Genomic DNA, 111,617 nt, shown 5'->3' with positions numbered 1-111,617 from the left:
TACAAGCGCATGGTGCTCGAAGAGCCCGAGACGCTCGCCGTCGCCGACGCCGTCGTGTCGCACTTCGACGGCCTCGAGGGCACGCGCACGCGCATGCTCGAGGCGCGTCAGCAGGTGCGGGCGCTGCAGCCCATTCGCGCGATGAAGACCCGCATCGACGAGGCCGCCGAACGGCTGCGCCTCATCGACGCCCTCGGGCGTTTCGGCGACCCCGGGTCCCGCGCCTCGCTCTGGCGCGCCCAGCGCCGCGTCGACCTGCTGAGCGCCGTCGAGACCGAGCTGCGCGAGCGCACCCACGCCACCGACGCCCTCGTGCGCGAGCGGCAGGCTCTCGCCGACGCGGCCGAGGCGGAGCGCGAGGGCCTGGGCGACGTGCTGCGCGCGGCGGGCGGCGACCGCCTCGACGCGGCGCAGCGCGAGCTGCGCGGACTCGAGCGGCGACGGGCCGGGATGCAGCGCGACCGCGAGAGGTTCGAGGCCGCGCTCGCCGTGCTCTCCGTCGAGGTCGCGACCGAGAAGCAGTTCGCCGCGGTCGTCGAGGAGGCGCGGCGCACCCTCGGCGCCGACGCGGATGCCAAGACCGCCGTGCGCGACGCGTTCGTCGCCGCGAGCAGCCGGCACACCGACCTGCGCCAGCAGCTCGCGACGCTCGAGACCGAGCACCGTCGCACGCAGACGCGCGACGACAACATCCCCGCGCGCCTGCACGAGGCCCGAGAGGCCCTGGCGGAGGCGGCGGGACTCACCGCCGCCGACCTCCCCTTCGTCGCCGAGCTCGTCGACGTGCGCACCGAGTTCGAGCCGTGGCGCGGGGCGTTCACCCTCGCCCTCGGAGGCTTCGCGACGACCCTCCTCGTGGATGCCGCGCACCTGGCATCCTTCCGTGCAGCCATCGACGGCGTGCGCCTGTCGGAGCGCCTGCGCTTCGAGGGCGTGTCGACCGATCTGCCCCCGCGCACCGGCCTCGACCCCGCGACCCTGCCCGGGCGCCTCGAGTACCGCCGCTCCCCCTTCACCGGCTGGCTGCAGGACCGCCTCGAGCAGCAGTTCGCGTTCGTCTGCGTGGATGCCGCCGCCGAACTGTCGCAGCACCGCCTGGCGCTCACGATCTCGGGGCAGACCAGCCAGGGCTCCCGCGGCGCGCACGGCGGCTCGATCCGGCACAGCGTACTCGGGTTCTCATCCCGCGTGCGGCTGACCGAGCTCGGCGAGCAGATCGTCACCGTGCGCCGCGACCTCACCACCGCGAAGGCCGCGGTGGAGGAAGCCGCCGCCGCCCTCGACGCGTTCGACGAACGCCGCAGCGCCTTCGAGAAGATCGCCGACCTGTCGTGGGACCAGGTCGACACGGCATCCGTCGAGGGCGACGTCGAACGCTGGAACGAGACGATCGCCGAGATCACCGCCGGCAACCCGCGCATCGCCGAGCTGCAGGAGCAGATCTCGGGCACGCGCGCTCGCGCCGCGCGGCTTCGCGAGGAGATCGGCGGGGCGAAGACGGAGCAGCAGGGGCTCGCCGCCCGCTGGGCCGAGATCACCGACGACGTGGATGCCGCGCAGATGCTCCTCGAGCGCGCTGACGACGCCGGCGTCTCCCTCTCGAGCGACGAGGTCGCGTACCTCGACAGTCTGTTCGTCACGCCCTCCGGCGATGAGGCGACGCCGTCGCAGCGGCTCGCCCGATTCGACGCGGCCCTGGAGTCGGCCTCGAAGCGGCTGCTCGAGGAGCAGCGGTCGGCGCAGGAGACGTGGAGCGATCAGCGCGAGAGCCTGCGGCGCACGCTCACGGCGTTCACCGACCGCTGGCCGAGCCCGAACCTGCTGGCCGACCCCGACGAGTCGCTCGGGGACTTCGAGCGGATCCTCGCCGACCTTGAGGCGAGCGGCCTGCACGAGCTCGAGGCGGAGTGGCGGGACTCGCTGCTGCAGCTGTCGGGCAACGACCTCACGAACCTCGACTCGGCGCTCACCCGGGCGCTGCGCGAGATCCGCGAGCGCATCGCGCCGATCAACGACATCATGCAGGACCTGCCGTTCTACGACGACGAGCACCGGCTGCAGATCGTGCCACGCGAGAACCAGTCCGAGGTGCGACGCCGTTTCCGTCGCGAGCTGCGCGACGTGCGCTCGGCCATCGACGCGGCATCCTCCGACGAGGAACGCGAAGCCGTCTACGGGCGCATGGCGCGACTGATCGGGCGGATCCGTCCCACCGCGCCCGATTTCGCCGACCTCGTCGACGTGCGCAATCACGTGCGGGTGAGCGCCGAGCGCTTCCGGGCCGCGACGGGCGAGCACGTCGCCCTGTACGACCACATCGGCGAGAAGTCCGGCGGCGAATCGCAGGAGCTCATCGCCTTCATCGTGGGCGCGGCCCTGCGGTACCAGCTCGGGGATGCCGGGTCAGAGCGGCCCCGCTACGCCCCGGTGTTCCTCGACGAGGCGCTGATCAAGGCCGACGCGCACTTCACCAAGAGGGCGATCGGCGCCTGGCGCGGTCTGGGATTCCAGCTCGTCATCGGCGCACCCAACGACAAGTACAGCGCCATCGAGCCGCACGTCGACGTCGAGTACGACATCCTCAAGGACACGCGCGGGCGGTCGTGGGCCAAGGCGAAGGTGGGCGTCGCGGACTGACTCGGGCGGCGCGCGGCCGCGACGCGTGCACAACGTCAGCGATTCGCATGACCTCCGTTCGATGCGGGTCCTCGTGACGGAGGTTGTGCGAATCGCGGAGGTCAGGAGAGCGCCGCCGGAGAAGAACACACCCGTCCCGCTCACCGGTTGCGCCGAGCCTCCCTCGCCGCCTTCAATGATCCCCTCGGGAATGTCCGAGCCCCTGTCTACGCTGAGTGCTGAGGGCACGGCGAAAGGCGGCACGCATGCAGGGACTCGAGATCACGGTTCTGCTGGGACTCGCGATGCTCGTGGGCACGATCCTGGCTCCGCGACTGCGCGTCGCGACGCCCCTCGTCCTCCTCGTCATCGGCCTCGCGCTGGGCTTCATCCCCGAACTCCGCCAGATCGAACTGCCACCCGAGACCGTCCTGCTGCTGTTCCTCCCGATCATGCTCTTCCGCGAGGCGTGGACCACGTCGCTGCGTTCGGTGCGCCGGTCGCTGCGGTACATCATCCCGATGAGCACGCTGCTCGTCGTGGCATCCGCCTTCGCCGTCGCCGGAGTCGCCACGCTCCTGGGCGTGCCGTGGGAGGCCGCGCTCGTGCTGGGCGCGGCGGTCGCTCCGCCCGACGCCACCGCCGTCGCCGCGCTCGGTCGCCTGCTCCCGGCGAAGACGTTCATGAAGCTCAAGGCCGAGAGCCTCACCAACGACGGCACGGCCCTCGTGCTCTACGCGATCGCCGTCGCGCTGCTGCTGGGCGACCAGATCACGCCGCTGCAGATTACCGGCATGGTGCTGTTGTCGTACCTGGGCGGAGCGGCCGCGGGGATCGCGGTGGCCGCCGCGGCGTTCTTCGCCCTCCGACGCATGCAGTCGACCCTGACGATCAACCTCACGATGGTGCTGGTGCCGTTCGTGTCGTTCCTCATCGCCGAACTCATCGAGGCGTCCGGCGTGCTGGCGGTCGTCTTCGCCGGCCTCATCATGGCGTGGGTGTCGCCGCGGATCACGACCGCGATGTCGCGGAGAGCAGCGGACGCCACGTGGCCCTTCGGCGTCTACCTCCTCAACGGCGCGCTCTTCGTCTTGATCGGCCTCGAGGTGCAGCTCGTGCTGCACGAGATCTCGGGGTCGGAGATCGGCATCCTGCTGCTCGTGACCGTGGCCGCGTGGATCGCCCTGTTCGTGGTGCGGTACCTCTTCCAGTGGATGTTCTCGCCCTTCTCGCGGCCCGCCGCGGGTTCGTCGCGGTCGCTCCGGCATCGGTCGCGGATCGTGAGCACCGTGGCCGGGTTCCGCGGGGCCGTGTCGCTCGCCATCGCCCTGTCGGTGCCCGTCACCACGTCCGCGGGCGACCCGGTGGCGGGGCGCGACGCGATCGTGTTCGTCACGGCGGGTGTCATCGTGCTGACCCTGCTCGTGCAGGGGCCCCTGCTGCCGGCGGTCATCAAATGGGCGAAACTCCCCAACGACGACGCCGCGATCGAGGAGTACGAACTCGCCGAACGAGCGATCTCGGGAGCCGCCCTGGCGGCCCTCGACGACCTCGCGATCGAACACGGCATCAGCGATCGGGTGCGCGACCGCGCGCGACGGGAGGGCTACGAGCGGCTCGAACTCGCCAACGCGCGTGCGATCGCCCGCCAGCGCGCGATCGAGGAGCGGGACCTCGCCGAGCTCGACGCCTCGCTGGACGACGACAGCTCGGCAACCGGCCCCGTTCCACCGGACGGTTCCGAGGTCGATCGGCGCAGCGGCGGCCGCGCCGTCGACGGTGCAGATGCCGAGGGCGCGGCCTTCACCGGCCCCCTGCAGATGATCGCCGTGAGCGAAGACATCGACGTCACGCAGCGCTCCCCGCTCCTGCGTCACAAAGAGGCGCAGAGGCTGCGGCTCGCCGTCCTCGATCGCAAGCGCGAGGTGCTGCTCCGGCTGCGCCGCGAGGGCACGATCGACGACCTCGTCGCCCGGAAAATCCTCGCCGGCCTCGATCTCGAGGAGATCCGGGCGCGCGGCATCGAGAAGGCGAGCGACTAGCCGCCGCGACGCCGAAGGTGCCTCCGGCCGCCGTCATCCCCGCAATCGATCGGTCGCGACACCGCCCGCCCTCGTCACTGCCCCGGAACGAGCAGTCCGCTCTCGTACGCCGCGATCACCAGCTGCGCGCGATCGTGCGCGCCGAGCTTGAGCATCGTGTTCTTCACGTGCGTCTTCGCCGTGTGCGGGGAGATGAACAGGGATGCCGCGATCTCGTCGTTCGACCGGCCGCGGGCGATGTGCCGCAGCACCTCCCGTTCCCGCTCGGTCAGCATCTCGAGCGAGGGCGCCTCCCCCGCCGCGGGCGCGCCGCGCCGCACGTACTTCTCGATGAGACCGCGGGTCGCCGTGGGTGACAGCAGGGCTCCCCCGTCGTCGACGACGAGCACCGCGTGCACGATCTCCTCGGGCTCGGCGCCCTTGCCGATGAAGCCGCTCGCTCCCGCGCGAAGGGCGGCGACGACGTAGTCGTCCTCCTCGAACGTGGTGAGGATCAGCACGCGGGTGTCGGCCAGGGCGGGGTCGGCGCAGATGCGTCGGGTGGCCTCGATGCCGTCCATCCGCGGCATCCGGATGTCGCACACGACGACGTCGGGGCGCAGGTCCGCGGCGAGGGCGACCGCCTGCTCGCCGTCGGCGGCGTCGCCGATCACCTCGATGCCGTCGGCCGCGTCGAGGAGGTCGCGCACCGCGGCGCGGATGAGGGCCTGATCGTCGACGACGAGCACGCGGGTCGGGCTCATGCGGATCCTCCGGATCGGGGGGTCGGGCGGGGAGCGGACACGGGCAGGCGCGCCGCGAGGCGGTAGCCCCCGGGAGCGGGTCCTGCCTCGAGGTGCCCGCCCGCGGACTCGACGCGCTCCCGCAGGCCGATCAAGCCGAAGCCCGAGGGCGAGAGATCGGCCGCGGCCTCCGCCGGGTGGAACGGGTTGGTGACGACGATCTCCAGGTCGTCGCCGTCACGCCGCAGCAGCACATGCACGCGGCGGGCCGTGCCGTGCTTGAGGGCATTGGTGAGCCCCTCCTGCACGACGCGGTAGGCGACGATGTCGACGCCGAGAGGCAGAATCTCCTCGGGGTCGCGCTCATCGCGCACGGCCACGTCCCACCCGGCCACGCGCACCGACTCCACGACGGTCCCCAGGCGCGCGAGCCCCGGTTGATCGCGGGCGTCGACGTCGTCGGGGGTGCGCAGCACCGCGAGCATCGAACCGATCTCGGCGAGCACGTCGCGCGAGGCGGTGCGGATCGTGGCCAGCGCCTCGCGGGCCTTCTCCGGACGGGCCTCGAGCGCCGAGCTCGCCACGCCCGCGTTCAGGCTGATGACCGAGATCTGATGGGCGACGGCGTCGTGCAGGTCGCGGGCGATGCGCAAGCGCTCCTCGCTCACGCGGCGCCGGGCCTCGGCCTCCCGCGTCTGCTCCGCGCGGCGGGCTCGTTCGAGCACGGCAGCGACGTAGGCACGGCGGGAGCGGGCGGCATCCCCCAGCGCTCCGGCGAGCGCGACCGCCAGACCGACCTGGAGGAAGCGCGTGTCGAGTCCGGTGGTGAGGGTCACCACGATGCTGCCGCCCACCAGGCCCACGACCCCGGCGATCGCGACCGGCGCCGCTTCCCGCCGCCCGACGCGGTCGGCCATGCCGTAGGCCGCGATCGCGGTCGCGAGGGCCGCCCCGGGTGCCAGGGTTCCGAGGGTCAAGGCGCCGAGGAAGAGCGCGATGCAGGCGACGAACACGATGCGCGGCCACCGGCGACGCATCGGCAGCAGCAGCGCCGGCAGCACGATGAGCACGTGCACCAGCGGACTCGACGGACGCAGCTCGGGGAACGGGACCGGAGCGAACGACGGCACGACGACGAGGATGGCGATGACCACGTCGACGAGCCAGGCGCGTCCCGGCGGCACCAGCCGCGGCGGGGTGTCCGTGGCCGGGTCGGGTCGCATCCTCCCAGTCTGGACCGCGCGCCCGCCCGCGGGCATCGCCCGCACGGGGCATTCGCGGAATACCCCGGCGGGGGGAGGCGGTCACCCCGCCCGAGCGACGCGCGACCCCGGCATCGCGGGCGACAGTGGGGCCATGGCATCCGAACCTCCTCCCCCACTCCTCTCCGTCACGGATCTGCACAAGTCGTACGGCCGCGGATCCGCGCGTTTCGACGCGCTGCGCGGTGTGAGCCTCGACATCCACCGCGGCGAGAGCATCGCGATCGTCGGCAAGAGCGGCTCCGGCAAATCCACCCTCATGCACCTGCTGGCCCTCATGGACGCCCCCTCGAGCGGCAGCGTGCACCTGGAGGGGAAGGATGCCGGGACCCTGCGCGGGCGTCACCTCAACCGCACCCGCAACAAGACGTTCGGCTTCGTGTTCCAGCAGTTCTTCCTCACCCCCAGCGCCTCGGTGCTGGAGAACGTGGTGCTGCCGTTGAAGATCGCCGGGGTCGGGCGGGCCGAGCGCCGCCGCCGGGGCCTCGCGGCGTTGACCGAACTCGACATGCAGGACAAGGCGAAGAACAAGGCCACAGCCCTCTCCGGCGGGCAGAAGCAGCGCGCCGTGATCGCGCGCGCCCTCGTGAACGACCCGCGAGTGATCTTCGCCGACGAGCCCACGGGCAACCTCGACTCCGCGACCGGCGCGGTGGTCGAGGACATCCTGTTCCGCCTCAACCGCGAGCACGGGATCACCCTCATCATCGTCACCCACGACGAAGATCTCGCGGCCCGGTGCGACCGCCGGGTGCAGATCCGCGACGGCGTGATCGTCGCCGAGGAACGGAGCGCGGCATGAAGACGACCGACCTGGTCGCCACGGCGGCCGCCAACACGTTCCGCTCCAAGACCCGCACCATCCTCACGGTGCTCGCGATCTTCGTGGGCGCGTTCACCCTGACGCTCACCAACGGTCTCGGCACCGGCATCAACCGCTTCATCGACGACACCGTGTCCTCCATCGGCGCCGCCGACGTGCTCACCGTGACGAAGACGGGTACCGGGGCCGCGGCATCCGGTGAACCGCAGAAGTACGACCCCGACGCCCTGGCCACGACCAACACGAATCCGGGTCGCCCCGGCGCCACCGCGACCGTGTCCGCGCTGACGGATGCCGACATCCAGACGCTCGAAGCCCTGCCCGGGGTCGCCGCGGTGACCCCCGCCAAGGCCGTGCAGATCGACTACGTGCAGGTCGACGGCGGCGAGCGCTACGTCGCGAGCGCGGGGTCGCTCATCGGCGGACAGACGCCCCAGCTGGCGGCCGGGTGGGCTCCCGACGACTCCTCCGACGCGTTGCAGACGGCGATCCCCGAGTCGCTCGTCACTCCCCTCGGCTTCGCCGACGCCGCGGATGCCGTCGGCGCCACGCTCACGATCGCCGTCTCCGACCCGGTCCGCACGCAGCACGTGGTCGAAGCGACCATCACGGGCGTGACCGAGGGCGCCTTCGCCTCCACGACCGCGCTGACGACCAACCCGGCCCTGGAAGACGCGCTGTTCACCGCGCAGAACACCGGCGTCCCGGCCGAGGAGCTCGACCGCTACGCGAGCGCGAGCGTGACCCTGTCGTCCGCCACGACGCAGGAGGTCGACGACGTCAAGACCGCGCTGACGGATGCCGGCTACTCGGGCCAGACGGTCTCGGATCAGCTGGGCACGTTCAAGGCGGTGATCGACGGGATCGTCCTCGTGCTGAACGCGTTCGCGGTCATCGCCCTGCTGGCGGCGAGTTTCGGCATCGTCAACACCCTGCTCATGTCGGTGCAGGAGCGCACGCGCGAGATCGGCCTGATGAAGGCGATGGGCATGGGCAGCGGTCGGGTGTTCTCCCTCTTCAGTCTCGAGGCGGTGATGCTGGGCTTGCTGGGCAGCCTGATCGGAGCGGTCGTCGCGATCGGTGTGGGCACGGCCGTCAGCGCGCAGCTCGGTCAGACGCTCTTCAGCGACCTCCCGGGGCTGCAGCTCATCGCCTTCGATCCCGTGTCGATCCTGGTGACAACGGTCGCGATCATGGCGATCGCGTTCCTCGCGGGTAGCCTCCCCGCCGCGCGAGCCGCGCGAGCCGATCCGGTGGAGTCGCTGCGATACGAGTAGCGGACGGCGGCGGGCTCGGGGTCACGGCCCCGGCCCGCCGCGCGCTGCGGGTGTCACCCGCCCGGGCTCGGCACGCTCGGGGCGGACGAGGACGAGGATCGCGCCCGTCAGGCCAGCACGAGTTCGACGTTCGCGTGACCGCGGAACACCCGCACGACGAGGTCGAAGTAGGTTTCGCCGCGTCCGGCCTCCAGCTCGGCCAGCGCACGTCGAGCCGGCGCGGCCGCGTAGATGTCCGGACGCGCAAGTTTGTCCCGAAGGTAGGTGCGCGTCGTCTCGACGCCGAGCGCGGCCCGCGCTGCATCGGACTGACGCCACACCACCCGCGCCGACTCCGCGCCGTGCAGCGCTCCGAAGCCGCCGTACAGCAGATCGTCCAGCGCGTCGAGACTCTCGCCGAGAGACCAGTGCTCGTCGGACATGAAGGCGCGGTTCAGTTCCGCATAGAGCGACGGGATGCCGTGCACCCGCGATCCGTCGATCTCGATGACGCGTGCGGTCATGGCATCCGCCCTCCTGCGATGGGTGCGTGCACGAAGGACCGGAGCCTGTCGGCATCCGGTCCTGTCGTGCAAGGCCCTGAGGGCCGCGGGACGATCAGTCTCCGCCGTTGATGACCGAGAGGTACGAGCCGAAGGGGCGCGCGGCCTCGGGGGCGGAGAAGTCGTCGGCGATGCCCTCGTGGGGCGCGTTGTCGAGCTGCATGAATCGAGTGTGCCCGCGGGTGGCCGCCTCCGGAGGGCGGTTGACAATCGATCGATATCTCGTCTAGCTAACTACTTGGCGCTCTAACTGATCGGGGCGACGCGGAGCCGCCGACGACCCCGGGTTGATCTGAATGCGGCCAGCGCAGGGGCATCCGGATGCCGTCACTCCGGCGCCGTGGCAGAGGCCGGCGCGAGGACGATGATCCCGGCCCCCACGAGCGCGACCGCCGATCCGACGTAGTCCCAGACCGTCGGACGGAAGCCGTCGACGACGATGCCCCAGGCCAGGGAGCCGGCGACGAACACCCCGCCGTAGGCCGCGAGCACGCGCCCGAAGTGCGCGTCCGGTTGCAGCGCCGCGACGAAGCCGTACGCGCCGAGCGCGATGATCCCGAGCAGCGCCAGCCACCAGCCCCGGTTCTCCCGCACCGCCTGCCAGATGAGCCAGGCGCCGCCGATCTCGGCGACGGCAGCGAGGGCGAAGAGCACGACGATCCGGGCGGTGGTCATCGAGCCATTATCGCGTCGGGTGGAGATCGCCCCGCGCGACGACGACAGACGCAGAGAAGAGCCCCCGATTACGGTCATTCACGCGCGCATTACGGAAAGGGAAATTCTCAGTCCGCACCTCATTCCGAGGACTACATTCCCGGGCAGGAGGTGATGATGACTCGACCTCGGACGTTGACCCACGTCTATACGCTCGCGGGTGGCTGGCAGAAGGCCCCCCACGAGCCCCTCACGCCGGAGACAGCAGCCGCGCTGCGCGACCAGGGGATCACGCTGGTGCGCGCGCGCCGCGGCTTCTTCGACTCCCGTGAGATCTCGCTGCGGCAGTATCCGCCGACACGCTGACCCTCCGAAGAGGGGACAGACACCCCCACCGATGACGCGTAGCGTCGTCCTCCCCCGCTCCAACGGCGCAGCGCCCTTGAAGAACCGTGTTCTGGAGTGCAAAATGACTCGCCCTCGCACCGTGACCCACGCCTACCGCATGCCCGGCGGATGGGAGCACCTCCCCCACCGGCGCCTCACCGCCGACACCGCTCGCGCGCTCCGCGACGAGGGTTACACCCTCGTCAGAGCGCGCCGAGGATGGACGAACACGAAAGAGATCTCGCTCACGCTGTTCGTGGAGCAGAGCAGGAACGCGGCGCAGTGGCGGGATGCCGACATCCGCCCGTCCGGCGCGACCACACCCTGACGCCGTCCGTCGGAAATCGTCGCATTCCGTATAGCCTTGGCGGATGACGTGCACCCGCCCCTCCTTCGATGAGATCACGCAGTGGGTTTCCGACTACGAGGAGCACGACCGCGTCGCTCACGCGACCGTCCACGTCCTCCCCCAGGACGACCCGGAGCACACCGACTCGGGCATCGTCGCGGTGCACCTCAACCACGGTCCGGCATCCATCTACCTCAACGTCGACTGCGAGCGCACGTGGACGGCGACCCTCACCGAACGCTCCGGGGAGTTCCCGCTCGCCGGCGGGCATCTGATCGCACTCGGCGAGGAACTGCTCACCACGGGCCAGCTCTGCGAGTACCTGCAACAGCGGACGGATGCGGCAGCGACCGCCGAGGTGGCTTCTTCTTAGGGCGTCTCGGGTGAGCCCGGCATTCAGATGATGTCGAACGGCAGCTCATCGTCGCCGTGCTCGAGGATCGGGCAGGCGTCGCGAGACCGGCGCTCCCCGTCCGCCGTGTCCTGGCCGATCGACACGGTCGACACCGCGACGACGATCGACGACGACGCCGTCACGAAAAAGCAGAGGCGCTGACCTCCGTCCGCCGTGACGTTGAGGAACCCGCCGCCGGCTCGCACCGCGTTCATGATCTGAGCGCGGATGTCGTCGAGTCCCTCGAGGGGACTCAGCGCATAGGTCGTCGCGTCCACCGTGATCTGCACCCGCTCGATACTGCTCGTCATGACGCGCACGGTATGCGCACTCGGGCCGATGGGGGCCGGGGTTGCCGTGCGGGGGAAGCACGTTGCACACTGCGCCTCAAAACGGATGCCATACTGCCGACATGCACTCGCTCGAGGATTCGCCGCCCCGCCGCACTCGCGAACAGCTCGAAGCGTGGGTCGCGGAGTTCGAACGCGAGGAGCACTGCATCGCCGGATCGATCTCCGTCGCACCCCAGGAGGATGACGGCGAGGACGACACGGGCCTGGTCATCCTGCGACTGCGCAACGCGTCGGCATCCATCCACATGCAGCCGCGGAGCTACGACGACCCCATGTGGGAACTGACGCTGAGCGAGCAACCCGAGAGCCTGTCACTCTCGATCCACGACATCGCGAGCCTCGCCGCCGAGTACGTGATCGCCAGCAACCTCTGCACCTTCCTGCAGTGGAAGTCGCTGGAGTGGGACCGCGAGAGCGGTCAGCGGGGCGACTGAGGGCGGATGCTTCGCGCGTCGCGGCTGCGGCGATGCCGTGCGTGGCGCGCGGATCATCCGGAAACGACAAGAGGCCCGAACTCCCGCAATCCTGCGGACGTTCGGGCCTCATCTGTCGGGATGACAGGATTTGAACCTGCGACCCCTTGACCCCCAGTCAAGTGCGCTACCAAGCTGCGCCACATCCCGTTCCCCGCGAGCGGGCAACTCCCCTATATTAGCCCCTCCCCGACACCACCGCGAACCAGCACCCACCCCGGGCGTGTGCGCTTCGCAGGCCACGTCCGCGACTGCTCTTGTCGATGTCGGAGCCCCTCGCTACCGTCGCGACATGACGATCGAGATCCTGCCCGCCACCGGTGACCGCTTCGACGACGCCGAGACGGCGCTCGACAGCGGCGACGGCCCCGGCTGCCAGTGCCAGTGGTGGCTCCTCACCAACGCGCAGTTCCAGCAGAGCTCGCGCGACGAGCTGACCGAACGTTTCCACGCCGAGATGCACGACGAGCGCCCACCCGGGCTCATCGCCTACGTCGACGGAGAGCCCGCCGGATGGGTGCGCGTCGGACCCCGCACCGCGCAGGCGCGCCTGCTCCGCACGCGCGACGTGGTCACGGCCACGGCCGAACCGCTCGATGCCGACGACGTCTGGGCCGTCTCCTGCTTCGTCGTCCGCAAGGCCCACCGCGGCCAGGGCCTCACCCGAAAGCTCCTGGATGCCGCCGTGGCGACCGCGCGCGACGCCGGCGCCCGCGTCGTCGAGGCGTATCCCCTCGACCCGAGGGTCACCACACGCTCGGCGAATCAGCTCTACCGCGGCACCGTCTCGGTCTTCGAAGACGCCGGGTTCGCCATCGTCGACCGCCCCAAACCCGACCGCGCGCTCGTCGCCCTCACCCTCCGCGGCTGACCGTCCGTCCTACGATGGAGGTTCGCGGAGGAGAGACCTGACATGACGGATGCCACGACCACCGCGCGCGTCGACGCGTGGCTGTGGGCGGTGCGCGTCTACAAGACGCGGTCGGCCGCGACCACGGCGTGCCGAGCCGGGCACGTGCGCGTGAACGGCGAGCGGGCGAAGGCGGCGCAGCCCGTGCGGCCCGGCGATGAGCTGAGGGTGCGCATCCAGGGGTTCGATCGCATTCTCGTCGTGAAGAAGACCATCGCGAAGCGCGTGGGAGCGGCCCTGGTGGCCGAGTCGGTGGACGATCGCACTCCCCCGCCGCCGTCGAAGGAGAGCATGCCCTTCGTGCCGGTCCGCGATCGCGGAGCGGGCCGCCCCACGAAGCGCGACCGGCGCGAGATCGAGAAGCTCCGCGGCCGCGAGCTCGACTGAACCCACGCCCCCACCGACGCCCGCCACGGCCGCATCGAGAACACGTGACGTCAGGTCCGTGAGCCTGTCGAAGGGACCGGTGGCTTCGACCGGCTCAGCCACCTCCCGTCCCGCGGACGCTCCCGGTGATCACATCGGGGGACGCGTGACGTCAGGTCCCTGAGCCCGTCGAAGGGACCGGGCGCTCCCCCACGCTCAGCCGCCTTCGCGGCCGCGTCAGTCCAGCTGCTCCAGCAGCCAGCGCGCGCCGCGCACCGACGCGCCCAGCGCCTCGACGCGGGTCGCGAGCTCGCGGTCACCGGTCACGACGATGACCGGAGCGAACGCTCCCGTCAGCTCACGTGCCGCCGAGACGATCTCATCGTCGCCCTGGCCGTCGGCCCGACGCACCTCGAGGGCCGGAGCCACGGGCTCGGCCGCTCGCGACTGACCTTCGAGCACGGCGACCACCCGCGGGAACCAGCGGGTGGCGGGGAGGCCGAGGAGGTCGGCATCCACTCCCCGTTCGGCCAGACGCGAGATCTTCGTCACGAGGCGCGTGGCGGCGCCCGCGCGGTCTTTCCACCAGCCGTCGGGAACCGACCCCATGACGTTCGCGACGTCGACCACGACCGCTGGGCGCGCGTCCAGCGCCGCGCGCAGGGCGGGCCACGCCGCCGCGAACCCCGGGTGGAGCGGAAGCTGCGTGACCCGATCCACCGCGACCCACTCGAGGGCGACGCTCTCGGGATCGCTGATGACCGGCTCGAACGGTGTCGTCACATCGGCGACGATCGTGGAGTACGACCAGATGCCGAGGTCCAGAACGCTCTCGAAACGCGCGTGGACGGCATCCACCGGCACGCCGGCTTCTTCGCCGGACTCCCGAAGGGCCCCGTCGCGCGCGGACTCCCCCTCGTGGCGCGCGCCGCCGGGCAGCGCCCACGTGTCGCCGAAGTGACTCCACGAGACCCGGTGCTGCAGCAGCACGCCGCGCTCCGGGTCGAGGGCGAGCAAGCCCGCGGCACCGAAACGTCCCCAATACTTCTCGCCGGTGGGCGCGACGACCCACGCGTCGCCGGGGTCGCGCGGCCCGTGCGGACGCCGCGGTTCGCCCGCGGCGGGAGGCTGGATCGTCATCCCGTCCAGCCTGGCACACCCCTCGCGTGAGGGCGCCGCGGCACGTCATATCCCGCCGCGGAACCCGCCAGACTTGTCGGGTGGAGTACGAATTCGACGACGACCCGCAGCGCATCGATCGCGACGCGGTGTGGCAGTGGCTGAGCACCGAGGCGTACTGGGCTCGCTGGCGCACGCGCGCCGACGTGGAAGCGCAACTCGACAGCGCGTGGCGCCTGGTGGCCGCCTACCGCCGCGACTCCGGAGAGCTGGTCGGCTTCGCGCGGGCGATCTCCGACGGCGTGGCGTTCGGCTACCTCGCCGACGTGTTCGTCATGGACGCGCATCGCGGTCACGGCCTGGGGAAGGGTCTCGTCTCGCTGATGATCGACGAGGGGCCGGGGCCGCACTTCCGCTGGACGCTCTTCACCAGCGACGCGCACGGGCTGTACCGTCGGTTCGGTTTCGACGAGCCCGACCGCACCGCCCTCGTCCGCCCGGCCTCCCCCGTCTGACGAACCCCTCTCGAGGAGCCGCCGGTCCCTGCGCGGCTCCGGGTTCCGATGGCGCGACGCGTCAGGTCACCCGGGCCGTCCGCCCGGCCTCACTGCGGCGCCCGGACGGACGCCCCTTCACGCGCTGAAGCCCCGGCATCCGTGATCCCTGTGGATGGACGAACGCCCCGGCCTCGCGAGAGGGCCGGGGCGTTCGAGCGTCGACGTCAGGCGTCGAAACGGGCCCCCCGAGGATCGCTCGGCAGCACCTCGAAGACGAAGAGGATGATGCCGCCGACGACCGGCACGAAGGCGATGAAGATCCAGAACCCGCTGCGATTGGTGTCGTGCAGACGGCGCGCGATCAGCGCGAGGTGCGGCACGAAGGTCGCCAGACCCCACACGGACGCCAAGACGAGGAACACGACGCCGAGGCCGCTCGGCGCGAGCGGGTTGCCGGCGGCGTCGACACCCCCACCGCCGCCCGTGATCAGCGCGAGGATGCTGAGCACGGCGGAGACGATCGCGTTGGCGAGGATCCACCACCAGAACTCGCTACGGCTGGCGCGACCGCTGAAGGTCGCGTATTTCTTGAAGAACCGCTGTACGGCGGCGCCGAACGAGGCCCCGTAGAGCGGCTGAGAAAGCGGAGCGGTGCTCTGCGAATACGACATGTGTGTCCCCCTGACACGATGACGGATGCTGCCGGAAGCGGCGGCTCATCGCCCCCGCTTGAGCACTGTATCGACACCGCACCCCCCGGCATGCGACATCGACGGTTCGTGTCGGTGCACGGGTCGGTACGGGTACCCGCGACCGGGCCTCCAGACGCAGCCGACGGACATCATGGGTGCAGGAGGACCCGAGAAGCTGTGCAGCGGCAGCTTCGCGAACCGCCGCCCGGGGGGGCGGAAACGCCAAGGCCGGGAACGCGAACGCCCCGGCCCCACGCAGGGACCGGGGCGTTCGCCACGCGGATCAGCGCTGGCGCTTCTCGCGGATGCGCATGTTGAGCACGATCGGCGTGCCCTCGAAGCCGTAGATCTCGCGCAGGCGCCGCTGGATGAACCGGCGGTAACCCGGGTCGAGGAACCCGGTTGTGAACAGCACGAATGTCGGCGGACGCGTCGCGGCCTGCGTGCCGAACAGGATGCGGGGCTGCTTGCCGCCGCGCAGCGGGTGCGGGTGCTCCGCGACGAGCTCCGACAGGAACGCGTTGAACTTGCCGGTCGGGATGCGGGTATCCCACGACTCGAGCGCCTGTTCGAGCGCCGGCACGAGCTTGTCGAGGTGACGGCCGGTGCGGGCCGAGATGTTCACGCGCGGCGCCCACGCGACGTGCGCGAGATCCTGCTCGATCTCGCGCTCGAGGTAGCGGCGTCGGTCCTGGTTCTCCATGTCGTCGTCGTTCAGGCGGTCCCACTTGTTGAACGCCAGCACGAGAGCGCGACCCGACTCGAGCACCAGGTCGATGATGTTCAGGTCCTGCACGCTGATGGGCTGCGAGACGTCGAGCACGACCACCGCGACCTCGCTCTTCTCCAGGGCGGTGGAGGTGCGCAGCGACGCGTAGAAGTCGGCACCCTGCGACAGGTGCACACGACGACGGATGCCGGCGGTGTCCACCAGCGTCCAGAGCTTGCCGCCGAGCTCGACGACCTCGTCGACGGGGTCGCGGGTCGTTCCGGCGAGTTCGTTGACGACGACGCGCTCCTCGCCCGCGGCCTTGTTCAGCAGCGAGGACTTGCCGACGTTCGGGCGACCGAGGATCGCGACGCGGCGCGGCCCGCCGATCTCGTACTTGGCGACGGCCGAGACCGAGGGCAGCACCTTCATGATCTCGTCGAGCAGGTCGGCGACACCGCGACCGTGGATCGCCGACACGGGGTGCGGCTCGCCCAGGCCCAGGTTCCACAGGGCCGTGGCCTCGGGCTCCTGGCGCGCGTCGTCGACCTTATTGGCCACGAGGAACACCGGCTTCTTGCTCTTGCGCAGCAGCTTCACGACGTGCTCGTCGGTCGAGGTCGCCCCCACCGTGGCATCCACCACGAACAGCACGATGTCGGCGAGGTCGATCGCGACCTCGGCCTGGGCTGCGACCGAGCGGTCGATGCCCTTCGCGTCGGGCTCCCACCCGCCGGTGTCGACCAGCGAGAAGCGGCGGTCGAGCCACTCGGCCTTGTACGTGACGCGGTCGCGCGTGACACCGGGGGTGTCTTCGACGACGGCCTCACGACGGCCCAGGATGCGGTTCACCAGAGCCGACTTGCCGACGTTCGGTCGGCCGACGATCGCGACGACCGGCAGCGCCGGCAGGAACTCGATCTCGCCGTCGCCCGAGGCGAGGCCCGCGAGTAGTTCGGCGTCGTCCTCGTCGAGGTCGAAGTCGGCCAGGCCTGCGCGCAGCGCCTCGGCCCGCTGCTCGGCGAGCGCCTCGTCGAGGTTCTGCATCTTCTCGGCGAGCTGGTCGGGCCCGCCTTCGTACTCTTCTTCTTCAACGCCCATCGCGGGCTCCCATCGTGTTCTCGACGACGCTCAACACGGCGTCGACGGTCTGTTCGAAATCGAGGTGGGTCGAGTCGACGACCTCCACGCCTTCGGCGGCGGTGAGGAAGTCGACGACCGTGGAGTCGGCGGCGTCGCGCTTGTGCAGAGCGGCGGCCACCTTGGCAGCATCCTGGTCGGTCAGCTCGGCGCTGCGGCGCGCGGCGCGCACCTCGGGAGCGGCGGTCAGCAGGATGCGCACGGCCGCGCCGGGGAACACGACCGTGGTGATGTCGCGGCCTTCGACGACCACACCCGGCAGGGCAGCCGATGCCACGAGCCGGCGGAACAGCTCGTTCACCGCGTGCCGCACGGAGGCGACACGGGCGACACCGCTCACGGCGTCCGTGACACGGGGCTCGCGGATCGCCGAGGTCACGTCGACGGTGCCGACGCGCACCCATCGGTCGGTGGTGTCGAGCGAGATGGCGTAGTCGAAGTCGCCGAAGACCTCGAGCACGGCAGTGGCGTCGGAGGTGTCGACCCCGTGCTCGAGCGCGTGCCACGCGAGGGCGCGGTAGGCGGCCCCGGTGTCGAGGAAGCCGTAGCCGAGGCGCGCGGCCGTGGCCTTCGACACGCTCGACTTGCCGCTGCCGGCGGGGCCGTCGATCGCGACGACGACGGGAGCGGCGTGCGCCGACCCCTCGACGGGGGCGCCGAAGCCCGGCTTGAGGAGGGACTCAGTCATGGGTGGTGCTCGCAATCCGCCATCCGCGCTGCTGGAGCCCGTCGATGGCCCGGCGGACCGCGTCGGGGACGACGCTGATCTCGGCGAGGCCGAACGGGGCACCGGGCGAGTGCTCGAGGCGCAGGTCTTCGACGTTGACGTCGAGGTCTCCGAGCTCGCCGAAGAGGCGGCCCAGCTGTCCGGAGGTGTCGTCGACCATGACGACGAAGGTATCGAAGCGGCGGTTCTGCCCGTGCTTGCCCGGCAGGCGCTCCACGCCCTCGTTGCCGCGGCGGATGGTGTCGGCCACCGCGCGGCGGGCACCGGGCACGTCGGGGTCGCGGAGCGCCTCGGCCACGTCGGCGAGGTCGGCCGCGAGGCGGTCGAGCACGTCGACCACGGGGGCGGCGTTGGCGCCGAGGATCTGCACCCAGAGCTCCGGAGCGGATGCCGCGATGCGCGTCGTGTCGCGCACGCCCTGGCCGGCAAGCCGGAGGGAGCCGTCGGGCGCCTCGACGAAGCGCCCGGCCAGCAGGCTCGCGACCAGCTGCGGCACGTGCGACATGAGCGCGACGGACTCGTCGTGCTCCTCGGGCGTCATCTCGATGAGCGTCGCGCCCAGGTCGAGCGCGAGACCCTCGACGAGCGAGAGGTCGTGCGCCGAGGTCTCCCCGTCGCGGCAGACGACCCACGGACGACCCACGAAGATGTCGGCGCGCGCCGAGATGGCTCCCCCGCGCTCGCGCCCGGCCATCGGGTGCGAGCCGATGTAATGGCGCAGATCGACTCCGCGCTCGCGCAGGGTGTGCAGCGGATCGAGCTTGACGCTCGCGACGTCGGTGACGACGGCATCCGGGAACGCGGCGAGCTCGCGCTGCACCACGTCGGCGGTGACGTCGGGCGGCACGGCCACGACGATCAGGGAGGGGGCGTCGTCGTCACGCGCGGCGCGGCCGGCGCCGTAGTCGATGGCGAGACGCAGTTGGGAGGGCGACGCGTCGACGAGGACGACGTCGACACCGCGCGCGGTGAGCGCGTGGCCGATGCTCGCGCCGAGGAGGCCCGAGCCCACGACGCGCACCGTGCCGCTCGTGCGGGTCGCCAACGGACCCGCCGCGCGCGCGGACGCCTCGTTCGATTCGCTCATCGGGTCTCCTGCTGCCCTGGGCGGTGCCGCACGCACCGCGAGGCGCCCGGGAGGCTCACTCGACCGGGGCGTCGCCGTCTCGACGAGACAGCGTGAGCAGGGCACCGCGTTCTACTGTAGTCAACTCGCGCGCCTTGCCCACCGGGAGTGTTCCCAGGTGCAGCGGGCCGAACTGCCGTCGGACGAGCTCGACCACCGGGTGACCCACCTCGGCCATCATGCGCCGGACGATCCGGTTCTTGCCCGAGTGCAGGGTCAGCTCCACCAGGCTCTCGCCGCGCGACGCGTCCAGAAGGCGCGCCTTGTCGGCGGCGATGCGTCCGTCCTCGAGCTCGATGCCCTTCAGCAGGCGCTGGATCGTCTGCGGCAGCACCTGCCCCTCGACCTTGGCGATGTACACCTTCGTCACCCCGAACGAGGGGTGGGCGAGCACGTGGGCGAGATCGCCGTCGTTGGTCAGCACGAGGAGGCCGCTCGTATCGGCGTCCAGGCGTCCGACGTTGTACAGGCGCTCGTCCCAGTCCTTCGTGAAGCGGCGCAGGTCGGGGCGACCGCGGTCGTCGTTCATCGAGCTGACCACCCCGGTGGGCTTGTTCAGGATGACGTACCGCTTCGACGTGTCGAGCTGGATCGCCGTCCCGTCCACGTCGACGAGGTCGGTCTCGGGGTGGATGCGCGAGCCGAGCTCTGCGACGACCACGCCGTTCACGCGCACGCGCCCCTCGACGATCATCTGCTCCGAGACGCGTCGCGAGGCCACCCCCGCGTTCGCGAGCACCTTCTGCAGGCGCACCCCCTCTTCGTCCCCGGTCGCTGAGCCTGTCGAAGCGTCGCTCATTTCAGTACCTCTCCGTCGAATCCGTCCGAGCCGTCGTCGAGCAACGGCGAGATGTGCGGCAGCTCGTCGAGCGAGTTGATGCCGAGGTTAACCAGCAGCTGGTCGGTCGTCCCGTAGTGGATCGCCCCGGTGTCGGGGTCGGTGAACACCTCGGTGATCAGCCCCCGGGCGAGCAGCGTGCGCACGACCGAGTCGACGTTGACGGCGCGGATGGATGCCACCTGCCCGCGCGTCACGGGCTGCTTGTACGCGATGACGGCCAGGGTCTCCAGCGCCGCCTGCGACAGCCGCGAGGGCGCCTGGGTGTTGACGTACTCCCCCACGACGTCGTCGTGCTCCTCGCGCACGTACAGGCGCCAGCCGCCGCCGACCTCTCGAAGCTCGAAGCCGCGGCGCGGGCCGCCCGTCTCGCCGTCGTAGTCGGCGACGAGCGCCTCGACCGCCTGACGGACGGCCGGCACGGGGGCGCCGACCGCGGCGGCGAGGCTCACGAGGCTCTGCGGCTCCTCGAGCACGAGCAGGATCGCCTCGAGGCGACGGGCGACGGATGCCGGGTCGGCCGGGCGGGGCGCGGGGGTGGGCGTGTGCGCGGCTGTCGCGGTCTGCACGGGGGTCGCGCTCTGCACGGGGGTCGCGCTCTGCACGGGGGTCGCTTCCGCGGGGGTCCGGGTGGCGGGGTCAGCGGTCATAATCGGCTCCGAGGGCGGCGAGGTTCTCTTCGGACCACCGTTCGGCGGTCCAACGTAGCGTCAGCTCCCCGAGCGGCTCGAGCTGCTCGAACGAGAGCGCGGCGTGGCGGTACAGCTCGAGGATCGACAGGAAGCGCGCGACGACGACGCCGGTCTCGGTGACGCCCGCCACGAGGTCGCGGAAGTTCAGGGTCCCCGCCGAGCGCAGCAGCGTCACGACGATCGCCGCCTGCTCGCGAATGCTCACGAGCGGGGCGTGCAGATGGTCGAGCCCGACCGTCGGGATCTGCTTCGGGGCGAAGGCCACGACGGCCAGGGCCGCGAAGTCCTCGGCGCTGAGCGTCCATTTCAGCTCCGGCACGGCACTGCGGTACTTCTCGTCGAGGCGTACGTTCCGGGTGTGCCGCTTGTCCTCGCGCTGCAGGCAGCGGGCGAACCAGGCCGACACCTCCTTGAAGGCGCGGTACTGCAGCAGACGTGCGAAGAGCAGGTCTCGCGCCTCCAGCAGCGCCACCGACTCGGCATCCACGAGCTCGCCCTGCGGCAGGAGCCCGGCGATCTTCATGTCGAGCAGCGTGGCGGCGACGACGAGGAACTCCGACGCCTCGTCGAGATCGGCGTCGGGTCCGAGGGCACGCAGGTAGGCGATGAACTCGTCGGTCACCCGGCTGAGCGCCACCTCGGTGACGTCGAGCTCGGCGCGCGAGATGAGGGTGAGGAGCAGGTCGAACGGCCCGTCGAAGTCGGGGAGCGAGACGCGGAAGCGGGGCCCGTCGAAACCGGTCCCTCCGACAGGCTCAGGGCCCTCGGAGCCCAGGTGACTGAGCTCGTCGCAGCCACCGGACGCGGCGGCGTCGGGGAGGGTGTCGTCAGGCGACGGCGCCACGGGCGACCAGTTCCCGCGCCAACCGCAGGTAGGCCTGTGCGGCGGCGTGTTCGGGGGCGAACTCCGTGATGGGCATGCCCGACACCGAGGCATCGGGGAACTTGACCGTGCGGCCGATCACCGTTTCGAGCACGTCGTCGCCGAAGGCCTCGACCACGCGCTCGAGCACCTCGCGCGAGTGCAGGGTGCGCGGGTCGTACATCGTGGCCAGGACGCCGTCGAGCTCGATCGCCGGGTTGAGCCGGTCGCGCACCTTGTCGATCGTCTCGACCAGCAGGGCGACGCCGCGCAGCGCGAAGAACTCGCACTCGAGCGGGATGAGCACGCCGTGCGCCGCGGTGAGGGCGTTGACGGTGAGCAGACCGAGCGAGGGCTGGCAGTCGACGAGGATCACGTCGTAATCCGCGGCGACCTTGCGCAGCACGCGCGCCAGGATCGTCTCGCGGGCGACCTCGTTGACCAGGTGCACCTCGGCCGCCGACAGGTCGATGTTGGCCGGGATGACGTCGAGCCCCTCGACGCGCGTATGCACGATGACCTCGTGCGGGTCGCGCTTCGTGTCGAGCAGCAGGTCGTAGATGGTGGGCACGTCGTGCGTCTGGATGCCGAGACCCGCCGACAGCGCGCCCTGCGGGTCGAAGTCGATCGCGAGGACGCGACGGCCGTAGCCCGCCAGGGAGGCGGCCAGGTTGATGGTCGTCGTCGTCTTGCCGACGCCGCCCTTCTGGTTGCACAGCGCGATGATGCGGGCAGGACCGTGTCCGTCGAGCGGCTTCGGGGTGGGGAACCCCTGGTAGGGGCGTCCGGTGGGTCCGAGGATGACCTCGTCCGCGCCCGTCTTCGTGCCCTTCGTGCTCGCCGACACCGAATCTCCCGCCTTCGTCATAACGTCCCCGAGTCTAGCCGCCGCCCGCCCGCGCGCCCGCGTGACCCGCGGGGGCCCCTGAGCCGCAACCCAGGTCCCTGAGCCTGTCGAAGGGACCGGGCCACGCTGCACACAGCTGCCCCGGCACCCGGGTCCGCCCCGACCATCGCGCACATCCTCCGCGATTCGCACAATCTCAGCCCGAAACCGCGGGGCTCAACGGGGTTTGCGCGAATCACCGACCGTGCGCACGCGCCGCACCTGCACGAGAATCGCGAGGGCGAGCGTCGCGAGCCCCCACGCCGCGGCGACCTTCACCAGGACGCCGTAGATCAGGTGGGTGGGGGTGTAGTCCTCGCCGAAGCCTCCCGCGACCGTCACCGCGACGAGGGATGCCACGACCAGCGCGATCGGCAGAGACAGCCACCACGTCACGCGGACGGCATCCGGCAGCGCCCGGATCAGCGGCTGCGGGGAGCGACGCGACAGCCACCCCGGGCCGAACGCCGCGAGCCCGGCGAGCCCGAGGGCACCCGAGCCGTACTGCAGCCACTTCACCCCGAGCAGCGGTCCCCACTGCTGCTCGAGAGCGGGGAACAGGGCATCGCCCGCCCTGCCCTCGTGCGTGAAGAAATCCCACACCACGTGCGTGACCACCCCGAGCGCGAGCGAGGCGAGGAGCCACAGGATGCCGACGGCTCCCCCGCTCAGGCTCTCGCGCGCCGCCGCGCCGGCCCCCGCATCCCAGTCAGCCGGCGACCGCTCCGCGACTGCGCGCGGCAGCAGCTCACGGGTCGCCGGCCGCAGCACGCAGCGCCACACGAGCAGCAGCACGAGCGCGACCACGACCGTCACCGGCAGCCACGCGAGATCGTGCGTCAGCGTGTAGTCGGGCCACATACCCCGCAGGAAGAGGGGCAGGTCGGGGGTCATCGCCCCGATCGCAATCGCCGCCGGCACCAGCGGCGTCCGCACGAACGGGAGCGCGACGACCGCGTGGCTGACGGTGAACGGCATGTCAGTCGACGAAGAGCCCCGCGAGCGTCTTCTTACCGCGCCGCAGCACCGACACCCCGCCGGGGAGCGTCCCCTCGACGACCGCGTCGTCGCCCACGACCTTCGCGCCGTCGAGCGAGACGCCGCCCTGGGCGATCGCGCGACGCGCGTCGCTGAGGCTCGACGACAGGCCCGTGGCCGTGAGCGCCTCGACGACGCTCGATCCGGCGGCGACGGTCGCGTGGGGCAGCTCCTGCAGCGCCGTGCGGAGCACCGCGGCATCCAGACCCGTCAGGTCGCCCTGGCCGAACAGGGCCTCGGTCGCGGCGATGACGCTCTCGGTCGTCTCCGCGCCGTGCACGGTCGTGACGACCTCGCGGGCGAGACGCTTCTGCGCGGCGCGACGGAAGGGCTCCTCCTCGACCAGGCGGGCGTACTCGTCGATCTCGGCGCGCGAGAGAAACGTGAACACCTTGAGGCGCTCGATCACGTCGCGGTCGTCGGTGTTCAACCAGAACTGGTACATCACCCACGGGCTGCACATCTCGGCATCCAGCCAGATCGCGTTGCCCTCGCTCTTGCCGAACTTCGTGCCGTCGCTGTTGGTGATCAGCGGCGTGCCGATGGCGTGCACCGAGACGCCCTCGACCTTGCGCACGAGGTCGGTGCCGCTGGTGAGGTTGCCCCACTGGTCGCTGCCGCCGGTCTGCAGCACGCAGCCGTACTGGCGGTGCAGCTCGAGGTAATCCATGCCCTGGAGGATCTGGTAGCTGAACTCGGTGTAGCTGATGCCCGCCTCGGAGTTCAGGCGCGCGCTCACGGCATCCTTCTTCAGCATCGTGCCGACGCGGAAGTGCTTGCCGATCTCGCGGAGGAAATCGATCGCGCTGAGCGGCGCGGTCCAGTCGAGGTTGTTCACGATGCGCGCCGCATTGTCGCCCTCGAAGCTCAGGAAGCGCTCGACCTGGGCGCGCAGGCTCGCGACCCACTCGGCCACCGTCTCGCGCGTGTTGAGCGTGCGCTCGGCCGTCGGTCGCGGGTCGCCCACGAGCCCGGTCGATCCGCCGACGAGCCCGAGCGGGCGGTGTCCGGCGAGCTGCAGGCGACGCATGGTGAGCAGCTGCACGAGGTTGCCCAGGTGCAGGCTCGGCGCGGTCGGGTCGAACCCGCAATAGAAGACGATCGGCTCCCCCGACAGCAGTTCGCGCAGTTCGTCCTGGTCGGTGGAGACGTGGACCAGGCCGCGCCACAGCAGCTCGTCCCAGACGCCTGCGAACGTCGGGTCGTTGGCGGGTGCGAGGGCGCTCACGGGCGCCGCGTCGGTGGAGGCAGACACCGGTTCAGGCTACCAGCGGGCTCGGGTGCCCCCGGATGCCACGGCCTGGCGCCCCGACGGATGCGATGCCCCGCTCGCCTGACAGGGACGACGCGCTCGGATCGGGGGTCAGCCGGCGTGCACGCCCCACCACACGAGGAACGCCGCCGCGAGCGAGGTCACCCAGCTGACCAGGCTGCCGATGAGGAAGTATTCGGCGCGATCGCCGTCGTCGCGATCGCGCGAGATCTCGGGGAAGCGCACGATGCCCTTCGCCGCGAGCACGGCCGCCAGCAGCGTGTAGGCGCCGGCGAGGGTGAGGACGAACACGAGGATCCGCTCGAGCGGACCGATGAGCCGTCCGCCCTTGAGCGTGGGTGCGGCCTGCTCGTCACCCGGCGCCCCGCCCATCTCCGACCGCAGCGCGATGCGCACCACCGCATTGCCCGACTCGAGGAGGAAGACGAGACACCCCACCACGAGCAGCACCACGTCGACCGAGACGGCGTCGCCCGGGCGGTAGGCGGCCCATGCCTCGCCGATGAGCCCCGGACGCGCACGCGCGGGAGCGATGACCACGCACGCCGCCGCGGCCAGTGCCAGCAGCGCGACCGGCCACAGCCCCGCGCGCGCGGGCCCTCGCTCGGGAAGCACCCACGTCCAGATCGCCGCGATGGCGACGGCCAGGACCCCGGCGACGACGGCGTCGAGACCGGCCGACAGGATGATCAGCGCGACGCCCGCGATGGCGAGAGCGATCCACCGGCGGGAGCGGATCATCTGGCGCACCAGATCGACCCCGCCCACCGCGAGCAGCAGAAGACCCGCGGCGATCACGCGTGCACCCCCGCCACCAGTAGCTCGTAGCCCTCGACCACGACGGCGGACCCCGCGGAGGAAAGGGCCTGCGACACCGCGGACTGGCTGATTCCCTCCTGCGCGGCGAGATCTCGCTGCGACCGGCCGAGACACCGGCCGTAGGTGAGGCGGCGCGCGCGGTCGCTCATGGCCGAGACAGCCTGGTCACGGCTCAGGGCGTACGCGGTGGCCAGCGCGATGGTCTCGGTCATGCCGGCATCCTCCCCCTCAGCCCGTTCGATCCACGTGCGCGCGAGCGGCGCGGCGCGCTGCTGCAGCCGCTCGACCTTCTCGATCGCGGCCCGGGCGGCCCACCACGCCGGTCCCTCGGGCAGCTCCCGGCCCTCGATCGCGATGGGGCGCACCTCGCCCACTCCCACGCCGAACCGGCAGTCGACGCCCTCGGGCAGCGCGAGACGCAGCAGCAGCAGCGAGGCGAGCGCGGCGGATAGCGACGGGTACTCCCCCTGCAGCTCGTCGCCGACGACCGCGGTGAGCGGTGCCGTCGCGACCGGCAGCGCACGCTCGACGTCGGCGACGGCGTCGGAGATCGCACGCTGCGCTCCGGCCCGATCGTCCAGGCGTCGCGAGGCGACGATATCGGCGATGACGGCGACGGTCATGCGATAAGCATAACGCTTATGAAGTGCGCTTGATAAGTAAAATGCTGATATTCACGACACGAGCGAGCGGGCAGCAGCCTGCGCGCGGACGACGAGCTCTTCGCGCTGCTCCCCCACCCGCACGGGCGACGTTCCGCCGACGCCGCTGCGGCTCGCCACCGATCCTTCGATGGTCAGCACCTCGCGAACGGCCGGGGTGAGGGCCGGAGAGACCGAGGCGAGCAGCGCATCGTCGGCGTCTTCGAGGCCGATCTCGCGATCCTCGCACGCGCGAACGAGCGCGCCGGAGATCTCATGCGCATCGCGGAACGCCACGCCCTGCCGCACCAGCCACTCGGCCACGTCCGTCGCGAGGGAGAAGCCCTGCGGCGCGAGCTCGGCCATGCGGTCGGCGTGGAAGCGCAGCGTCGCGATCATGCCCGAGAACGCCGGGAGCACGAGCTCGAGCGTGCGCACGGAGTCGAAGACGGGCTCCTTGTCTTCCTGCAGGTCGCGGTTGTAGGCCAGCGGAAGGCCCTTGAGGGTCGCGAGCAGCCCCGAGAGGTTGCCGATGAGGCGCCCCGCCTTGCCGCGGGCGAGCTCCGCGATGTCGGGGTTCTTCTTCTGCGGCATGATGCTCGAGCCGGTCGAGTACGCGTCGTCGAGGGTGACGAAGCCGAACTCGCGCGTGTTCCAGAGGATGACGTCTTCCGACAGGCGCGAGAGGTCGACACCGATCATCGCGGTGATGAAGGCGAACTCGGCCACGACGTCGCGCGACGCGGTGCCGTCGAGGGAGTTCTCGGACGGACGCGCGAGCCCGAGGTGGTCGGCGACGAGCTGAGGGTCGAGGCCGAGGGTGGCTCCGGCGAGCGCCCCTCCGCCGTAAGGCGAGACCGAGGCGCGCGTCGCCCAGTCGCGCAGGCGCTCGATGCCCCGGACGAACGCCCACCCGTAGGCCTGCAGGTGGTGGGCGAGGAGGACGGGCTGCGCGTGCTGCAGGTGGGTGCGCCCGGGCATGATCGCCGAGCCGTTGGCCTCGGCCTGTGCAACGAGCGCGTCGATGAGACGCAGAAGCTCGCGGGTGAGCGTGCGGGAGTGATCGAGCAGGTAGAGACGCACGAGGGTCGCGATCTGATCGTTGCGGCTGCGACCGGCGCGGAGCTTCCCCCCGAGGGCGGGCCCCACCGTCTCTATCAGCACCCGCTCGAGGGCGCCGTGGACGTCTTCGTCACCCGGCGCGGCGACGAGCGACCCGTCCGTGACGCGTGCAGCGAGCTCGTCGAGGCCCTCGTGCATGGCCCGAGCCTCGTCGGCGTCGAGATACCCCGCCGCCTCGAGGGCGGCGGTGTGGGCGTGCGACCCCTGGATGTCGTAGAGCGCGAGGTCCCAATCGAAGTGCGTGGAGCGGCTCAGCGCCGCCAGTTCGGGAGAGGGTCCGCCCGAGAAACGGGCGCCCCACAGGGCACCCTCGTTCGTCGCCTGGCCGGTCTCGCTGCTCATCCCCCCAGCCTACCGACGGCTGCCGACATCCCCCGAGCCGGGAGCACCGCGACGGCGCCGCGGCCTCAACGCCGCTGCGCCGTGGGGCTCACGGCATCCCTGCCGACGACGGCCCGCACGACGCGGTCGATCAGCGTCTCGAGCGGGCCCCGCCCGATCACGAGCACCCAGACCGTGCAGAGCACGACGAGTCCCCACACGAGCGGTCCGAACAGTCCCGCCTCGCGGATGCCGTACAGATCCGACGTGTCGCCCAGCAGTGCGAGCGCCACGACCGCCCACACCACGAGCTGCAGCACGTAGGCGGTCAGCGGCATGGATCCCACGGCGCGCAGCGGCACCGTCACCCATCGCAGCGGGGTCCGGCAGAGCAGCAGACACGCGCCGATGACGGCGATGGCGAAGCCGCCCGAGCCGATGACCTCCCACAGCCCCGAGGAGTGGTCCTCGGCGGTCAGCACGGCGGAGAGGTACGGAACGTCCACCACCGCGGGGGCCGTGAGCAGCGCGGCACCGTATCCGGCGAGTGCGAGAGCGCCGCCCACCGTCACGAGCAGTCCCTGTTCGGGCAGTGCGCGCAGGTCGAGACGCCCCACCCCCATGCCCGCCAGGAGGAAGGCGATCCACGTGGTGAACGGGTAGTTCCACCCCACGAGCGCCGCGAGCTCGTCTCCCCCCGGCCCCGCCCAGATGGGCGCCGCGTCGAGCACGGGCTGCACCCACGGCATGATCACGGCCAGCACCGCGGCCGCCGTGAACAGACCGCGCGCGCGCAGGCCCAGGAACGGGAGGGCGAGGACGAAGAGCAGGGCGTACGCGGGCAGGATGACGTAGACGGGCACACCGGTCATGACCAGCAGCAGCCCGATGACCCACAGCATCGCCCCGCGCATCGCCAGACGCGCGGCCGCGCGCGGACGCCGTTCCGGCGGCAGCGGACGGGTACCGCCGGTGACCAGCGAGATCGACAGACCCGCGAGCACGGCGAAGAGGATCGACGAGCGGCCGTTGACGAGCGTGATCCACGACACCGGGTCGGGGGTGAGCAGCCGCTCGGTGTCGAGCAGGTGCGCCGCCAGCATGCCGAGCACCGCGAGCCCCCGGGCGAGGTCCACGCCGGCCAGCCGGCCCGGCCCGTCGAAACGGGTCCAGAGCCGGCCGACCCGCGGCGTCAGTCCTGGCGCAGAAGCCACACCAGCAGCGCCTTCTGGGCGTGGAGACGGTTCTCGGCCTCGTCCCACACGACGCTCTGCGGGCCGTCGATGACCTCCGCGTCGACCTCGTACCCGCGGTCGGCGGGGAGGCAGTGGATGAAGATCGCGTCGTCGGCCGCGCGCGTCATCAGCTCGCTCGTGACCTTGAAGCCGCCGAGGTCGCGGATGCGCGCGATCTTCTCCTCCTCCTTGCCCATCGACACCCACGTGTCGGTGACCACGACGTCGGCCCCGGATGCCGCGGCCTCGGGGTCGGCGAGCAGCGTCACCGATCCGCCGGTCTCGGCGGCGATGCGCTCGGCATCCGCGATCACGTCGGCACGGGGCGCGTAGTCGTCGGGGGCGGCGACGCGCACGTGCATGCCGGCCGTGACACCGGCGAGGACGTAGGAGTGGGCCATGTTGCTGCGGCCGTCGCCGAAGAACGACAGCGTCAGCCCCTTCAGCTCGCCCTTGTGCTCGCGGATGGTGAGAAGGTCGGCGAGCAGCTGGCACGGGTGGAAGTCGTCGCTCAGGGCGTTGACCACGGGCACGCGGGTTCCGCGCGCCATCTCCTCGAGGCCGGCCTGCGCGTAGGTGCGCCACACGATCGCGGCCACCTGACGCTCGAGCACGCGCGCGGTGTCGGAGGGGGTCTCCTTGCCGCCGAGCTGGCTGTTGGCGGTCGAGATGATGAGGGGCGATCCCCCCAGGTCGGCGATCCCGACGGCGAACGACACACGCGTGCGTGTCGACGACTTGTCGAAGATCACCGCCACCGTCTGGGGGCCCTCGAGCGGCTTCTGCGCCCAACGGTCCTTCTTCAGCTCGATGGCGAGGTCGAGGATCTCGGCCTGTTCGGCCGGGGTCAGGTCGTCGTCGCGCAGCAGGTGGCGGGTCACGCGGGGGCTCCTTCGAGGATGAGGGCATCGGAGACGGTGGCGAGTGCCGCGCCGAACAGGCGCAGGAACTCCTCGACCTCGGCATCCCCGATCGTCAGCGGCGGGGCGATGCGGATGGTGTCGTCGTTGGCGGCGTTGACGACCAGGCCGTGCTCCTGGGCGGCGGCCACGACGGCCTTCGCGACGGGGCTGGTGAGGCCGATGCCGAGGAGCAGTCCCTTGCCCCGCACGCCCGCGACCAGCGGGGAATCGAGTGCGGCGATGCCCGCGCGCAGCTGCGTCTCGCGCCGGGCGGCGTTGTCGACGAGTCCGGCCGACTCGATCTCGTTCAGCACGGCGCCGCCGACGGCGGTTCCGAGCGCGTTGCCGCCGAAGGTGGATCCGTGGGTGCCGGGGAAGAACAGGTGGCTCGCCGCGCCGAAGGTGATGAGCGCGCCGATCGGGAAGCCACCGCCGATCCCCTTGGCCACGGTGATCGCGTCGGGGACGATACCGGCGTGCTGGAAACCGAACCATGCGCCGGTGCGGCCGGCGCCGGTCTGGATCTCGTCGACGATGAGCAGGGCGCCGTGCCGCTGGGTGAGCTCGCGCGCCACCCGGAGGTACCCCTCGGGCAGCTCGACGACACCCGCCTCGCCCTGAATGGGCTCGACGAGGAGCGCGGCGACGCGCTCGTCCATGGCGGCTTCGAGGGCGTCGATCGTGGCGTCGATGTGCTCGACCCCGGGCACCATGGGCAGGAAGTCGGCCTGCAGGGCGGGCTTGCCGGTCAACGCCAGCGCGCCCATCGTGCGTCCGTGGAAGCCGCCCTTGAGCGTGAGGATGCGCGTGCGGTCGGTGCCGCGCCCGTGCAGGCGGGCGAGCTTGAGAGCTGCTTCGTTGGCTTCGGCGCCGGAGTTGCCGAAGTAGACCCGGCCCGACTCCCCCGTGCCGGCGAGGCGCTTGAGCCGCGCGGCCATCGCCAGCTGCGGGGGCGTGGCGAAGTAGTTGGACACGTGCGAGAGGGTCGAGGCCTGCGCGGTGATCGCCTCGACGAACACCGGGTGGGCGTGGCCCAGGGCGTTCACGGCGATGCCGGCGAGGAAGTCGAGGTACTTCTTGCCGTCGCCGTCCCACACGTAGGCGCCTTCACCGCGGACGAAGAGCGCCATGCGGTCGCCGAAGCTGCGCACGAGGTCGCGTCCGGCGTCGTCCTGCCAGGCGGCGCGGGGCGTCGCGGGTTCCTGAGTCGTGTCCGCGTTCACGCGACCACCTCCGTTCCGATTCCTTTGTTGGTGAAGAGTTCGACGAGCACCGAGTGCGGCACGCGTCCGTCGATGATGGCGGCCGTGGGCACTCCCCCGTCGACGGCGTCGAGGCACGCCTGCATCTTGGGGATCATCCCCGACTCGAGCGTGGGCACCATCGCCCGCAGCTCCGTCGAGGTCAGGTGCGACACGAGCGAGTCGCGGTTGGGCCAGTCGGCGTAGAGGCCGGGCACGTCGGTGAGCACGACGAGCTTCTTCGCGTTCAGCGCGATCGCGAGCGCCGCCGCGGCCGCATCGGCGTTGACGTTGAGCGAGGTGCCGGGGTGGTCCAGGTCGGGGGCGATGCTCGACACGATCGGCACGCGTCCCGCGGCGAGGTGGTCCAGCACCGGCTGCGGGTCGACCGTGACGACGTCGCCCACGCGGCCGAGGTCGTGCTCGACCCCGTCGACCACGACACCGCGTCGACGACCGCCGAACAACCCGGCATCCTCTCCGCTCAGGCCCGTCGCCAGCGGCCCGTGCGCGTTGACCTTGGCCACGAGCTGCGGGTTGATCTGGCCGGTGAGCACCATGCGGACGACGCCGATCGCCTCGGTCGAGGTGACGCGGTAGCCGCCGCGGAACTCGCTCGGGATGTCGAGCCGGTTCAGCATCGACGAGATCTGCGGGCCGCCGCCGTGCACCACGACCGGCTTCACCCCGACGTAACGCAGGTAGGCGATGTCGGCGGCGAAGGCGTCCTGCAGCTCATCGCTGACCATGGCGTTGCCGCCGTACTTCACCACGACGACCTGATCGCGGTACTTGCGCACCCAGGGCAATGACTCGACGAGCGTGACCGCCCGTTCGCTGGCGGCGGCGGGATCGGTGTCTTGGAGGTCGACGTGGGTCATGAGGAGTAGGCGCTGTTCTCGTGGACGTAATCGTGCGTGAGGTCGTTGGTACGGATCGTGGCCGCGGCGTCGCCGACGCGGAGGTCGACGACGAGGTCGGTGGCGCGGGGGGTCAGATCCACGTCCTCGCGGGGACGGTCGGGACCGCCGGCGGTGCATACGCGCACCCCGTTCATCCACACGTCGACGTCGTAGGGGTCGAAGGCCGCGTCGGTCGTGCCGATCGCGGCGAGGACGCGCCCCCAATTCGCGTCGCCTCCGAAGACCGCGGCCTTGAAGAGGTTGTTCCGCGCGATCGAGCGGCCCACCTCGACCGCGTCGTCCTCGCTCGCGGCGTTCACGACCCGGATGGTGATGTCGTGGCTCGCGCCCTCGGCGTCACCCTGCAGCTGCGCGGCGAGGTCGTCGCACACGGCGGCGAGCGCGGCGCCGAACTCGTCGGCATCCACCCGGATGCCACTGGCCCCGCTGGACACCAGGGTCACCTGATCGTTGGTCGACATGCAGCCGTCGGAGTCGAGGCGGTCGAAACTGACGCGCGTCGCCGATCGCAGCGCCGCGTCGGCCTCCGCCGCACCGAGCACGACGTCGGTGGTGAGGACCACGAGCATGGTGGCCAGGCCCGGGGCGAGCATGCCGGCGCCCTTGGCCATCCCGCCGATGCTCCACCCCTCGCCATGGTGAGCGGCGCGCTTCGGCCTCGAGTCGGTGGTCATGATGGCGAGAGAGGCGTCCTCTCCGCCGTCGGCCGAGAGAGCGGCGACGCCCTTCTCGACGCCGTCGAGCACCTTCGCGCGGAACACCTCGTCGCCCGTGCCGATCAGTCCCGTCGAACACACGACGACGTCGCCCGCGCCGACGCCGAGCAGGTCGGCCGCGCGCTCCGCGGTCTGGTGCGTGGTCTGGAAGCCGAAGGCACCGGTGAAGCAGTTCGCGCCGCCGGAGTTCAGCACGACGGCTTCGATCACGCCGTCTTTCACGACCTGCTCCGACCACAGGATGGGGTTGGCCTTCGCGCGGTTCGAGGTGAACACCGCCGCGCCCACCTTGAGCGGTCCGCGGTTGACGACGAGGGCGACGTCGCGGGCACCGGAGGACTTGAGGCCGACGGCGACGCCGGCCGCTTCGAAACCAGCGGGGATCGTCACACTCACGGGGCGACTCCGTTCAGGGGAAGGGCGGTGGTCTCGGCGAGGCCCAGCGCGATGTTCATGGACTGCACGGCGGCTCCCGCCGTGCCCTTGACGAGATTGTCGACGGCGGCGACGACGGTCACGCGGTTCGCCGCGCGATCGACCGCGAGACCCATCGATGCGATGTTGGCGCCGAGCACGTCCGCGGTGCGCGGGAAGACCCCCGCGGGCAGCAGCTCGACGAAGGTCTCGTCGGCATAGGCGCTCTCCCACGCGGCCCGGATCTCGGCATCCGTCGCGCCGTCGATGATCGGCGCCGAGGAGGTCGCGAGGATGCCGCGCGCCATCGGCACGAGCACGGGCGTGAACGACAGACGGATGCCGTCACGCGGCGCCCCGGCGGCGGCCAGCGCCTGGCGGATCTCGGGGATGTGCCGGTGCGTACCGCCGACGGCATACGGGTTCGCGGTGCCGAGGATCTCGCTGGCGAGCAGGTTCGTCTTCGCCGACTTCCCGGCGCCGCTCGGCCCCACGGCGAGCACCGACACGATGTCCCCCGGGTCGATCACGCCCGCCGCGACGCCCGGCGCGAGGGAGAGCGCGACGGTCGAGGCGTTGCACCCGGGCGCGGCGATGCGCGTGGCCCCGCGGAGGTGCTCGCGCTGCTTGACGCCGTCGACGGTCAGCTCGGGGACGCCGTACGTCCAGGGCTCGGGGTGCTCGCCGCCGTAGAAGGCGGCCCAGTCCTCCGCCGATGTCAGGCGATGGTCGGCGCCGGCGTCGATCACCAGCGGGGTGTCGGCGAGGGCGTCGGTGTACTGCGCCGACTGTCCGTGAGGCAGGGCGAGCACGACGATGTCGTGACCGGCGAGCACCTCGGGCGTGGTCGGCTGCAGGTCGAGGTGGGCGAGCGAGCGCAGGTGCGGTTGGTGGGTGACGAGCCGCTGGCCGGCGCTGGAGTGCGCGGTGACCGTGCGGATCTCCACGTCGGGATGGTCGGCGAGGAGGCGGAGGATCTCGCCACCCGCATAGCCGGAAGCGCCGGAGACGGCGACCGAGAGGGTCATGTATCCACCTTACGAGTCGGGGCTGATGCTGCACGCAGCGTGAAGCGGGGCGGCGACGCCCGTATGCCCGACCGGTGGCGGGTTACGAGGTCGCCGAGAATCGGCGCGCGACCCGACGTCGACGCTCGTCGCCGGTGCTCACGAAGAGCTCCTCGGCGCGTGCGGTGGTCGACGACATAGGGCGAGGGTATCGGCCGTGAGGTCGACGGGGCAAATCAACGTCGACCGCCCGCGGTCTCACGCGGCCGGAGCGCCCGGACGCACTCACTCGCACGCCTGTCCCCCATTTGGGGGACAAACGTCGTGTACGCTCGGAGGCCTGCCCTCATCGCCGAGCACCCCCGACTGCCCCCTTATCGGCGATGAGGGCAGCCGTCCTCGCGGTCGGAGCGAATGAGCGGTCGGGGCGCACCCGCGGTCGTCTCACGCCCCGCGGTCGGCTCGCGCCGCCTCCGCGCCCGGTGCGCGTCCAGACGGAACGCGCGGCAGGACGATGCGCGCTCTGCGCGAGCGCTCGCTCGTGACGCGCAACACCTCCCCGGTCGCTCGGGCGTCGGCACACACGTCGAACGCACCGGAGCGCCGCGCGGCGTGAGCCGGGCGGCGCTCCCGAGGGGACGGATCGTCAGTCGCGGATGGCGGCGCCGAGACGCTCGGACGCGACCGCGACGCCGGCGAGCTTGGCATCCGTCGCCTCGGCGGCCGTCAGCGTGCGGTCGTCGGCGCGGAAGCGCAGGGCGAACGTGAGGCTCTTCGTCCCGTCGGCGAGCCCCTGCCCGCGGTAGTCGTCGACGAGGCGGGCACCCTCGAGCAGGGGCGCGCCCCCTTCGACGAGGGCGGCGCGCACGTCGCCAGCGGCGACCTCGAGCGGAACGGTCAGCGATACATCCTGCGTCGCCGCCGGGAATCCCGACAGGGATGCCGCGACCACGCGCGACTGCGCCAGCTCGAGCATCGCGTCGAGGTCGAGCTCAGCCACGAGCACCCGCCCGGGCAGGTCCGCCGCGGCGGACACCGCGGGCAGCAGTTCGCCGACGTACCCGATGTCCTGACCCGAGGCCAGCACGCGCGCCGTGCGACCCGGGTGGAGGGCCGCGCGCTGCGCCTGGACCAGTTCGACGTCGACACCCGCGGCCGCGGCCAGGACGCGCACCGCGTCGACGGCATCCGCGAGGTCGGCGGCCAGGGGGGGCTGTCCCGGCTGCTTCGGCACGGAGTGCCCGGACAGCAGGATCGCGACGTGACGACGCTGCGGCGGGATCGACGCGTCGAGCGCCGCGAGGGTGGCGGCGTCGGGGCGCACGGCCAGCGGCGGCACGGACGCCGTGCCGTACTGCACACCGGGCTTGGGGAGGAAGACCGTCCCCGCCTCGAAGAGCGCGAGGTCGACGATGCCGCGCGAGACGTTGCGGTGCGCGACCTGCAGCAGCGCCGGGACCAGCGAGCGACGGAGGAACGGCGCGAGTCCGTCGAGCGGGTTCGCGAGCTTGACGCTCGGCAGCGGATCACCGGAGGGCGAGCCGTGCAAGGCGTTCTGCTCCTCGGTGGTGAAGGGGAACGAGGGCGTCTCGACGAAGCCCGCTGCCGCGAGGGCGTTGGCGACACGGCGACGGCCCTGCTGGGCGGAGGTGAGGCCGCGGCCGGACGGGGGCGTCGGGAGGATCGAGGGGATCCGGTCGTACCCACCGATGCGGGCGACCTCCTCGGCGAGCGTCCACCGGTCCGTGAGATCGGGGCGCCAGGACGGCGGGACGACCAGGCGCTGCGCACCCTCGTCGAGGACGCGGCATCCGATCTTCTCGAGCGAGGCGACGATCTCCTCGTCGGGGTAGTCGACGCCGATCAGGCCCGAGACGAACCCATCGGGAAGGACGATGCCGTCGATGTGCACCTCGGTCATGAGCGCGCCGCCGGTGGTCGTGTCCAGCGTTCCGCCGGCGTACTCGACCATGAGGTCGGCGACGCGGCGCGCGGCCGCGAACGGGACGTTCGGGTCGACACCCCGCTCGAAGCGGCGCGACGCCTCGGAGGGCAGCTTGTGCCGGCGGGCCGTCCGCGCGATCGTCACGGTGTCGAAGACGGCCGCCTCGATGAGCACGTTGCGCGTCGCGTCGGTCATCTCGGTCGTCCCGCCACCCATGACGCCGGCCAGGCCGATGGGACCGGACTCGTCGGTGATCAGCAGGTCCTCGGGGTCGAGGGTGCGCACCTTGCCGTCGAGGGTCTCGAGGGTCTCGCCGGCCCGCGCACGACGGACGGTGATGCCGCCCTGCAGGCGGTCGAGGTCGTAGCCGTGGATGGGCTCGCCGAGCTCGAGCATGACGTAGTTGGTGATGTCGATCAGCACGCCGAGGGAGCGGATGCCGGCCAGTGTCAGCCGCGCGATCATCCACGCCGGCGTCGGCTTGGTGGGATCGACGCCGCGCACGATGCGGGCGACGAACTCCGTCGCGCCGACGCGCCCGCGGATGGGCGCCTGATCGTCGACGGCGACCGGGAACCCGGTGCCGGGCTCGAGGTCGCCCCAGGTGCGCTCGGCGGGGTCGCGGAACGCGGCGCCGGTCGCGTGGGAGTACTCGCGGGCCACGCCGCGCAGCGAAAGGGCGTACCCGCGGTCGGGGGTCACGTTGATCTCGACGGCCACGTCGTCGAGCCCGAGGAGCGCGATCGCGTCGGTGCCGACGGGCGCGTCGAGTCCCAGCTCGACGAGACGCAGGATGCCGTTGTGCTCGTCGCCGAGCCCCAGCTCGCGCGCGGAGGCGATCATGCCGTCGGAGACGTGACCGTACGTTTTGCGGGCCGCGATCGGGAAGGGCCCGGGCAGGACGGCGCCAGGCAGGGTCACCACGACCTTGTCGCCGGGGAAGAAGTTGCCCGCGCCGCAGACGATGCCGCGCACTCCCCCGTGCTCGGCGCCGACGTCGACCTGGCACCAGCGGATGGTCTTGCCGTTGGACTGCGGCTCGGCCTCGAACGAGACGACCTGACCGACGACGATCGGCCCCTCGAGCTCGAAACGGTGCACCTCCTCCTCTTCGAAGCCGACCCGCACGAGATCGGCGAGCACCTGCTCGGGCGTGACGTCCGTCGGGAGATCGACGTACTCACGCAACCACGACAGCGGAACCCGCATCAGACCACCATTCCGAACTGCTCGCTGAAGCGCACATCACCCTCGGCCATGTCGCGCATGTCTTGGACGTCGCTGCGGAACATGAGCGTGCGCTCGATGCCCATGCCGAAGGCGAAGCCCGAGTACTCCTCGGGGTCGATGCCGGCGGCGCGCAGGACGTTGGGGTTCACCATTCCGCAGCCGCCCCACTCGATCCATCGCGCCCCGCCCTTGAAGGTGGGATGCCACAGGTCGAGCTCGGCGCTCGGCTCGGTGAAGGGGAAGAAGTTCGCGCGGAAGCGCGTCTTGGCCTCGGGCCCGAACAGCACGCGCGCGGCGTGGTCGAGGGTGCCCTTGAGGTGGGCCATGGTGATGCCCTTGTCGACGACGAGTCCCTCGAACTGCGTGAACACCGGCAGGTGCGTCGCGTCGAACTCGTCGGTGCGGTACACCCGGCCCGGGCAGAGCACGTAGATGGGCAGGTCGCGCTCGAGCATCGAACGCACCTGCACGGGGCTGGTGTGGGTCCGCAACACCAGGTGGCGCGCGACCGGGTCGACGAAGAACGTGTCCTGCATCTGCCGCGCGGGGTGGTCGACGTCGAAGTTGAGCGCGTCGAAGTTGAACCACTCGTGCTCGAGCTCGGGCCCCTCGGCGATTTCCCATCCCATGCCGACGAAGATGTCGGACACCTGCTCCTGGAGCAGCGAGATGGGATGCCGTGCGCCGACCCGGGCGCGCTGCGGCAGCGCGGTGACGTCGATGCGCTCGGCCTCGAGCTGCGCGGCCGTCTCGGCCTCGGCGAGCTCGGCCTCGCGAGCGGCGAGCGCCTGGTTGACCTGCCCGCGCGCCTGGCCGACGAGCTTGCCGACCGCAGCCTTCTGCTCGGGGGCCACGTGGCGCATCTGGGCGTTCAGGCGCGCGAGGGAGGACTGCTCCCCGGTGTGCGCGGAGCGGGCGGCTTTCAACTCGGCCGTGGTCGCGGCCGCGGCGATGGCCGCGAGTGCGGCATCGACGGCGGAGGCGACGGCCTCGGGGGTGATCTCGGGTGCGTCGGACACGAGATGAGAGTCTACCGACGGGCGGGGACACTCCCCCGCCCGCCGGGGCCGGATCAGGTCGCGGACCCGCCGCGCTGGGCGACGATGAGCGACGTGTCGGTCGCCCCCTGCTGCAGCGGCTGAACGGGAGCGGCGACGTCGCCGCGCGGCGAGCGGCGCAGTCGCTTCTCGACGAGGTTCGCCACGAACGACAGCAGCAGGCACAGGGCGATGTAGATCGCACCGACGACGATGGTCGCCGGCACGATCGGCGAGCCCACCGTCGGCTGTGCCCCGATGTACTTCGCGTAGAACAGCAGCTCGGGGTAGGTGATGATGAAGCCCAGCGCCGTGTCCTTCAGCGTCACCACGAGCTGGGCGATGATGACGGGCATCATCGCGCGGATCGCCTGCGGCAGGAGCACGAGACGCATCACCCCGGCCTTGCGCAGCCCGACGGCGTACCCGGCCTCGGCCTGGCCCCGCGGGAGCGATTCGACGCCGGCACGGATGACCTCCGCCAGCACGGAGCCGTTGTAGCAGATGAGCGCGATCACGACGGCCCAGTACGGCTCCATACGGATGCCGATCACCGGGAACCCGTAGTACAGCAGGAACATGAAGACCAGCACGGGGATCGCGCGGAACACCTCGATCACGGCGGTGAAGGGCCAGCGCACCCAGGCGTGGTCGGAGAGGCGGCCGATGGCGAGCACGAAGCCCAGCACCAGGGCGCCGACCGCGGCCGCGCCGAAGGCGGCGAGGGTCGCCAGGGTCGCGTTCAGGATGCTGGTCCACACGTTGGTGTAGGTGAACGCGGACCATTTCTTCGCGGTGAACTGGCCCGTCTCCAGCAGGCGCCACACGAAGAAGGCCAGGATGCCGAGCACCACCAGGATCGTGAGCACCCCGAGGATGCGGTTGCGCAGGATGGCCTTCGGGCCGGGGACGTCGTACAGGACGCTGCTCATCGTGCGACCCTCCATCGGTTCTCGAGCGTGCGCTGCACCCACGAGAGCAGGAGCACCAGCGCGACGAAGATGACCATCACCCACAGGATGACGAGGAACGCGTTCTCGCCGCGCTCACTGAGGTAGTTGCGCACCGAGCCGAGGTTGACGATCGAGAAGCCGGCGGCGACGGTGGTGTTCTTCAGCAGCGCGATGAACACGCTCATCATCGGGGGGATGACGGATCGGAAGGCTTGCGGGAGCACGACGAGGGTCATGACCTGACCGAACCCGAGCCCCAGCGCCCGCGCGGCTTCGGCCTGCCCGACGGGAACGGTGTTGACGCCGGAGCGGATGGCCTCGGCGACGTAGGTTGCGGTGTAGATGCCCAGGGCGCAGATGCCGAGCGTCAACGAGACGTCGCCGGTCAGCCGGAGTCCCAGCAGCGGGGGTAGCGCGAACACGAAGGCGAAGAACACCAGGGTCAGCGGGGTGTTGCGGATGGCGCTGACGTAGAACGTGCCCACCGCGCGCGCGATCGGCACGGGCGAGACACGCATCGCGCCCACGATGATGCCGAGCACGAGCGCGAGCGCGCCGCCCGCGAAGAACAGCACGAGCGTGCCGACGAGCGCTTCGCTCCAGATGTCGAGGTTGTCGGTGATGACACCCATGCGTGGTCCTTAGTCGTAGGAGGGGTTCGGGGTCGGCTCACCCGTCCGGATGAGCCGACCCCGAACGGGTCACTCGTCGGCGGTGGGCTGCTCGCCCTCGATGCCGGCCGGCGCGAGGTTCTTCTCGAACAGCGCGGTCCAGACGTCGCCACCGTCGTTGAACAGGGTGTTGATGTGGTCCTTCAGCACGGTGTCGCCCTTGGGGAGGCCGACGCCGTAGCGCTCCTCGCTGAAGGTGTCACCGGCGATCTTGAACGTCTCCGGCTCCTGCGCGACGTATCCGGCGAGGATCGCCTGGTCGGTCGTGACGGCGTCCACCGAGCCGGAGCGCAGCTGCTCGAGGCACTGCGTGTAGGTGTCGTACTCGACGGTGTCGCCCGGGTTGTACTCGTCGCGGATGCGCTGCAGCGGGGTCGAACCCGTGACCGAGCAGACGATCTTGCCGGCGAGGTCGTCGGGGCCGTTGATGTCCTCGTTGTCGGCCGCGACCAGCAGGCCCTGGCCCGTGATCAGGTACGGTCCGGCGAAGTCGATCTGCTGCTTGCGCTTGTCGGTGATGGAATAGGTGCCGACGTAGTAGTCGACGTTGCCGTTCACCAGCTCCTGCTCGCGGTTGGCCGAGGGGATCGTCTTGTACTCGATCTTGTCGGCGTCGAAGCCGAGCGACGCCGCGATCCACTGGGCGATCTCGACGTCGAAGCCGCCGCGCTCGTTCGAGACCGGGTCCTTGAAGCCGAGGCCGGGCTGGTCTTCCTTGACGCCGACGACGACCTTGTCAGCCGAGACCATGCGCTCGTAGGTGGGGCTGCCGTCGAGCGAGACGTCGGACGCCACCTCCCACAGCTGCGTGGTGTCGGTGCCGTCGCCCTCGGCGGGAGCGGCGCCGGGGGTGCCGCTGTTGCAGGCCGTCAGGGCCAGCAGGCCGGCGGCGACGATGCTCGCGCCGGCGAGAAAACGAGTCTTACGCATGTGATGTCTCCTTGGTTACGTGTGCTGTGCGGAAAGGGGTCGGGGGGGGCGACGGCGCGCGAGGACGACCGGGGACGGTCGAGTGTCGGTCGGCGGGAGAACCTCCTCGTTCCACGCCGTCGGGCGGTCAGTGCGTGATGAGCTTCGACAGGAAGTCCTTCGCACGGTCCGACTCGGGCCGGGTGAAGAACTGCTCGGGGGCGGCCTGCTCCACGATCTGGCCGTCGGCCATGAAGACCACGCGGTTCGCCGCCTTCCGGGCGAAGCCCATCTCGTGCGTCACGACGATCATCGTCATGCCGTCCTTGGCGAGGCCGACCATGACGTCGAGCACCTCGTTGATCATCTCGGGGTCGAGCGCGGATGTGGGCTCGTCGAAGAGCATGACCTTGGGCTTCATCGCCAGTGCGCGCGCGATCGCGACGCGCTGCTGCTGGCCGCCCGAGAGCTGGGCGGGGAGCTTGTCGGCCTGGTGCCCGACGCCCACGCGGTCCAGGAGCGCGCGCGCCTCCTTCTCGGCATCCGCCTTCTTCATCTTGCGGACCTTGATCGGGCCGAGCGTGACGTTCTCGAGGATCGTGAGGTGCGCGAAGAGGTTGAACGACTGGAAGACCATGCCGACGTCGGCACGCAGTTCGGCCAGGCCCTTCCCCTCCTTGGGAAGCTCCTTGCCGTCGATCGTGATCGAACCGCTCGTGATGGTCTCGAGACGGTTGATGGTGCGGCAGAGCGTCGACTTGCCCGACCCCGACGGACCGATGACGACGACGACCTCGCCGCGGTCGACGGTCAGGTCGATGTCCTTCAGCGCCTGGAACTGGCCGTAATGCTTCTGCACGTCGGAGACGACGACGAGGGGCTCGGAGCCCGCCGGGGGAACGGATGCCATGTGATCACCCTATGAGCATGTGGTGCGAGCGACCACATTCCCGCGCACGCCTTAACCGTTCTGTAACAGCCGGAGGCGTGCGCGCAGCGGCTCAGCGGGCCCGCTGGGCGAACGCGGTCTCGTACAGGCAGACGCTCGCGGCGGTCGCGAGGTTCAACGACTCGGCGCGGCCGTAGATCGGCAGGCGCAGAGCCAGATCGGCGTACGCCAGGGCGTCGTCGTCGAGACCGCGCGCCTCGTTGCCGAACAGCCACGCCGTGGGCTCGGCGAGACGGTCGCGGGATGCCAGGAAGTCGTCACCGTCGACGTCCGCCGCGACCACCCGGAGCCCCGCCTCGTGCATGCGCGCGACGACGTCGGACAGCTCGAGGTCGACGGCCACGGGCACGTGGAACAGCGACCCCGTGGTGGAGCGCACGACCTTCGGGTTGTAGGGGTCCACGGTGCGACCGGTCAGGATGACGGCGTCCGCGCCCGCGGCGTCGGCGGCACGGATGATGGTGCCGAGGTTGCCGGGATCGCGCACCTCCTCGCAGATCGCGACCAGGCGCGGCCCCGCCGCGAGCACGTCCCTCAGCGCCGTCGGCGACTGTCGGGCCACGGCGACGATGCCCTGCGGCGTGACCGTGTCGGCCATGGCATCCAGGACCGCCTCGGTCGTGTACTGCAGCTCCACGCCGGCGCGGTCGGCGGCATCGCGCACGTCGGCGTGCTTCTCCATGGCGGCCGGCGTCGCGTACAGCTCGAGCACCGTCTCGGGCGCCCAGGCCAGAGCCTCGCGGGCGGCCTGCGGCCCCTCGAGGAGGAACAGGCCGGTCTCCTGGCGGGCAGCGCGCTTGCTGAGCTTGGCCACGGCGCGCACCCGCGGCGAACGGGGGTTCTCCAGCACGTGACCAGTGTATGGCGGTGGCGGCATGGAGCCCGGGATGCCGCGCGCGAACGACGAAACGGGCGCCCTCCGAGGAGGACGCCCGTTCGGGGGAAGACGCGACTTACGCGGACTTCGGAGCGTTGACGTCGCTGGGCAGCGCCGCCTTGGCGGTCTGCACGAGCGAGGCGAACACGGCCGGCTCGTTCACGGCGAGCTCGGCGAGCATGCGACGGTCGACCTGCACACCCGCGAGGCCGAGGCCCTGGATGAAGCGGTTGTAGGTGAGGCCGTTCTGACGGGACGCGGCGTTGATGCGCTGGATCCACAGACGACGGAAGTCGCCCTTGCGCTTGCGACGGTCGCGGTACGCGTAGACGAGGGAGTGGGTGACCTGCTCCTTGGCCTTGCGGTACAGGCGCGAACGCTGTCCGCGGTAACCGGAGGCGCGCTCGAGGATGACGCGACGCTTCTTGTGGGCGTTTACTGCCCGCTTGACTCTAGCCATTTCTGTTTCTTCCTAACGTGCGTCGGCGCTCAGAGACCGAGGAGCTTCTTGGCGACCTTCGAGTCACCCTTGGCCAGGACCTGCTCCTGGTTGAGGCGGCGAGTGCGCTTCGAGGCCTTGCCTTCGAGGTTGTGGCGCATACCGGCCTGCTGCTTCATGAGCTTGCCGCTACCGGTGAGCTTGAAGCGCTTCTTGGCACCCGAGTGGGTCTTCTGCTTCGGCATCTGTCTTCCTTCGTTGGTGTTCCCGGCGGAGCGGGAGTCTGGGGAGCTTTACTCGGCGGGGGCCGAGGTCGGCGTTTCTTCCGGGGCCGATTCGCCGCGGGATGCGCTGCGCGCCGCCTCGCGGTTCGCCGCGCGCTGCGCGTTCTGCTCGGTCTTGACCTCGGACTTGTTCTTGTGAGGAGCGACCACCATCACCATGTTGCGGCCGTCGATCGTGGGGTTCGACTCGACCGTGCCGAACTCGGCGACGTCTTCCGCGAATTTGCGGAGCAGGCGCACACCCTGCTCGGGACGCGACTGCTCACGACCGCGGAACAGGATCATGGCCTTCACCTTGTCGCCCGCCTGGAGGAAGCCCTCGGCGCGCTTGAGCTTGGTGATGTAGTCGTGGGCCTCGATCTTCAGACGGAAACGAACCTCTTTGAGGACCGTGTTCGCCTGGTTACGACGCGTTTCCTTGGCCTTCTGAGCGGCCTCGTACTTGAACTTGCCGTAATCCATGATCTTGACCACGGGCGGCTTCGAGCTCGGCGCAACCTCGACCAGGTCGAGGTCCGCTTCCTGGGCCAGGCGCAGCGCAGCTTCGATTCGGACGATGCCGACCTGCTCGCCGTTGGGTCCGACGAGACGGACCTCCGGGACTCGGATGCGCTCGTTGGTGCGGGGATCGCTGATGCGGAACTCCTCTTGTGTGCGGGTGGTGGCCGCCGCGATCCGATGGATTCGCGGGCGAAGAGGAGTACACACGCCACCCGGCACGGTGCTGTCAGCACCGGCTTCTGCACCCTGGCGACCCCGTGCGACACGGAGCGGAGTGCGGGAACCCGGTAGCCTGGAGCGGCAAGCGCGGGTGGGATGTGATCCTCTTTCGTACGGAGTGAGACACTCCGAAGCCCGCCATAGTCTAGCAGAGAGATTCACGTGGACACGATCCCCTCCGACCACCCCTCCGACGACCACGCCGCGCACCGCCATGGCGGAGAAGACGAGCGGCTCGCCCGCTGGGAGGAACAGGAGCGCGCCTCGGCCTCCGCGACGCGCGACATCGCCGACGTGCCGGCGGTCGAGGTCATCACCACCGCCGCTGTTCACCTCATGAGCGCCGCCGCCGTCAAGACCGGCCTGGCCGACAACCCCGCCGAGCAGCTCGACCTGGACGAGGCGCGCAAGCTCATCAACTCCCTCGCCGGCCTCATCACCGCCGGCGCGCCGGAGATCAGCGACATGCACGCCCGCTCGTTGCGCGACGGCCTGCGTTCGCTGCAGCTCGCTTTCCGCGAGGCATCCGTCATCCCCGACCCGATCGGGAAGGGTCCCGGCGAGAAGTGGACGGGTCCCGTCACGTAGGTCGTTCGTTCTGGGGTACCGGCTACGGGGTGCCCCTCTTCGGACGCAAGAGCGGGGCCCCTTCCCCGATTGCTTCCGAAGAGGGGCACCCCTTCGCCTGTGCCGTGGGCCGACTCCGCCGTGACACCCGCGGGGTATGGATCGCGCGAGAGCAGGACGCGCGGGCGGGACGCAGCCCTGTTCTCGAACGATCGCCTGTCGCGACGCGATCGCGCCACGCCCGCCGTGCGGGTCAGACGTCCTTGCTGCGGTGCAGCTTCACCGTGAGCGAGTCGACCAGCACCGCGATGCGGTCGTCGGCCGACCACCGGCGCGCGATGCGGGCGAGCACGGCATCCAGCTCCTCCTGCTCCAACCCGGACATGAGCTGCAGGTGCACCACGAGCTCGGGGCCGCGGAGACGCCCGGTGGGGTCGCCGGACTCGACGGCGAGGTCGAGCACCGCGAGTTCGCCGGAGATGCTCTCCTGCAGACCGGTGAAGATCGCGGGTGAGGTGTGGGCGGGCTCCCAGGTCTCCCCCTGCGCGATCGCCCAGACGGCGGGACGACGGACGACGAACTCCGTCTCCGACGCGGGATCAATGACGATGAGCTCGGTGTCCTCCGACGCGGCGGCCAGCGCCGTGCGGCGACCGTCGGCGGGCACGGGGCGGGCCGCGGCATCCCAGGCCTGAAGGGCTCTCACCGAGGTGAACACGGGCAGGACCTTGCGGCCGTCGGGGGCGGCCACCGTGACGATCGACAGCTCCTGCGTCTTGTCGACTTCGAGGCCGTGCGCGCCGATGCCGTGGTCACCCTTCTCGGCGACCAGAGGGATCAGCAGTCGGGCCTCGCGATACGCGTCGATGACGGCGCGCGCGTCGCCGTCGCCCGAGCGGAAGGCCACCAGGGCGGCGAGGAGGGCCGGATCGGCGGATCCGTCGTCGCCGGAGTGGGGGTTCGATTCGAACCGGCGCCCCTCCCAGGGGACGCCCGCCGAGTCGGCGCGGTGCGCGTGGTCGTGGGGACCGCCCGCGGGGGGACCGTCAGTGTCCGGCGACATCCAGCGCCTCAGCGAGGGTGAACTGCCCCGCGTACAGGGCCTTGCCGACGATCGCGCCCTCGACGCCGAGCGGCACGAGCTCGCGCAGGGCGGCGATGTCGTCGAGGCTCGACACGCCGCCGGAGGCAACGATCGGCTTGGGGGTGCGCTGGGTCATCTCGCGGAGGAGCTCGATGTTGGGGCCGCGCAGCGTGCCGTCCTTCGTCACGTCGGTGACGACGTAGCGGCTGCAGCCGGCGTCCTCCAGGCGCTCGAGGACGGTCCAGAGGTCGCCGCCGTCGCGAGTCCAGCCGCGGGCGGCGAGGGTCGTTCCACGCACGTCGAGCCCGACCGCGATCGCCTCGCCGTAACGGTTGATGACGTCGGCGGCCCACTCGGGGTTCTCCAGGGCGGCGGTGCCGAGGTTGATGCGGCTCGCGCCGCTCTCGAGGGCTGCCTCGAGCGAACGGTCGTCGCGGATGCCGCCCGACAGCTCGACCTGCACGCCCTTGACCTGCTTGATGACCTTGCGCATCACGTGCGCGTTGCTGCCTCGCCCGAAGGCGGCATCCAGGTCGACGAGGTGGATCCACTGCGCGCCCTGACGCGCGAAGTCGGCGGCGGCGTCGACGGGGTCGCCGTAGCTGGTCTCGGTGCCGGCCTCTCCCTGGGTCAGGCGGACGGCCTTGCCGTCTGCCACGTCGACCGCGGGAAGAAGGACAAGCTCGGGCGTGGACGCGAAATCGTTCATGGCTCCTCGTGCCGGCAGGCGCCTCTCGCCAGCCCGGGCACGAGGTCACACAGTAGTCGTGCGCAGCCCGTCGATCCAATTGGCGAGCAGCCGGATGCCGGCTTCGCCCGACTTCTCGGGGTGGAACTGCGTCGCCGCCAGAGGGCCGTTCTCCACGGCCGCGATGAAGGGCGCCCCGTAGGTGCACCAGGTGACTGCGGGTTGCGGGAAGGGCGGCGTCACCTCGAGCGACCAGTCCTGCGCGGCGTAGGAGTGCACGAAGTAGAAGCGCTCGTCCTCGATGCCCTCGAACAGCCGCGACCCCTCACCCGCGGTGACGGTGTTCCAGCCCATGTGCGGCAGCACGGGAGCGGCGAGCTCGTCGACGGTCCCGGGCCACTCCCCCAGGCCGGGGGTGTCGGTGCCGCGCTCGATGCCGCGGTCGAACATGACCTGCATCCCCACGCAGATGCCGAGGACGGGGCGCCCGCCCGCCAGACGACGGTCGATGATCTCGCCGCCGCGGCTCGCGTTCAGGGCGCCCATGACGGCGCTGAACGCTCCGACACCGGGCACGAGGAGACCGTCGGCGTCCATCAGCAACGACCGGTCGGACGTCAGCCTGGCGTCGGCTCCGGCCTCGACCAGCGCCTTGACCGCGGAGTGGACGTTGCCCGAGCCGTAGTCGAGGACGGCGACGACGGGCTTGGCCGTCACAGCGCGCCCTTCGTGCTCGGAATGCCGTCGACGAGCGGGTCGAGGGCCTTCGCCTGGCGGAAGGCGCGCGCGAGCGCCTTGTATTCGGCCTCGGCGATGTGGTGCGGGTCGCGTCCCCCGACCACGCGCACGTGGACGGTGAGGCCCGCGTGGATGGAGATGGCCTCGAAGGAGTGGCGCACGAGCGAGCCGGTGAAGTGTCCACCGATGAGGTGGTGCTCGAACCCGGCGGGCTCCCCCGTGTGGACGAGGTACGGACGTCCGCTGATGTCGACGACCGCCTGGGCCAGCGCCTCGTCGAGGGGGACGAGCGCGTCACCGTACCGCGCGATGCCCGACTTGTCGCCGAGCGCCTGACGGATGGCCTGACCGAGCACGATGGAGGTGTCCTCCACCGTGTGGTGGGCGTCGATGTGGGTGTCGCCGGTCGCACGCACCCGCAGGTCGGTCAGGGAGTGCTTCGCGAACGCCGTGAGCATGTGGTCGAAGAACGGCACGCTCGTGGAGATGTCACTGACGCCGCGACCGTCGAGGTCGAGCTCGAGCTCGACGCGCGACTCGCTCGTCTCGCGGGTGATCGAGGCGGTGCGGGAGGTGGCGGGGCCGGTCATGCTCGGGATCCTATCGAGGCGAGGGCGTCGAGGAACGCGGTGGTCTCGTCGGCCGTTCCGGCCGAGACGCGGAGGTGGTGCGGGATGCCGACGTCGCGGATCAGCACGCCGCGGTCATAGAGCGCCTTCCACGTGGCGGCGGGGTCGTCGACCCCACCGAAGAGGACGAAGTTCGTCCAGGACTCGTGCGCCGTATACCCCAGCGCAGAGACGGTCGCCGAGATGCGGTCGCGCTGCGCGACGATCTCGTCGACCATCGCGAGCATGGTGTCGGCATGCCCGAGGGCCGCCGTGGCCGCGGCCTGGGTGAGCGCGCTCAGGTGGTAGGGCAGTCGCACCAGGCGCAGGGCGTCGACGAAAGCCGGGTCCGCGGCGAGGTAGCCCACGCGCGCTCCCGCGAAGGCGAAGGCCTTGCTCATCGTGCGCGAGACGACCAGACGCGGGCGACCGGGAAGGAGCGAGACCGCCGAGGGCTCGTCGCGCGGGGCGAACTCCTCGTAGGCCTCGTCGACGATGACGACGCCGTCGAAGGCGTCGTAGACGGCCTCGACGACATCGAGGCGCAGCGGTGTTCCCGTCGGGTTGTTCGGGGCGCAGAGGAAGACGATGTCGGGTCGCTGCTCGCGGACCTGGTCCGCTGCGGACTCCGCGGAGAGGGTGAAGTCGTGCTCCCGCTCTCCCGCGATCCATCGCGCCCCCGTGGCGCGGGTGAGGATGGGGTACATCGAGTAGGTGGGGGCGAAGCCCATCGCGGCCCGCCCGGGCCCTCCGAAGGCCTGGAGGATGTGCTGCAGAACCTCGTTCGAGCCGTTCGCGGCCCAGATCTGGTCGGGGTTCAGACCGTGACCCAGGTACTGCGCGAAGGCCTCGCGGAGCGTGGTGAACTCCCGGTCGGGGTACCGGTTGACGTCGCGCAGCGCCCGGGCCACGGCATCCAAGATGTCGTCGGCGACCTCGGCCGGCACGGGATGCGTGTTCTCGTTCACGTTCAGCGCCACCGGCAGGGCGGCCTGCGGAGCTCCGTAGGGCGTCATGCCCCGGAGATCGTCGCGAAGCGGGAGGTCGTCGAGGCGTACGTTCACCTCACCCATCGTAGGCGGCGGCGACATGAGCGGCTCACGCGCGCCCGCGGTCACGAACCACGGGACCTCGGCTGTCGGACTCGTCGGGCCGGTCAGTTCGTCGGGGCGTATTCACTGGGGATGGCGATGCGCTGGCCCGCCGTGACGGACCCGCCCGACAGGGCGTTGAGGCGCGTGATCTGCGCGATCACGTCACGCGGGTCGGCCGCGGGCGCGAGCTCTTCGGCGATCGACCAGAGCGTCTGTCCGCTCATCACCGTGATCTCGGTGAACGACCCGGCAGGTGCTCCCGCCTCGTTCGACGCGAGCGCGGCTCCCCCGCCGACGACGGCGAGCCCCAGCGCGACCGCGAGGGGGAGGGCGACAAGGAACGCGACGACGCGGCGGCCGCGCGCGGTGATGCGCAGGCGTGTAGTCGGGGCGGTGATGGCGATGCTGCTCATGATGTGCTCCTCGGTGGGGAGAGATTCGCACTCCACCCTCGGCCGGGAGGGCGGGAGTGCGAATCTGTATTCCGAATCTATCTTCGATACTTTCGATGTGTCAAGACCGCCGATGTCGGAGACGAATCGAACGCGACACGCGCGACGCTCCATGTCTTTCGGCTCGTTCACCGGATACGGTTTCGACACGGAGACCTCATCACCAACCTCCGACATTCGAATTTCCGCCGCCCTCCACGCGGCGCGAGGGGAGCACAGATGACCGACGCGACGACCGCCGCCGGCCGCGAACGTCCGCAGACGCGGCGCCGCAAGAACCTCAGCGACAAGCAGCTCGCGATCCTCGAGGTCATCCAGCGGTCGATCGCCCGCCACGGCTACCCGCCGAGCATGCGCGAGATCGGCGACGCGGTCGGCCTCAAGTCGCTGTCGAGCGTGACCCACCAGCTCAACCAGCTGGAGCTCAGCGGCTACCTGCGACGTGACCCCGGCAAGACGCGCGCGATGGAGGTGCTCATCGACCTTCCCGGCGCCGCCGCCGAGAACCCCGCCGACACCGCCCCCGCGCTGGGCGACGCGGCTCTCGTCCCCCTCGTGGGCCGTATCGCCGCCGGCGTGCCGATCACCGCCGATCAGCAGGTGGAGGAGATCTTCCCCCTCCCCCGCCAGCTGGTGGGCAAGGGCGAGCTCTTCATGCTCAACGTGTCGGGCGACTCGATGATCGATGCGGCGATCTGCGACGGCGACTGGGTCGTCATCCGCGCGCAGGCGACGGCGGAGAACGGCGAGATCGTCGCCGCCATGCTCGACGGTGAGGCGACCGTGAAGACGTTCCGCCGCCGCGACGGCCACACCTGGCTGCTGCCGCGCAACAGCGCGTTCGAGCCGATCCTGGGCGACGAGGCCGTCGTGCTGGGCCGCGTCGTCGCGGTTCTGCGCGCGGTCTGACCCGCTGCGACCCGAGGCCGGCTGCGCATCGCGAGGTGGCATCCGGCTTCTTTCCTGAGCCGACCTGTCACGACGACGAAGGCCGGGCGGATGTCGGAGGCCCTGCCTAGGCTGGAGTCATGGCTGACACCCTCCCCTACGGTTCCTGGCCCTCGCCGATCACGCCCGAGTCCGTTGCGCAGGCGTCGCCGCGCGTCGACGGAGCCCGTCTCGTGGGAGACGAGGTGTGGTGGGGCGAGTCCATCCCACACGAGGCCGGACGCGTCGCGGTCAAGCGGCGCCGCGTCGACGGTTCGGTCGAGACGGTCCTTCCCGCTCCCGCGAACGCCCGCTCGGCCGTGCACGAGTACGGCGGAGGCGCGTGGACCGCGTCCGACGACGGCGAGCTCTACTACGTCGAGAAGACCGACCAGCGCGTGTACGCCCTGCGCCCGGGCGGAATCGCGCGCGCGCTCACCCCGGCCGATGAGGCGGTGCGCCACGGCGGCCTCCGGTGGGAGCACGGTGTGCTGCTCGCGATCCGCGAGACCCACGGCACGTCGCGCGTGCCCCACCGCGCGATCGTGCGCATCCCCCTCGACGGTGACGTCGACGTGCTCGCCGAGGGGAGCGACTTCCTCGCGCAACCCGCCCTCTCCCCCGACGGACGCCGCCTGGCCTGGGTCGCATGGAACCACCCCGACATGCCGTGGGATGCCACGGTCCTCCGCGTCGCCGATCTCGAAACCGGGTCGGTTCGCGACATCGCCGGCGGCGACCGCCGGGCGCCCCTGCAGCCGGTGTGGATCGCCGACGACGAGCTCCTCTACGCCGACGACCCGGACGGCCGGTGGAACCTCTTCCACCGTCTGCTCGACGGCGACGCGCAGCCGCTCGCACCCGCCCACGCCGACACCGGCGGTGGCCTCTGGGTGCTCGGCACCCGGTGGTTCGGAGCCGCCGACGACGGCCGCGTCGTCGCCGTCCGCACGAACGGCGCCGACGAGATCGTCGAGATCGCCCCCAGCGGCGTGCGACCAATCGACGTCCCCGTCGTCGCCGGAGCCGCGATCGACGACGTCGGCGGATCACGCGCGCTCGTCTCGGGTTCCGACGCGGGGGGACGCTCCGGCCTCTGGCTGGTCGACCTCGATTCCGGACGGGTCGACCTCGTGACAGGCGGCGCCGGCGCGTGGGGCGACGAGTGGATGCCGGCCGCCCGCGCCCTCACGACCGATGGGCCCCACGGCCCGGTGCACGCGTTCGCCTACGCCCCCACCAACCCCGAGGTCTCACCTGCCGCCGGCGAGCGCCCGCCGTACGTCGTCCTCGTGCACGGAGGGCCGACCTCCCACGTGGGACCCGCCCCGTCGGCCAAGACGGCCTTCTTCACCAGTCGCGGCATCGGCGTGCTCGATGTCAACTACGGCGGCTCCACCGGCTACGGCCGGGCCTACCGCGACCGCCTCAAGGGCCAATGGGGCGTGGTCGACGTCGACGACGTCGCCGCTGCGGCATCCGCCCTCGCCGACGCCGGCCTCGCCGACCCGGAGCGCCTCGCCATCGCGGGCGGCTCCGCCGGGGGCTGGACGGTGCTGGCCGCGGTGACCCGCACCGAGGTCTTCGCCGCCGGGATCTCGCGGTACGGCGTCGGAGACGCGCGGGCACTGGCCGAAGACACCCACGACTTCGAGGCGCGCTACCTCGACGGACTCATCGGACCCCTGCCCGAGGCCGAGTCGGTATACGTCGAGCGCTCACCCCTGGGGCGTCCCGAACTCTTCCGCGTGCCGCTGCTGATCCTGCAGGGCGCGGAAGACCGCGTGGTGCCTCCGTCGCAGGCCGAGGCCATCCGCGACGCCCTGACGGCGCACGGCGTCCCGCACGCGTACGTCCTGTACGAGGGTGAGGGCCACGGTTTCCGCCGGTCGGAGACGGTGATTGACTCGCTCGAGCGCGAGCTCGGGTTCCTCGGTGCCGTGTTCGGTTTCGAGACCCCGGGCGTCCCGGCGCTCGAGCTCGACTGAGGTCACGGGTATCGTCTTCGGCGCGGTCGACTGCCCCGCCGAAGACGTGGGAGCGCACGCGGACGCGCCCCCGGTGCGCACGCGCCCGACTCCGCGGAGCGCATGCGCCTGCCTCCCGCGGTGCGCACGCGCCCGTCCCGCGCACTGCCCCGTCCGCCCCCGCCCTGCGCACGCGCCTGCCCCTCGGACGGAGTCGCAGCGGACGCTGCGGGCGCCGCTTCCCTTCGCGCACGGCGGCGGGTCACCCCGCACGCAGCGGAGCGCCGCTCCCCTTCGCACGCGACGCGGCGTCACCCCGCACGCGGCGGAGCGTCCAGCCCCGACCGACAGCGAAACGGGCCCCCGCGCCGAAGCGCGAGGGCCCGTGGTGCGGCTGAAGCTCAGGCCTCGAACGCCGCCAGTTCGGCGGCCAGGCGAGCCCCGACGTGGGCGTGCAGGAAGGTGCCACTCTCGCGGTGCTCCTGCGCGACGATGAGCCCGCTCTCGTGCACGGCGGACACGAGGTCGCCGCGGTCGTAGGGAACGACCGCCTGCACCTCGACCGCCGGCAGGGGCAGCGCATCCTCGATCGCGGCTCGCAACTCGTCGATGCCCTCGCCCGTGCGCGACGAGACGAATTTCGCGTTCGGGGCGAGACCCCGCAGCACGAGCCGGTCGTCCTCGCTCACGAGATCGGCCTTGTTGAAGACGACGATCTCCTGACCGAAGTTCGCGTCGACGTCGCCCATCACATCGCGCACCGTCATGAGCTGCGCGGCGGGGTCGGGATGCGACGCGTCCACGACGTGCAGGATGACGTCGGCGTCGCCGACCTCCTCGAGCGTGGAGCGGAACGCCTCCACGAGCTGGTGCGGCAGATTTCGCACGAACCCCACGGTGTCGGTCAGCGTGTACACGCGGCCGTCGGATGTCTCGGAGCGGCGCACGGTGGCATCCAGGGTCGCGAACAGGGCGTTCTCGACCAGAACGCCGGCACTGGTGAGGCGGTTGAGCAGGCTCGATTTGCCGGCGTTGGTGTACCCGGCGATCGCGACGGACGGGATCGTGTGCCGCTTGCGCTCGGCGCGCTTGGCCTCGCGCGCGGGCGCGAAGTCGCGCAACTGCTTGCGCAGCTGCGCCATGCGGGTGCGGATGCGACGGCGATCGAGCTCGATCTTCGTCTCACCGGGGCCACGCGAGCCCATGCCCGCGCCGCCCGCTCCGACCTGTCCACCGGCCTGACGCGACATCGAGTCACCCCATCCGCGCAGACGCGGCAGGAGGTACTCGAGCTGGGCGAGTTCGACCTGCGCCTTGCCCTCTCGGCTCTTGGCGTGCTGGCTGAAGATGTCGAGGATCACCGTGGTGCGGTCGATCACCTTCACCTTCACGACGTCTTCGAGCGCACGCCGCTGGCTGGGCGCGAGTTCGGTGTCGGCGATCACCGTGTCAGCGCCGACGGCGGCGACGATGTCGCGCAGCTCGGCGGCCTTGCCCCGGCCGACGTACGTCGCCGGGTCCGGGTGCGGGCGGCGTTGCAGGACGCCGTCGAGCACGACCGCACCGGCCGTCTCGGCGAGCGCCGACAGCTCGCGCAGCGAGTTCTCGGCATCCGTCTGCTCACCCTGGGGGTGGACGCCGACGAGCACGACGTTCTCGAGGCGCAACTGGCGGTACTCGACCTCGGTGACGTCCTCGAGCTCGGTCGACAAGCCGACGACACGGCGCAGCGCCGCGCGTTCCTCGCGGTCCCACTGATCGCCGTCGCTGTCGCCGCCGTACGCGGTGGTGTTGTCTTGGAGGGCCTGTGCGGCACCGAAGACCCGGACCCCGCGGTGCGCATCGGCGCGCGCGAGCACACGGTCGACCGGATCCACGGCGGACGCGTCGGTGCTCGGGGGTGTGGTCTGTTCGGTCATGTGTTCCTTTCGTCGCGGACGCCGTCCGCGGTGGTACTGATGTTCTGGCACTTTATCCGGCCCGGCGGCGCAAGCCCCGGTCGGATATCCTGTGCTGATGGGGAGCGAGCACTACTTCAGCGCGTCGCCGTCGAGTCCCGAGCAGCTCCGCCGCATCCGCGTGACGCTTGCCGGTCGCGAACTCGAGGTGGTCACGGCAGGCGGCGTCTTCAGCCCCGATCACGTGGATGCCGGGACGTCGGTGCTCTTCGCCAACACGCCTCCCCCGCCCGCCGGTGGGAACTTCCTCGACCTGGGGTGCGGGTGGGGTCCGATCTCGCTGTCGCTGGCGCTCGCGTCACCGCACGCGACCGTGTGGGCGGTCGACGTCAACGAGCGTGCTCTCGATCTCGTGAGGCGCAATGCCGGATCGCTCGGCCTCGATAACGTCAACGCGGTTCGTCCCGAGGATGTTCCCGACGACGTGACCTTCCGGACCATCCGGTCCAACCCGCCCATCCGCGTCGGGAAGAACGAGCTGCACGCAATGCTGCAGCACTGGATCCCGCGCCTGCAGGAGCGCAGCGACGGCTGGTTCGTGGTGCAGCGCAACCTCGGCTCCGACTCCCTGCAGCGCTGGCTCGCCGCGACCTTCCCCGACGGTTACGGCGTGCAGCGCGCCGCCACCGGCCGCGGATACCGCGTGCTCCGCGTGCGTCGCCACGGATCTCCGCCGAGCGAGCTCATCGACGTCATCCGCTGAAGCCAGCGCCGTCCGTCCATCGCGGACGCTGTCCCGGATGCCGCGGGCACACCCCGGCCCCGAGCGTCGACCGTGTCGCGGACTCAGGCGAGAGCGACCTCGCCGGTGAAGACGAGCGACGCGGGACCCGACAGGAAGACCCGGCCGTCGGCCACGCGGACGCCGAGCGTTCCGCCCGGGGTGTCGACGACCCAGTGGTCGGGAGCGGCGGCGCCGGCCCAGTGCCGCACGGCGAGGGCCGCTGCGGCCACGCCCGTGCCGCAGCTGAGCGTCTCGCCGACGCCGCGCTCGAACACGCGCAGACGGATCGCCCCGACGCCGTCGCGCACGAGCGGATCGGCCGGAACGACGAACTCGACGTTGGCACCGTGTCGCGGCGCGGGGTCGAGCACGGGCTGGAACGCGAGGTCGAGCCCCTCGAGCTCGGCATCCGACGACAGCGCGACCACGACGTGCGGGTTGCCGACGTCGATGCCGACGCCGGGTCGCGCGACCGGCAGGCCCTTGGCGCGGACGAGGGTCTCGTCGGCATCCACGGTGAAAGCGCCGAGGTCGACCTCGAATCCGCGTTCGCTGCGGGTGAGGGTCTTCACACCCGCCCGGGTGCCGATGCGCAGGCCCCCGTCGATCGCGGCGAGGCCCGTGTCGGTGAGGTACCGCGCGAACACGCGCGTGCCGTTGCCGCACATCTCCGCCTTCGACCCGTCGGCGTTGCGGTAGTCCATGAACCACTCGGCACCGGATGCCGCGGCCTCGGCCCCCTCGCCGATCGCGGCCGAGCGGACGACGCGCAGCAGTCCGTCGGCGCCGATGCCGAAGTGGCGGTCGCAGAGGGCCGCCACCTGGGCGTCGGAGAGGTCGAGTTCGCCGTCGGGATCGGCCACCACGACGAAATCGTTGCCGGTGCCGTGACCCTTGGTGAACGCGAGAGAGGACATGGCCTCAGTCTACGGATGGTGCCAGAGCGGTCGCGCCTCCCGCCGCGGCGTCATCCGCGCGGTGGCGGCAGCCCGGGCGGTGCAGCCGCGTCATCGTGAGGGTGAGGCGGTACAGCCGCGGGCCATCGGGAAGGTGAGGCGCTCCCGTCGGCTCAAGCCGGCCCGCCGGGGCCGTCGACGATCAGCCGCCGACCCGTCGTCCATGTGGTGAACGGCTCGTACCCGAGCGCGTCGTAGAACCCGCGGGCGCCGGTGTTGTCGGGGCGCACCATGAGCTGCACCTTCGGACACCCCATCGCCTCCAGGAGACGCTCGGCCTCGGCCACGAGCGCCCGCCCCACGCCCCGCCCGCGGTGCGACGCCGCCGCCGCAAGGTAGTAGAGCCACCCGCGGTGGCCGTCGTACCCGGCCATGACGCTGCCGACGACCGACCCGTCCTCGACGGCGACGAGGAAGAGCTCCGGCTGCACCGTGATCTTGCGGCGGATGTCGGCGCGCGGATCGTTCCACGGCCGCGTCAGCCCCGCCTCCTCCCACAGCGCGACGACGGAGTCCTCGTCGGATGGCGCGAATGCGCGGATGGCAAAGGTCACGGAGCTGCTCCTTCCTCCGCCGCGCGCACGATCTGCGCGGCATCCGTCGTCCGGGCGTCCACCCGGTGCGCGTCGGTGTAACGGCGGAACCACGACACCTGACGGCGGGCGTACCGGCGCGTCAACGCCTGCGTCTGGGCCACCGCCTCCTCGCGCGTGATGTCGCCGCGCAGCTGAGCGAGCGCCTGGGCGTAGCCGATCGCGCGTGACGCGGTCACGCCGCGCTCGAGACCCTCGCGCCGCAACGTGTCGACCTCGTCCACGAGACCCGCTGCCCACATCACCTCGACGCGCGCGTCGAGCATCGTGACGAGCTGCTCGCGCTCGATGCCCGTCGCGACGATGCGCGTGGAGGGATGCCACCGCACCGGCGCCTCGGGAAGCGCGCCGCCGTGCGTCTCGCTGCCCTGTTCCAGCACCTCGAGCGCGCGGACGACACGCCGGCCGTTGCGGGCGTCGATGTTCGCGGCCGCGGCGGGGTCGGCCGCGCGGAGCCGGGCGAACAGCGCCCCGGCACCCTCGCGTTCCAGCTCCACCTCGAGCCGCGCACGCAGCGCTTCGTCGCGCGGGGGGAAGCGGAAGTCCCACAGCACGCTCGACACGTACAGCCCCGACCCGCCCACCAGGATCGCATCCGCGCCCCGGGCGTGGATCGCGGAGATCGCCGCGCGGGCGGCATCCTGATACCAGGCGACTGCGGCCTCATCGGTGACCGCGAGCGCGTCGAAGAGGTGGTGCGGGATGCCGCGCCGCTCGGCGACCGGGATCTTGGCGGTGCCGATGTCCATCCCGCGGTACAGCTGCATGGCGTCGGCGTTGACGATCTCCGCCGGCCGCCCCTCGGCGGCGAGGGCCTCCGCGAGGTCGAGCGAGAGAACCGTCTTCCCCGTCCCCGTGGCCCCGACGACGGCCCAGAGGGTTGGGCCCGTCACACGCCGACGCGCAGGGTGGGGAGGCCGAGCGACACCGCGCGGGGTGCGCCGGCCTCGCCGGCGGGCGTCGGAACGCCGCACGACTCGGCCTGCGAACGGTCCCACGCGTCGCCGGCGCGCGTGCGGCGGATGCGCAGCGGTGCGCCGTCGACGGCGTCGGCGAGCAGGTGGAACGGCGCCGCGTGGGTCACCGTGACCGACACGACATCGCCCGGGCGCGGCACGGGCGAGCCCGCGGGCAGCTCGAAGTGCACGAGGCGGTTGTCTTCGGCGCGCCCGGTGAGACGGTGAGTCTCGGCATCCTTCTTGCCCTCGCCCGCCGACACGAGCACCTCGAGCGTGCGGCCCAGCTGCTTGCGGTTCTCCTCCGCCGAGATCCGGTCCTGCAGCGCGACGAGACGCTCGAACCGCTCCTGCACGACGGCCTTGGGGACCTGGTCGGCCATGGTGGCCGCGGGCGTGCCTTCGCGGATCGAGTACTGGAACGTGAAGGCGCTGGAGAACCGCGACGCCTCGACCACGCGGAGGGTCTCCTGGAAGTCCTCCTCGGTCTCGCCCGGGAAGCCCACGATGATGTCGGTCGTGATCGCCGCGTGCGGGATCCGATCCCGCACCCGGTCCAGGATGCCGAGGAACTTCTCGCTGCGGTACGAGCGACGCATCGCCTTGAGGATGCGATCGGAGCCCGACTGCAACGGCATGTGCAGCTGCGGCATGACAGCGGGGGTCTCCGCCATCGCGGCGATGACGTCGTCGGTGAAGGCGGCCGGGTGGGGGCTGGTGAAGCGGATGCGCTCGAGGCCGTCGATCTCGCCCGCGGCGCGCAGGAGCTTGCCGAAAGCCAGGCGGTCACCGAACTCGACGCCGTAGGAGTTGACGTTCTGCCCGAGCAGGGTGACCTCGATCGCGCCGTCGTCGACGAGCAGGCGGATCTCGTTCAGGATGTCGCCGGGTCGGCGGTCCTTCTCCTTGCCGCGCAGGCTCGGAACGATGCAGAAGGTGCACGTGTTGTTGCAGCCGACCGAGATCGAGACCCACCCGCTGTGCACCGAGTCGCGCTTGGTGGGCAGGGTCGAGGGGAAGATCTCGAGCGACTCGAGGATCTCCAGCTCCGCCTCGCCGTTATGGCGGGCTCGCTCGAGCATGCCGGGGAGAGAGCCCATGTTGTGGGTGCCGAACACGACGTCGACCCACGGCGCCTTCTGCTGGACGGCATCCTTGTCCATCTGGGCCAGGCAGCCGCCGACCGCGATCTGCATGCCGGCGTGCGCGTCCTTGCGGGACTTCAGGTGGCCCAGCGTTCCGTAGAGCTTGCCCGCGGCGTTGTCGCGCACGGCGCAGGTGTTGATGACGACGACGTCGGCTTCCGTGCCCGCCTCGGCGCGCACGTAGCCGGCGCTCTCGAGCGACCCGCTGAGGCGCTCCGAGTCGTGCACGTTCATCTGGCATCCGAACGTGCGGACTTCGTAGGTGCGCGCTCCGGCTTCGCCGTGAGCGGCGACGGAGGGCGCGATGAGCGTCGGAGTGGAGACGGGGGTGGTCATGATGCGAGCAATTCTAAAGCCCGTCCTCTTCGAGGACGTCGTCGGCCGCCGACCGACGTCCTTCGTTTCACGGGCGGGTCGTTTCGCTCGTCGACCTAGCGGCGGTCATAGTGAATCGATAGTGTGTCGCCACGCTGACCCGTCCGCCTGCGGGTATCCGGGGGGGGAGAAGTATGCGGACAGAAGTGGCGACGTCGTGGTCGCGCGATCTGATCGGTTCGGACAGGGATGCCGCCGACCTGGCACTCCGCGTGCGCGCGGGCACGTCGCTCCTCGTGGCCGGGCCGCGCGGTAGCGGTCGCAGCTACATGTTGAGAACGATCGCCGAGAGGCTGCAGGAACTCGGCTCGGAGGTCTTCGTCGTTCGGCCCGCATCGGCCCTGGCGTCCGTTCCGTTCGGCGCGCTGACGGCCGGGAACAGCCCGGCGCTCCGCACCTTGACCGAAGGATCGTCGGCCGCGTTCGATGGCGTCGTCGTGCTCGATGACGTCGATGAACTCGACCCCGACTCGGCCCGCGTAATCGCCCGAGCGGTGGCGACGCGTCGCCTCACGGCCGTGGTCGGGCTGCGTACCGCCCGCCCGCGCTCGCAGCACCACCCCGACGGTGCCGACGAGGTGCGTCGCACCTTCCTCGACCTCTGGATGGACGGCCTCATCCGACGGATCGACCTGCCGGAGCTGAGCGACGACGATGCGCGCCGGATGATCGAGCTGTTCTCCGACGCCGATCTACTCGACGTCCCGACCCGCGCGGGTCTCGTGTGGCGCGCGGACGGTTCACGGACCCTGCTGCGCCAACTGGTGCTCGAAGCGCTCCGGGCCGTCCGGGCCGGTCGCGATCCGCTGCGGGCGGTCCGTTCGGTCGCACGCGACAGCCGACTGGCCATCGCCCTCGACCGCCACGTCGCGGGCTTCCTCCGACAGGACCTCGAATGCCTCGCCGGCATCCGCCGCCTCGCCCACCTCGAACTCGCCGTCGCGACCCGACTCTTCGACCCCGACTCGGTCGAGGCCCTGCTCGGGAGCGGCCTGCTGCACGCCGATGGGTCGCCCGAACGACGGCTCACAGCCAACGATCTTTTCGCCTCGGGAGCGCATCGAGAACTCGGCGACGATGCCGTCGACGGGGTGATCGAGCGCGCCGGTACGCGTATGCTCGCCGCAGCCGGACAGTGGTGGAGTTCGACGATCGCCGTCGCCGTGGCGGAACGATGGCACCGCCTCGGGCATGACGCGTCGGGCGAGTCGGCGTACGCGCCGGACCTCCGCGCCCGCATCGCCCTGGACGCCGCTCGTGACGCGAACGACCGCGGCGACACCGCTCATGCGGCCGCCCATGCCGCCCGGGGCCTCGCCGCCGTCGAGGATCCCGCCTTGCGCGTCGAGGTCGCCCTGGCACACCACGGCGACCTCGAGGCGGTCGATGACGATGTCACCGATGAGTCCGCCCGTCGCCGACTCGCGCGCTTGCAGGCCTTGAGAGCCGCCGCGGGGATGCCTACGTCCGCCCACTCTGCGCAGATTTCCCTCGAGCAGGCCGAGGCCGATGCGCAGGTGGAGCGTCTGCTGAGCGAGGCGACCAGAGCGGGTAACCGCCTCGATACCGCGAAGGCGTGCGAACTGCTTGACCTGGCTCTGTCTCTTCCCGACGTCTCACCGCTCGGACGGTTGCGAGCCCTGGTGGCTGCGGGCACCGCGCAGGGTGTGCGGGGTCAGTGGGAGGTCGCTCGTGCCCACTACCGCGACGCGCGGCGACTCCTGGATGCACAGCCGCACCCCCGAGGCATCTCGACACGCGAGCGACTGCGGGCCCTGATGTTCATCCTCATCGGTCACCAGATCTCCGGAGCCGACGGCACCGCCGCCCATCTCCGGCTCGAACGGGAGCTCGACACAGCGGCGCGCGAGGGCAACGCGTCGGAACTGACCGTCGCAGGCAGCGCGGCGGCAATCGCTTTCGCCGGATCCGGACGCCCCGAGCAGTCCCACCGTGAATTGGTCTCCGCCCTGCGTCGCGGTCGCCCCGCACTGAGCGATCCCGAAACCGCGATGATGGAGCTGAGCGTCGCTGAAGAACTGGCCCTCGCGGGAAGGCCCGATCACGCGCGTTCCCTGATCGCGCACGTCGACGATGACGGCCCGCTCCTCGTACGACGCAGTCGCTTATATGTCCAGACCACCGTCCTGGTCGCGGAAGGACGGATCGCCCAGGCGTGCGCGACAGCACGCGCGGCGGCGGACTTGAGCGCCGGCAGCACGGCTGCTGCTCTGCGCATCCGCGACCTCTTCCGACTGGTGAGCCTCGATATCGCCGAGGCGGACGAGATCGACGAACTCGTCCAGTTGGCGGCGACCACCGACCTCCCCCTCGCCGCGGACGCGGTTCGACGTGCCTCTGCGCGGTGTGCCGCAGAGGACGGCCTTCCCGTCGACGAATTGCGCCTCCATGCCCTGTGGTCGACGACACCCGCGGAAATCGCCGCACAATCGGACACCCCGACCGCAGCGCCCCCGCCCGCGCCGCGGGAGGAGCTCACCTCACGGGAACGCGAGGTGGCTCTGCTCGCGAACGACGGCCTGACGAACCGCCAGATCGCTGCACGGCTCTTCTTGTCGATCCGCACCGTGGAATCTCACGTCTACCAGGCCCGCTTGAAGCTCGGCGCGGCATCTCGGCGTGACCTCGCACGGATGGTGGCCGAAATGGTGAGCCCACGTGAGCCCTCCCCGCCGCCGCGGTCCTCGTGACGAGCTCGGCTGCGGCGACCGGGTGGCCGGGCCTTCGCAGTCGCCCGGGGGCCATGGGAACCGACCGCATGGCCGGTGAGAGGCGGCAAACCGCTCGCGAGCTCCCGCCGGGTGTGACGTGGGGGTGGTGTGACGTGCGCCGAGAGCTCATCGTCGAGCGGCACAACGTCGCAGCGCACGGCGCCGAGGGCACGCTCTGGGGCGATTAAGCGATACTCAATCGTCCGGCGTGAAACGGACCCCCGACTCCGGTCGGCCGAAGGATCGCGCCCGTCCCAAACCCGCCTCGCTGAGCGCGGTTTTCGCCGCCGTGAGAGCGACCGACGACGGATACCCGCGTCGCGCCAACTGGCCCGACAACCGTCGCAGAGACGCCTCGTAGTCTTTCCCCTCCACACCGCGCACCTTGGACCGCGCGAAGTCCAGGGCTCGCTCCGCGTCGTCGTCGGGAAGCTCCGCCAGTGCGGCTTCCGCGATGTCGCGTGGGATCCCGCGCTTCCGCAACGTCTCGGCGACGGCGCGCCGTCCTTCACCGCGACGTTCGACCGCCGACATCGCGAGTTGCTCTGCGAACGCCGCGTCGTCGAGGTAACCCAGATCGACGAATCGCGCGACGAGGTCTTCGACAAGGGTCTCATCGGTACCGTCGACACCCCGGATCGCGATGCGCGCTTCAGACAGAGACAGCGAGCGCGAACGGAGCTTCCGCAAGAGCAGCGCCTCGGCGCGTTCGCGAACATCGTCCGCCCCGGCGGGCGCGTCGGCCTGGAAGGGATTCGCCGAGCCGCCGGCCGCACCGCCGGGCACGTTCCACTCGGACGCGCTGACGTCGGAGCTCCCTTGCACGTCGTCGTTCCTCAGTGCCCTCAGACGCGGCCGCGCAGGCGGCGGAGCCGCCGCCTCGTGCGACGACGGCGCCCCGAGCGCGGAACGACCGCGCGACGGATGGAGAGCGTCGGCACCGTCCCCGGGGCGCCCGACCTGAGGTGCGCCGAAAAGCGGGATCACTGGGGCGAGGTCGGCGTCGACAGCATGCAGCGGGGCACCCTGCCCGTCACCGATGCCCGCGTCGCCTTCGGCACTCGAGCGACGGCGTGCCAGGTGGCCGGCACGCGCGGACTCGGTGAACTCCGACGTCGAGGGACCCCGTTCGTCTCCCTCACCGGTCGAGGGCGGACGGCCGGAGTCCCGCGTGTCGTCGCTCATCAGGCCGGGCGGCGCTGAGCCAGCTCGTCGTCTGCGGATGCCGCTACCGCGGGCGCTCCCCCGATGCCGAGCTTCGTCTTGATCTTCGACTCGATCTCGGCGGCGATGTCGGGGTTCTTGATGAGGAAGTTGCGGGCGTTCTCCTTGCCCTGTCCGAGCTGCTCGCCCTCGTACGTGTACCACGCGCCCGACTTCTTGACGATCGCGTGCTCGACGCCGAAGTCGATCAAGCTGCCCTCACGCGAGATACCCACGCCATACAGGATGTCGAACTCCGCCTGCTTGAAGGGCGGGGCCATCTTGTTCTTGACGACCTTGACACGGGTACGGTTGCCGACCGCTTCGGTGCCGTCTTTCAACGTCTCGATGCGACGGATGTCGAGGCGCACGGACGCGTAGAACTTCAGCGCCTTTCCACCGGCGGTCGTTTCGGGCGAACCGAAGAAGACGCCGATCTTCTCGCGCAGTTGGTTGATGAAGATGGCCGTGGTCTTGGTGGTGTTCAGACCGCCGGTCAGCTTGCGGAGCGCCTGCGACATGAGACGCGCCTGCAGGCCGACGTGAGAGTCGCCCATCTCGCCCTTGATCTCAGCCTCGGGCACCAGCGCCGCCACGGAGTCGATGACGACGAGGTCGATCGCGCCGGACCGGATCAGCATGTCGGCGATCTCGAGGGCCTGCTCACCCGTGTCGGGCTGCGACACGAGCAAGGCGTCGATGTCGACGCCGAGCTTCTTGGCGTACTCCGGGTCGAGCGCGTGCTCGGCGTCGATGAACGCGGCGATACCGCCGGCACGCTGCGCGTTGGCGATCGCGTGGAGCGTCAGGGTCGTCTTTCCTGACGACTCCGGTCCATAGATCTCGATGATGCGGCCGCGAGGCAGGCCGCCGATGCCGAGGGCCACGTCGAGGGCGACGGAGCCGGTGGGGATGGTCTCGATCGGGGCGCGGTCGTCGCTGCCCAGTCGCATGACCGAGCCCTTTCCGAACTGCCGGTCGATCTGCGCCAGGGCCGATTCGAGGGCCTTTTCGCGCTCTGCGGGTGAGGGCATGACGTCTTCTTTCTGCTCGCGTTCCGGTCGCCTATAGGCTGTCGCGCCTCCCATCGACGATGGGGGTACCCGACAAGGCGTTCAGAGTGTCGTTCGACGTTCACCACGTTAGGGAGGGCCTCCGACATTGGTGTCGGAACGCGACCTTTCTGTGGATGAACGGGGGACGAACCTCGTTGTGCAGGAGCCTACGCCGGAATCGAACGTAGCTTCGATGACACGCCGGAGAACGGTCTGCGAGTTCCGAACCGACGCTCCGCGCCGGGCCCGCGATCGTGGTCAGGAACGTCGCGGCTCGAGCCGCCCGACGCCGTAACGACGGTTTTCGGGCACGTCCGTCTCCGCGCACAGCGCAAGCCACACCTCGCGGGGGTCGACACCGGCCGCGAGAGCGTCGACGCTCGTGCGGCCGCCCACGGCCGACAACACCAGGTCGGTCAGCAGGGAACCACCGCGGGCGCCGAACTCATCGGCGACCGCGCGATCGAACTCGCTCCGTCGCATACGGCGGACGCGTCAGCGGAGGGACAGCTCGGGCTCGACCGCGGCGACGAGATCGTCGGGGACGACGTCAGGGAAGGTCTGCAGGCCTTCGAGCACGGAGAGCCGATCGCCCACCTGTCGCATGATGGTCGAGATGGGCACGTCGAGTGCTTCGGCCACCGATGCGAGGATCTCGCTCGAGGCTTCCTTCTGGCCGCGCTCGACCTCGCTGAGGTAACCCAGCGCGACACTCGCGCGACTGGCGACCTGGCGGAGGGTACGGCCCTTCTGCTGGCGGAGGTCACGCAGGACTTCGCCGATCTCTTGACGAACCAGGATCATTTGGGGCCCTCCTCACTGCTGATTCCGTCGCTGCCCGGATGAGCAACTGTAAAACACCGTCTGTGGTCACCCTAATGCCGCGCGCTGTGCACCGGATGGGAATCGCTGGACCAAACCGGAGTGTGCGATCATTTGTTCCCGCATTCGGCGCCGATCCTCCACCACCGAGAAATCACAGCGCGGCGAGCACCCGTCGGATCGCGAGATGTGCGGTCTCGCGGCGGATGCGTTCGCGATCGCCCGCGATGACGAGGGAATCGACGCGGGTGCCGAGCGGCGTCGACACCGCGATGTGCACCGTACCCACGGGCTGCCCGTCCTGCTCATCGGGACCCGCCACGCCGGTCGTCGCCACGCCGACGTCGGCCGCGACTCCGTCGGCGCCCAGCGTTTCGCGCACACCGCGTGCCATCTGACGGGCGACGCGAGGATGGACCGCGCCGTGAGCGTCGAGCAGGGCTCGGTCGACCCCGAGCACGCTGTGCTTGAGGTCGGTCGCGTACGCGACCACTCCCCCGCGCAGCACGCGCGACGCTCCGGGCACGTCGACCAGCGAAGAGACGACGAGCCCGCCGGTGAGCGATTCGGCGACGGCGATCGACCACCCCAGTTCGGCGAGACGGTCCAGCAGCACCGACGCGCTCTCTCGAGGGTCGCGCACGAGCGTCTCGTCGAAGTCGTCGGGGACGCCGTCGATCATCGACGACCTCGGCTCTTGCGTGCGGCGCGGACCTCGGTCACGACGTAGTCGATGCCCGAGGCGATCGTCAGGAGGACGGCGATCGTCATGGTGATGACCGAGACCCACCACACAGCGCTCTGCCAGGAGGCAGCGTCGGAGAGCCCCGCGAACGGGATCAGGGCGATCGAGAGCGCGACGGCTTGGAACACCGTCTTGAGCTTGCCCATCCATGCCGCGGCGAGCACATGGTCGCTCACCACGATGAAACGGTAGACCGTGATTCCGATCTCCCGCACGAGCACGACGACCGTCACCCACCACGGCAACTCGCCGAGGATCGAGAGCCCGACGAACGCGACACCGGTGAGCGCTTTGTCGGCGATCGGGTCGAGAAGCTTTCCGAGATCACTGACGATCTCGTACCGCCGCGCGATGTACCCGTCGACACCGTCGGTGGCGATGGCGACGATGAACAGGACGGCGGCCGCCCAACGGAGAGCGCCGCCGTGGCCGGCATCGGCCAGCAGCAACCAGAGGAACACCGGCGCGCAGAGGATGCGCGCGACGGTGATCGCGTTGGGGAGCTGCGGGTGCACGGCCATCAGTCTCGTCCCGTCAGCTGCCAGGCGTCTTCGGAACCCTCGTCATCCTCGACGACGGGGAGCCCCTCGTACTGCGCCTCGATCGGGTCCTCGCCGTAACGGTCGTCGTCGGCCGCCGCCGATGGCGGCTCGGGAGCGTCATCGCCACGGAGGCGTGCGAGGACAGCCGGCAGTTGCTCGTTCGTGACGAGGACGTCGCGTGCCTTCGAGCCCTCGGACGGTCCGACGATCTCGCGCGACTCCAGCAGGTCCATGAGGCGGCCCGCCTTAGCGAAGCCCACGCGGAGCTTGCGCTGCAGCATCGAGGTCGATCCGAACTGCGTCGACACCACGAGCTCGGCGGCGGCGAGGAGGAGCTCGAGATCGTCGCCGATGTCGGCGTCGATCTCCTTCTTCTCGGCGGCCGCCTGCACGTCGGCACGGTACTCGGGCCGAGCCTGCTGGGTGACGTGGGCGACGACCTTCTCGATCTCCTGCTCGCTGACCCACGCGCCCTGCACGCGGACGGCCTTGGACGCCCCCATCGGCAGGAAGAGACCATCGCCCTGACCGATGAGGCGGTCGGCGCCCGGCTGGTCCAGGATGACGCGGGAGTCGGTGACGCTGGTCACGGCGAAGGCGAGACGCGAGGGCACGTTCGCCTTGATGAGGCCGGTGACGACGTCGACCGACGGGCGCTGCGTCGCGAGGACGAGATGGATGCCGCTCGCGCGGGCGAGCTGGGTGATGCGAACGATCGAGTCCTCGACATCGCGGGGGGCGACCATCATGAGGTCGGCGAGCTCGTCGACCACCACCAGGAGGTACGGGTAGGGCTTGAGCACCCGCTCGCTGCCGGCCGGCAGCTGGATCTCCCCCGCGACGACGGCCTTGTTGAAGTCGTCGATGTGACGGAAGCCGAACGACGCGAGGTCGTCGTACCGCATGTCCATCTCCTTCACGACCCACTGCAGCGCCTCGGCGGCCTTCTTGGGGTTCGTGATGATCGGGGTGATGAGGTGGGGCACGCCGGCGTAGGACGTGAGCTCGACGCGCTTGGGGTCGATGAGCACCATCCGCACGTCCGAGGGCTTGGCGCGCATCAGGAGGCTCGTGATCATCGAGTTGACGAAGCTGGACTTGCCAGAGCCGGTCGAACCGGCGACCAGCAGGTGGGGCATCTTGGCCAGGTTGGCGACCACGAACCCGCCGCCGACGTCTTTGCCCACCCCGATGGTCATGGGGTGCGTCGAGGAGGTGGCGGCATCCGATCGGAGGATGTCGCCGAGGGTCACGATCTCACGGTCGGCGTTGGGGATCTCGACACCGATCGCGCTCTTGCCCGGAATGGGCGCGAGGATGCGCACCTCGTTGGAGGCGACGGCGTAGGCGATGTTGTTGGTGAGCGCGGTGATGCGCTCGACCTTCACCCCGGGTCCGACCTCGATCTCGTACTGCGTGACGGTCGGGCCGCGCGAGAACCCCGTCACGCGCGCATCGACCTTGAACTGCTCCATCACGCTTTCGATGGCGGCGACCACCGCGTCGTTCGCCGCGGAGCGGGCTTTGGGCGGGGTGCCCGTGGCGAGAGCCGTGACGGCGGGCAGGCGGTAGTTCGCGGCGGGCGGCGCACCGGCGCTGTCGCCGCCGAGCCCGGTCATGCCCGGGAGGTCGTCGTCGTCGCCGAGGTCGATCGTCGCGTCGTCGTGCAGCCCGCGGCCCGAGACGGCGCCGGCGAGAGCGCTCGCATCGAACACCTCCGTGAGGGCGTCGGGCGTGGGAGGAAGGGGAGGCGGCGTCGGCGCCTTCGCGCGAGGGGCCACGGGCTCGGGCTCCACCATCGCCGACTCGAAGCCGCCCTGCGTCGTTCCGGGCGAGAGCAGCGTCGTGAGGTCGTCGGAGCCGAGGGAGCCGTCGGTGTCCTCTTCACGGCCCGACTTGTTGCGCCGCCACCACGGCAGCGACTTCTCGGCGGGCTCATCATCCGAGTCGTCGACGGGGAGGATCTTGGTGGCCGGGTCGGGCCGTTCGACGCGCTCGACCCCGAACATCCAGGCGTAGAGGTCGCCGAGCCGCCGCCCGATGCGATTGGGCGGCGTCTTGGTGAGGATCAGCACACTGAGCACCGCCAGCAGAGACAGCGCGATGTAGGCGCCCACATCAGTGAGCGCGAAGGCGAGGGGCTCCCCCACGATCCATCCCGCGATGCCACCGGCCGGGCTGAGGGCGGGCAGACCGCCCGCACTCGGGACGGGACGCCCTCCGGCGACGTGACAGAACCCGGCGAGGGTCACGATGAACAGCCCGAACCCGATGCCGACGCGGCCGTTGTCGTGCACCGAAGCCGGATGGCGGAAGAGCCAGCCCGCCAGCAGCAGAAGGAAGACCGGAAGGACGAACGCCACACGGCCGAAGAGGGCCCCGAAGCTGTAGGCGCTGATCAGCGTCGCCGCCTCGGTGCCGATGAAGAACCACTCCACCACCGCGCCGATCACGGCCAGCACGACGAGGAAGAACGGGAAGCCGTCGCGACGCTGATCGCGCTCGAGGTTCTCCGGGCCGAAAGCTCGGAACATCCCGCCCACGCCGTGGGCCACCGTCATCCAGGCGCGCGCAGCGAGGGGCGGCTTCTCGGGCTCGTCGACGTAGCGCTTCGGCGCGGGCGCCGATGCTTTCGATCGCGACGACCCCTTCGCGGGGGCGCGACCGCCGGACGGGGACGAGGTGCGAGCCATGCTTCCACGGTAGGCGCGACCTCCGACATTCGAAGGTACCGACGCGGGGTTCAGCCCAGGCGCTTGACCAGGACGTCGCGGCCGATCCCCCGGCGCACCACCGCGAATCCCTCCGAGCGGTAGAGGGAGACGGCGAAGTTGTCGCGTTCGACGCTCAGGCTGATGCGCGCGTACCCCTCGCCGCGCGCGTGGTCGACGAGGCGCTGCAGAAGGGCGCGACCGGTCCCGTGGGAGCGCCACACGGGCCGTACCCCGATGATCAGCTCGGGCACCCCGGTGCCGACCCACCCGAAACCCGGCTCGTCGCGCGGCAGCATCCGGTACCAGGCGGCGCCGATGGCCTCACCCGTCGGCGACTCCGCGATGAATCCCGCGTCGCCCGGTCGCTGCCATCCGGCGATGTAGCGGCGGTGGTCGGGACTGCTCAGCACCTCGTGGCGGGGGCGCGATCCACCGGCGCGCCAATTGGCGGCCTCGACGGTCATATCGGCGAGGAAGGCGCCGTCGGAGGCGAGCGCCGCACGGATCGGGAGGCCGGGCATGCCCGCATGATATCGAGCGTGCGGGCCGTGCGGCCACGACGACCGAACGGACCTCCGGCATGCGGGCCCCGGTGGACGGCGCCGGCGCGGACAGGATCCCGCCCCGCGCCGGGTCGCGGCATCCACCGGGGGCACGTCCGTCGCGCGAACGCACCCAAGACGGCGCCGGGAGGCGTCGGAGCGCCGCGAGGCGGACCCCGCGGCGCTCCCAGATGCTCAGGCCTCGATGACCATCGGCACGATCATCGGCCGTCGACGCAGCGACTGGTTGACCCAGCGACCGATCGTGCGGCGCACGACCTGCGACAGCGCGTGGTTGTCGCGCACGCCCGACTTCGCGGCCTCGGCGAGCGCCGCCGCGATCTTCGGCTTGACGCTGTCGAAGACCTTGTCGTCTTCCGCGACGCCGCGCGCGTGGATCTCGGGTCCGGACACGATCTTGCCGGTGGCGGAATCGACGACCACGATGACGGAGATGAAGCCCTCCTCACCGAGGATGCGTCGGTCCTTCAGGTCGGCATCCGTGATCTCGCCCACCGACGAGCCGTCGACGTAGACGAAGCCGATGTCGACCTGGCCGACGACGCGGGCGACGCCGTCGCGCAGATCGACGACGGTGCCGTTCTCTCCGAGGATGGTGTTCTCCTCGGGGATGCCGGTCTCGCGCGCGAGCTTCGCGTTCGCCATGAGGTGGCGGTATTCGCCGTGCACGGGCAGCACGTTCTTGGGCTTGAGGATGTTGTAGCAGTACAGCAGCTCGCCGGCGGCGGCGTGCCCGGAGACGTGCACCTTGGCGTTGCCCTTGTGCACCACCGTCGCGCCGAGCTTGGTCAGCCCGTCGATCACGCGGTAGATCGCGTTCTCGTTCCCGGGGATCTGACTGGATGCCAGGATGATCGTGTCGCCCTCGCCCGGCTCGATCGCGTGGTCGAGGTTCGCCATGCGGCTGAGCACCGCCATCGGCTCTCCCTGCGATCCCGTCGACATGTAGACGATGCGGTCGTCGGGCAGGTCGCGCGCCTTCTTGTAGTCGATGAGCACGCCGTCGGGCACGTTGAGGTATCCGAGGTCGGCGGCGATGCCCATGTTGCGCACCATGCTGCGCCCGAGCAGGGCCACGCGGCGCCCGTTGGCGTGCGCCGCGTCGAGCACCTGCTGCACGCGGTGCACGTGGCTGGAGAAGCTGGCCACGACGACACGGCGCGGAGCTTTGGCGATCACCTGGTCGAGCACGGGACCGATGCCCCGCTCGGTGGGCGTGAAGCCGGGCACGTCGGCATTGGTCGAGTCGACGAGGAAGAGGTCGACACCCTCTTCACCGAGGCGCGCGAACGCGCGGAGGTCGGTGATGCGGCCGTCGAGCGGCAGCTGGTCCATCTTGAAGTCGCCGGTGGCCAGCACCAGGCCCGCGGGGGTGCGGATCGCGACGGCGAGGGCGTCGGGGATGGAGTGGTTGACCGCCACGAACTCGAGGTCGAAGGGGCCGACCTGCTCGCGCTGGCCCTCCTCCACCGTGAGCGTGTAGGGGCGGATGCGGTGCTCCTTGAGCTTCGCCTCGATGAGCGCGAGGGTCAGTCCGGACCCGATGAGGGGGATGTCGCCCTTGAGCTTGAGCAGGTACGGGACGGCGCCGATGTGGTCTTCGTGACCGTGCGTCAGGACGACGCCGACGATGTCGTCGAGACGGTGCCGGATCGGCTCGAAGTCGGGCAGGATCAGGTCGACGCCCGGCTGGTGCTCCTCGGGGAACAGCACGCCGCAGTCGACGACGAGCAGCTTGCCGTCGAACTCGAAGACGGTCATGTTGCGGCCGACCTCGCCGAGGCCGCCGAGCGGGATGACGCGGAGGGTGCCCGCGGCGAGCGCGGGCGGGTCGAACGGGGTAGTGGGCATGTGAGCCTCCTCGGATGCCGCCTCGCGGCATCCCTCTTCGTCTCGGATGCCGTTTCGCGGCATCCTTCTCGTGGCGCCCAGGCCGCGGTTCGGCGGACGCCGATGCTTATCTCGTCGTGCCGTGCACCTTCGGCAGCGCGCCGCCGGCGGCCGCATTGCGGTCGGGGCGGAAGTTGGAGAAGTCGGCGCCGGCCACGTTCTTCACGAGGGCCAGCTCGTCTTCGATGACGGCGGCTTCCCACTCCTCCGGCCCGACGAGGGGCAGGCGGACGCGCGGGCTGCCGATACGGCCCAGGCCGTGCAGGATGTACTTCGCCGCGACGGTGCCGGGGACGTGCGTCATGACGGCGCGCACGAGCGGCTCGAGGCCCTTGTGCGCGGCGGTGGCCGAGGCCAGGTCGCCCGCATTCACCGCATCGACGATGGTGCGATAGGGGGCTGCGGCGATGTTCGCCGTCACGCCGATGAGCCCCGAGGCGCCGATCGACAGGTGCGGCAGCACGTTGGCGTCGTCGCCGGAGAAGTACATCAGGTCGGTCTGGTTGAGCACGCGGCTGACCTCGCTGAAATCGCCCTTGGCGTCTTTGATCGCGAGGATGCTGGGATGCTTCGCCAGGCGCAGGATCGTCTCGTATTTGATGGGCACGCCGGTGCGGCCGGGGATGTCGTAGAGGATGACCGGCAGGTCGGTGGCGTCGGCGACCAGACGGAAGTGCGTGAGGATGCCGGCCTGCGTGGGCTTGTTGTAATACGGCGTGACGATCATGATGCCGTCGGCGCCGGCCTTCTCGCTGGCCTTGTAGAGCTCGATCGCGTGCGCGGTCTCGTTGGATCCGCCGCCCGTGATGATCTTGGCGCGACCGGCCGAGACGCTCTTGCCGACCTCCACCAGACGCAACTTCTCGGGGTCGGTGAGCGTCGAGGTCTCACCCGTGGTGCCGGTGACGACGATGCCGTCGGCGCCCGCGGTGATGACGTCGTCGATGTGCTTCTCGGTGGCGGGCCAATCGACCTCGCCGTCGGCGGTCATCGGAGTGATGAGCGCGACGAGCACCTGACCGAAGGGATTGCCGGAGTGCGTCATGCTCCCAGGTTATCGGTTCGGCGGCCCCCTCCCCCGGCGTCCACCGCAGTCGGTGTGAACAATGCGTGACGGCGACCGCGTCCTAGGGTGAGCGCATGGCCTGGACGACGCGCGCGACGCGCACCGTGTACGAGAACCGCTGGATCCACGTCCGCGAGGACGACGTGACCGGACCGCACGGCGACGGCATCTACGGCGTGGTGCGCATGCAGCATCCCGCGGTCTTCGTCGTGGCCCTCGACGATGAGGAGCGCATCTGCTTCGTCGAGCTCGAGCGCTATACGACGGGTCGCTCGCTCGAGATCCCCGCGGGCGGTTCCGACGGAGAGGATCCGCTCGTGGCGGCTCAGCGCGAGCTGCTCGAGGAGGCCGGGGTGACGGCATCCGAGTGGCACGACCTCGGGACGATGAACGCCCTCAACGGCATCGCCGATGCCCCCGAGCACGTCTTCCTTGCCCGCGGGTTGTCGGTGACGGATGCCACGGCCTCGCAGACCGAGGAGGGCATCGACGCGGTGCGGTGGATCCCGTTCGCCGATGCGCTCGCCCTGATCGCGGACGGTGGCATCACTGACGGGGAGACGATCGCCGCCCTCGCCTTCGCCGGGATCCGACTGGGGCGCTTCCGTTGACACGGGCGCGGGAGCGGCACCCAGGGGACCGCATCCCGCGTCGGTGTCCGCCCCGCCGTCGTGCGGACGTCGAGCCGCATCGGCGCCCGTGCGGCGCCGTCTGAACGCCGCCGCGCCGGTTCAGCGGCCTCGCGCGGCCGCCCGCACGACCACCGCATCCGGCAGAAGGCGCGAGGCCGCGACGAGCGCCTTGTACCGCCACGACGGCACCGACACCGACCGGCCCCGCGCGGCGTCGCGCAAACCCTCGCGCACGACGGTGGCGGCGTCGAGCCACATGCGGTCGGGCACGCCTTCTTCCCCGGGCGGCAGGCCCAGGCGCTCGTGGAAGCTCGTGTGCACGAAGCCGGGGCAGACGGCCGTCACCGTGACGCCCCGGGGCCGGTACGCCACGTTCGCCCATCGGCTGAACGAGATCAGCCACCCCTTCGCGGCGCCGTAGGTGCCCCGCGGAACGAAACCGGCGACGGACGCGACGTTCACGATACGACCGCTCCCCCGCGCCAGCATCGAGGGCAGCACGGCCCGAGTGAGCCGCATCGCGGCCTCGACGTGCAGGCGCAGGTGGCGCACCTCGGCGTCGACGTCGTTCTGTTCGAAGGCGAGGTCGAGCCCGAACCCCGCGTTGTTGACGAGGACGTCGACGCCACCGGCAGAGAGCCGCTCCTCGACCCGCGCCAGGGCGTCGGGCGCGAGCAGGTCGGCCGCGAGCACATCGACCGCGACGCCGTGGCGGGCACGTACGTCCGCGGCGACGCCCTCGAGCGCTGCCTCGTCGCGGGCGACCAGCACGAGGTCGGCGCCGCGCGCCGCGAGCTGTCGCGCGAACTCGGCCCCGAGACCGGAGCTCGCTCCCGTGATCAGCGCGGTGCGGGTCATGTCAGTCCCCCCGATGGTACGTCTCGAAGCGGTACCGGATGCCGCTCCGCGAGGCGTGCCATCCCTCGGCGGGGTCCGACGCCACCCGGCGCCAGCCCTCGGTCGAGGGGGCGCGCGTGTCGCCGTCGACCGCGAGGTCGAGGCGCGTGACCTCGAGGACGTCGGCGCGGCGAACGGCCTCGGCGTAGAGCATGCCGCCCCCGATGACCCACACCTCGTCGCCGTCGGCCAGCTGCAGAGCCTCGTCGAGCGACCCGGCACGCTCGGCCCCCTCGGCGGCCCACGAGTCGGAGCGGGTGACCACGATGTTCCGCCGCCCCGGCAGGGGGCGGAACCGTGGCGGGAGCGACTCCCACGTGCGCCGCCCCATGATGACGTCGTGCGACGCCGTCACCGCACGGAAGTGCGCCATGTCTTCCGGGACGTGCCACGGCATCCCGCCGTCCGCCCCGATGACGCCGTCGCGGGCCTCGGCCCAGACCAGACCGGTCGAGGTCATACGGCCACGGCCGCACGGATCGCGGGGTGATGCCGGTAGTCCTCGACGACGATGTCGTCGTAGGTGTAGTCGAAGATCGAGGCGGGCGTGCGGGCGAAGCGCAGCGTCGGGGCGGGGTACGCCTCTCGCGAAAGCTGCTCGGCGACCTGCTCCCGGTGGTTGTCGTAGATGTGGCAGTCGCCGCCCGTCCACACGAACTCGCCGGGTTCGAGTCCCGTCTGCTGGGCGACCATGAGGGTCAGCAGCGCGTAGGAGGCGATGTTGAACGGCACGCCCAGGAACATGTCGGCGCTGCGCTGGTACAGCTGGCACGACAGCTTGCCGTCGGCCACGTAGAACTGGAACAACGCGTGGCAGGGCGCGAGGGCCATGTCGGGGATGTCGGCGGGGTTCCATGCCGAGACGATCAGGCGACGCGAATCGGGATCGCGTCGGATCTGCTCGACGACCTGGGCGATCTGATCGATCGTGCCGCCGTCGGCGGTCGGCCAAGAGCGCCATTGCACGCCGTAGACGGGCCCCAACTCGCCGTCGGCGTCGGCCCACTCGTCCCAGATCGTGACGCCGTTCTCCTGCAGCCACGAGACATTGGACTCGCCGCGCAGGAACCACAGCAGTTCGTACACGATGGACTTCATGTGCACGCGCTTCGTCGTGACGAGCGGAAATCCCTCGGCCAAGTCGAACCGGATCTGCCGGCCGAACACGCTCGTCGTCCCCGTTCCGGTGCGATCGGACTTGTGGACGCCACCCTCGAGGACGTCGCGGAGCAGGTCTTCGTAGGGCGTCGGGATGTCGGCGGTCACGCGCATCACGATACCCGCGCGGACGCCCGGTCCGGGGCCCGTCCCCACCTGTCGCCCCGGCCGCCGAGCGTGGGGAGGAGGGGCGCACGAGGATGCCGCTGCGTCCGACCCGTGAGATCGCTGAGCGTCACCGTCACGCAGCGACTCATCGGCCCCGCAACCCTTCGTGCGCATTAGCGTTTCCTGTCGTGGATCTGACCTTCGCCGTGATCGCCGTCGTGGCCCTCGTCGTCGTGACGACGGCCGCGGGCCTGCTCCTGCGCCGTCGCGACGGCCGCGCCCGCGTGATCGATTCGGCCGAGGTCGTCGATCCGCGCCGCCTCGGCGCCGACGGCCTCGGCCGGGAGGCGACGCTGTTGCAGTTCAGCACCGAGATGTGCGCACGCTGCCCGGGCGTGCACCGCATGCTCTCCGAGGTCGCCGACGCCCGCGCGGGCGTGCGCCACCTCGACGTCGACCTCACCCACCGCCCCGATATCGCGCAGCACTTCCGCGTGCTGCAGACGCCGACGACGCTCGTCCTGGACCGCCGCGGTGTCGTCCGCACCCGCTTCGGCGGAACGCCCGGACGCGCGGTCGTCGAATTCGAGCTCGACAGCCTGAAGAAGGAGACCACCCGTGCCTGACGTCCCGCGCATCGATGCCCGCGGCCCGCGGTTCGCGGCATCCGTCACCGCCGTCCTGCTCCTCGTTGCGACGCTGCTGAGTCTCGTCGGGATCTCCACGCGTTCCATCGCGGCGTTCATCGCTTCTGAGCCCCTCGCGACCGACGCCTTCTTCCCCTCGCAGCCGGCGCTTCCGCAGGCCTCAATGCTCGAACGCGCGGCCGACCCGGGCTTCCTGCTCCTGCTCGTGATCGCCCTTCTCTTCGTCTGGGGAGTGACGGCACCGCGCACCGCCCCGTGGGGTGTGCTGTACCGCCGCGTCGTGCAACCGCGGCTGGCTCCCGCCACCGAGTTCGAAGACCCGCGTCCGCCGCGCTTCGCGCAGGGTGTCGGCCTGGTCGTCACGGCCGCCGGCCTTCTGCTGCACCTCGCCGGAGTCCCCTGGGCCCTGCCGATCGCGGCCGCGATGGCGTTCGTCGCGGCGTTCCTCAACGCCGTGTTCGGCCTGTGTCTCGGCTGCCAGCTCTACCTGGTGCTGCAGCGCGCAGGACTCCTCGGACGCCGCGGTCCCGCCGCCGCTTGAACGCTTCGCGAGACCGGGCTGTCAAGTCCCGCGCCGGTGTGGGCCCCGTCGTTAGGCTGGCCGCGTCGCGGTCACCCCGGACCGCGCCGGATATTCGGAGGTTCCCCATGGCCGTCACGAGCGAAGCCAACACCGCCTGGAAAGGCAGCCTGTTCGAGGGATCGGGCGAGGTCACGTTCACCTCGTCGGGCATCGGCACGTTCGACGTGAACTGGAAGGCGCGCAGCGAAGGCTCGAACTCGGTCACCACGCCCGAGGAGCTGCTCGCGGGCGCCCACTCCGCCTGCTTCAGCATGGCGCTGTCGAACGCCCTCGCCGACAACGGCACCCCGCCCACGTCGGTCGACACGACCGCTTCGATCACCTTCAAGCCCGGCACCGGCATCAGCGGCAGCCACCTCAACGTCAACGCCGTCGTGCCCGACCTCGACGACGCGACGTTCCAGAAGATCGCCGCCGACGCCAAGGCGAACTGCCCCGTGTCGCAGGCGCTCGCCGGTATCGACATCACCCTCGAGGCGACGCTTGCCTGAGACCCCGGCCCGACGCGTCGTCATCGCCGGCGCGTCGGGCCTCATCGGCTCGGCCCTCCTCGACTCCCTGCGCGCGGACGGCGTCGAGGTCACCTCCCTCGTGCGTCACGCGCCGTCGGCGCCGCACGAGCGGGAGTGGCTCCAGGATGCCGCCCCGCTCGACCCCGACGTGATCGCCGAGGCGGACGCGGTGGTGTGCCTCAACGGCGCCTCGATCGGTCACTTCCCGTGGACCCCGTCGTACAAGTCGACGCTGCTGTGGTCGCGGGTCACGCCGACGCGTACGCTCGCCGCCGCTGTCCGCGCGCTCGGCGACGACGCTCCCGCGCTGATCAATGCCAGCGCGACCGGCTTCTACGGATCGCAGCCGCGCGTCGAACTGACCGAGTCGTCGCCCCGCGGCTCGGGCCTGCTCGCCGACATCTGCGTGGACTGGGAGGCGGCTGCCCGTGACGCCGGTGACAAGGTGCGCGTGGCTCTGCTGCGCACGGCACCCGTCGTGCACGAACAGGGTGTGCTCAAGCCCCTCCTGCTCCTGACCAAGCTCGGCATCTCCGGGCCCATCGGGCGCGGCACCCAGGTCTGGCCGTGGATCTCGCTCGACGACGAAGTGCGCGCCATCCGTCACGTGATCGACTCCGACATCGCCGGTCCCGTCAACCTCACGGGGCCGACTCGGGCGACCGCGAACGACCTCGGTTTCGCGCTGGCGCGGCGCATGAACAGGCCCTACGTGGTGCGCGCTCCGATCTGGGGCGTCAAGCTCGCTCTCGGAACGGATGCCACGGAGGCACTGCTCACCTCCGACGCCGATGTGAAGCCCGCGGTGCTGAACGACACCGGGTTCTCCTTCGCGCATCGCACGGTCGAGGATGCCGTCACATCGGCCGTCCCCGCCGTCGGCTGACGACGAGGCGGCGGTGACGGTCGGGCTCTCAGCGCGCGCGCCGCTCCGCCGCCTCGAGACGGATCGCCGTGCGGACGGCCTCGCGCGCGCGTCGACGGTCGCCCGCGGCGTCGTAGGCCAGGGCGAGGCGGTAGCGGGCGCGCCAGTCGGAGGGATCGGCCTCGACCTCCGCGCGATAGCGCGGGAACAGCGCATCGCCGTCGGCGCGTTCGATGCGGCCACTCGGTCGCACGGGGAGGTCTTCGTCGGGGAGCCCGCCCTCGGCGTCGAGCTTCTCTCCGATCCGCTGAGCCCGGACGCCGAACCACAGCTCGCGCCCGATGGCCCACAGGGCGATCAGCGGGAGGACGATGAGGGCGATCCCCATCACGACCCCCACGGTCTCGCCACTGGCGAGCAGGACGAGCGCCCGTTGCCCCGCCAGGACGACGTACAGCAGCAGCAGCACCGTCATGACGGCGACGGCGATGCGGATCCTCATGCGCTCGTCGCGCTCGCGACCTGACCCGATACGTCGCCGTCGGAGACGGGGGCGCCGGTGTCGACCGGCCGGGTGCGCACGCCGATGTCGATGAAACTGTCGAGACCGATGATGACGCCCCGCGCGTCGCGGGCGGCCGCCAGGGCGATGCGGACGCCGGGTGCGTAGGCGGTCGTGGGGTCGATCGTGTCGTGCACGATCGTGAGCGACTCCCCCGCCCCCGAGAGGACCGTCTCCTGCCGGGCCACCACTCCCGGGCGGCGCAGCGAGTGGATCGGGACGGATGCCACACGCTGGCCGCGCGCGCGCTGATCGACATGCGGGGACTCGACGGGTCCGACATCGGCGCGGGCGGCCGCGATGAGCTCCGCCGTGCGCACGGCCGTGCCGCTGGGGGAATCGACCTTCGTGTCGCGGTGCGCCTCGACGATCTCGATCGACGGGAAGAACGGCGCGGCGGCAGCCGCGAGAGCGCTCCCGATCACCGACCCCAGTGAGAAGTTGGGGATGAAGACGACCCCGGTACCGGCGGCCTCGGCGAGAGGTCGGACGAGCGCGATGCGCTCGTTCGACCACCCGGACGTACCGACGAGGACGTTGATGCCCCGCTCGACCGCGGCGCGCACCACGTCTATCGAGACCGCGGGCGTCGACGCGTCGATCACGAGGTCGGCGCCGTCGAGCTCGGCGAGGTCGGACTGCGAGCCGAGGACGGCGGTGACCTCGTACCCCTCTTCGGCCTCGACGACCTCGCGGATCACTCCGCCGAGCTTGCCTGTTCCGCCCACGATGGCAACGCGTGTGGTCATTCCCCCAGCCTAGGCGTCGGCGCCCCGACGGGTGGGGCGCTGTCCACAGACGCGCCGCGCGGGCGGCATCCGTCAGACCGGGAGCGGGTCGATCAGCCCCGTGCGCAGCTCGACCGGCAAGTGCGCGAGGTCGTTGTGCGACAACAGCGTCCAGGGGCGACCCTTCTTCTGCGCGATGACCGTGAGACCGCAGTAGGCCTGATTGATCGTCATCCAGCGCCAGTCGGGCGCCTGCAGCACCTCGCGCACGAACCACGAGATGACGAAGTTGTGCGTGATCACCAGCTCGTGCACCTCCCCCGCTTTGCGGGCGAGGAACTCGGCGGTCGCGTCGGCCATCTGCGCGCGGCCGGCGTCGATCTCGGCCTCGGTCACGGAACCGAAGAAGGGCTCGTACGCCGCGGGGGTCTCGGGCGTCATGCCGGTGGGCACGCAGTCGAACAGCAGTGCCGAGGACTCCGGCGACACCGACGGCAGCCGGTCGGCGACGGCGCGCGCCGTCTGCGCCGCGCGTTCGAGGGGCGAGTGCCAGACCGCGTCGAGGGGAAGTCCCGACAGCCTGTCGGCGAGGAGCGCCGCCTGACGCTGACCGCGCGGCGAGAGGGGGCCGTCGGTGAGTCCGTGCTCGGCATCCTGGTGCTCGCCATGGCGCACCAGGTAGATGTAGTGCGTCACGTCAGCTCACCCCGTTGTCGATCTGCCGTTCCCCCGGCCGGTCCTCCCAGCCTACGTCACGGCTCGGCGAGGGCGGCTCTCACTCGGCGGCGCGGGCGATGTCGGACAGCTGCGCGCGGCTGAGACGCACGCCCACGGCGCGCATGCACTCCACCACGTGGCGCGGCGCGAAGGCGTTCACGATGGGCGCGGTGATGATCTTCTGCGCGAGCAGCCACGCCACGGCCACCGCGGCATCCGGGATGCCGAGCTCGTCTCCCACAGCGTCGAGGGCGCGCAGCACGCGCGAGCCGCGCCGGTTGAGGTGGGCGGCCACCTGCGAGCCGCGTACCGACCGCGTCGACTGCCCGCGCGAGCGGGTCTCCCCCGCGAGGAAGCCGTGGGCGAGAGGGTGCGACGGCGTCACGGCCATGTTCTGCGCCGACGCGATGAGGCGGACGTCACCGTCGAACTCGGAGCGCCGCAGGACGTTGTAGGGCACGTCGAGCACGGTGATGCGCGGGTATCCCGCCGACGACAGGATGCGCGCCTCCACGAGCTGGGCGGCGGTGTAGCCGTGGGCGCCGATCGCGCGGACCTTGCCGGAGTCGACGAGCCACTCGCTCGTGGCGAGGGTGTCCTCGAGCATCGCCGTATCGCCGCGGGCGGCGTCGAGCGAGAGGACGTCGATGCGGTCGGTACCCAGCCGGGTGAGAGAGGCCTCGACGGCCCGCACGAGGTTGACGGAGTCGAGACCCGGGTTGTCGGGGTGCCCGCCGACGCGCACGGTCAGGACCGTGTCGTCGCGCCTGCGCCGGGAGCGCAGCCACGCGCCGATGATGTGCTCGCTGCGGCCGGCGGCGTAGCTGTCGGCGGTGTGCAGGGCGTTCCCACCGAGCTCGGCGTAGGCGTCGAGGATCTCGTGGCTGGCGCCGGCGTCGACATTCCAGCCGAATTCGCCGCCGCCGAGGAACAGGGGGAAGACCTCGAACCCCGTCTCCCCGAGAGGGACACGCACGTGCGAGCCGAGACCGGGGCCCTGCAGCGTGATGGGGGCGGACGGGTGGGGCGCACGATCCCGACGCAGGCGCGGCGAGGCCGTCTCGTCGACGCCCGAGCCGCTCATGGTGGGCTCCCCTCTCGCGCCGGGAAACGGTGCGGAATCACCGCACCCCTCGCCCCCCGACGTACTTCGAGGGTATGCGTTCGCCCGGACGGGGCTGCTGTTTCACCCGGCATGGCGATAAACATTCCGTAACGACTGCGGACGCCGGGATCACACCCTTCCCGCTGGTCACTCGCGTCACACGACGGATGCCCGCCCCGCACGAAGCGGGACGGGCATCCGGTGAGGCAGGGATCAGCCTTCGGCGGGAGCCTCGGGGCCCTCGCTCGCGGCGGCCGAGCTCTGCGTGTCGGCGGGCTCCGGCGTGGTGGCCTCCTCGTCAAGCACGGGCTCGAGCGAGAGCTTGCCGCGGTCGTCGATCTTCGTGATGCGCACGAGGATCTTGCGACCGACCGAAAGCACGTCTTCGACGTTCTCGACGCGCTTGCCACCGGCGAGCTTGCGGACCTCGCTGACGTGCAGCAGGCCGTCCTTGCCGGGAAGGAGCGAGACGAACGCGCCGAAGGTCGCGATCTTGACGACGGTTCCGAGGAACTGCTCGCCCACCTCGGGGTTGGTGGGGTTGGCGATCGCGTTCACCTGGGCTCGGGCGGCCTCGGCCGAGGGGCCGTCGGTCGCGCCGATGTAGACGGTGCCGTCCTCCTCGATGGAGATCTGCGCGCCGGTCTCGTCCTGGATGGCGTTGATCGTCTTGCCCTTGGGCCCGATGAGCTCACCGATCTTGTCGACCGGGATCTGCACGCTGATGACGCGCGGCGCGGTGGGCGCCATCTCGTCGGGGGCGTCGATCGCGGCGTTCAGGACGTTGAGGATCGTCAGGCGAGCCTCCTTCGCCTGGGTGAGGGCTGCGGCCAGGACCGACGACGGGATACCGTCGAGCTTGGTGTCGAGCTGGATCGCCGTGATGAATTCCGACGTGCCCGCGACCTTGAAGTCCATGTCGCCGAGGGCGTCTTCCGCACCGAGGATGTCGGTCAGCGCGGCGTATCGCGTCTGGCCGTCGACCTCGTCGGTGACCAGACCCATCGCGATACCGGCGACGGGAGCGCGCAGCGGCACACCCGCGTTCAGCAGCGACAGGGTCGAGGCGCAGACGGACCCCATCGAGGTGGAGCCGTTGGACCCGAGGGCCTCGGACACCTGACGGATCGCATAGGGGAACTCCTCGCGGCTGGGCAGCACCGGAACGAGCGCGCGCTCGGCGAGGAAGCCGTGGCCGATCTCGCGACGCTTCGGGCTGCCGACGCGGCCGGTCTCACCGGTCGAGTAGGGCGGGAAGTTGTAGTGGTGCAGGTAGCGCTTGCTCGTGATGGGCGACAGCGAGTCGATCTGCTGCTCCATCTTGAGCATGTTCAGCGTGGTGACGCCCAGGATCTGGGTCTCGCCGCGCTGGAAGATCGCCGAGCCGTGGACGCGCGGGATGACCTGCACCTCGGCGTCGAGCGGACGGATGTCGGCCAGACCACGACCGTCCATGCGGACGCCCTCGGCGAGGATGCGACCGCGCACGATCGTCTTGGTGACCGACTTGTAGGCGGCGTTGAACTCGAGGGTCGCGACGGCGGGCAGTTCGCCCGACTCGACGGCGGCGAGCAGCTGCTCCTTGACGGAGGTTTTGACCTCGTCGTCGGCGTTCTGGCGCTCCTGCTTGTCGGCGATCTGGTACACGGGCACCAGGCGGTCGTAGGCGCGACCGGCGACGAAGTCGTAGGTCTCCTGGCTGTAGGCCGGGAAGACGGGGAACGACTGGATCTCCTTCGACGCGGTACGAGCGACCTCGTTCTGCGCGTCGACGAGCTGACGCAGGAACGGCTTGGCGGCCTCGAGGCCCTCGGCCACGACCTGCTCGTTGGGCTTGGTCGCGCCGCCCTTGATCATGTTCCAGCTGCCCTCGGTGGCCTCGGCCTCCACCATCATGATGGCGACGTCGCCGTCGTCGAGCACGCGGCCCGCGACGATCAGGTCGAAGACGGCATCCTCGAGCTGCTCGGCCTTGGGGAAGGCGACCCACTGGTCGGCGTGCTCGCCCTGGCCGGGGATGAGCGCCAGGCGCACACCAGCGATGGGGCCCGAGAAGGGCAGACCCGAGATCTGGGTCGACATCGACGCGGCATTGATCGCGAGGGCGTCGTAGAACTCGCCGGGAGCGATCGAGAGCACGGTGACGACGATCTGGACCTCGTTGCGCAGGCCCTCGACGAACGACGGGCGCAGCGGGCGGTCGATGAGACGACACACGAGGATGGCCTCGGTCGACGGGCGACCCTCGCGGCGGAAGAACGAGCCGGGGATCTTGCCGGCGGCGTACGAACGCTCTTCGACGTCGACGGTCAGCGGGAAGAAGTCGAAGCCCTCACGGGGGTGCTTGCCGGCGCTGGTGGCCGACAGGAGCATCGTCTCCTCGTCGAGGTAGGCGGCGACGGCGCCCTGGGCCTGCTGTGCGAGGCGTCCGGTCTCGAACCGGACGGTACGGGTGCCGAAGCGGCCGTTGTCGAGAACGGCCTCGGCGGCGGTGATTTCTGGACCTTCCAAGAGGTCCCTCCTTCTTTGTTTAGGCTCGCCGCCCCGTGTGGGCGACGAGCTGACATGCGAAGGAGCAGGAACAGGCAGAAAGGGCGCGCCGACGAATCGACCCGGAAATCCCGGCGACTGGCCACCAGTAGACGACCACCCGGCGATCCGACGGGGAGTCCACCACAGGGGACCAGCGTCTGCCGGCCTGCTCCGTGAGCTCATATGTAGTTGAGCGGATGCCACGACGGCATTCACGCTTCACCCTACCAGCGCCGACTCCCGCGGGGTGGTCGCGCCACGCCATCGTGCTCTAGCGTGACCTCATGGGTCTCACGCGTCTCACCCGTCACACGCTCACCGTGTGCCTGGTGATCGGCGCTGTCTTCGCACCCTTCCCGGCCTCCGCGGGCACAACGGCCGGATTGGGCCCGCGCCCCGCAGCCGTCGACGACGCGGCCGTGGCAGCGGTGAAGGCGCAGCTGGATGCCGCCGAAGCATCCGCTGCATCGGCCTCCCGGCGCGCGCTGGATGCGTCGGCCGCCGCCGAGCGCACGCGCCGACTCGCGGCGACGACCGCCGCCCGCGCCGACGCCCTCTCGCAGCAGAGCGCGACGGCCGACGCCGCGCTGTCGCAGGCGAGCACCCGCGCCGGCGCGAGCGCGGCCCGGCTGTACCGCACGGTCGGCGCGGGACCCCTCCTCGCCCAACTGCTCACCGAGGCCGATCCCGATTCCCTCCTGCAGCGCCTGGGTCTCCTCGATCACGTCACCGCCGTCAGCGCCCGCACCGCGGGCGACGCGCGCTCCGCCGCCGATGTCGCGACCTCGCTGCGCGCGCAGGCGGAGGCGGCGCGGACCGAAGCCGCGCGACTCGCCGCGGAGGCCGAGACCACCGCGGCCCTCGCCTCGACCGAGGCGGATGCCGAGGCGGCCGGCGTCGCGGCAGCGCAGACCCGGCTGGACGAGCTCTACGCGCAGCTCGCGGCGCTGCGCGAGACCACCGCGGCCCAGGAGCGCGCCGCCCGCGAGCGCGAGAAGGCGCAACGCGACGCGGCTGAGTCCGGCGGTGCGACCGGCGGCGGCTCGTCATCGGGCGGCTCCGGCGGCGCAGGGTCGGGCGGCTCGGGCGGATCGGGCTCCGGCGGGTCGGGATCGGGCGGGTCGGGATCGGGCGGCTCGGGCGGCAGCGGCTCCGGCGGTGGCTCCGGCTCCGGCTCCGGCGGCGGCTCCGGCGGCGGCTCCGGCGGCAGCGGCTCAGGTGGGAGCGGTTCCGGCGGAAACGGCTCCGGCGGCGGCGGGTCGAACAGCGGCGGCTCCGGCGACGGCGGATCGACGGCCCCCGCGGGCCCGATCATGAGCCCGAGCGCCGCCCGCGAACATGCCCGCGGCGCGATCCGCGCCTACGGCTGGGGCGACGACCAGTTCTCCTGCCTCGTGTCGCTGTGGAACCGCGAGTCGGGCTGGCGCGCCGACGCCCTCAATCCGTGGAGCGGCGCCTACGGCATCCCGCAGGCCCTGCCGGGCGAGAAGATGGCATCCGCCGGTCTCGACTGGCGCACGAACGCGGTGACGCAGATCTCGTGGGGACTGTCGTACATCAGCGCGCGCTACGGCAGCCCGTGCGGGGCGTGGGCGCACTCGGAACAGACCGGCTGGTACTGAGCGACGGCGCGGCGCGACGGTCGGCCCCGGACCCTTCGACACGCTCAGGGTCCTCGGTGGAAGGTGGCTGAGCCTGTCGAAGCCACCACACCCGCCGACAGCCCCGGATCGCTCGCGGTCGCCTCAGGACGCGGAAGTGCGCTCCCGGTCGCCGCGGGTGGGGAGCTCCACGTACCCCTCGTGCTTGGCGTGGATGCCGTCGCCGGCCGTGCGGCCGCGCACACGGCGCCACACCCACGGCAGCGCGTCGCGGGTGAGCCAGCCGCCCCGCGGCTCGTCGTCGTCGGCGTGCAACGCTTCGTCGAGGCCGAGCAGGGCGTTCGCGTCGGGCACGCCGAGCGCCTCGGCCGCCCGGTAGGCGACGAGCCGGTGCCCTGACGACCGCAGGTGCACCAGATCGTCGGCCCACAGGGGCGGCTCCCCGATGTCTGCCACGGCCTCCAGGTCGAGCAGGATCGCGCCCTGCTCGGCCGCGATACGGCGCAGGTGCACGTTGTAGGCCGCGAAGCGACGGGCGAAGATGCGGGCGGCCGGACGCCGCGGGAGGAACGTCGTCACCAGGAGGACATCGGCGCCCGTGCCGCGCACAGCCCGCACCGCCGACTCCACCTCAGCCACGAGGGCGGGCAGGATGGGGGCCGGCCCGACGAGATCGTTGGCGCCGATGAGGATCGAGACGAGATCGGGCCGGAGGGCGAGGGCTGCGGGGATCTGCTCGTCGATCAGGTGCCGTACGCGGCGGCTGCGCACGGCGAGGTTCGCATAGCGGAAGGGCCCCTCGTCGCTCGTGTGCGCGAGGAGCTCCGCGAGGCGGTCCGCCCATCCGCGGAACTGTCCCGTCGGCATCCGCGAGGCGTCGCACAGCCCCTCGGTCAGCGAGTCGCCGAGCGCGACGAACCGGGTCCACCGTCCCCGCGGGCGAGTGGCCTCGGGCGCCGCCGGGCGCGGCCCGCCGCGCAGCAGCAGGCCGTCGTCGATGCGGCGGAGGGCGATGGCATCCGCGTAGTGTCCGACGAGGTCCGTCGTGAGCGCCTGCCATGTGCGCCCCTGCACGGACTCACGGGCGGCGCGGGCGAAGGCGCGACGTTTGGCCTCGTCGCCGGCGAGGTCGGCGACGCGCGTGCGCAGGTCGTCGAGATCGCCGGGTCGGTAGAGCCAGCCGTCGACGCTCGAGCGCACGAGATCCAGGGGCCCGCCCACACCGGTCGCGACCACGGGCACCCCGCTCGCGAGGGCCTCCTGAATGGTCTGCCCGAACGTCTCGCTCTCCCCGGGGTGCACGAACACGTCGAAGCCCGCCATCACCGTCGACAGCGCCGAGCCGGACAGGTGGCCGGTGAACACGGCATCCGGGAGCGCCTTCTCGAGCGCGGGACGCGAGGGACCGTCGCCCACGATCACCAGGCGGGTGTCCGGCAGGCCCGCGAGGGCGCGGAGGTCGTCGACCTGCTTCTCGGGAGCGAGACGGCCGACGTACCCCACGATGCGCTCGCCGCGCGGGGCGATCTCGGCGCGCCGGGCGTCGTCGCGGTGTTCGGGGGCGAAGCGCACGGCATCCACTCCCCGGCCCCAGCGGCGGATGCGATCGACGCCGAGCTCCTCGAGTTGTCGGGTCGACGCCGACGAGGGCGCGAGGGTGAGCGTCGCGCGCCGGTGCAGGCGCGCCACGTGCGCGGCGACGAGGGCCGTGGCGTGCGGCAGGCCGTACTTCTGCGCGTACGCGACGACGTCCGTCTGATAGACGGCGACGGAGGGGATCTTCAGGGCGTCGGCGGCGGCGAGCCCCTGCCATCCGAGCACGAACGGGGATGCCAGATGCACGACGTCGGGGTCGAAGTCGCGCAGCAGGGCACCCAGGCGTGCCGCGCGCGCGAACACCACACGCACCTCGGGGTACGACGGCAGCGGCACGGAGCGCAACAGCTCGGTTCGGGCGCCGTGCAGGTCGGCCGTGACGTCGCCCGCTCGCGGGGCGATGACGAGCGTCTCGTGCCCCGCCTCGGCGAGGTGACGCAGCACATGGAGCACCGAACCGGTGACCCCGTTCATGTGCGGGAGGAAGGACTCGGCCAGCAGCGCGACTCTCACGAGACCAGGGTGCGACCTCGGCGGACGCCGTGGGGCACGCGGAGGGCCGACGTTCGCGATGTTCACCGGATGCTCCGCGCGGCGTCACCGCCGCGTGGGCGGGGCGTCTCGATCGGCGGCGGAGAGTGTCGGGATGGACGGTGTCGACGCGTTGCTGCAGATGGTCGCGGCGAGCCCCTGGGCGCTGGTGTCGATGGCGGTGCTCGTGTTCGCCGACGCGTTCCTCGTCGTGGTGCCGGGTGAAGCGGCCGTGACCGCGTTCGGCGCCCTGGCCGTCGCGCACGGCACGCCCTCGCTGCTCGGGGTGGTGGTCGTCGCGGGCGCGGCGGCCTTCGCGGGCGACCTGTGCTGTTATCTGGTGGGACGCGCGGTGGGCGTCGAACGGTGGGCCTGGATGCGCGGTCCCCGCGTGGCGGGCGCGCTGGGATGGGCGCGCCGGCGCCTCGAGCGCAACGCCGCGGTCGTGCTGTTCACCGCCCGCTTCGTGCCGTTCGCCCGGCTCGCGGTGAACCTCGCCGCCGGGGCGTCGCGCGTGAACCCGGCGCGATATCTCGGCGTCGCCGCCGTGGCAGCTCTGGCCTGGGCGGCGTACCAAGCGGTCATCGGCGCGGTGGTGGCCGCGGTCGTGCCGGGCGGTCCGGTCGTCGCGGTGATCGTGTCGGTCCTCGTGGCGGTGGGCATCGGCGTCGGCATCGACCTGGTCCTCGCCCGCCGGGCGAAACGGCGGGCGACGACGCAGGGCTGATCCCGGCTCGGCGGACCTCGGCGGCCTCGCATGGCGCGGCAGTTTCGGGCCGACGCGCCTGACGCGGTGTGTGGGGGCGGCGCGGTAGCTCGCGGATCACCCCCTCACGCGGGCCTTTGCGAGGAGTCCGCGGGCGACGGGCGAGGGATGCCGGGACTCGACCGCCTCAGGCCAGCGCGAGCGTCCGTTCCGCGGCATCCACCAGCGCCCGACCGTAGGAGGGACCGTGGCCTGCGGCGTGGACCGCGAGCGGATGCAGCTGATGCACGGGGATGCGATCACGCCAGCCCTCGCGGAGCGGATGGGCGCGGTCGTACGCAGCGAGCACGCCGTCGAGGAAGGGGCAGCCGAACAGCGCGAGCATCGCGAGGTCGGTCTCGCGGTGACCGCCGTGCGCCGCGGGATCGATGAGGACCACTGCGTCGGGGGCCCACAGCACGTTCCCGGCCCACAGGTCGCCGTGCAGGCGCGCGGGCGGCTCGCCGTCGTCGAACGCCCCCTCCGCGACCAGGGCGCACGCGCGCTCGACGACCTCGACCCCGGATGCCGACAGGGAGCCCGCGGCGAGCGCGATCGGCAGGAAGGGCTCGACGCGCTGGGCGGCGTAGAAGGCGCCCCACGTCGCGGTGGGCCGGGCGGGTTGGACGCGGCGTCCGATGAAGATGTCGCCCTCCCACCCGGGCGGCGGGGAGCCGAAGGCCGGGGCGCCGGCGTCGTGGGTCGCGGCGAGCGCGGCGCCGAAGGCGTCGGCGGCCTGCGCCGTGGGAACCGTCTCGTCGATCCGCTCCAGCGCGATGCGTCCCTCGGCGACGTCGTGCACCCGCGCGATCCGCGCGCCCCGCCCGTCCGCGAGCCAGCGGAGGCCGGCCGCCTCCGCCGCGAAGAAGCCCGCGGGTGCGTCGGACCGGGTCTTCACGTGCTGTTCCATCGTCCCAGTCTGTCGCGATGTCGGAGGTCCCGGGCACGATGGGGGCATGACCGACGGCTACGACCCGGACTTCCTCGGCATCCCCCTGCCCCTCCCCTCGTCCGCGCGGCCCACCACGCGGCTCGACTACCCGCGCTTCTCGGTGCTGCTCGACGAGGAGCGTCGGTTCGCGGCGGTCACCGGCGTGGTGATCGACGGCGCGACGCTGCGCGACCTCCCGCGCACCGGCGACTGGCGGCTCGACCCCCGGGTCGACGCCGAGGCGCAGGCCGGCCCCGAGGTCTACAGCCGCAACGACCTCGATCGCGGACACCTCGTGCGGCGTCGAGACCCGGGCTGGGGCACGGCTACCCAGGCGCAGGATGCCACCGAGGCGACGTTCTTCTACACGAACGCCGCGCCGCAGGCGGCGGGCTTCAACCAGTCGAAGGAGCTCTGGTTGGGGCTCGAAGACCACGTGCTGGCGTACGCCGAGACCACCGATCGACGCCTCGCGGTGTTCACCGCACCGGTGCTCGCCGGCGGCGATCCGCCCTATCGAGGCATCCGCGTGCCGCTGCGCTTCTGGAAGATCGCGGCGTGGCGCGAGGGTGACGCGCTGGCGGCCGCCGGCTTCGTGCTCGATCAGAGCGACCTGGTCGACACCCGCCAGGGGCTCGCCGTGCCGCCGCTGGGGGCGTTCCGCACGTTCCAGGTGCCGGTGGCCGACATCGCCGCCGAGGCGGGCATCGACGTCGGTCCGCTCGCCGGGGCCGACACGTTCGTCCGGCGCGGGCTCCGCCCGGTCATCGCGCGCGAACTCCGAGATGCGGACGACATCGTGCTGTGAGGTCCGGAGCCGTGCGCCGTCGTGCAGTGAGGCCGTCCGTCCGTCGGTGCGCCGGACCTGCAGCAGGGCCCCGGTCGGCACACGTGCCGACCGAGCCCGAGGGCGCGGCCCGTCTTACCGCACGCGCCGGTGGAGCACGAGGGCGGGGCCCGTCTCACCGCACTCGCCGGTCGTGCAGCCGGGCGCGGCCCGGCTCAGCGCACGCACGCGACGGGCAGGCGCGGGTCAGCGCACGCGCGCGACGGACAGGCGCGCGTCAGCGCACGCGCACCGCGTGCAGCAGCGTATCCACCGCCGCGGCGGGGTGTCCCTCTCGCAGCTCGGCATCCGCGCTGGTACGCACGACGCGTTCGCAGCGCTCGATGCGGAACCGCTCGTCGAGCGCACCGCGCAGCAGCTCAGGCGTGTAGAGGATGGCGGGATCGGCCGGCCCGTGACCTCCCGCGGCGATGTTCTCGACATCGTGGCCGACGACGACGAGCGTGCCTCCGGGCGCCACCCACTGCGCGATCCGAGCCACGGCTGCCGCACTATCGGGCAGGTGCAGGTAGCAGGAGACGACGAGGTCGACGGGCGCGTCGGGCTCCCACTCGTGCACGTCACCCTCGACCCAGCGGACCGCGTCACCCCGAGGTCGAGCCGCGGCGAGTGCGAGACCCGCGCTCGAGAAGTCGAGACCGGTGCAGGTCCATCCCCGTTCGGCGAGCCACAGCGCGGTGCGGCCGTCGCCGGTGGCGACGTCGATGGCGCTCCCCGACGGCAGCGGCGCGATGATCTCCCGCACGACGGCGGGTGGCTGCGTGGCCCACACTCCCCCGGCCGAGGCGCGGTATCGCTCGTCCCACTGCGCGGCATCCATTCCGACTCCTTCTGCTCGCCCCCACCCTAGGCGCAGCGTTCATGTGCGCTCGCGCGCCCTCCGCGATCTGCACGTCTTCAGCCAGACCCGCCCACCCCACGGCTGAGGGTGCGCGGATCACCGTGTCTGCGCCAGGCCCGCACCGACGACGAGGCCCCGCCGCCCACACGGGGCGACGGGGCGGAGAAAGGGGTCACTCCCCCGACAGGCCGCCGAGGAGGTGTCCGAACGAGCGACCCTCGCCGAGGTACGACGACGGGTCGAACGGGTCGGCGTCGCGCACGGGCTCGCGCGCAGCGATCGCATCGGCGAACTCGCGTGCGCCGCGGTCGACGCGGGAGCCGAGCGGGGCGACCTCGTCGGCGTTGGCACCCCAGTCACTGGATGCCGCGAAAACCCCGGTCGGCACCGGAGCGGCGTGCAGGTAGGTGAACAGCGGACGGATCGCGTAGTCGATCGCGAGGGAGTGCCGAGCGGTGCCGGCGTTCGCTCCGAGGAGCACGGGCGTACCGGTCAGCGCCTGCGGGTCGAGCACGTCGATGAACGACTTGAACAGACCGGAGTAGCTGGTGGAGAAGATCGGCGTGACGGCGATGATGCCGTCGGCCGAGACGACCGTGTTGATCATCTGCTCGAGCGCCGGCGGGGCGAAGCCCGTGAGCAGGTTGTCGGTGAGGTCGTGCGCGTAGTCGCGCAGCTCGAACACGTCACTGGTGGCGTCGATGCCGCGCTCGCGCAGTTCGGCGAGCGCGGCGTGCGCGAGGCGATCACCGAGCATGCGCGTCGACGAGGGCGTCGACAGTCCCGCGGTGACGACGGCGATCCGACGGGCGGCCATCTCAGGCACCCACCTTCGTCGCCGCGGCACCGAAGGCGCTACCCGCCCGGGGAGCGGCATCCTGGTACGGGCTGCCCGAGACCATGTTGTCGCCGCGGTTCGCCCCGGGCACGGCCTGGCGCGGGGCCGCACCGGCGTAGATCTTCTCGACCTGGTTCGCGTGCGTCGGCGCGTCGGGCACCTCGGCGGGGCGGTTCCTTTGCAGCTCCTTGCGCAGAACCGGCACGACCTCACCGCCGAGGATGTCGAGCTGCTCCAGCACGGTCTTGGTGGGCAGGCCCGCGTGGTCGATGAGGAACAGCTGGCGCTGGTAGTCGCCGAACGTCTCGCGCATCGCGGCGTAGCGGTCGATGATCTGCTGCGGCGAGCCGACGGTCAGCGGGGTCATCTCGCTGAAGTCCTCCAGGCTCGGGCCGTGGCCGTAGACGGGGGCGTTGTCGAAGTACGGGCGGAACTCGCGCACGGCATCCTGCGAGTTGGCGCGCATGAACACCTGCCCGCCGAGGCCGACGATCGCCTGCTGGGGCGTGCCGTGGCCGTAGTGGGCGAACCGCTCGCGGTACAGCGTGATGAGGCGCTGGTAGTGCTCCTTCGGCCAGAAGATGTTGTTCGCGAAGAAGCCGTTGCCGTAGTACGCGGCCTGCTCGGCGATCTCGGGCGTGCGGATCGAGCCGTGCCAGACGAACGGGGGCACGCCGTCCAGCGGACGCGGAGTCGAGGTGAAGCCCTGCAGCGGGGTACGGAACTTCCCCTCCCAGTCGACGACGTCCTCGCGCCACAGCTTGTGCAGCAGGTCGTAGTTCTCGATGGTCAGCGGCAGTCCCTGACGGATGTCCTTACCGAACCAGGGATAGACCGGACCGGTGTTGCCGCGACCGAGCATGAGGTCGGCGCGGCCGCCCGACACGTGCTGCAGCATCGCGAAGTCCTCGGCGATCTTCACCGGGTCGTTCGTGGTGATGAGGGTCGTGGACGTCGTGAGGATGAGGCGCTCGGTCTGGGCGGCGATGTACGCAAGCGTCGTGGTCGGCGACGACGACCAGAACGGCGGGTTGTGGTGCTCACCGAGGGCGAAGACGTCGAGACCCACCTCTTCGGTGTGCTTGGCGATCGTGAGCGTGTCCTTGATGCGCTGGGCTTCGCTCGGGGTCGTGCCGGTGGTGGGGTCCTGGGTGATGTCGCTCACCGTCATGACACCGAACTGCATGCCCGGCCAGTTGTTCGTCTCACCCATGATGCGCCTCCTGTTTTGTATGCATCTGAATATACATGGTGGAACGCAGGTCGCCGGACTTTATTCCGCCGTACCCCATCGGCATCCAGGATCCACCCCCGTGGACCGCGCGGCGCCGCGCCGATATCGTCGCCCGGGATGACGGATGCCACACCCCCCGAAGCCCCGACACGGGTGCCGTTCTGGGACAACGCGCGCTTCGCCGCCATCGTGCTGGTCGTGCTGGGCCACGCGATCCAACGCCTGACCTACGACTCGGATGCCGCGGAGGCGCTGTACCTGCTCGTCTACGCGTTCCACATGCCGTTGTTCGCGCTGGTGGCCGGCTACTTCTCCTCGTCGGCCGAGCCGACGCGGCGGCGCATGGCGCGGCTGTTCACCGACCTGATCGCCCCGTACCTGATCTTCGAGACGCTGTGGACGATCACGCAGTTCCTCGTGACCGGCAGGACCAATCTCGACCCCGCGCAACCGTCGTGGACCCTGTGGTTCCTGCTCGCCCTCGCACTCTTCCGGCTCGTCCTCCCGTACCTCGCACTGCTGCGCGGGCCCGTCGTTTGGGCCCTCGCGATCTCGATCGTCGCCGGCTACCTGCCCAGCATCGACTCGACGTTCTCGGTGTCGCGGTTCCTCGGGTTGCTGCCGTTCTTCACCCTCGGGTGGTGGCTGCGCGAGCACGACGCCGTCGCGCGCGCCGGACTGCTCGACGCCCGGCCCGCGTGGCTGCGCATCGCCGCCGCAGCGGTCCTCGCGACGGCCGGCGTGCTCGCGTTCGTCTTCGTGGACACCTGGCGCGAGGTGCGCCTCGGAACGTGGTTCTTCTTCGTCGACGCCTACGTCGACCTCGACGCCCCGCAGTGGTGGGCGGGAGGGGTGCGACTCGCGATCATCGCGCTCGCCCTCGTGCTGATGGCGGCCTTCCTCCTGCTGGTCCCCCGCCGCCAGACCCGCTGGACCCACCTCGGCCGGTACACGATGTACGTCTATCTGCTGCACACGTTCGTGCTCTACCCGTTCCGCCAGTCCGGAGTGCTGCGCGGCCTCGAGCCGATGTGGCTGTGGATCCCCGTCGTGGCGGCGAGCGTCGTCATCGCGGTGGCGCTGTCGAGTCGCCCGGTGCGTCGCCTCGCCCGCCCCCTCGTGGAGCCCCGGATGCCATGGCTGTTCCGCGAGCGCGCGCTCGGGGCCGGTCGCGCGGCCGCGGCGTCCGGGAGCGCACGGCAGGATTCTTGACCTCGGGCCGCACCCCCGCGGACCGGCCCGGCAAAGTCCCTGAGCCTGTCGAAGGGACCGGACCCCGTGACGGGCCAGGTCCCCGAGCTCGTCGAAGGAACCGGACCCCGCGGCGGGCCAGGTCCCTGAGCCCGTCGAAGGGACCGTACCCTGCGGCGGGCGCTCGCCTCACGCCCCGAGCAGCCCCGCCCCGATCGAGGTCCCGGCGGGCGCGGCGGGCGGCACCGCCCACAGGCCCGAGCCGACGTGGCGCAGGTATTCGCCCATGGCATCCGTCGCCAGAGCCTTCTGCACCGTGATGTAGCGGTCGGGGCTCTTCTGGAACGACAGGAAGAACAGCCCGGCGTTCAGCCGCCCGAGGTCGGTGGTGCCGTCGACGAAGTTGTATCCGCGGCGGAGCAGCCGGATACCGCCGTTCATATCGGGGTGCGCGAGGCGCACGTGACTGCGCGGGTCGATCGCGGGGGCGCCCCCCGCCCCGACCGCCGCGAAGTCGGGGGCAGCGAACTCGTCGCCGCCCGAGAGCGGCGCGCCGTTCGCCTTGTCTCGGCCCACGACCCGGTCCTGCTCGGCCAGGCGCGTGCGGTCCCACGTCTCGATGAGCATCGCGATGCGCCGCGCGACGAGGTACGACCCGCCCGCGAGCCACGCCGGTCCCTCGGATACCGACACCCAGACGTTCTCGTCGAGGGCGGCGGTGTCGTCGGCGAGGATGTTGGCCGTGCCGTCCTTGTAGCCGAAGAGGTTGCGAGGCGTGGCCTGCGACGCGGTGGTCTTGGACGTGCGCCCGAACCCGAGCTGCGACCATCGGATGGTCGCGCGGCCGAACGCGATGCGGCTGAGGTTGCGGATCGCGTGCACGGCGACCTGCGGGTCGTCGGCGCACGCCTGGATGCATAGGTCGCCGTCGGAGCGCAGCGGATCGAGGTCGTCGCCGAGGAATGCCGGGAGCCGCTCGAGCCCCGCGGGCTTCGGTCCCTCGAGACCGAAGCGCTGGTCGAACAGCGACGGCCCGAACCCGAACGTGATGGTCAGGTTGCTCGCGGGCAGACCGAGCGCCTCGCCCGTGTCGTCGGGCGGCGCCTCGGGCGACCCGCCGACCGCACCCGAGGCGCTGACGTCCAGGCCCCGCATCATGCGGGTCGCCGCGTACGTCCAGTCCGCGAGCAGCTCGGCGAGGTCGTCGCGGGTCGTGCGGGCCATCATGTCGTACGACGCGAAGTGCAGGTGGTCCTGCACGGGGGTCGTGATCCCGGGCTGGTGGATGCCGGCGGCCGGGGCCACGGCATCCGTCACCCGTCGAGCCTGTTCCTGGCCGTAGGCGGCGCCGCCGGTAACACCCGCGCCCGCGCCGACGACGAGGCTCGTCGCGCTCGCCCCGATGGCGAGGCCGATGAGCTCGCGCCGTGAAACGGCCGCCGCGCTCGCGTCGCCGGATGCGGCGGCATCCGTCTGCGGGCGCGAGGCCGGAGACGTGCGTTCGTCGTCGGTCACGCTCACTCCAGGATCGTCACCGTCAGCTGCGACAGCGGCTCGGCGAGGGCGTTGATGAGCTCGGTGAGCTGACGCTTGTCGGCCTCGGTGAGCTGCGAATAGGGAACGAAGCCGGCGTCGGCGGAGCCGTGCGCGGCGAGGGCCGCCTCCAGGTCGGCGTAGCCGCCGTCGATGCGGCCGACCAGAGCCGCGCCCTTGTCGCCCTTCGACTCCGCGAAGTCGCGCACGAGCGAGAAGGCCATCTTCGACCCCTCGACGTTGGCCGCGAAGTCGTACAGATCCGTCCCCGACCACCAGTCCTCTTCGCCGCTGATCTTGCCCGTGGCCACCTCGTCGAGCAGCGCGATCGCGCCGTTCGAGATGCCCGCGACGCCCTGCGCATCGAGCGCCTGGGTGAAGGCATCGGAGTGCACGTAGTCGTACAGCTCCTGGGTGTCGGCGATCAGCTTGTCGCCGTACGTGGCGCGCTCCGCCGGCGTCGACGGCACCCAGCCGCTCCACGCGGGCGTCTCGCCGTCGGCGTTCAGCGCGTCCTGCGCGGGAACCCAGAGGTCCTTCTCGATGCGGTGGAAGCCCGTCCAGTCCAGCCCCTCGGCCACGGCGTCGACCTCGCGGTAGTCGATGCGGGGGTCGAGGTCGCCGAGCGCCTCGGCGATGGGCTCGATGCGCTCGTAGTACGCGCGGACGCGCGGGAACTGCTCGCGGGCCGCGGCGTCGGCGCCGCCCGCGTAGGCCGCGGCGAACGTCTGCCCGGCGGGGATGAGCTGGCCGACCTGGTCCTTCACGAAGGCCGCATACAGGTCGACGGCTTGCTGCTTCTGCTCGGCATCCGGTCCCTCGACGGCCACGGCGTCGCCGGTCACCGTGAAGGCGGCCTTTCCGACGCCGTCGCCGACCATCCCCGGCTTGCACAGGGTGTAGTAGTCGCCCGGCTGCGCGACGACGGTGAGGTTGCGCGAAGCGCCCGGGGCGATGTTCTCGACCTCGCCGACGATACGCAGACCGTCGGATGCCAGGAGGTAGAACTCCGTGACCTGCTCGCTCCTGTTGTCGACGGTGAAGGCGACGGTGCCGCTGGGGGCGCTGCCCGCCGAAACGGCGCAGTCGTCGCCGGTCGAGGTCACCGTGAGGGCGCCGGAGGCCGCGGCGCCGGTCTTGGCGACGCAGCCCGAGAGGACGAGGACGGCCGCGCCGGCTACGGCGGTGGCCGCGAGGAGGCGTGTGGACTTCATGGTGCTGTCTCCGTTCGAGGAAGGGATGCCGCGGTGTCGGATGCGCGCGGGAGATGAGAGGTCTCAGGGCGTGGTGGGGGCGCCGGCCGCGACGGCGGGCCGCGGTCCCGTCTGCGGCGCGGTCCCCGTCGATGCGAGGGGGCGCGGACGACGGCCCGCGCGCACGCCCCGCACGAACAGCGGGACCACCACGGCGACGTAGACGACCCAGGCGATGACCTGCAGCCACGTCATCTGCGGCATGAAGCCCACGGTCGCCTGCAGCAGCACGGCGAGGGCGCTGTCAGGGGCGATGGCGGTCGACACGTCGAACGCCCACCCGAACGGGAAGCCCGCCCAGCCGGTGGCGACCAGGCCGGTGACGGGGTCGATGGGCGCGCCCGCGCCGAACGGGCCGGGCAGGGCGCCGGCTTCCTGCAGGTCGTGGAACGCGTAGGCGAGGACGCCCGCGGCGACGACGACGAGGAAACCGCCCGTCCAGGTGAAGAAACGGCCGAGGTTCAGGCGCAGCATGCCGCGGGCGATGAACCACCCCAGCACGACGGCGGTGGCGAGCCCCAGGAGGGCGCCGAGCAGAGCGACGGGTGACTCGCCGAACGACTGCACCATCGACCACAGCAGCAGCGTCGTCTCCACACCCTCGCGCGCCACCGACACGAAGCCGATCGCGACGAGCGCCCACACGCCGCCGCGGAGCGCCTTGTCGATGCCCCCTTCGAGGCCCGCCTTCAGGGTGCGTCCGGCCTTCTGCATCCAGAAGATCATCCAGGTGACCATCGCGACGGCGAGCAGCGAGAGTCCCCCGCCGAGCAGTTCCTGCGCCTCGAACGTCAGCATGTAGGCGCCGAACGTGAAGATCGCTCCGACGCCGAGTGCGAGGGCCACCGCGAGTCCCACGCCGGTCCACAGCTTCGGCAGGGCGTCGCGACGGTCGAGGCGTGTGAGGTAGGCGACGAGGATGCCGACGACGAGCGCGGCCTCGAGGCCTTCACGGAGGCCGATGAGGAAGGTGGCGAAGAAGCTGGCAAGCACGGGCGGGAGTTCCGACTTTCACGAGGTGGAAGGACCGCGACGCTGCGGATCAGGTAAGGACAGCCTCACCTGACTGTGACAGATTACGCACATTCGCCGTTTCGCGCACCCTGATGTCCTCGGGATGCGGACGACGCGGCTGTCCGCGGTAACGCTCGGCAACATTCGGGCGCCGCCGGGCGCCCCGACCTAGCCTCGATCCATGTCCGAGTTGAACCTCCCGATCCTCGACCTCTCGCTCCTCGACCAGGGGCCCGAGGCCGCGTCCCGCTTCCGCGACGAGCTGCGCGCCGCCACCCATGACGTCGGCTTCTTCTACCTCACCGGCACGGGCGTCACGCCCGAGCTCGAGGAGCGCCTGCTGCAGGCCGCCCACGACTTCTTCGCCCTCCCCGAGGCCGAGAAGCTCGCGATCGAGAACGTCACCAGCCCCCACTTCCGCGGCTACACCCGCGTCGGAGGCGAGCGCACGCAGGGTCGCGTGGACTGGCGCGAGCAGATCGACATCGGCCCCGAGCGCGACGCGATCGTCGAGACGGACGGCCCCGGCTACAACCGCCTCGTCGGACCGAACCTGTGGCCGGCGGCCCAGCCCGAGCTGCGCGATGTCGTCACGGAATGGCACGACCACCTCACCGGCATCGCCCGCAAGCTGCTGCGCGCGTGGGCCCTCGCCCTCGGCGCCGAGGAGCAGTACTTCGACAGCCACTTCGGCGACCCGCAAACCCTCATCAAGATCGTCCGCTACCCCGGCAAGGACGACCCCACGCCCCAGCAAGGCGTCGGCGCCCACAAGGACTCCGGGGTGCTCACGCTGCTCTGGGTCGAGCCCGGCAAGGGCGGGCTGCAGGTCGAGCGCGACGGCGAGTGGGTCGACGCTCCCCCGGTGCCGGGCGCATTCGTCGTGAACATCGGCGAGTTGCTCGAGTACGCCACGCAGGGCTACCTCACCGCGACCAACCACCGGGTGATCTCGCCGACGTTCCCCGACGAGCGCATCTCGGTCCCGTTCTTCTTCAACCCGGCGCTCGACGCGCGACTGCCGATCATCGAGCTTCCCGCGGAGCTCGCCGCCGAGGCGCGCGGCGTTTCGCAGGACCCGACCAACCCGATCCACGCCACGTACGGCGAGAACGCGCTGAAGTCGCGCCTGCGGGCGCACCCCGACGTCGCGGAGCGGTGGCATCCCGACCTGGTCGCCGCGCGCACGGCATCCTGAGCCCCGGGGAATCTTCCCGATAAACGCCGATCCTGCCGAGACACGCCTCGACGCCGCATGTCTCGGCAGCATCGGCGTTTATCGCGTGAAGGCACGGGGAAGCGGGTGCGGCGCGCGCCCGGGAACGCCGAAGGCCGCCCCACACCGTGGGGCGGCCTTCCAAGAATGTTTTGCGCGATAGAACGCTGGTGCGATTAGCGACGCAGACCGAGACGCTCGATGAGCGAGCGGTAACGGTTGATGTCGACGTCCTGCAGGTAACCCAGCAGGCGGCGGCGCTGACCGACGAGCAGGAAGAGTCCACGGCGCGAGTGGTGGTCGTGCTTGTGGATCTTGAGGTGCTCGGTGAGGTCCTTGATGCGCTGCGTCATCATCGCGACCTGCACCTCGGGGGATCCGGTGTCACCGGGGTGCGTCGCGTACTCTTCGATGATCGCCTTCTTGACGTCTGCTTCGAGTGCCATAGATGGGATCCCCTTCCTTCTCATTGCGCGGCGCCCGTCACACGATGTGCGAGCTCTCTTTATCCGCGGCCGATCGAACGGCAACCGCATGAGTCTACCAGCATCCGGATGCCACCGACGAACCGCTGCGCCCCGGCGCCGCCACGCGGCCCGGGGTCACCTCCGCGCGAGGGCGTCGGACGCCTGGCGTAGCCTCGATCCGTGCAGCTCACCGTCCGCGTCAAGCCCGGCAGCCGCCGCGGCCCGCTCGTCGAAGACACCGCCGACGGCCTCGTCGTCCACGTGCGCGAGCGCGCCGTCGACGGAGCCGCCAATGACGGTGTGGTCAAGGCCCTCGCCGCGCACTTCGGCGTCGCCCCGCGCGACGTCGACATCCTGCGCGGCCACACGGCTCGAGTGAAGCGCGTGGACGTAGACGCATGAGCACCCATCAGAGCGCCCTCATCGACCTGCGCCCGTTCACCGCCTCGCCCGCGTTCGCCCGCCTGTGGGTGGGATCGACGCTCGCGGGTCTCGGCGGCCAGCTCACGGTCGTCGCGGTCATGCTGCACGTGTTCGAGCTGACGCAGAGCACCTTCGCCGTGTCGATGATCGCAGTCGCAGGCCTCCTGCCGATGGTGGCCGCGGGGCTGTACGGCGGCATGCTCGCGGACGCCTTCGACCGCCGCACGGTCGCGCTCCTCGCCGCGGTGGTCACCTTCGCCTCCACCGCCCTGCTGGCGGCTCTCGCGTGGACGGGACTCGAGACGGTCGGGTGGCTCTTCGTCCTCAGCGTCGTCAATTCCGCGGCGAACTCCATCGTGATGGCGACCAAGTCCGCCATCACCCCGCGCCTCCTGCCGCGCGATCTCCTCCCGGCCGCGGCGGCCCTGCAGGGGGTCACCGTCGGCATCATGGTCATGGCCGGACCCGCCCTCGCGGGCGTTCTCGTCGCCTTCGCCGGATACGCCTGGACGTATTCGCTCGACGTGCTGCTGATGACCTCGCTGTTCCTGGGCCTGTGGTCGCTGCCGAAGCTGCGCCCCGAGGGCGAGATCGTGCGTCCGGGGCTCGCGTCGCTCCGCGACGGCGCGCGGTTCCTGCGCCGCGCCCCGAACATCCGCCTGCAGTACATCCTCGACATCGTCGCGATGACCTTCGGCCAGCCGGTGGCCCTCTTCCCCGCGATCGGCGCGGTGCTGCTGGGCGGCGGAGCGATCACGACCGGCGTGCTCACCGCCGCGGTGGCCGCGGGGGCGTTCCTGTCGAGCCTGTTCTCCGGGCCGATCGGCCGCGTGCGACGCCAGGGACTCGGCATCGAGCGCGCGATCCAGGTCTACGGCCTCGCCATCGCCCTCTTCGGTCTCGTGCTGCTGGCCGCGGCCCTCGGCTGGGGCCGCCCCGCCGACACGGGAGAAGACCGCGGCGCCGTGATCCTCATCGTTCTGGCCGCCCTGGTCCTCGCGGTCTCGGGCGCGGCCGACAACGTCAGTGCGATCTACCGCTCGACGATGATGCAGGCGGCGGTCCCGGATGCCATGCGCGGGCGCCTCCAGGGCATCTTCATCGTCGTGGTGGCCGGCGGTCCCCGCGTGGGGGCGCTCTACGCCGGCACCCTCGCGACCGTCGCCGCGCTGTGGGTTCCTCCGCTGCTGGGCGGGATCGTCATCCTCGGCCTCGTCGGCACCCTCGTGCGCTTCGCACCGCGCTTCCGCGAATACGACGCGCTGAACCCGCAGCCCTGATCCCGGGAAGACCCCGCCGACTGCCGATCGTCGGCGGATTCCGGACGTCGCATCCCGGCGACCCGGTCGATGTCGGAGCTTCGCCCTATCGTCGGGAACGTGGCATCCGGTCCCTCCCCCTCCCCCGTCTCGATCGCCGTCCAGTTCGTGCTCACGGGCATCGTGTGGGGGTCGAGCTTCCTCTTCATCGCCGTCGCGCTCACCGGCATGACGCCGGCGCAGGTCGCGGGCGGCCGCCTGCTGTTCGGGGCGCTCGCGCTGGGCGCGATCGTCGCCATCCGACGCGAGCGCCTTCCCCGCAGCCGACGCGTGTGGGGCCACCTGTGCGTGCTGGCCTTCAGCTTCTGCGTCGTGCCGTTCCTGTTGTTCGCATGGGCCGAGCAGCACGTGCCGTCGGGGCTGGCCAGCATCTTCAACGCCACCACTCCGATCATGACGGCGGTCATGGCGTGGGCGGTGTTCCGCGTCGAGCGACTCGGGCGGGGCCAGCTGGTCGGCATCGCCGTGGGGATCGTCGGCGTGGTCGTGATCATCGCTCCCGGCGCCGTGTCCGACGTCGGCGACAGCACCGTCGCCCAACTCGCCCTGCTCGGTGCGACCGCCTGCTACGGCTTCAGCCTCGCCTACATGCGCCGCTTCCTCGCCGACGCCGGCCTGTCGGGCATCGCGTTCGCCTTCGGCTACATCGGTCCCGCCGCGGCGTTCATGATCCTGGCCTCGCCGCTGATCCTCGCCGAGCCGATGCACCTCGACCTGCCCGTGGTGGCAAGCATCGTCGCGCTGGGAGTGCTCGGAACAGGCATCGCCTACGTGTGGAACCAGAACACCCTGCGCGCCTGGGGCCCGACCCGCGCCTCGACCGTCACCTACATCACCCCGGTCGTCGGGGTGGGCCTCGGCATCCTGGTCCTCGGCGAACGCATCTCCTGGAACGAGCCGGTGGGCGCCGCCGTCGTCTTCCTCGGCATCCTGCTCGTGCAGCAACGCCTGCGGCTCCCGCGTCGCGCGCGCGCGTAGACGGGACGACGAAGACCCCGGATGCCGGCATCCGGGGTCTTCATAAGGATCGCAGCCGCCGCGCGAGGGGCGGCGGGATCAGGTCCTCAGCGAGAGCTGAAGCATGATCCGGCTCGCAGCGGGAGCTGCGGCGGGATCACGCCTGGAGCGAGAGCTGCAGGTCGAGCTCGATGGTGACGTCCTTGCCGACGAGCACGCCGCCGGTCTCGAGCGCGGCGTTCCAGGTGAGGCCGAAGTCCTCGCGGTTGACGACCGTCTTGGCGGTGGCGCCGGCCTTGTAGTTGCCCCACGGGTCGGTGCCGAAGCCGCCGAAGTCGAGCGCGAAGGTGGCGGGCTTGGTGATGCCGCGGATGGTCAAGTTGCCGTCGACGAGGAAGTCACCGTCTTCGAGGCGGACGCCGGTGGAGCGGAAGTCCATCGTGGGGTAGGTCTCGACGTCGAAGAACTCGGCCGAGCGCAGGTGCTGGTCGCGGCCCTCGTCCTTGGTGTCGACCGAGGTGACGTCGACGGAAGCCTCGACGGTGGCCTCGAGCGGGTTCTCAGGGGCGACGATGGTGGCGCTCTTCATGCCGAAGGTGCCGCGCACCTTGGAGATCATCATGTGGCGAACCGAGAAGGTCACCTCGCTGTGCGAGGGGTCGAGGACCCAGGTGCCCGCCTTGTAGCCGGGGATGTCGAGAGTAGTTGCGTCGGTCATGTCACTCCTAGAGGTCTGGGGAGCCGTGTCGGCGTCCTGCGGGAGTCCAACTCCCATTCACACGAATGTATTCCACGATCGTGGAAAACGACGAACCCGAGGGTGCCGCAGCCCCCTCGGGTTCGTGAACGTTCGATGAAGAACGGCTGGTCAGCCGACCTTGAGCAGGTCGATGATGAAGATGAGCGTCTTGCCGCCCAGGAAGTGTCCGCCCGCGGGACCGTACGCCAGGTGCGGGGGGATCACGAGCTCGCGACGGCCGCCGACCTTCATGCCCGGGATGCCGTCCTGCCAGCCCTGGATGAGGCCGCGGAGGGGAAACTGGATGCTCTCGCCCCGGCCCCACGACGAGTCGAACTCCTCGCCCGACTCGTACTCGACACCGGCGTAATGCACGGTGACCGTGTCGCCGGGCTTGGCCTCGTCGCCGTCGCCGACGATGATGTCGCGGATGACGAGGTCGGAGGGGGCGGGGCCGCTGGGAGCGTCGAACTCCGGCTTGGTGCGATCAGTCATGCATCCATCCAAGCACGCCCGCGCGTCGGAGACAGCCCCTGGACACCGCCCCGGAAAAGACTCAGCGCCCGGTGCCGCGGCGATGCCTGCGAGTCTTCCGGGCGCTGAGTTGGCCTACGTCGATGGTGCTCCCACCCCACGGCGGTGTCAAGACCCCGGGCCCGGCGACCTGCGGCGCCGCGACCGCGCGCGTCACCGAGACCGCACCGCATGACGACGAGGCGCCTGCGGTCTCGGCATCAGCGTGCGGTCTCGGCGACGAGTGGATGGGGGGAGCGGCACGCGCCGTGCGTCAGCGTGACAGCAGTGCCGCGCGCGCGGCGGTCGTGCGCTCGAGCAGGTAGCGCTCGGTGGCGGGGGCCTGAGGATCGCGCCCGGACAGGGTGCGCTGGCGCGCGGCGGCGAGGGCGGTGGCATCCACGATGAACGCCTTCATGACGGGCGACCGGTCCCCCGGCAGCGTTCGCGCCCAGGCGACGGCGGAGCGGCGCCCCGGGCCCGTGGCGAGCATGTCGACCTCCTGCGGGGTGAACCACCCGGCCGCCGCGTACTCGCCGAGGCGGGCCCGCGTGAGGCGGGACTCCTCGCGGCGCAGGGCCAGGATGCCGAGGATGAACAGCACGAACAGCGGAACCTGCAGCGCCGCGTAGACCTCGAAGAAGTTCGCGAACGTGGCCGACCCGTTCCACAGGCCGTGCAGCACGATCGCCCCGATGAGTCCCGGGATGCCGTAGGCCAGCGCCGCGCCCGTGCGCAGGCCGCGGCGCGCGGCGAGACCGAAGGCGAAGCCCGTGAGGCTGGTGAACATGACGTGAGCGAAGGGCGAGAGCACGGCACGCAGGAAGAACGTGCTCGCGACCTGCGCCGGGCCGCCCTCGAGGTAGCTGATCGCGAAGTACTGCACGTTCTCGGTGAGGGCGAAGCCCGCCCCGATGAGGGCGCCGTAGACGATGCCGTCGACGGGGCCGTCGAAGGCACGACGGGCGAACGAGAAGATGAGCAGCACCCCGAGCCCCTTCGCGACCTCTTCGACGATGGGCGCCTGCACGACGGCGCTGAACGCCTCGGGGAGACGACCGAGCGCGAGGGTGAGCAGCAAGTCGACACCCAGCGCGATGACGACCGCGGCGATCGCGCCCCACGCCACGGCGAACACGAGCAGTCGACGCGGCTCGGGCTCCCACCTGTCGATGTAGCGCACCGCGAACCACACGATCACGAACGGGATCGCGGCGAGCACCAGCCCGAGGAAGGTCGCCGCCGTCCCCAGGAACCCGGTGAAGTACCGCACGAGCAGCGCCAGCAGCGGAACGAGCAGCACGGCCACCACCCACAGCGCCACCCCGCCTCGGCGCGACCGCGGCGGGGCGGCCGATGTCGTCACCTGCGGAGCCGTGACGATGCGGGTCGGTTCGACCGAACCGGGCCGGGACAGCGGCGAGGGGGAGCTCATGCGCTCAGCCTAGAGCGGCCCTCCGACACGGCATCCGGGGGTTGCGGCCTCCGGCGCGGGGCGCGGGCCGGTAGCGTGGAGGCATGCGTTTCGCCCACGTCCGGTCTCAGGAAGGGGCGGAAGCCCCCCGTCTCGTCAGCGTCCACGGTGAGGAGTTCTCCTTCGTCGACGCGCTCTTCGAGGGCGCCCCCGCAACGCTCGAGCAGCTCATCGCCGGCGGCGAGACCCTGCTCGACCGTGTCCGCGACGAGGCCGCGACCGCACCGCGGCAGCCCCTCGGCGGCATCCGCTTCGCCTCGGCGGTGCTCGCTCCCCCGTCGATCCTCGCGGTGGGACTGAACTACGCGGCGCACTCGGGCGAGCTGGGACTGAAGACCGACGCGGGGCCGACCGTGTTCGTGCTGTGGCCCAACTCCCTCGCCGCGCACGAGGCGACGACCTCGTGGCCGCGTGCGCTGAGCGAGGCCGTCGACTACGAGGCCGAGCTCGGGGTCATCATCGGCCGCCCCGGCCGTGACATCCCCGAAGACGAGGCGCTCGACCACGTGTGGGGCTACACCGTCGTCAACGACATCACGGCGCGCAACATCCAGTTCTCCGAGGCGCAGTGGTCGCGGTGCAAGTCGTTCGACGGCTTCACCCCCACCGGCCCCTTCGTCGTCACGGCCGACGAGATCCCCGACCCGCAGGACTTGCACATCTGGACCGTCGTCGACGGACACACCGTGCAGGATGCCAGCACCGGCCAGATGGTGCGGTCGGTGAAGACGCTCATCAACAAGCTGTCCGAGTCGGTGACCCTGCTGCCGGGCACTCTCATCTCCACCGGCAGCCCGGGCGGCGCCGGCTACTCCCGCGACCCGCAGATCTTCCTCCGCGACCGCTCGACCGTGACCGTCGGCATCGACGGCATCGGCGAGCTGACCACGCACTGCCGCATCCTCGACTGACGCGGCATCCATGACGAAGGGCCGGGACGACGCGTCCCGGCCCTTCGTGGTCCTCGCGGAGAAACGTCGCGTCAGTCCTCCACAACGCTGTCGGCGGCGCGGACGATCGGGATCGCCGCGGTCACGGCCTGCAGGCCCGACAGGCGCGCCGGCGAGATCTGCTTCGTGACCTCCTCGCGGGTCATCAGACCAGCCTCCACCACGAGGTCGGCGACGTTGCGGTGCGTCAGCAGCGCCGTCTTGGCGAGAGCTGCGGCCGCGGCGTAGCCGATGAAGGGCGTCAGCGCCGTCACGACACCGACCGACGACCCCACCATCGCACCCAGTCGCTCGCGGTTGGCCGTGATGCCGTCGACGCAGTTCACGCGCAGCGTCCACATCGCCTGGCGCATCCAGGTGATCGACTGGTAGATCGAGTGGGCGATCACCGGTTCGAAGGCGTTCAGCTGCAACTGCCCTCCCTCGACCGCCATGGTGACCGTCATGTCGGCGCCCACGACCGAGAACGCGACCTGGTTCACGACTTCCGGGATGACGGGGTTCACCTTGCCGGGCATGATGCTCGAGCCCGCCTGGCGGGGCGGGAGGTTGATCTCGCCGAGGCCCGCCTGCGGGCCCGACGAGAGCAGGCGCAGGTCGTTGCAGATCTTCGACAGCTTCACCGCGTTGCGCTTGAGCGACGAGGAGAACGACATGAAGGCGCCCGTGTCGCTCGTGGACTCGACGAGATCGGTCGCTGTCTCGAGGTCGAGCCCGGTGATCTCGCGGAGGTGCCGGAGCACGGCCCCGGCGTAGCCCGCGTGCGCGGTGATGCCCGTGCCGATCGCGGTCGCGCCCATGTTGATCTCGAACAGCAGGTACGCGTTCTCGGTGAGGCGGTTGTAGTCCTCGCCGAGCGTCGTGGCGAAGCCGTGGAACTCCTGCCCGAGCGTCATGGGCACGGCATCCTGGAGCTGGGTGCGGCCGACCTTGAGTACGTCGTGGAACTCCTCCGACTTGCTGAGGAACGACTGGCGCAGCAGCGCGAGCTCCTCGAGCAGGCTCTGGAGCGTGAGCGACAGACCGATCTTGATCGCCGTCGGGTACACGTCGTTCGTCGACTGGCTGCGGTTGGTGTCGTCGATGGGTGAGAGGAAGGCGTAGTCGCCCTTCTCACGGCCCGCCATCTCGAGGGCGATGTTGGTGATGACCTCGTTGGCGTTCATGTTCGTCGACGTGCCCGCGCCGCCCTGGATGACGCCGACGGTGAACTCGTCGTGGAACTCGCCGTCGATCACGCGCTGCGCTGCGCGGTCGATCAGATCGGCCTTCGCCGCGTCGAGCACGCCGATCTCACGGTTGGCCCGGGCCGAGGCCTGCTTGACCATCGCGAGGGCACGGACGAGGTCGGGGTAGACCGAGATGGGCCGCTTGGCGATCGGGAAGTTCTCGAGGGCCCGCGCCGTGTGGATCCCCCAATACGCGTCGGCGGGGATCTCCAGCGATCCGAGGGAGTCGGTCTCGATACGGGTGCGCATCATTGCGTCCAAAGCCATGTGGGGGGTCCTCGTGGGTTCACGGCGAGCAGGGATGCCACGAGCCTAACCACGGCGAGCGAGACGGTCGCTGGACACGGCGGCCGGTCGTCGGATCGGCACCGTCCGCCGCGTCTATTGCCCGACGGGGCGCTTCCGCGAGAACGCCTCGAGCCGCTCGTCCGGGCTGAGCGCGGCCATGCGCGCCGTCCACTCGGGCGTGAAGTACCCCGTCGCCCCCGCGTCGACCACCGGCACGACGGCGTGGGTGATCGTGTCGTCCCACACGTGCACGAGGTGGAACGAGCGCCCGGCATCCATTCCGTTGACCGCGTCGGCGGGACGCGCGAGGTCCATCGTGTAGCACGAGGCCGCGGCGACGCTCACGGGTACGCCCGCGAAGGTGCCGGAGGTGGAGTAATGCAGATGGCCGGCGAGGATCGCGCGCACGTCGCTGCCCGCGATCGCGTCGGCCAGGCCGGGCTGGTCGCGCAGCTCGAGGATGTCGAAGAAGGGGATATGGGTGGGCAGCGGCGGGTGGTGGAGGGCGATGATCGTGCCCAGCGGCGCGGGGGTCGCCAGCTCTGCGCGCAGCCACGCGAGCTGCGCGGGATCGAGGTCGCCGTGATGCCAGCCGGGCACGGTGGAATCCAGGGCGATCAGGCGCAGGCCGCCGAGGTCGTGGACGCTCGTCACCGGCTCCTCGGTGGCCTCGGCGTCGAGCAGCGCGGCGCGCATCGCGGGACGCTCGTCGTGATTGCCGGCCACCCACACCACCGGCGCCCCCAGCCGCTCCGCCCACGGCTCGACCGCCGCGCGCAGGGCGCGATAGGCCTCGGGCTCGCCGAGGTCGGTGAGGTCGCCGGTGAAGACGACGGCATCCGGACGCACGCCCGTGGCTTCGGCCGCGTCGAGGGTGCGGCGCAGGTGCGCAGCCGTGTCGTAGCGGTCGCCGAGCAGACGGTCGCCCCCGAGCAGATGGGTGTCGCTGAGGTGGAGGATCACGCGCGCGGCGGGCGCGTGCTGACCGAACTGCACGGATGCCATGTCCTCAGCCTACGAGGGAGCTCCGACACCGACGCGCGACAGCGGCCGTCCGCGGCCCCGAGCCCGACGGCATCCCGCCGGAGAGCCGAGAGCGGGGCGTCCCGCCGACGGCATCCGGAATCGAACCTGCGAGAGGCTCCGCGGCTCAGTGGTTGAAGAGGATCAGCAGCAGCGCGCCGAGCACCGCCGCCGCGCACACGGCGAAGCACGCGTAGGCGCCCACGAGCGAGAGGCGCTTCTGCCCGTCGCTGAGGGGGTTCTTCTTCGCGGCCTTGGCCACCGCCTTCTCGGCCCGGCGACGCTGCTTGTCGGTGAGCACGGTGATGGCGTCGGTGAACTCCGCGGGCGCGACCAGCGGCGGGCGACCGCCGCGCACGAGCAGACGCAACCCGAGGGCGTAGGAGGTCACGACGACCGTGGCGCCCACGAGGGCGGCGACGAAGACCTGCAGGAAGGCTTCCCAGTTGATCAGCATCAGGCGTCCTTCCCGGCCTTCTCGCGCTCGAGGCGGCGCTGGCGGCGGGTGGGTCCGGGCTTGCGCGGAACCTTCACCGCGGCGCCGGAGTCGGCGACCTCGCTCATCGCGTTCGCCGAGGTGACCTCGTCGCGCCGTGAGCGCAGGAACAGACCGAGCACGATGGCCACGGCGATCACCGCGTCGACGGCGACACCCCATCCGCCCAGCCACACGACGATGAGGGCGGCCGCGGCGCCCACTGCTCCGGCGGCGGGGAGCGTCAGCACCCAGCCGATCATGATGCGGCCGACGGTGTTCCAGCGCACGGTCGATCCGCGGCGTCCGAGGCCCGATCCGATGACCGAACCGGATGCCACCTGCGTCGTCGAGAGGGCGAAACCGAGGGCGCTGGAGGCCAGGATCGTCGCCGCCGTCGAGGTCTCGGCCGAGAAGCCCTGGGCGGGCTTGACGTCGGTGAGGCCCTTGCCAAGGGTGCGGATGATGCGCCACCCGCCCATGTAGGTGCCCAGGGCGATGGTGATCGCGCAGGCGAAGACGACCCACAGCTGCGGGTCGGGGTTCGCGGTCGATTGCCACCCGACGGTGATGAGGGCGAGGGTGATGACGCCCATCGTCTTCTGCGCGTCGTTGGTGCCGTGGGCGAGTGCCACGAGCGACGAGGTGAAGATCTGTCCCCAACGGAAGCCGTCGCGGCCGTCGGCCTTGAGGTCGTAGCGCCGGGTGACGCCGTAGGCGATCTTGGTCACGGCGAAGGCGATGATGCCCGCCGTGAGCGGGGCGATCAGAGCCGGGAGGATGACCTTGCTCAACACGACGCCCGTGTCGATGGCCGAGGCGCCGACGCCCACGAGGGTCGCGCCGATCAGGCCGCCGAAGAGCGCGTGCGAGGAGCTGGAGGGGAGCCCCAGCAGCCACGTGAGCATGTTCCACGTGATCGCCCCGATGAGGCCCGCGAAGATGATCGGCGGGAAGATGTCGGGACTCAACTGGTCTTCCCGGATCATGCCGCCCGAGATCGTCTTGGCGACCTCCGTCGACAGGAACGCGCCGACCAGGTTGAGGCTGGCGGCGAGGAGGACGGCCACCTTCGGCTTCAGTGCACCGGTGGCGATGGGGGTGGCCATCGCGTTCGCGGTGTCGTGGAATCCGTTGGTGAAATCGAAGAACAGTGCCAGCGCGATGACCAGCACGATGATGAGGGCTGCGCTCTCCACCGTTCGCTTTCCGTGAGAAGGAGGAAGGGATGCCGACGGGATCGGCGTGACGAACGAAGAGTTCACCTGGCGTTGATCTTTCGTTCACCGAAAGACGCGACGACATCCTTTCATCCGGACCTGTGAGGGTCAAACGCGCGGCCCGACGGGCGCGCGCCTCTCCCCCGATTCCTCCGGCCGGATGCCGCGGCGGCGCACTACCGTGGAACGGTGACCGACCTCGACCCGCAGCCCACCCCGCCCCTCGCCGACCGCCGTCCCGTCGCCCGCACCCATCATGGCGACACCTTCTACGACCCGTACGAATGGCTGCGGGCGAAGGACGACGCCGAGGTCGTCGCCCACCTCGAGGCCGAGAACGCCTACACCGCCGCCCGGACCGCGCACCTCTCGGGGCTGCGCGACACGATCTTCGGCGAGATCAAGGGCCGCACGCTCGAGACCGACCTCTCCGTTCCCGCCCGCCGCGGCGACTGGTGGTACTACGGGCGCACCGTCGCCGGCGCGCAGTACGGCATCCAGTGCCGCGCGCCGCTGGACTCCCCCGATGACTGGACGCCGCCGACCCTCTCACCCGACCGCGCGGTCCCGGGCGAGCAGGTGCTCTTCGACGGCAACGTCGAGGCCGAGGGCACCGACTTCTTCTCGCTCGGCAGCTTCGAGATCTCCAACGACGGCACGCGCATGCTCTACGCGATCGACGTCGCCGGCGACGAGCGCTACACCGTGCGCGTCCGCGACCTGACGACCGGCGAGACCCTCCCCGACGAGATCCCCGGCACCTTCTCGGGTGCGACCTTCTCCCCCGACGGCCGCTTCATCGTGTACACCACCGTCGACGACGCGTGGCGCCCCGACACCGTGTGGCTGCACGAGATCGGGACCGACGTGGATGCCGACGTGAAGCTGTTTCACGAACCCGACGACCGCTACTGGGTCGGTGCGGACTTCACCCGCAGCGACACTTACCTCGTGATCGGCGTGGGCTCCTCGATCACGTCGGAGGAACGCCTGATCGACGCCGACGACCTGCGCGGCGAGGCCCGTGTCGTGTGGCCGCGCCAGGAGGGCGTGGAGTACTCGGTCGATCACGCCGTCGTCGACGGCGAGGACGTGCTCTACATCCTCCACAACGACGGCGCCCTCGATTTCGAGCTGGTCCGGGTCTCGGCATCCGCCCCTCAGGGGCCGCGCGAGACCGTGATCCCCCATCGCACCGGGCAGCGCCTGCTGGGCGTCGACACGTTCCGCGACTGGGGTGTCGTGGCCTACCGCCGAGACGGCCTGGCGCGCCTGGGCATGCTGTCGTACGTCGACGGGGCCGTCACCGAGATCGCGTTCGACGAGCCGCTGTACAGCGTCGGCACGGGCGGCAACCCCGAGTGGGCGCCGCCGGTGCTGCGCCTCGGGTACGGCTCGTTCGTCACGCCGGGCACGGTGTTCGACTACGTCATCGCGACCGGTGAGCTCCTGCTGCGCAAGCGCCAGCCCGTGCTCGGCGGATTCGACCCGGCGGACTACGGCCAGGCGCGCGTCTGGGCTCCGGCCGACGACGGCACGCAGGTGCCGGTGTCGCTCGTGTGGAAGCGGTCGTTCGGCGAGCCCGGCGACGCGCCGCGCCCCGTGCACCTGTACGGCTACGGCTCCTACGAGCACTCGATCGAGCCCGGCTTCTCGGTGCCCCGCCTGTCGCTCCTCGACCGCGGCGTCGTCTTCGCCGTGGCGCACGTGCGCGGCGGCGGCGAGATGGGCCGCCAGTGGTACGAGGACGGCAAGCTGCAGGCCAAGCGCAACACCTTCACCGACTTCGTCGCGGCGGCGCGTCACCTCGTGGCCGAGGGGTACACGACGCCCGA

General features: G+C 71.1%; 111 protein-coding genes and 1 tRNA gene (2 of these 112 running past the window's edge). 31 read left to right on the top strand and 81 right to left on the bottom strand.

Annotation, left to right across the window (positions count from 1 at the left end):
• Positions 1-2,637 carry the 3' portion of an ATP-binding protein gene (locus B0B15_RS08095; RefSeq protein WP_076674827.1) on the top strand. 714 nt of this gene lie to the left of the window's left edge, so only the last 2,637 of its 3,351 coding nucleotides appear in the window; the start codon falls outside the window, past its left edge; it ends in the stop codon at positions 2,635-2,637.
• 245 nt (positions 2,638-2,882) lie between these two features.
• Positions 2,883-4,658: a Na+/H+ antiporter gene (locus tag B0B15_RS08090; protein WP_076674825.1), complete on the top strand. Its 1,776-nt coding sequence runs from the start codon at positions 2,883-2,885 to the stop codon at positions 4,656-4,658.
• A gap of 74 nt (positions 4,659-4,732) precedes the next feature.
• Here B0B15_RS08090 and B0B15_RS08085 read toward each other — a convergent pair whose 3' ends face one another.
• A complete protein-coding gene (locus B0B15_RS08085; protein WP_076674824.1) occupies positions 4,733-5,401 on the bottom strand; it encodes a response regulator in 669 nt (222 codons plus the stop codon).
• Positions 5,398-6,603 carry a sensor histidine kinase gene (locus tag B0B15_RS08080; RefSeq protein ID WP_076674822.1) on the bottom strand — a complete coding sequence of 402 codons (1,206 nt, stop codon included), beginning with the start codon at positions 6,601-6,603 and terminating at the stop codon, positions 5,398-5,400. Before B0B15_RS08080 ends, B0B15_RS08085 begins: the two co-directional genes overlap by 4 nt.
• 133 nt (positions 6,604-6,736) lie before the next feature.
• Between B0B15_RS08080 and B0B15_RS08075 the strand changes: the two genes are divergently transcribed.
• Both B0B15_RS08075 and B0B15_RS08070 read left to right on the top strand, forming a co-directional pair.
• Complete coding sequence (locus B0B15_RS08075; RefSeq protein ID WP_076674820.1) at positions 6,737-7,444, top strand: ABC transporter ATP-binding protein; 708 nt, start codon at positions 6,737-6,739, stop codon at positions 7,442-7,444.
• Positions 7,441-8,742: an ABC transporter permease gene (locus tag B0B15_RS08070; RefSeq protein WP_076674819.1), complete on the top strand. Its 1,302-nt coding sequence runs from the start codon at positions 7,441-7,443 to the stop codon at positions 8,740-8,742. The genes B0B15_RS08075 and B0B15_RS08070 overlap by 4 nt, the downstream gene beginning before the upstream one ends.
• 107 nt (positions 8,743-8,849) lie before the next feature.
• Here the strand turns inward: B0B15_RS08070 and B0B15_RS08065 are convergent, their stop codons facing one another.
• Both B0B15_RS08065 and B0B15_RS08060 read right to left on the bottom strand, forming a co-directional pair.
• Positions 8,850-9,245 (bottom strand): barstar family protein, encoded by a 396-nt coding sequence (locus tag B0B15_RS08065; RefSeq protein ID WP_076674817.1) that lies wholly within the window; start codon positions 9,243-9,245, stop codon positions 8,850-8,852.
• A 366-nt stretch (positions 9,246-9,611) separates the two neighbouring features.
• Positions 9,612-9,959 carry a YnfA family protein gene (locus B0B15_RS08060; RefSeq protein ID WP_076674816.1) on the bottom strand — a complete coding sequence of 116 codons (348 nt, stop codon included), beginning with the start codon at positions 9,957-9,959 and terminating at the stop codon, positions 9,612-9,614.
• A 156-nt stretch (positions 9,960-10,115) separates the two neighbouring features.
• Between B0B15_RS08060 and B0B15_RS08055 the strand changes: the two genes are divergently transcribed.
• From B0B15_RS08055 to B0B15_RS08045, 3 genes are all read left to right on the top strand, one after another.
• A complete protein-coding gene (locus B0B15_RS08055) occupies positions 10,116-10,304 on the top strand; it encodes an alternative tryptophan synthase beta-subunit (protein ID WP_076675296.1) in 189 nt (62 codons plus the stop codon).
• Positions 10,305-10,407: 103 nt separating this feature from the next.
• Positions 10,408-10,653 carry a penta-EF hand family protein gene (locus tag B0B15_RS08050; RefSeq protein WP_176776589.1) on the top strand — a complete coding sequence of 82 codons (246 nt, stop codon included), beginning with the start codon at positions 10,408-10,410 and terminating at the stop codon, positions 10,651-10,653.
• Positions 10,654-10,696: 43 nt separating this feature from the next.
• The gene (locus tag B0B15_RS08045; protein ID WP_076674814.1) at positions 10,697-11,047 is read left to right on the top strand and encodes a hypothetical protein; all 351 of its coding nucleotides are present in this window, start codon (positions 10,697-10,699) and stop codon (positions 11,045-11,047) included.
• A gap of 23 nt (positions 11,048-11,070) precedes the next feature.
• Here the strand turns inward: B0B15_RS08045 and B0B15_RS08040 are convergent, their stop codons facing one another.
• The gene (locus B0B15_RS08040; RefSeq protein ID WP_143016345.1) at positions 11,071-11,379 is read right to left on the bottom strand and encodes a hypothetical protein; all 309 of its coding nucleotides are present in this window, start codon (positions 11,377-11,379) and stop codon (positions 11,071-11,073) included.
• 101 nt (positions 11,380-11,480) lie between these two features.
• Here B0B15_RS08040 and B0B15_RS08035 point away from each other — a divergent pair, with 101 nt between their 5' ends.
• Positions 11,481-11,855 (top strand): hypothetical protein, encoded by a 375-nt coding sequence (locus tag B0B15_RS08035; protein WP_076674811.1) that lies wholly within the window; start codon positions 11,481-11,483, stop codon positions 11,853-11,855.
• A 115-nt stretch (positions 11,856-11,970) separates the two neighbouring features.
• On the opposite strand, the gene B0B15_RS08030 is transcribed toward B0B15_RS08035, so the two are convergent.
• Positions 11,971-12,044, bottom strand: a tRNA-Pro gene (locus tag B0B15_RS08030).
• Between the two features lie 142 nt (positions 12,045-12,186).
• Here B0B15_RS08030 and B0B15_RS08025 point away from each other — a divergent pair.
• Positions 12,187-12,765 (top strand): GNAT family N-acetyltransferase, encoded by a 579-nt coding sequence (locus tag B0B15_RS08025; protein WP_076674809.1) that lies wholly within the window; start codon positions 12,187-12,189, stop codon positions 12,763-12,765.
• Positions 12,766-12,807: 42 nt separating this feature from the next.
• Positions 12,808-13,191 carry an RNA-binding S4 domain-containing protein gene (locus B0B15_RS08020; RefSeq protein WP_076674808.1) on the top strand — a complete coding sequence of 128 codons (384 nt, stop codon included), beginning with the start codon at positions 12,808-12,810 and terminating at the stop codon, positions 13,189-13,191.
• Between the two features lie 216 nt (positions 13,192-13,407).
• Here the strand turns inward: B0B15_RS08020 and B0B15_RS08015 are convergent, their stop codons facing one another.
• Positions 13,408-14,310 carry an NUDIX hydrolase gene (locus tag B0B15_RS08015; RefSeq protein ID WP_076674806.1) on the bottom strand — a complete coding sequence of 301 codons (903 nt, stop codon included), beginning with the start codon at positions 14,308-14,310 and terminating at the stop codon, positions 13,408-13,410.
• A gap of 80 nt (positions 14,311-14,390) precedes the next feature.
• Here B0B15_RS08015 and B0B15_RS08010 point away from each other — a divergent pair, with 80 nt between their 5' ends.
• A complete protein-coding gene (locus B0B15_RS08010; protein ID WP_076674805.1) occupies positions 14,391-14,804 on the top strand; it encodes a GNAT family N-acetyltransferase in 414 nt (137 codons plus the stop codon).
• A 206-nt stretch (positions 14,805-15,010) separates the two neighbouring features.
• Here B0B15_RS08010 and B0B15_RS08005 read toward each other — a convergent pair whose 3' ends face one another.
• From B0B15_RS08005 to infC, 29 genes are all read right to left on the bottom strand, one after another.
• Positions 15,011-15,457, bottom strand: coding sequence for a DUF805 domain-containing protein (locus tag B0B15_RS08005; protein WP_076674803.1), 447 nt, complete (start codon positions 15,455-15,457; stop codon positions 15,011-15,013).
• Positions 15,458-15,761: 304 nt separating this feature from the next.
• Positions 15,762-17,234: a ribosome biogenesis GTPase Der gene (der, locus tag B0B15_RS08000; RefSeq protein ID WP_371113249.1), complete on the bottom strand. Its 1,473-nt coding sequence runs from the start codon at positions 17,232-17,234 to the stop codon at positions 15,762-15,764.
• 43 nt (positions 17,235-17,277) lie between these two features.
• Positions 17,278-18,015 (bottom strand): (d)CMP kinase, encoded by a 738-nt coding sequence (gene cmk / locus B0B15_RS07995; RefSeq protein WP_256334236.1) that lies wholly within the window; start codon positions 18,013-18,015, stop codon positions 17,278-17,280.
• A complete protein-coding gene (locus tag B0B15_RS07990) occupies positions 18,008-19,141 on the bottom strand; it encodes a prephenate dehydrogenase (protein WP_076674800.1) in 1,134 nt (377 codons plus the stop codon). The genes cmk and B0B15_RS07990 overlap by 8 nt, the downstream gene beginning before the upstream one ends.
• A gap of 55 nt (positions 19,142-19,196) precedes the next feature.
• The gene (locus B0B15_RS07985; RefSeq protein WP_076674799.1) at positions 19,197-19,979 is read right to left on the bottom strand and encodes a pseudouridine synthase; all 783 of its coding nucleotides are present in this window, start codon (positions 19,977-19,979) and stop codon (positions 19,197-19,199) included.
• Positions 19,976-20,668 carry an SMC-Scp complex subunit ScpB gene (gene scpB / locus B0B15_RS07980; RefSeq protein WP_256334235.1) on the bottom strand — a complete coding sequence of 231 codons (693 nt, stop codon included), beginning with the start codon at positions 20,666-20,668 and terminating at the stop codon, positions 19,976-19,978. The genes B0B15_RS07985 and scpB overlap by 4 nt, the downstream gene beginning before the upstream one ends.
• Positions 20,658-21,485, bottom strand: a complete 828-nt coding sequence (locus tag B0B15_RS07975) for a segregation and condensation protein A (protein ID WP_076675291.1) — start codon at positions 21,483-21,485, stop codon at positions 20,658-20,660. The genes scpB and B0B15_RS07975 overlap by 11 nt, the downstream gene beginning before the upstream one ends.
• Positions 21,486-21,537: 52 nt before the next feature.
• Complete coding sequence (locus tag B0B15_RS07970) at positions 21,538-22,440, bottom strand: ParA family protein (RefSeq protein ID WP_076674797.1); 903 nt, start codon at positions 22,438-22,440, stop codon at positions 21,538-21,540.
• A gap of 195 nt (positions 22,441-22,635) precedes the next feature.
• Positions 22,636-23,436, bottom strand: a complete 801-nt coding sequence (locus B0B15_RS07965; protein WP_076674796.1) for a DUF4184 family protein — start codon at positions 23,434-23,436, stop codon at positions 22,636-22,638.
• Position 23,437: 1 nt separating this feature from the next.
• Positions 23,438-24,751, bottom strand: a complete 1,314-nt coding sequence (gene tyrS, locus B0B15_RS07960; RefSeq protein WP_076674794.1) for a tyrosine--tRNA ligase — start codon at positions 24,749-24,751, stop codon at positions 23,438-23,440.
• A gap of 108 nt (positions 24,752-24,859) precedes the next feature.
• On the bottom strand, positions 24,860-25,567 hold the full coding sequence (locus tag B0B15_RS07955; protein WP_076674793.1) for a hypothetical protein: 708 nt from the start codon (positions 25,565-25,567) through the stop codon (positions 24,860-24,862).
• Positions 25,564-26,211, bottom strand: a complete 648-nt coding sequence (locus B0B15_RS07950) for a SatD family protein (RefSeq protein ID WP_076674791.1) — start codon at positions 26,209-26,211, stop codon at positions 25,564-25,566. The genes B0B15_RS07955 and B0B15_RS07950 overlap by 4 nt, the downstream gene beginning before the upstream one ends.
• A gap of 51 nt (positions 26,212-26,262) precedes the next feature.
• Positions 26,263-27,693, bottom strand: a complete 1,431-nt coding sequence (argH, locus tag B0B15_RS07945) for an argininosuccinate lyase (RefSeq protein ID WP_076674789.1) — start codon at positions 27,691-27,693, stop codon at positions 26,263-26,265.
• Between the two features lie 65 nt (positions 27,694-27,758).
• Complete coding sequence (locus B0B15_RS07940; RefSeq protein WP_083708910.1) at positions 27,759-28,886, bottom strand: heparan-alpha-glucosaminide N-acetyltransferase domain-containing protein; 1,128 nt, start codon at positions 28,884-28,886, stop codon at positions 27,759-27,761.
• Positions 28,865-29,788, bottom strand: coding sequence for an ornithine carbamoyltransferase (gene argF, locus B0B15_RS07935; RefSeq protein ID WP_076674788.1), 924 nt, complete (start codon positions 29,786-29,788; stop codon positions 28,865-28,867). The genes B0B15_RS07940 and argF overlap by 22 nt, the downstream gene beginning before the upstream one ends.
• A complete protein-coding gene (locus B0B15_RS07930) occupies positions 29,785-31,032 on the bottom strand; it encodes an acetylornithine transaminase (RefSeq protein WP_076674786.1) in 1,248 nt (415 codons plus the stop codon). Before B0B15_RS07930 ends, argF begins: the two co-directional genes overlap by 4 nt.
• A complete protein-coding gene (gene argB / locus B0B15_RS07925; RefSeq protein ID WP_076674785.1) occupies positions 31,029-31,931 on the bottom strand; it encodes an acetylglutamate kinase in 903 nt (300 codons plus the stop codon). Before argB ends, B0B15_RS07930 begins: the two co-directional genes overlap by 4 nt.
• Positions 31,928-33,085, bottom strand: a complete 1,158-nt coding sequence (gene argJ / locus B0B15_RS07920) for a bifunctional glutamate N-acetyltransferase/amino-acid acetyltransferase ArgJ (protein ID WP_076674783.1) — start codon at positions 33,083-33,085, stop codon at positions 31,928-31,930. Before argJ ends, argB begins: the two co-directional genes overlap by 4 nt.
• Positions 33,082-34,131 (bottom strand): N-acetyl-gamma-glutamyl-phosphate reductase, encoded by a 1,050-nt coding sequence (argC, locus tag B0B15_RS07915; protein ID WP_076674781.1) that lies wholly within the window; start codon positions 34,129-34,131, stop codon positions 33,082-33,084. Before argC ends, argJ begins: the two co-directional genes overlap by 4 nt.
• 625 nt (positions 34,132-34,756) lie before the next feature.
• The gene (pheT, locus tag B0B15_RS07910) at positions 34,757-37,264 is read right to left on the bottom strand and encodes a phenylalanine--tRNA ligase subunit beta (RefSeq protein ID WP_076674780.1); all 2,508 of its coding nucleotides are present in this window, start codon (positions 37,262-37,264) and stop codon (positions 34,757-34,759) included.
• On the bottom strand, positions 37,264-38,304 hold the full coding sequence (gene pheS, locus B0B15_RS07905) for a phenylalanine--tRNA ligase subunit alpha (protein ID WP_076674778.1): 1,041 nt from the start codon (positions 38,302-38,304) through the stop codon (positions 37,264-37,266). Before pheS ends, pheT begins: the two co-directional genes overlap by 1 nt.
• A 53-nt stretch (positions 38,305-38,357) precedes the next feature.
• Positions 38,358-39,254, bottom strand: a complete 897-nt coding sequence (locus B0B15_RS07900; protein WP_076675288.1) for an amino acid ABC transporter permease — start codon at positions 39,252-39,254, stop codon at positions 38,358-38,360.
• Entirely contained in the window at positions 39,251-39,907 is a 657-nt protein-coding gene (locus tag B0B15_RS07895) for an amino acid ABC transporter permease (RefSeq protein WP_076674777.1), read from the bottom strand. Before B0B15_RS07895 ends, B0B15_RS07900 begins: the two co-directional genes overlap by 4 nt.
• A 69-nt stretch (positions 39,908-39,976) precedes the next feature.
• Positions 39,977-40,876, bottom strand: coding sequence for a glutamate ABC transporter substrate-binding protein (locus B0B15_RS07890; protein ID WP_076674775.1), 900 nt, complete (start codon positions 40,874-40,876; stop codon positions 39,977-39,979).
• A 127-nt stretch (positions 40,877-41,003) separates the two neighbouring features.
• Positions 41,004-41,765 carry an amino acid ABC transporter ATP-binding protein gene (locus tag B0B15_RS07885; protein WP_076674773.1) on the bottom strand — a complete coding sequence of 254 codons (762 nt, stop codon included), beginning with the start codon at positions 41,763-41,765 and terminating at the stop codon, positions 41,004-41,006.
• 91 nt (positions 41,766-41,856) lie between these two features.
• On the bottom strand, positions 41,857-42,654 hold the full coding sequence (locus B0B15_RS07880) for a TrmH family RNA methyltransferase (RefSeq protein WP_076674772.1): 798 nt from the start codon (positions 42,652-42,654) through the stop codon (positions 41,857-41,859).
• Positions 42,655-42,757: 103 nt separating this feature from the next.
• Entirely contained in the window at positions 42,758-43,141 is a 384-nt protein-coding gene (gene rplT / locus B0B15_RS07875) for a 50S ribosomal protein L20 (RefSeq protein ID WP_058232312.1), read from the bottom strand.
• Positions 43,142-43,170: 29 nt separating this feature from the next.
• Positions 43,171-43,365, bottom strand: a complete 195-nt coding sequence (rpmI, locus tag B0B15_RS07870) for a 50S ribosomal protein L35 (RefSeq protein WP_013583375.1) — start codon at positions 43,363-43,365, stop codon at positions 43,171-43,173.
• 48 nt (positions 43,366-43,413) lie between these two features.
• The gene (gene infC, locus B0B15_RS07865) at positions 43,414-44,079 is read right to left on the bottom strand and encodes a translation initiation factor IF-3 (RefSeq protein ID WP_076675286.1); all 666 of its coding nucleotides are present in this window, start codon (positions 44,077-44,079) and stop codon (positions 43,414-43,416) included.
• Positions 44,080-44,286: 207 nt separating this feature from the next.
• Here infC and B0B15_RS07860 point away from each other — a divergent pair, with 207 nt between their 5' ends.
• A complete protein-coding gene (locus B0B15_RS07860; protein ID WP_076674769.1) occupies positions 44,287-44,712 on the top strand; it encodes a DUF1844 domain-containing protein in 426 nt (141 codons plus the stop codon).
• Positions 44,713-44,944: 232 nt separating this feature from the next.
• Here the strand turns inward: B0B15_RS07860 and B0B15_RS07855 are convergent, their stop codons facing one another.
• The 6 genes from B0B15_RS07855 to B0B15_RS07830 all read right to left on the bottom strand — a co-directional run bounded on the left by B0B15_RS07855 (position 44,945) and on the right by B0B15_RS07830 (position 49,316).
• Complete coding sequence (locus B0B15_RS07855) at positions 44,945-45,754, bottom strand: SseB family protein (RefSeq protein WP_076674768.1); 810 nt, start codon at positions 45,752-45,754, stop codon at positions 44,945-44,947.
• Entirely contained in the window at positions 45,738-46,484 is a 747-nt protein-coding gene (gene priA / locus B0B15_RS07850; RefSeq protein ID WP_076674766.1) for a bifunctional 1-(5-phosphoribosyl)-5-((5-phosphoribosylamino)methylideneamino)imidazole-4-carboxamide isomerase/phosphoribosylanthranilate isomerase PriA, read from the bottom strand. Before priA ends, B0B15_RS07855 begins: the two co-directional genes overlap by 17 nt.
• Positions 46,485-46,529: 45 nt before the next feature.
• Complete coding sequence (gene hisH, locus B0B15_RS07845) at positions 46,530-47,180, bottom strand: imidazole glycerol phosphate synthase subunit HisH (protein ID WP_076674765.1); 651 nt, start codon at positions 47,178-47,180, stop codon at positions 46,530-46,532.
• Positions 47,177-47,791, bottom strand: coding sequence for an imidazoleglycerol-phosphate dehydratase HisB (hisB, locus tag B0B15_RS07840; RefSeq protein WP_076674763.1), 615 nt, complete (start codon positions 47,789-47,791; stop codon positions 47,177-47,179). Before hisB ends, hisH begins: the two co-directional genes overlap by 4 nt.
• Positions 47,788-48,882, bottom strand: a complete 1,095-nt coding sequence (locus tag B0B15_RS07835; protein WP_176776609.1) for a histidinol-phosphate transaminase — start codon at positions 48,880-48,882, stop codon at positions 47,788-47,790. Before B0B15_RS07835 ends, hisB begins: the two co-directional genes overlap by 4 nt.
• Before the next feature lie 83 nt (positions 48,883-48,965).
• Complete coding sequence (locus B0B15_RS07830) at positions 48,966-49,316, bottom strand: LysM peptidoglycan-binding domain-containing protein (protein WP_076674760.1); 351 nt, start codon at positions 49,314-49,316, stop codon at positions 48,966-48,968.
• A 258-nt stretch (positions 49,317-49,574) separates the two neighbouring features.
• Here B0B15_RS07830 and lexA point away from each other — a divergent pair, with 258 nt between their 5' ends.
• The gene (gene lexA / locus B0B15_RS07825) at positions 49,575-50,264 is read left to right on the top strand and encodes a transcriptional repressor LexA (protein ID WP_076674758.1); all 690 of its coding nucleotides are present in this window, start codon (positions 49,575-49,577) and stop codon (positions 50,262-50,264) included.
• A gap of 119 nt (positions 50,265-50,383) precedes the next feature.
• Entirely contained in the window at positions 50,384-52,270 is a 1,887-nt protein-coding gene (locus tag B0B15_RS07820) for a S9 family peptidase (RefSeq protein ID WP_076674756.1), read from the top strand.
• Positions 52,271-52,650: 380 nt separating this feature from the next.
• Here the strand turns inward: B0B15_RS07820 and hflX are convergent, their stop codons facing one another.
• On the bottom strand, positions 52,651-54,168 hold the full coding sequence (hflX, locus tag B0B15_RS07815) for a GTPase HflX (protein ID WP_076674755.1): 1,518 nt from the start codon (positions 54,166-54,168) through the stop codon (positions 52,651-52,653).
• Positions 54,169-54,265: 97 nt separating this feature from the next.
• On the opposite strand from hflX, the gene B0B15_RS07810 reads away from it, so the two are divergent.
• Complete coding sequence (locus B0B15_RS07810) at positions 54,266-54,910, top strand: class I SAM-dependent methyltransferase (protein ID WP_076675285.1); 645 nt, start codon at positions 54,266-54,268, stop codon at positions 54,908-54,910.
• A gap of 83 nt (positions 54,911-54,993) precedes the next feature.
• On the opposite strand, the gene dapF is transcribed toward B0B15_RS07810, so the two are convergent.
• From dapF to miaB, 4 genes are all read right to left on the bottom strand, one after another.
• Complete coding sequence (dapF, locus tag B0B15_RS07805; RefSeq protein WP_076674753.1) at positions 54,994-55,848, bottom strand: diaminopimelate epimerase; 855 nt, start codon at positions 55,846-55,848, stop codon at positions 54,994-54,996.
• Between the two features lie 152 nt (positions 55,849-56,000).
• Positions 56,001-56,441 carry a GNAT family acetyltransferase gene (locus B0B15_RS07800; RefSeq protein ID WP_076674751.1) on the bottom strand — a complete coding sequence of 147 codons (441 nt, stop codon included), beginning with the start codon at positions 56,439-56,441 and terminating at the stop codon, positions 56,001-56,003.
• Positions 56,438-57,373 carry a tRNA (adenosine(37)-N6)-dimethylallyltransferase MiaA gene (gene miaA, locus B0B15_RS07795; protein WP_076674750.1) on the bottom strand — a complete coding sequence of 312 codons (936 nt, stop codon included), beginning with the start codon at positions 57,371-57,373 and terminating at the stop codon, positions 56,438-56,440. Before miaA ends, B0B15_RS07800 begins: the two co-directional genes overlap by 4 nt.
• On the bottom strand, positions 57,370-58,917 hold the full coding sequence (miaB, locus tag B0B15_RS07790) for a tRNA (N6-isopentenyl adenosine(37)-C2)-methylthiotransferase MiaB (protein ID WP_076674748.1): 1,548 nt from the start codon (positions 58,915-58,917) through the stop codon (positions 57,370-57,372). Before miaB ends, miaA begins: the two co-directional genes overlap by 4 nt.
• A gap of 173 nt (positions 58,918-59,090) precedes the next feature.
• Here miaB and B0B15_RS07785 point away from each other — a divergent pair, with 173 nt between their 5' ends.
• Positions 59,091-61,667, top strand: coding sequence for a helix-turn-helix transcriptional regulator (locus tag B0B15_RS07785; RefSeq protein WP_091366362.1), 2,577 nt, complete (start codon positions 59,091-59,093; stop codon positions 61,665-61,667).
• 216 nt (positions 61,668-61,883) lie between these two features.
• Here the strand turns inward: B0B15_RS07785 and B0B15_RS16785 are convergent, their stop codons facing one another.
• From B0B15_RS16785 to dapA, 10 genes are all read right to left on the bottom strand, one after another.
• Positions 61,884-62,513, bottom strand: a complete 630-nt coding sequence (locus B0B15_RS16785) for a regulatory protein RecX (protein ID WP_256334228.1) — start codon at positions 62,511-62,513, stop codon at positions 61,884-61,886.
• Positions 62,514-62,872: 359 nt separating this feature from the next.
• On the bottom strand, positions 62,873-63,925 hold the full coding sequence (gene recA, locus B0B15_RS07775; protein WP_076674744.1) for a recombinase RecA: 1,053 nt from the start codon (positions 63,923-63,925) through the stop codon (positions 62,873-62,875).
• Positions 63,926-64,204: 279 nt separating this feature from the next.
• Positions 64,205-64,429 carry a DUF3046 domain-containing protein gene (locus B0B15_RS07770; RefSeq protein WP_076674742.1) on the bottom strand — a complete coding sequence of 75 codons (225 nt, stop codon included), beginning with the start codon at positions 64,427-64,429 and terminating at the stop codon, positions 64,205-64,207.
• A 12-nt stretch (positions 64,430-64,441) separates the two neighbouring features.
• Positions 64,442-64,750, bottom strand: coding sequence for a helix-turn-helix domain-containing protein (locus B0B15_RS07765; protein WP_076674741.1), 309 nt, complete (start codon positions 64,748-64,750; stop codon positions 64,442-64,444).
• Positions 64,751-64,922: 172 nt separating this feature from the next.
• Entirely contained in the window at positions 64,923-65,450 is a 528-nt protein-coding gene (locus tag B0B15_RS07760; protein ID WP_076674739.1) for a CinA family protein, read from the bottom strand.
• Positions 65,447-66,034: a CDP-diacylglycerol--glycerol-3-phosphate 3-phosphatidyltransferase gene (pgsA, locus tag B0B15_RS07755; protein ID WP_076674737.1), complete on the bottom strand. Its 588-nt coding sequence runs from the start codon at positions 66,032-66,034 to the stop codon at positions 65,447-65,449. Before pgsA ends, B0B15_RS07760 begins: the two co-directional genes overlap by 4 nt.
• Positions 66,034-68,748 carry a DNA translocase FtsK gene (locus B0B15_RS07750; protein WP_076674735.1) on the bottom strand — a complete coding sequence of 905 codons (2,715 nt, stop codon included), beginning with the start codon at positions 68,746-68,748 and terminating at the stop codon, positions 66,034-66,036. Before B0B15_RS07750 ends, pgsA begins: the two co-directional genes overlap by 1 nt.
• 50 nt (positions 68,749-68,798) lie before the next feature.
• Positions 68,799-69,290 carry a GNAT family N-acetyltransferase gene (locus B0B15_RS07745; RefSeq protein ID WP_076674734.1) on the bottom strand — a complete coding sequence of 164 codons (492 nt, stop codon included), beginning with the start codon at positions 69,288-69,290 and terminating at the stop codon, positions 68,799-68,801.
• Between the two features lie 216 nt (positions 69,291-69,506).
• A complete protein-coding gene (locus B0B15_RS07740) occupies positions 69,507-71,183 on the bottom strand; it encodes a ribonuclease J (protein ID WP_076675282.1) in 1,677 nt (558 codons plus the stop codon).
• Between the two features lie 106 nt (positions 71,184-71,289).
• A complete protein-coding gene (gene dapA / locus B0B15_RS07735) occupies positions 71,290-72,267 on the bottom strand; it encodes a 4-hydroxy-tetrahydrodipicolinate synthase (protein WP_076674732.1) in 978 nt (325 codons plus the stop codon).
• A gap of 95 nt (positions 72,268-72,362) precedes the next feature.
• On the opposite strand from dapA, the gene B0B15_RS07730 reads away from it, so the two are divergent.
• Entirely contained in the window at positions 72,363-72,899 is a 537-nt protein-coding gene (locus B0B15_RS07730) for an NUDIX domain-containing protein (protein WP_076674731.1), read from the top strand.
• Between the two features lie 120 nt (positions 72,900-73,019).
• Here the strand turns inward: B0B15_RS07730 and B0B15_RS07725 are convergent, their stop codons facing one another.
• Genes B0B15_RS07725 through B0B15_RS07715 form a run of 3 tightly spaced genes read right to left on the bottom strand, consistent with a single transcriptional unit; the run spans position 73,020 to position 75,089 of the window.
• The gene (locus B0B15_RS07725) at positions 73,020-73,778 is read right to left on the bottom strand and encodes an SDR family NAD(P)-dependent oxidoreductase (protein ID WP_076674729.1); all 759 of its coding nucleotides are present in this window, start codon (positions 73,776-73,778) and stop codon (positions 73,020-73,022) included.
• Between the two features lies 1 nt (position 73,779).
• Complete coding sequence (locus B0B15_RS07720) at positions 73,780-74,277, bottom strand: dihydrofolate reductase (RefSeq protein WP_076674727.1); 498 nt, start codon at positions 74,275-74,277, stop codon at positions 73,780-73,782.
• Positions 74,274-75,089 (bottom strand): thymidylate synthase, encoded by an 816-nt coding sequence (locus B0B15_RS07715; RefSeq protein WP_076675281.1) that lies wholly within the window; start codon positions 75,087-75,089, stop codon positions 74,274-74,276. The genes B0B15_RS07720 and B0B15_RS07715 overlap by 4 nt, the downstream gene beginning before the upstream one ends.
• A gap of 182 nt (positions 75,090-75,271) precedes the next feature.
• On the opposite strand from B0B15_RS07715, the gene B0B15_RS07710 reads away from it, so the two are divergent.
• The 4 genes from B0B15_RS07710 (at position 75,272) to B0B15_RS07695 (ending at position 77,711) form a co-directional block, all read left to right on the top strand.
• Positions 75,272-75,709, top strand: coding sequence for a TlpA family protein disulfide reductase (locus B0B15_RS07710; RefSeq protein WP_076674726.1), 438 nt, complete (start codon positions 75,272-75,274; stop codon positions 75,707-75,709).
• A complete protein-coding gene (locus tag B0B15_RS07705) occupies positions 75,702-76,271 on the top strand; it encodes a DUF4395 domain-containing protein (RefSeq protein ID WP_076674724.1) in 570 nt (189 codons plus the stop codon). Before B0B15_RS07710 ends, B0B15_RS07705 begins: the two co-directional genes overlap by 8 nt.
• Before the next feature lie 107 nt (positions 76,272-76,378).
• Positions 76,379-76,804, top strand: coding sequence for an OsmC family peroxiredoxin (locus B0B15_RS07700; RefSeq protein ID WP_076674722.1), 426 nt, complete (start codon positions 76,379-76,381; stop codon positions 76,802-76,804).
• A complete protein-coding gene (locus B0B15_RS07695; protein WP_076674721.1) occupies positions 76,797-77,711 on the top strand; it encodes a TIGR01777 family oxidoreductase in 915 nt (304 codons plus the stop codon). Before B0B15_RS07700 ends, B0B15_RS07695 begins: the two co-directional genes overlap by 8 nt.
• Positions 77,712-77,739: 28 nt before the next feature.
• On the opposite strand, the gene B0B15_RS07690 is transcribed toward B0B15_RS07695, so the two are convergent.
• The 5 genes from B0B15_RS07690 to B0B15_RS07670 all read right to left on the bottom strand — a co-directional run bounded on the left by B0B15_RS07690 (position 77,740) and on the right by B0B15_RS07670 (position 83,313).
• A complete protein-coding gene (locus B0B15_RS07690) occupies positions 77,740-78,192 on the bottom strand; it encodes a hypothetical protein (protein ID WP_076674719.1) in 453 nt (150 codons plus the stop codon).
• Entirely contained in the window at positions 78,189-79,001 is an 813-nt protein-coding gene (gene dapB / locus B0B15_RS07685) for a 4-hydroxy-tetrahydrodipicolinate reductase (RefSeq protein WP_076674717.1), read from the bottom strand. Before dapB ends, B0B15_RS07690 begins: the two co-directional genes overlap by 4 nt.
• Before the next feature lie 72 nt (positions 79,002-79,073).
• A complete protein-coding gene (locus tag B0B15_RS07680; protein WP_076674716.1) occupies positions 79,074-79,676 on the bottom strand; it encodes a histidine phosphatase family protein in 603 nt (200 codons plus the stop codon).
• A 79-nt stretch (positions 79,677-79,755) separates the two neighbouring features.
• Positions 79,756-80,781, bottom strand: a complete 1,026-nt coding sequence (locus B0B15_RS07675; protein ID WP_076674714.1) for an aldo/keto reductase — start codon at positions 80,779-80,781, stop codon at positions 79,756-79,758.
• A 234-nt stretch (positions 80,782-81,015) separates the two neighbouring features.
• Entirely contained in the window at positions 81,016-83,313 is a 2,298-nt protein-coding gene (locus tag B0B15_RS07670; protein ID WP_076674712.1) for a polyribonucleotide nucleotidyltransferase, read from the bottom strand.
• Between the two features lie 305 nt (positions 83,314-83,618).
• On the opposite strand from B0B15_RS07670, the gene B0B15_RS16780 reads away from it, so the two are divergent.
• Positions 83,619-84,956 (top strand): aggregation-promoting factor C-terminal-like domain-containing protein, encoded by a 1,338-nt coding sequence (locus B0B15_RS16780; protein ID WP_076674710.1) that lies wholly within the window; start codon positions 83,619-83,621, stop codon positions 84,954-84,956.
• Positions 84,957-85,079: 123 nt separating this feature from the next.
• On the opposite strand, the gene B0B15_RS07660 is transcribed toward B0B15_RS16780, so the two are convergent.
• Positions 85,080-87,044, bottom strand: coding sequence for a glycosyltransferase (locus B0B15_RS07660; protein ID WP_076674709.1), 1,965 nt, complete (start codon positions 87,042-87,044; stop codon positions 85,080-85,082).
• Positions 87,045-87,177: 133 nt separating this feature from the next.
• On the opposite strand from B0B15_RS07660, the gene B0B15_RS07655 reads away from it, so the two are divergent.
• The gene (locus B0B15_RS07655) at positions 87,178-87,789 is read left to right on the top strand and encodes a DedA family protein (RefSeq protein ID WP_076674707.1); all 612 of its coding nucleotides are present in this window, start codon (positions 87,178-87,180) and stop codon (positions 87,787-87,789) included.
• A 166-nt stretch (positions 87,790-87,955) separates the two neighbouring features.
• On the opposite strand, the gene B0B15_RS07650 is transcribed toward B0B15_RS07655, so the two are convergent.
• A complete protein-coding gene (locus tag B0B15_RS07650) occupies positions 87,956-88,717 on the bottom strand; it encodes a fructosamine kinase family protein (protein ID WP_076674706.1) in 762 nt (253 codons plus the stop codon).
• 46 nt (positions 88,718-88,763) lie between these two features.
• On the opposite strand from B0B15_RS07650, the gene B0B15_RS07645 reads away from it, so the two are divergent.
• A complete protein-coding gene (locus B0B15_RS07645) occupies positions 88,764-89,546 on the top strand; it encodes a DNA/RNA non-specific endonuclease (RefSeq protein WP_076674704.1) in 783 nt (260 codons plus the stop codon).
• A gap of 256 nt (positions 89,547-89,802) precedes the next feature.
• Here the strand turns inward: B0B15_RS07645 and B0B15_RS07640 are convergent, their stop codons facing one another.
• From B0B15_RS07640 to B0B15_RS07630, 3 genes are all read right to left on the bottom strand, one after another.
• A complete protein-coding gene (locus B0B15_RS07640; RefSeq protein ID WP_076674703.1) occupies positions 89,803-90,405 on the bottom strand; it encodes a class I SAM-dependent methyltransferase in 603 nt (200 codons plus the stop codon).
• Between the two features lie 193 nt (positions 90,406-90,598).
• Positions 90,599-91,243 (bottom strand): CE1759 family FMN reductase, encoded by a 645-nt coding sequence (locus tag B0B15_RS07635; RefSeq protein ID WP_076674701.1) that lies wholly within the window; start codon positions 91,241-91,243, stop codon positions 90,599-90,601.
• A 1-nt stretch (position 91,244) separates the two neighbouring features.
• Positions 91,245-92,450 (bottom strand): LLM class flavin-dependent oxidoreductase, encoded by a 1,206-nt coding sequence (locus B0B15_RS07630; RefSeq protein ID WP_176776608.1) that lies wholly within the window; start codon positions 92,448-92,450, stop codon positions 91,245-91,247.
• 165 nt (positions 92,451-92,615) lie between these two features.
• Here B0B15_RS07630 and B0B15_RS07625 point away from each other — a divergent pair, with 165 nt between their 5' ends.
• Positions 92,616-93,710 (top strand): acyltransferase family protein, encoded by a 1,095-nt coding sequence (locus B0B15_RS07625; protein WP_076674698.1) that lies wholly within the window; start codon positions 92,616-92,618, stop codon positions 93,708-93,710.
• A 168-nt stretch (positions 93,711-93,878) separates the two neighbouring features.
• Here B0B15_RS07625 and efeB read toward each other — a convergent pair whose 3' ends face one another.
• The 3 genes from efeB to efeU form a co-directional block, all read right to left on the bottom strand.
• Positions 93,879-95,204, bottom strand: coding sequence for an iron uptake transporter deferrochelatase/peroxidase subunit (gene efeB / locus B0B15_RS07620; RefSeq protein WP_076675279.1), 1,326 nt, complete (start codon positions 95,202-95,204; stop codon positions 93,879-93,881).
• Positions 95,205-95,206: 2 nt separating this feature from the next.
• Positions 95,207-96,436 carry an iron uptake system protein EfeO gene (efeO, locus tag B0B15_RS07615; RefSeq protein ID WP_076674696.1) on the bottom strand — a complete coding sequence of 410 codons (1,230 nt, stop codon included), beginning with the start codon at positions 96,434-96,436 and terminating at the stop codon, positions 95,207-95,209.
• A 63-nt stretch (positions 96,437-96,499) separates the two neighbouring features.
• The gene (efeU, locus tag B0B15_RS07610) at positions 96,500-97,468 is read right to left on the bottom strand and encodes an iron uptake transporter permease EfeU (protein WP_076674695.1); all 969 of its coding nucleotides are present in this window, start codon (positions 97,466-97,468) and stop codon (positions 96,500-96,502) included.
• Positions 97,469-97,670: 202 nt separating this feature from the next.
• On the opposite strand from efeU, the gene B0B15_RS07605 reads away from it, so the two are divergent.
• Positions 97,671-98,687 (top strand): isopenicillin N synthase family dioxygenase, encoded by a 1,017-nt coding sequence (locus tag B0B15_RS07605; protein ID WP_076674693.1) that lies wholly within the window; start codon positions 97,671-97,673, stop codon positions 98,685-98,687.
• Between the two features lie 194 nt (positions 98,688-98,881).
• Here B0B15_RS07605 and rpsO read toward each other — a convergent pair whose 3' ends face one another.
• Entirely contained in the window at positions 98,882-99,151 is a 270-nt protein-coding gene (rpsO, locus tag B0B15_RS07600) for a 30S ribosomal protein S15 (protein WP_013583433.1), read from the bottom strand.
• Between the two features lie 201 nt (positions 99,152-99,352).
• Here rpsO and B0B15_RS07595 point away from each other — a divergent pair, with 201 nt between their 5' ends.
• The 3 genes from B0B15_RS07595 (at position 99,353) to B0B15_RS07585 (ending at position 101,892) form a co-directional block, all read left to right on the top strand.
• Positions 99,353-99,574 (top strand): DUF167 domain-containing protein, encoded by a 222-nt coding sequence (locus B0B15_RS07595; protein WP_076674692.1) that lies wholly within the window; start codon positions 99,353-99,355, stop codon positions 99,572-99,574.
• Entirely contained in the window at positions 99,571-100,875 is a 1,305-nt protein-coding gene (locus tag B0B15_RS07590) for an MFS transporter (protein WP_076674690.1), read from the top strand. The genes B0B15_RS07595 and B0B15_RS07590 overlap by 4 nt, the downstream gene beginning before the upstream one ends.
• 99 nt (positions 100,876-100,974) lie before the next feature.
• Positions 100,975-101,892 (top strand): DMT family transporter, encoded by a 918-nt coding sequence (locus B0B15_RS07585; protein WP_083708909.1) that lies wholly within the window; start codon positions 100,975-100,977, stop codon positions 101,890-101,892.
• A gap of 136 nt (positions 101,893-102,028) precedes the next feature.
• On the opposite strand, the gene B0B15_RS07580 is transcribed toward B0B15_RS07585, so the two are convergent.
• The 3 genes from B0B15_RS07580 to B0B15_RS07570 form a co-directional block, all read right to left on the bottom strand.
• Positions 102,029-102,589: a YceI family protein gene (locus tag B0B15_RS07580; RefSeq protein WP_076674687.1), complete on the bottom strand. Its 561-nt coding sequence runs from the start codon at positions 102,587-102,589 to the stop codon at positions 102,029-102,031.
• Positions 102,590-102,739: 150 nt separating this feature from the next.
• Positions 102,740-103,105, bottom strand: a complete 366-nt coding sequence (locus B0B15_RS07575; protein WP_013583439.1) for an FKBP-type peptidyl-prolyl cis-trans isomerase — start codon at positions 103,103-103,105, stop codon at positions 102,740-102,742.
• Between the two features lie 292 nt (positions 103,106-103,397).
• Positions 103,398-104,558, bottom strand: a complete 1,161-nt coding sequence (locus tag B0B15_RS07570) for a PrsW family intramembrane metalloprotease (RefSeq protein WP_076674685.1) — start codon at positions 104,556-104,558, stop codon at positions 103,398-103,400.
• An 83-nt stretch (positions 104,559-104,641) separates the two neighbouring features.
• Here B0B15_RS07570 and B0B15_RS07565 point away from each other — a divergent pair, with 83 nt between their 5' ends.
• The gene (locus tag B0B15_RS07565) at positions 104,642-105,508 is read left to right on the top strand and encodes a fumarylacetoacetate hydrolase family protein (RefSeq protein WP_076674683.1); all 867 of its coding nucleotides are present in this window, start codon (positions 104,642-104,644) and stop codon (positions 105,506-105,508) included.
• A 71-nt stretch (positions 105,509-105,579) separates the two neighbouring features.
• On the opposite strand, the gene B0B15_RS07560 is transcribed toward B0B15_RS07565, so the two are convergent.
• The 4 genes from B0B15_RS07560 to B0B15_RS07545 form a co-directional block, all read right to left on the bottom strand.
• Complete coding sequence (locus B0B15_RS07560) at positions 105,580-107,043, bottom strand: aspartate ammonia-lyase (RefSeq protein ID WP_076674682.1); 1,464 nt, start codon at positions 107,041-107,043, stop codon at positions 105,580-105,582.
• Between the two features lie 114 nt (positions 107,044-107,157).
• Positions 107,158-108,069: a phosphodiesterase gene (locus B0B15_RS07555; protein ID WP_076674680.1), complete on the bottom strand. Its 912-nt coding sequence runs from the start codon at positions 108,067-108,069 to the stop codon at positions 107,158-107,160.
• Between the two features lie 145 nt (positions 108,070-108,214).
• Positions 108,215-108,544 carry a peptidase gene (locus B0B15_RS07550; RefSeq protein ID WP_076674679.1) on the bottom strand — a complete coding sequence of 110 codons (330 nt, stop codon included), beginning with the start codon at positions 108,542-108,544 and terminating at the stop codon, positions 108,215-108,217.
• Positions 108,544-109,761 (bottom strand): inorganic phosphate transporter, encoded by a 1,218-nt coding sequence (locus tag B0B15_RS07545; RefSeq protein ID WP_076674677.1) that lies wholly within the window; start codon positions 109,759-109,761, stop codon positions 108,544-108,546. Before B0B15_RS07545 ends, B0B15_RS07550 begins: the two co-directional genes overlap by 1 nt.
• 210 nt (positions 109,762-109,971) lie before the next feature.
• Between B0B15_RS07545 and B0B15_RS07540 the strand changes: the two genes are divergently transcribed.
• On the top strand, positions 109,972-111,617 hold the 5' portion of the coding sequence (locus B0B15_RS07540) for a S9 family peptidase (protein WP_076674676.1). The gene runs 469 nt beyond the window's last position; only the first 1,646 of its 2,115 coding nucleotides appear in the window; its start codon is at positions 109,972-109,974; its stop codon lies off the right edge, out of view.

This window comes from Microbacterium sp. RU1D, from assembly GCF_900156435.1.
Lineage (GTDB): Bacteria > Actinomycetota > Actinomycetes > Actinomycetales > Microbacteriaceae > Microbacterium.
This window is presented reverse-complemented; position numbering and strand designations above follow the sequence as displayed.

What these genes read in the sequence shown, in the direction of transcription:
- B0B15_RS08090 (WP_076674825.1), top strand. Translation starts at nt 2,883, where the DNA reads ATGCAGGGACTCGAGATCACGGTTCTGCTGGGACTCGCGATGCTCGTG.
- B0B15_RS08085 (WP_076674824.1), bottom strand. Translation starts at nt 5,401, where the DNA reads ATGAGCCCGACCCGCGTGCTCGTCGTCGACGATCAGGCCCTCATCCGC.
- B0B15_RS08080 (WP_076674822.1), bottom strand. Translation starts at nt 6,603, where the DNA reads ATGCGACCCGACCCGGCCACGGACACCCCGCCGCGGCTGGTGCCGCCG.
- B0B15_RS08075 (WP_076674820.1), top strand. Translation starts at nt 6,737, where the DNA reads ATGGCATCCGAACCTCCTCCCCCACTCCTCTCCGTCACGGATCTGCAC.
- B0B15_RS08070 (WP_076674819.1), top strand. Translation starts at nt 7,441, where the DNA reads ATGAAGACGACCGACCTGGTCGCCACGGCGGCCGCCAACACGTTCCGC.
- B0B15_RS08065 (WP_076674817.1), bottom strand. Translation starts at nt 9,245, where the DNA reads ATGACCGCACGCGTCATCGAGATCGACGGATCGCGGGTGCACGGCATC.
- B0B15_RS08060 (WP_076674816.1), bottom strand. Translation starts at nt 9,959, where the DNA reads ATGACCACCGCCCGGATCGTCGTGCTCTTCGCCCTCGCTGCCGTCGCC.
- B0B15_RS08055 (WP_076675296.1), top strand. Translation starts at nt 10,116, where the DNA reads ATGACTCGACCTCGGACGTTGACCCACGTCTATACGCTCGCGGGTGGC.
- B0B15_RS08050 (WP_176776589.1), top strand. Translation starts at nt 10,408, where the DNA reads ATGACTCGCCCTCGCACCGTGACCCACGCCTACCGCATGCCCGGCGGA.
- B0B15_RS08045 (WP_076674814.1), top strand. Translation starts at nt 10,697, where the DNA reads ATGACGTGCACCCGCCCCTCCTTCGATGAGATCACGCAGTGGGTTTCC.
- B0B15_RS08040 (WP_143016345.1), bottom strand. Translation starts at nt 11,379, where the DNA reads ATGACGAGCAGTATCGAGCGGGTGCAGATCACGGTGGACGCGACGACC.
- B0B15_RS08035 (WP_076674811.1), top strand. Translation starts at nt 11,481, where the DNA reads ATGCACTCGCTCGAGGATTCGCCGCCCCGCCGCACTCGCGAACAGCTC.
- B0B15_RS08025 (WP_076674809.1), top strand. Translation starts at nt 12,187, where the DNA reads ATGACGATCGAGATCCTGCCCGCCACCGGTGACCGCTTCGACGACGCC.
- B0B15_RS08020 (WP_076674808.1), top strand. Translation starts at nt 12,808, where the DNA reads ATGACGGATGCCACGACCACCGCGCGCGTCGACGCGTGGCTGTGGGCG.
- B0B15_RS08015 (WP_076674806.1), bottom strand. Translation starts at nt 14,310, where the DNA reads ATGACGATCCAGCCTCCCGCCGCGGGCGAACCGCGGCGTCCGCACGGG.
- B0B15_RS08005 (WP_076674803.1), bottom strand. Translation starts at nt 15,457, where the DNA reads ATGTCGTATTCGCAGAGCACCGCTCCGCTTTCTCAGCCGCTCTACGGG.
- der (WP_371113249.1), bottom strand. Translation starts at nt 17,234, where the DNA reads ATGCAGAACCTCGACGAGGCGCTCGCCGAGCAGCGGGCCGAGGCGCTG.
- cmk (WP_256334236.1), bottom strand. Translation starts at nt 18,015, where the DNA reads ATGACTGAGTCCCTCCTCAAGCCGGGCTTCGGCGCCCCCGTCGAGGGG.
- B0B15_RS07990 (WP_076674800.1), bottom strand. Translation starts at nt 19,141, where the DNA reads ATGAGCGAATCGAACGAGGCGTCCGCGCGCGCGGCGGGTCCGTTGGCG.
- B0B15_RS07985 (WP_076674799.1), bottom strand. Translation starts at nt 19,979, where the DNA reads ATGAGCGACGCTTCGACAGGCTCAGCGACCGGGGACGAAGAGGGGGTG.
- scpB (WP_256334235.1), bottom strand. Translation starts at nt 20,668, where the DNA reads ATGACCGCTGACCCCGCCACCCGGACCCCCGCGGAAGCGACCCCCGTG.
- B0B15_RS07970 (WP_076674797.1), bottom strand. Translation starts at nt 22,440, where the DNA reads ATGACGAAGGCGGGAGATTCGGTGTCGGCGAGCACGAAGGGCACGAAG.
- B0B15_RS07965 (WP_076674796.1), bottom strand. Translation starts at nt 23,436, where the DNA reads ATGCCGTTCACCGTCAGCCACGCGGTCGTCGCGCTCCCGTTCGTGCGG.
- B0B15_RS07950 (WP_076674791.1), bottom strand. Translation starts at nt 26,211, where the DNA reads ATGACCGTCGCCGTCATCGCCGATATCGTCGCCTCGCGACGCCTGGAC.
- argH (WP_076674789.1), bottom strand. Translation starts at nt 27,693, where the DNA reads ATGAGCAGCGAGACCGGCCAGGCGACGAACGAGGGTGCCCTGTGGGGC.
- argB (WP_076674785.1), bottom strand. Translation starts at nt 31,931, where the DNA reads ATGACCCACGTCGACCTCCAAGACACCGATCCCGCCGCCGCCAGCGAA.
- argC (WP_076674781.1), bottom strand. Translation starts at nt 34,131, where the DNA reads ATGACCCTCTCGGTCGCCGTCTCCGGCGCTTCCGGCTATGCGGGTGGC.
- pheT (WP_076674780.1), bottom strand. Translation starts at nt 37,264, where the DNA reads ATGCGGGTTCCGCTGTCGTGGTTGCGTGAGTACGTCGATCTCCCGACG.
- B0B15_RS07900 (WP_076675288.1), bottom strand. Translation starts at nt 39,254, where the DNA reads ATGAGCAGCGTCCTGTACGACGTCCCCGGCCCGAAGGCCATCCTGCGC.
- B0B15_RS07895 (WP_076674777.1), bottom strand. Translation starts at nt 39,907, where the DNA reads ATGGGTGTCATCACCGACAACCTCGACATCTGGAGCGAAGCGCTCGTC.
- B0B15_RS07890 (WP_076674775.1), bottom strand. Translation starts at nt 40,876, where the DNA reads ATGCGTAAGACTCGTTTTCTCGCCGGCGCGAGCATCGTCGCCGCCGGC.
- B0B15_RS07885 (WP_076674773.1), bottom strand. Translation starts at nt 41,765, where the DNA reads ATGGCATCCGTTCCCCCGGCGGGCTCCGAGCCCCTCGTCGTCGTCTCC.
- rplT (WP_058232312.1), bottom strand. Translation starts at nt 43,141, where the DNA reads ATGGCTAGAGTCAAGCGGGCAGTAAACGCCCACAAGAAGCGTCGCGTC.
- rpmI (WP_013583375.1), bottom strand. Translation starts at nt 43,365, where the DNA reads ATGCCGAAGCAGAAGACCCACTCGGGTGCCAAGAAGCGCTTCAAGCTC.
- B0B15_RS07855 (WP_076674768.1), bottom strand. Translation starts at nt 45,754, where the DNA reads ATGTCGCCGGACACTGACGGTCCCCCCGCGGGCGGTCCCCACGACCAC.
- priA (WP_076674766.1), bottom strand. Translation starts at nt 46,484, where the DNA reads ATGAACGATTTCGCGTCCACGCCCGAGCTTGTCCTTCTTCCCGCGGTC.
- hisB (WP_076674763.1), bottom strand. Translation starts at nt 47,791, where the DNA reads ATGACCGGCCCCGCCACCTCCCGCACCGCCTCGATCACCCGCGAGACG.
- B0B15_RS07835 (WP_176776609.1), bottom strand. Translation starts at nt 48,882, where the DNA reads ATGGGTGAGGTGAACGTACGCCTCGACGACCTCCCGCTTCGCGACGAT.
- B0B15_RS07830 (WP_076674760.1), bottom strand. Translation starts at nt 49,316, where the DNA reads ATGAGCAGCATCGCCATCACCGCCCCGACTACACGCCTGCGCATCACC.
- lexA (WP_076674758.1), top strand. Translation starts at nt 49,575, where the DNA reads ATGACCGACGCGACGACCGCCGCCGGCCGCGAACGTCCGCAGACGCGG.
- B0B15_RS07820 (WP_076674756.1), top strand. Translation starts at nt 50,384, where the DNA reads ATGGCTGACACCCTCCCCTACGGTTCCTGGCCCTCGCCGATCACGCCC.
- hflX (WP_076674755.1), bottom strand. Translation starts at nt 54,168, where the DNA reads ATGACCGAACAGACCACACCCCCGAGCACCGACGCGTCCGCCGTGGAT.
- B0B15_RS07810 (WP_076675285.1), top strand. Translation starts at nt 54,266, where the DNA reads ATGGGGAGCGAGCACTACTTCAGCGCGTCGCCGTCGAGTCCCGAGCAG.
- dapF (WP_076674753.1), bottom strand. Translation starts at nt 55,848, where the DNA reads ATGTCCTCTCTCGCGTTCACCAAGGGTCACGGCACCGGCAACGATTTC.
- miaB (WP_076674748.1), bottom strand. Translation starts at nt 58,917, where the DNA reads ATGACCACCCCCGTCTCCACTCCGACGCTCATCGCGCCCTCCGTCGCC.
- B0B15_RS07785 (WP_091366362.1), top strand. Translation starts at nt 59,091, where the DNA reads ATGCGGACAGAAGTGGCGACGTCGTGGTCGCGCGATCTGATCGGTTCG.
- recA (WP_076674744.1), bottom strand. Translation starts at nt 63,925, where the DNA reads ATGCCCTCACCCGCAGAGCGCGAAAAGGCCCTCGAATCGGCCCTGGCG.
- B0B15_RS07770 (WP_076674742.1), bottom strand. Translation starts at nt 64,429, where the DNA reads ATGCGACGGAGCGAGTTCGATCGCGCGGTCGCCGATGAGTTCGGCGCC.
- B0B15_RS07765 (WP_076674741.1), bottom strand. Translation starts at nt 64,750, where the DNA reads ATGATCCTGGTTCGTCAAGAGATCGGCGAAGTCCTGCGTGACCTCCGC.
- B0B15_RS07760 (WP_076674739.1), bottom strand. Translation starts at nt 65,450, where the DNA reads ATGATCGACGGCGTCCCCGACGACTTCGACGAGACGCTCGTGCGCGAC.
- pgsA (WP_076674737.1), bottom strand. Translation starts at nt 66,034, where the DNA reads ATGGCCGTGCACCCGCAGCTCCCCAACGCGATCACCGTCGCGCGCATC.
- B0B15_RS07750 (WP_076674735.1), bottom strand. Translation starts at nt 68,748, where the DNA reads ATGGCTCGCACCTCGTCCCCGTCCGGCGGTCGCGCCCCCGCGAAGGGG.
- B0B15_RS07745 (WP_076674734.1), bottom strand. Translation starts at nt 69,290, where the DNA reads ATGCCCGGCCTCCCGATCCGTGCGGCGCTCGCCTCCGACGGCGCCTTC.
- B0B15_RS07740 (WP_076675282.1), bottom strand. Translation starts at nt 71,183, where the DNA reads ATGCCCACTACCCCGTTCGACCCGCCCGCGCTCGCCGCGGGCACCCTC.
- dapA (WP_076674732.1), bottom strand. Translation starts at nt 72,267, where the DNA reads ATGACGCACTCCGGCAATCCCTTCGGTCAGGTGCTCGTCGCGCTCATC.
- B0B15_RS07730 (WP_076674731.1), top strand. Translation starts at nt 72,363, where the DNA reads ATGGCCTGGACGACGCGCGCGACGCGCACCGTGTACGAGAACCGCTGG.
- B0B15_RS07725 (WP_076674729.1), bottom strand. Translation starts at nt 73,778, where the DNA reads ATGACCCGCACCGCGCTGATCACGGGAGCGAGCTCCGGTCTCGGGGCC.
- B0B15_RS07720 (WP_076674727.1), bottom strand. Translation starts at nt 74,277, where the DNA reads ATGACCTCGACCGGTCTGGTCTGGGCCGAGGCCCGCGACGGCGTCATC.
- B0B15_RS07715 (WP_076675281.1), bottom strand. Translation starts at nt 75,089, where the DNA reads ATGCGCGTGACCGCCGACATCCCGACGCCCTACGAAGACCTGCTCCGC.
- B0B15_RS07700 (WP_076674722.1), top strand. Translation starts at nt 76,379, where the DNA reads ATGGCCGTCACGAGCGAAGCCAACACCGCCTGGAAAGGCAGCCTGTTC.
- B0B15_RS07690 (WP_076674719.1), bottom strand. Translation starts at nt 78,192, where the DNA reads ATGAGGATCCGCATCGCCGTCGCCGTCATGACGGTGCTGCTGCTGCTG.
- dapB (WP_076674717.1), bottom strand. Translation starts at nt 79,001, where the DNA reads ATGACCACACGCGTTGCCATCGTGGGCGGAACAGGCAAGCTCGGCGGA.
- B0B15_RS07675 (WP_076674714.1), bottom strand. Translation starts at nt 80,781, where the DNA reads ATGAGCGGCTCGGGCGTCGACGAGACGGCCTCGCCGCGCCTGCGTCGG.
- B0B15_RS16780 (WP_076674710.1), top strand. Translation starts at nt 83,619, where the DNA reads ATGGGTCTCACGCGTCTCACCCGTCACACGCTCACCGTGTGCCTGGTG.
- B0B15_RS07655 (WP_076674707.1), top strand. Translation starts at nt 87,178, where the DNA reads ATGGACGGTGTCGACGCGTTGCTGCAGATGGTCGCGGCGAGCCCCTGG.
- B0B15_RS07650 (WP_076674706.1), bottom strand. Translation starts at nt 88,717, where the DNA reads ATGGAACAGCACGTGAAGACCCGGTCCGACGCACCCGCGGGCTTCTTC.
- B0B15_RS07645 (WP_076674704.1), top strand. Translation starts at nt 88,764, where the DNA reads ATGACCGACGGCTACGACCCGGACTTCCTCGGCATCCCCCTGCCCCTC.
- B0B15_RS07640 (WP_076674703.1), bottom strand. Translation starts at nt 90,405, where the DNA reads ATGGATGCCGCGCAGTGGGACGAGCGATACCGCGCCTCGGCCGGGGGA.
- B0B15_RS07635 (WP_076674701.1), bottom strand. Translation starts at nt 91,243, where the DNA reads ATGGCCGCCCGTCGGATCGCCGTCGTCACCGCGGGACTGTCGACGCCC.
- B0B15_RS07630 (WP_176776608.1), bottom strand. Translation starts at nt 92,450, where the DNA reads ATGCAGTTCGGTGTCATGACGGTGAGCGACATCACCCAGGACCCCACC.
- B0B15_RS07625 (WP_076674698.1), top strand. Translation starts at nt 92,616, where the DNA reads ATGACGGATGCCACACCCCCCGAAGCCCCGACACGGGTGCCGTTCTGG.
- efeO (WP_076674696.1), bottom strand. Translation starts at nt 96,436, where the DNA reads ATGAAGTCCACACGCCTCCTCGCGGCCACCGCCGTAGCCGGCGCGGCC.
- B0B15_RS07605 (WP_076674693.1), top strand. Translation starts at nt 97,671, where the DNA reads ATGTCCGAGTTGAACCTCCCGATCCTCGACCTCTCGCTCCTCGACCAG.
- rpsO (WP_013583433.1), bottom strand. Translation starts at nt 99,151, where the DNA reads ATGGCACTCGAAGCAGACGTCAAGAAGGCGATCATCGAAGAGTACGCG.
- B0B15_RS07590 (WP_076674690.1), top strand. Translation starts at nt 99,571, where the DNA reads ATGAGCACCCATCAGAGCGCCCTCATCGACCTGCGCCCGTTCACCGCC.
- B0B15_RS07580 (WP_076674687.1), bottom strand. Translation starts at nt 102,589, where the DNA reads ATGACCGACGCAACTACTCTCGACATCCCCGGCTACAAGGCGGGCACC.
- B0B15_RS07575 (WP_013583439.1), bottom strand. Translation starts at nt 103,105, where the DNA reads ATGACTGATCGCACCAAGCCGGAGTTCGACGCTCCCAGCGGCCCCGCC.
- B0B15_RS07570 (WP_076674685.1), bottom strand. Translation starts at nt 104,558, where the DNA reads ATGAGCTCCCCCTCGCCGCTGTCCCGGCCCGGTTCGGTCGAACCGACC.
- B0B15_RS07565 (WP_076674683.1), top strand. Translation starts at nt 104,642, where the DNA reads ATGCGTTTCGCCCACGTCCGGTCTCAGGAAGGGGCGGAAGCCCCCCGT.
- B0B15_RS07560 (WP_076674682.1), bottom strand. Translation starts at nt 107,043, where the DNA reads ATGGCTTTGGACGCAATGATGCGCACCCGTATCGAGACCGACTCCCTC.
- B0B15_RS07555 (WP_076674680.1), bottom strand. Translation starts at nt 108,069, where the DNA reads ATGGCATCCGTGCAGTTCGGTCAGCACGCGCCCGCCGCGCGCGTGATC.
- B0B15_RS07550 (WP_076674679.1), bottom strand. Translation starts at nt 108,544, where the DNA reads ATGCTGATCAACTGGGAAGCCTTCCTGCAGGTCTTCGTCGCCGCCCTC.